This window comes from Aliikangiella maris (genome assembly GCF_040719265.1).
GTDB classification, from domain to species: Bacteria; Pseudomonadota; Gammaproteobacteria; order Enterobacterales; family Kangiellaceae; genus Aliikangiella; species Aliikangiella maris.
The window spans coordinates 115,343-230,685 of the sequence record NZ_JBFDAH010000007.1; the positions used below are offsets into that span (position 1 = coordinate 115,343).

Consider the following 115,343-nt stretch of genomic DNA (forward strand, 5'->3'; position numbering starts at 1 on the left):
ACAGTGACATCTTTCATTAACACAATGTCAAGTTTTTGCTCCATTGCAACTTTTTTAATAGCATTATCAATTGTTTGACGTACTTTTGCAGTTTCGACGTTATTGGTTATTTTCATGTCTTCTTCAAGAAATTTTTTCTTCAGATTAAATTCAACATCTAAAGCCTGAAGCTCTCTTTGTAATTCAATCTTTTGAATTTGCGTCATTGTCATGGCATCACGCTTGCCTTTTTCTTGTAATTCTTCACCTTTCTTCTGCATTGCTTTAAGCGCGTCGGTACGTTCTTTAAATTTATCTTCAATTTTATCTTTTATCGTTGCAAATTGAGGTGTTTTAGCAACAATTAGCTGCATATCCACTACACCAATTTTATCAGCCGCGCTAACACTTCCAATAAAAAACAAAACAAAAGCTAACGCTGTGATTGATTTTTTCAACATTTTAATACCCTTATCAATTTAAAAAACAAATTCTTATTTTAAAACGTTTTACCTACATTAAATGAGAAAGATTCGGTTTCATCCAACTCTTCTTTTCTGATCGGTTTTGACAAACTGATTGTCAATGGTCCCATTGGCGACAACCATTGTAGCGAGAATCCAGCCGAAACGCGATAGGTACCGGGCTCAGAGTAGTCAGGAATCTTATCAAGTTCACTCGCTGGTAAATAGCCATAACGATTGATATCAAATTGAGTATCCCACAAATTCCCTACATCAACAAACAAGCTGGTGCGTAAAGAGTTATTATCTTCCGCAAATGGTACAGGGAAAATTAGCTCTAAAGTCCCCAAAACACGTGCATTACCACCGGCTGTTCTGCGACTTATAACAGCGGTACTCAATTCTGATGGTAAAATCCAAGGAACAGAGCTTTGGGTTCCATCTGGCGAAATAGGCGGTATAGCCTCGTAGTTTTCAAGATCTACCGCACGAGGCCCGATAGTATTACTCTCAAACCCTCGCATAGTGCCTGATCCCCCCGCACTAAAATTCTCAAAGAAAGGTAGAGATTCAGTATCACCATAGCCTTTCCCCCAAGAAGCTCTAAATTTACTTAAAAATGTCCAGCCTGGTGCAATCGGTAAATAATGATTAATCGAATAATCTAATTTATAAAACTCTAAATCACTCCCTGGTGCGGTAAAGTTTGTAGAGAAAGTCTGACTGGTTCCTCGATCTGGAAAAATACCACGATTTAAAGTATTTCGTGTCCAGGCCGCACTCAGCCGGTATAGATCATAATCAAAAGTCGGATCAACGCGGATATCTTGACCATTATCATTGAAGAAATCGATAACCTGTACTGCTTGTGTAATTCGTGATGCTTTTAATTTACTATCCTGATAGCCAATACCAAAGTTCAAGCGTGATACTTCATTAATCGGATATCCTAAATTAAATGATAAACTGGCGGTATCTAATAGACCGCTAGAATAACGCAGCTCATTATAATCGGTAATAGAATATTCTAAACTCACACCTGCACTGATTCCATCAAGTGTAAAATAGGGATCCCAATAATCTGCACGGTAACTTTCAGAATATTTATTCTTGTTAATTCCAAACTGAATTCTTTTTCCTGATCCCAAAAAGTTAGAGTGACTGACATTGGCATTTAAAGAAGTTCCCCAGCTTTCACTGTATCCAACACCGCCTTGAATTGTACCTGCGGATCGCTCTTTCACTTGATAGTTAATATCAACTCTGTCTTCTTTATCTTCGACTTTTGGAGTTTCTACATTAACCTCTTCCAGATAACTGAGTCGCTGTAATCTCACTTTAGAACGATCAACTGCTTCATTCGATAAAGCGCTACCTTCCATTAAACGAACTTCACGACGCAAAACTTCATCGTTCGTAGTTTCATTTCCTGCAAAGTTAATTCGATTGACATACACTTTTTTGCCCGGATCAACAAACAAGGTGAGATCAACTTTATTTTCACCTTCAATAACGTTTGGTACGGTTACAACTTTCGCAAATGCATAACCATAAAATCCGAGACTCCGCTTGATTTGTTCTTCAGCAAAAGAAATAGCGGCGGCAGAATAAGTGTCTCCTTTAGAAAGCGGCATGACACTGGAAAGCTGCTCTTTGGTTAAAATTAGGTCACCCGAAAAGACGATATCATTAACTTTAAATTTTTCGCCTTCATCAATATTGATGGTTAAGTAAATACCTTTGCGGTCTGGTGAAATAGATACCTGAGTCGATGTATTTTCATACTTTAAATAACCTCGGTCGAGATAATAAGAGCGCAATGTTTCAAGATCGCCAGAGAGTTTTTCTCGCGAATATTGATCTTCACTTGAGAAAAAAGAATACCACTCACCAGTTGATAGTTCGAATTGATTGAGTAATTCTTCATCAGGGAATATGCTGTTTCCTACGATGCTGATTTTTTGAATTTTTGCAGGTTCTCCCTCACTGACAATAAACTTAATATGGACTCGGTTACGCGATTGGGTAATGACTTTATCTTCAATTTTAATAGAGTATTTGCCATGTGCAAAATACTGTTCTTCCATCCCCAGCTTGATACTTTTTATCGCTGAAGGATCAAAAATTTCGCCTTTTGCAAACCCAGACTTTTGCATCGCATCGAGAATTTGTTCGGTCTTGATATCTGAGTTACCTTCGATAGTAATTTCAGATATTGTTGGACGCTCTTTCAGATCGATATAGAGCTTGCCTCCATCACGAAACATGCGAATATCTTCAAAACTATTAGAGGCATAAATAGTACGAATAATAATAGGTACACGAGAAGAATCTAGTTTTTCTCCAACCTGCAATGGCAGCATATTGAAAAATGTACCTAGCTCCATTCGCTGTAAACCATTTACATCAATTTCAGTGACAATAAATTCATCATCAAAAGTTTTAGGCGTGGTCAGTTGGCTGGTTGTTTTTTCTGCCGCCATAACAGTCTGCGTTGCGGTTGCACCATACAGCGCAAATGCACCGAGCATTGCACGAACTAATTTGGATTTATAGTAATACTTCATAATTCCCTAAATAATCGGTGTACACGTCAAAGCAGACGTGATAAATCATTAAAAATTGCTATTGCCATTAGCGCAAAAACCATGACAACGCCAATCTGCAATCCGATAGCCTGTGCTTTTTCTGAAAGCGGCTTACCTTTGATTGCTTCGATGGAAAAGAACATCAAGTGTCCACCATCTAACATGGGTATTGGTAATAAATTAATAAAACCAAGATTAACACTTATCATTGCAATAAATCCGATAAATGTTGTTAATCCTACGCGAGCACTGCCGCCCGCGCCTTCGGCGATTGAAAATGGTCCACTCAGACTTTTAGCTGAAATATCACCAGATATCATCTTCAACAAATAGCTGGCAGTTAGGCTAATCATTCGCCCGGTTTTCTCAATTGCCAGTCCCAATCCTTCCCACAGCCCTACTTGGCGAGTGGTCATATAGGGAGACAAATCAGGTCGGTTTACGGATACACCTAAACTACCAACTTGTTTTCCATCATACTCGCGAAAACCTATGACCACAGTTTTATTTATCAGTTCACCATTTCGCTCAATTTGCAATTCTGCGCTTTTACCAGCTTTTGCCTGAGTGAAGCGTATTAAATCAAACCAGTTGTTAATTTTTTGCCCATCAAACTGCCGAATAATATCATTTTTTCGTAAATCGGCTTTACTTGCCGCACTATTGTCGGTTACCTCATCAATTTGCGCGATAATCTTATCATAACTGATGTGTCGAATACCGAGTGAACCGAGAATATCGGGTCTTGATTCATCGACCTGCCAACGCTCAAGCGATACATCAATAGTTCTTTGCCGCGAACTTTTTTCCGACAGAACAGTTAATTCGAGCGTACCATTTTCACCCATTCGACGAGCAATAGTTTCTAGTACATCCTGCATCATCGTTACGGGCACGCCGTCAACTCGAGTAATGGTATCAAAACTTTTTACCCCAGCACTGCCGATAATTGACTCGGGTTCAACTTTGCCAAGTTGCGATGACATAGCAGTAACGCCATAAACAAAAATAAACCAAAACAATAAGATAGCTAAAATAAAGTTAGCTACCGGTCCAGCCAGAATAATAGCGCTTCTCACCCATAATGGTTTCTGAGTAAATTCGTATTGCTTATCTTCACTGGCTATTTCTCCTTCTCTGGAGTCGAGCATTTTTACATATCCACCCAATGGAATCTGCGCAATAATGTACTCTACCCCATCTTTTCCGACCCGTTTCCATATTGGTTTACCAAAACCAATTGAAAAAGTCAGCACTTTCACTCCAAGCTTTCGCGCAACCCAAAAGTGACCATACTCATGAAAAGTAACTAACACACCCAGTGTGACAATAAAATAAAAGGCGTTCCAGAGTAGTTCAGACACTAATTCATTCCTCGCTCGATAATACCCAAAGCCACCTCACGAGCATTAGTATCAGCAGCTAAAACTTGCGATATGGTATCAGCAGTACTGACAGGAATTTGCTGCATCGTTAATTCAATAGTTTTCGCGATTTGAGTAAATTTAATTTCTTGCGCTAAAAATGCAGCAACAGCCACCTCATTTGCGGCATTAAGCACACATGGAGCCGTTCCACCTGTGCGCATAGCATTTTCAGCTAATTTAAGACATGGAAAACGATTAAAATCAGGCGCTTCAAAAGTAAGTTGTCCCATTTTGCAAAAATCCAACGGCGCAACACCCGACCGAACTCTATCAGGCCAGGCTAAAGTATGTGCAATTGGCGTTCTCATATCTGGTTTACCCATTTGCGCGATTACTGAACCATCGTCAAACGAAACCATAGAGTGAACCACACTTTGCGGGTGAACTACAATCTCTATTTGTGTTAATTGAAGATTAAATAAAAAGCAAGCTTCTATTAGCTCTAGACCTTTATTCATCATGGTTGCAGAATCTACCGATATTTTCTTTCCCATATCCCAATTTGGGTGTGCGCAAGCTTGCTCGGGTGTCATTGTATGCAACGTCTGAATGGGCACTTCACGGAATGGACCACCCGATCCCGTGAGCAGGATTTTATTAACCCCCTTAAGTTCGGGACGAGCAAGGGGATGATTAACCCCTAAACACTGAAATATTGCATTATGCTCACTATCGACAGGTAGCAAGACGGCGTTATGTTCCACTACGGCTTGCATAAATATGTCACCAGACATCACTAAAGCTTCTTTATTAGCCAGCAACACCTTCAGTCCGCATTCAACAGCCGCTAAGGTTGGCAATAAACCGGCACCACCAACAATTGCAGCGACCACCGTAGTTAACTGCGGCAGACGAACAGCTTCAACAATCGATTCGCTCCCCCATTTTACACAAGTAGGTAATTGCTGTTCGCTAATTTTTTGTGCCAATCGTTGGCTCGCATCATAGTCAGTCATCACCACTAACTGAGGCTTAAACTGTAAACACTGTTCAAATAGCTTTTCATCGTTAGTGTTGGCAGTTAACACATCAACCTGGTATTTATCCAGATTGCGTGCAACGACATCAAGTGTGCTACACCCAATCGACCCTGTAGAACCTAAAATGCATAAACGCTGCATTATCTGAACCAACCAAAGTAACTAAAAGCCAAAAAGAAAAGTGGCGCCACAATAATTGTACTATCGAGTCTGTCGAGCAATCCGCCATGTCCTGGAAGTAAATTCCCCGTGTCTTTGATACCGACTTCCCGCTTAAGTGCACTTTCAAATAAGTCCCCCATCACCGAAAATATCGCCATCAAAACCGCTATAATGGAGTAAATAACGGGATCATGAATTTCAATACCTAACCAGTTAGCGCCAATCCAAGCGGTAAGGAAACTAAAGACAAAACCACCGACTGCACCTTCCCAGGTTTTATTAGGGCTCACAATAGGCGCCAATTTATGTTTGCCAAACAGTTTACCGATAATAAAAGCACCGGTATCTGCGGCCCAGACGATGCAAAACATCAGTAACAAAAATAGGCCACCGCGGTAAAAATTATCTAGCACTCCAACATTTCGAATACTGATAAATGCCACAAAAAATGCAGGTAATAGCAATACGCCAAAAAGTGATACCACAAACTTATTTGCCCACCATTTGGGAATTTCAGAATAGCCGACAACCACTATTATCGAACCGACAAATCCAATCACGCCAAGACCCAGCAACAACATAGGATAATCCCAAACCAGCGCATAAGGCCAACTTGGCGATGGCCAAACAAATAATTTATCAGCCAAATACCATACCGTTAATACGATACTTGAAACACAAAGCGCATAACCTGTCTGGCTGATATTACGGTTAAACCCTGCAAGCTTAGCCCATTCAAGTGACAACAAATAAACAATAACAGCAAGTGCTCCGGCAAAATAATTAAGCTGAGTATTGAGTACCAAACCGAGTACTACTGGTAAAAGGAGGAGTGCAGTTATAATTCTTTGTTTAAGCATATTCTTTATTTACTTAGTTCCAATAATTTGTTCACCAGTTAATCCAAATCGGCGCTGTCGCCTGCCATATTCCTCCACCGCAAGCATTAATGCCTGTTGGTCAAAGTCTGGCCACAGTGTGTCACAAAAATATAATTCGGCATAGGCCGCCTGCCAGATCAAAAAATTGCTGATACGAGTTTCACCGCCAGTTCGAATCATTAAATCTAAAGCAGGTAGATCAGCCGTCGCTAATTTTGATTCGAGTGTCGACTCTGTAATTTGTGTGAGATCAGAAGACTGTTGAATTAATTGATTTACAGCATTAACTATATCCCACCGTCCACCGTAGTTTGCTGCAATATTTAAACTTAACGTTGAGTTATCTTTAGTCAGCTGTTCAGCTTTATTAATTGCTTTTTGCAATTTTTCATTAAAGGCAAGCGTATCACCTATAAATTTAAGGCGCACACCATGTTTATGCAATGCTTTAATTTCTCGATTGAGCGCAACGATAAATAGTTCCATTAAGTATGAAACCTCTTCCTTGGGACGGTTCCAATTTTCGCTGCTAAAGGCAAATAAAGTCAGAGACTTTATTCCAAGGTTTGCAGCAGTTTGCACAGCTTCTCGAGCGCGCTCTACACCAACCTTATGACCAGCAGTTCGCTTTTTCCCTTTTGCTTTTGCCCAACGACCATTCCCATCCATAATGATTGCAACATGCTTTGGAATATTTGTTTCACTCATACATTCTGGTCGTTTATCTTTTAAGTGTTAAAAATAAATACGCCGCGTCATCAGACCGATAACACGGCGCATTGCTTAAATTTGGCTGAAAAGATTAAATTTCCATTAGTTCTTTTTCTTTATCAGCAACTAACTGATCAACTGTTTTTACAAATTTATCGGTCAGCTTTTGAATATCGTCCTGGGCACGGCGCTCATCATCTTCACTAATTTCTTTTTCCTTTTCTAACTCTTTTAATGTCGAGTTTGCATCACGGCGAATGTTACGAATAGCAACTTTTGCACCTTCAGCTTCATTACCAACAACTTTAATTAAATCTTTACGTCTTTCTTCAGTTAACGCCGGTAATGGTAATCGAATTAAATTGCCTGTTGTATTAGGTGTAATCCCAATATCTGATTCCATTAGTGCTTTTTCGATTGGTGCAATCATATTCTTTTCAAATGGTTGAACCGTGATGGTACGAGAGTCCTGAATAGAAACGTTAGCGGCTTGATTCAACGGCGTATCAACACCGTAATAAGAAACACTGATATGATCAAGTAAGCTAGGATGCGCTCGACCTGTTCGAATTTTTTGTAAAGCCAGTTTAAATGCCTGAACACTTTTATCCATACGGGTACTGGCATCTTGTTTAATATCATTAATCACAATAGAACTCCGTTAAATAATTTATTTTGACTTCAATTATTCACAACTGATCAGTGTACCTTCACTTTCATCTAATACGGCTTTAATCAATGCGCCAGGCTTTTGCATGTTAAATACACGAATATTCTTTTTATGATCTCTAGCCAGACAAAATGCCGTTAAATCCATAATACCAAGCTCTTTTTCAAGGGCTTCATTATAGGTTAAGTGATCATATTTTACAGCATCTGGATATATTTTAGGATCAGCAGAATAAACACCATCAACTTTGGTTGCTTTTAAAATTACGTCAGCATCAATTTCTATTCCACGCAAACATGCTGCTGTATCAGTTGTGAAAAAGGGATTTCCTGTACCCGCAGTGAAAATAACAACTTGTTTGTTTTTCATAAACCGCAGTGCAAAACGTCGATCATAATCTTCACACACACCCGTTAATGAAATCGCAGACATCACCCGAGTTCCTACGCGAACTCTCTCCAATGCATCTTGCATCGCCAAAGAATTCATTACCGTTGCCAGCATACCCATATGGTCGCCAGCAACTCGATTCATTCCCGCTGCAGCAAGTTTTTCACCACGGAATAAATTGCCGCCACCAATGACAATACCAACCTGTACATCTTCTTCAACAAGCTGTTTCACTTCATCGGCAATTCTGTCGAGAATCGAAGGATCAATTCCAAACGATTCTGCGCCCATCAAGGCCTCTCCACTTAATTTAAGCAGTATTCGTTTTTGATTTTTTTCCGGCGCAGAACTAGGCATGTGAATTATTCCCCTTTAACCTGTGCCATTACTTCAGCAGCAAAATCATCTTCTTTCTTTTCGATACCTTCACCAACTTCAAAGCGAACCATCGCAGTAATTGATGCACTTGCCTTTTTCAGTAAATCGCCAACAGTCATCGAAGGATCTTTAACGAAAGGTTGGCCAACAATGCTCACTTCAGCAGCAAACTTGCGGAGACGACCTTCAATCATTTTTTCAATAATTTCATCTGGCTTACCACTATCTTTGGCTTGTGCGGTAAAAATTTCTTTTTCACGGTCATAAACTTCTTGAGAAATATCTTCAGGGTTAATGAACTGTGGATTAGTTGCAGCTGCGTGCATAGCGATATCTTTTGCCAATTCCTGATCGCCAGCCGTTAATGCAATCACGACCCCAATTCGACCACCATGAATATATGACGCTAGAACCCCTTCTGAGGCTTCAACAATTTGTACTCGACGAACACCAATGTTTTCACCAATTTTAGCAATCAGTGCAGTTCTGGCTGCCTCAACCGTTTCGCCAGAAGCTAAAGTTGCGCCGGTTAAAGCTTCAATTTCGGTTGTTTTGTTAGCTAAAGCGACATCAATAACCTGTTGAGTAAATGCTTTAAAGTTGTCATCTCGAGCAACAAAGTCAGTTTCAGAGTTAACTTCAACGATAGCGGCTAACTTACCGTCATCTGAAGACTTAGCAACAATTAAACCTTCGGCAGCAATACGACCCGCTTTTTTCTCAGCTTTGGCTGCACCTGATTTACGCATATTATCAATTGCAGTTTCAATGTCACCATCGGTTTCGACCAATGCTTTTTTACATTCCATCATACCTGCGCCGGTTCTTTCGCGCAGCTCTTTTACCAATGCAGCTGAAATAGCCATTTTTCTCTCCAGTTTTCAATTATTAATTCTTTTCTGTTATCTCGAATAAAGTGTCACTTTACACAAGACATAAAATAGGGGGCATACGTAGCCCCCTTATTTTTCATAATGAGGCGAAACTTATTCAGCAGAAGTTTCTTTCTCTTCTTCAGCGTACTCGTCAATTGACTCTGACTCTTCAGCTGGCGCTGTTGCAACACTTTGACGACCGTCTAATACGGTATCAGCAGCAGCAGATAAATAGAGTTGAATTGCACGAATAGCATCATCATTGCCTGGAATAACATAATCAATGCCATCAGGATCAGAGTTACTATCAACAACAGCAACAACAGGAATACCTAACTTTCGAGCTTCAGAAATTGCAATATGTTCGTGATCAGCATCGACGACAAAAATCGCATCAGGCAAACCGCCCATATTTTTAATCCCGCCAATACTGGCTTCTAATTTAGCCATTTCACGAGTTAATAATAATGCTTCTTTTTTCGTTAAACGATCAAATGTACCATCTTCGCTTTGTTTTTCCAGATCTTTCAAACGATTGATTGATTGACGGATAGTTTTATAGTTGGTAAGCATACCGCCTAACCAGCGTTTATCTACAAAGAATTGACCACAGCGATTGGCTTCTTCGCGAACAATTTTACTTGCACTGCGTTTGGTACCAACGAATAACACTTTACCTTTACGAGCAGCAACAGAACTCAAAAAATTCAGTGCGTCGTGGAACATAGGTAAAGAATGCTCCAAGTTGATAATATGAATTTTGTTTCTTGCGCCGAAGATATACGGCTTCATTTTAGGGTTCCAGAAACGGGTACGGTGACCGAAATGCACGCCCGCCTGAAGCATATCACGCATTGTGACTTTTGCCATTTTATAAGCTCCTGATTTACAAGGGTTTTGCCTCCGCTAATCCCAACTACCAACTCCCACTCTATAAAAATAAAGGAGCACCCTGATAGTTGTGTCGATTAACGTGTGAATTAGGTGTTATTCGGATTCGAGTAACACGGCGCGCTTTATATCATAAATCGTGCCTGAAGGGCAATATAAATAGCTGTTTTACTGAAATTTCTTCATCTTGTCACTATTATATTGCGATGCCTATGGCTATAAATAAATGGGTCTCTTAATTTTAAGCCTATTTTCGGTTAGCTGTGGGAAAATGTATAATGCTTTGCTCTAGCAGTTATGTCGTTAAAAACTCAGTTGTTAACAGTGAGGTCTTTAGCAATTAGGTTTAAACCGTAAAGCTAAATTGAACCGAAGATGACTTACCAGTATATCAGTATACTGTCGTTCAAATGTTTGGGGTATTTATGGAGCCGGCCTGTGAACTTGAAGTAGGCCTATATACTTGTAGCAAGGTCAGGCAGAAGTCGAATACAAGGTAAAAATTAAGCCCGGTCTTCACTCCGGGCTATTAGCTATGGGCTTTTTCTATTTACTTTTGCAATTGACAGACAATGACAAAGTACTATATAGAAGCGGGATAATGACATTTATTAATTTCGCTTGGTAACCACAAACTCACCATAATCATCCCCCAGTTCAATTGCCTTAGTTTGCTCACAAGTGAATTTACCAAAACCATCAGGATAAGGTTTATCCCCATAGGCAATATCCATAAATGCAGCCGAAACACCACGAATCATAAAAGCAAATGGGGTTTTCGGCTGATAGCTATCTTTGACATCAGCTTCATAATAGCCGTGGACGTGAATAACCATTTTTTCGCCTGGAATTAATTCGACAATTTCAGCATTCGCCCACCCCCATGCAGTAAACACTGCATAGGCGCCATGCAATATGTCCTCAGGTACTTTTTCAATCATAGGGCCTATAATTGCCTGAAACTCATCAGAGTTTATGATTCCCCATCCCGTATGATAACCACACTCAGATGCGGCATTCATTAATAATCCCGATGCATCTTCATACAAATCCTCACCAGCGGCATCTAGAATTTTTGTCGAAAATAAATTCCAAAAGCTGGCTGGGAGTTGATTTACTAAAACACCAAAAGCAGGAATTAACCCTTCTTCATTACCTTTTACCTGAATTTTTGACAAGTCAGCAATTGCTTTTTCTCTATCAATAGCCATTGAAACAACTCCTAATTTTTTTCAATTGTAAAAGTGGATTTATCGGCACCGCAAACCTGACTTTCCACTTCGGTAACATGGTAGCTGCCAACGGGCTGTCCATTGATCATTGCAAAGGCAGCAGCAATAAATCCCTGGCCAATAAAATTAATACTTTTATCAAACTCTCCCCATTTTTTCTTCCATCCCTCATCAACATGGGAAAATGGCATTTCAGCTTTTCCACCAGCATCACTATCAACGGTCAAAGTCAGTTGACCAAGTCCGACAAAAGAAAAATACTGTTCAGCAATTGAAACTTTATCTGCTTGATTGCTCACGTTCGGATGACTTTTCATATATTCATTGAGCACCTGATAAAACGTTTCTTCTGCAGTATCATACAAGTGCTTTTCGCCTGAAAATAATTTTGCATCGTCGGCCAGCTGAGTAAAAAGAGAAATATAATGATGGCAATGAAAAACGGTTGCCTGATTATTGATATACTGCCGTTTATCATTCTCATCGAACTTAGCATCGACTTCAAATTGAACACTCATTATGGCCTCCTACTTAAATTCTTTCTGGATTTCAGCAAGCGCATTTTGCAACTTACTAATATTATCTGGCGAATCAGGCTCCGACTCTGCTTTATTCGAAGGAATACCCGAAATCATTGCCAAACGCATTCGTGCTTTTAAGCCACCTATTGACTCAGCTTGATTATAAAAACTCACGAGTTTTTGCCCCATTCGTTTATCCTCTATTTATCCTCTATTTATTCTCAAATTATTTTCAACAACAACTCTTAAACAGATTTTTCAATTAAGCTTTTCACACAAACATCATTCATTTTACAAACTCCTTTTTAAATAATCCGTTTAAAACTACTAAATATGACAGATTGAACAGCAAACGATAAAATCTGGTAGTCACTTATTTACTATAATTTTCTCTAAAACAAACAAGTCCTTTTAGGATAGTCCACAACCGTCAAATTTGTTCTAAAATATTGTAATTAAAAAATTGATTTTAATTTTTATTTTGTTCCTCATCAAAAAAAATCAATTGCAGCTCCCATTACCCTGATAATCATTCACATAGTCTTCAAAAAATTTTATAGCTTCTTGCAAACAGCTTCGCAAAAAATACACTCTTAAATAATCATTACCTTCCACCCCTTTTAACAAGTACCCTTGTTTACGTTGTATACGATAAAATGGTCGGGCAAAACCGCCAAAGTACTCTAATTCACCAGTCAATCCCAAATAATCAATAAACGCTTTATCAACTGGCTCATCCAGAACAATTTCTTTCATGAAACTGCCATCAAAACAATTTTTAATTGGACGACTTTCTTTAATTTTCATTTGCCGCCTCTTAATTGAAAAACAATCTGCTTAATCGATGAAACCAATTGCTCAACGTCTACAGGTGTTGTAAAGATAGAGGGGCTAATTCGCAGAGTTCCATGCGGACTGTTTAAACAAGAGTGAATCATTGGCGCACAATGCAAGCCGCTGCGCACATTGATATCGAAGCTCTCCTGTAAAATATAGCTAACTTCTTCAATATCCACACTTGAACTTTTCAAGCTGAGTATACTGCTATGCAGTGGTGAAACAGTTTCTAGTTCAGCAATATCGTGTAGCGCTTGACGGATAGCAAGTTGGACTTGTTGTAATTGCGCATAAACATTTTGTTGCGCATTAATGTAGCGAATACCACTATTTAACGCCACGATTCCGGGCACATTTAATGTGCCAGCCTGAAAGCACCACGGACGCTCTATCGGCTGCATTAATTGCTCACTCATTACACCGGTGCCACCATGAATCAAAGGTCTAAGTGATACTGAAGGAGAAATATATAATCCACCAATCCCTTGAATTCCATATAAAAACTTATGCCCGGTAAAGGCCAACATGTCAATGTGCATTTCCTTAATATCAATAGGCAGTAACCCAAGACTTTGTGAAGCGTCAACTAAAAATAAAATATCTTTATGCTGTAGCTGTTCACCAATTTGCGAAATATTTTGTATCACGCCAGTTACATTAGACATGTGGTTAATACAAACTAATCGCGTTGTTGGTTGAATCTTCTCGATGACAGCCGCCACCTCAATCATTCCGTTCGCATCACACTGGACATAGTCAACCTGAACATCCAAAGCAGCTTTTAATTGTTCTAAAGGCCGCAATACCGAGTTATGTTCAGTTACGCTAGTTACCACATGATCGCCCGGAGATAACAATCCGAAAATTGCCTGATTTAATGCTTGCGTCGCATTTTGATAGAAAAAAATATTTTCCGTTGTAGGGGCTTTAATTAATTCAGAAATGAGCTCACGAGTCTGCTCAATCACCATAGAATAGGAATTTTTTGCACTACTTCTGCCAGGAGATACAGGCGGTTGTTGCAAGTATTCAGTAACCGATTGAATAACCTGAGCAGGTTTAGGAAAGCTGGTTGCCGCATTGTTGAAATAAATCACGCAACCTTTTCCTTATTGCAGTCGATACTTATCGGATAGTCCTTTAATATGTGATACTTGCTCAGAAAAAATATCCAACGCACCATTAATATCAACTGCGCTTTTGGTAGACTGCTCTGCCATATCACTAATGTTAAAAATATTTTTACTGGAATCTTCTGCAACACGTTTTTGCGCTTCACTGGCACTAGCAATTTCAGAGTTCATTTGGTCAATCAAAGTTACCGCGCTACCTATTGAATCTAATGTATTGGTTGCCCGGTTAGCGAGTTCACTACTGTCTTCAATACTGCTACGGCTTTCAGCAATCACTTTAACTGCATTTTTTGAACCTTCTTGTAAACTGACAATAATTTCCTCAATTTCCTGTGTTGAATGTTGTGTACGCTGTGCCAGATTACGCACCTCATCAGCAACCACGGCAAATCCCCTGCCTTGTTCTCCCGCTCTGGCGGCTTCAATTGCTGCATTGAGTGCCAGCAAATTTGTTTGCTCTGCGATACTCTTAATGACATCCAAAACAGTACCAATGGATTCGCTGTTACCTTCAAGTTCTTGGATAACACCTGCGGTTTTTTCCATTTCTTTAGTCAGTGAATTAATGGATTGCATGGTTTGATAAACCACACTTTTTCCTTCTACCGCTTCTTCTTTTGCTGTATGCGAGGCGTGTGAAGCACGCTGAGCATTTTCAGCAACTTCATTAACTGTTGCCGCCATCTCACTAATTGCAGTTGCCACCATTTCGGTTTCGACCTGTTGTTTAGCAATAATATCTTTTGAGCGTTGTACTACGGTAGCCATCTCTTCTGATGCAAACCCCAAATAATCACAATCCTGAATTATATTTTGCAATAATTCACGAAAATCATCCTGTATATCAAAAACAACTTCCAATAATTGCCCAGAAATACCATCATTAATTTCCAGTTCTTTTGGCGTTAAATCCTTCTTTTTATGTATATTAACCAATATTTCTTTGGCTAATATTAATTGTTTATCTACGGTCACTTGCCACCAGTAAGCAATTAATACCAGCGACCCTGTCGGTAGCATGATCAAAATTAGCAACTGGGTAAAAGACATATCACTCTGACTGAATGAAAAACTCAATATTACAGAAACCACGACGGCAAAAATCAGTAGGATTATTGTTCGCTTGGTCAGGGACAAATTAAGAATGGACTTATTTTTACGCATATAGTTTCTTCAATTTATTTACAAATAATATATTTGATCCCAATATAATCAAAGTGTAGTTAAAAATAATTAGTAGTGCACAAAATATCTACTCAAAAATATTTAGTGTTTATTGAAATTAAGAGAATAATAGTCACTCGGTGACCTCATTGGAGAAGATGCCAAAACAAGTCGTTGGCTCGAAACAACATAAAATTAGCGGGTACCTCTTCGCTTTCATCGCAAACCATCAGGTTGGTACTGAGCTAAATTATTCCCAGTTATATTGTCTTGCCAGATACAAATTAGCCAGCAAGCACTTGATGGATGACCTGACCGCATTGAAAGATATATTAAAAATGGGTTGATAAAGAGGCTCCATATTAAGCTCGTCTCGAAATCACGTTCGCTCTAATTAGTGAAGAATCATAATCTCTTTCACTTTTTGAGTGAATGCTCAATGAAATTCAGTGAAAAAATAGTGAAACGCAACAGAAACGCTTGATATTTAAAGCTATTTCTATAATCCTTAGTTTCACTGTTTAATGTCATCGTATAAGCTCACTATAGCTTGCAATAGCAAACCATAAGGTAAATTACTTTTGTTTAACGCCGCGAGTGTCAGACACCAATTACAAATTGCCGATTTAAAACTGGATTTACAAACTGGTCAGGTGTGGCAAGGTGAAGATGAAATCTCGTTACCCAAGCTTTCTTATCAGTTACTTAGAGTACTGGCAGAAAATGCACCTAATGTAATGACCCAGGAAGATATCATTCAACAGGTTTGGCCTGATATGGTTGTAGGCGATGAGACACTCAAGCAAAGAGTTCGTCTGTTACGTAAGGCCATTAGTGACAACGCACAATCGCCGCAGTACATTAGTGTTGTAAGAGGGGTTGGATATCGTCTTATCCCAGAAGTTAAGGTTATTTTAACGCCAAGAGCAACGCCAATTGAGTATGAGCTAGCCAGCAGTGACCACCCACCCGAATTTGTTTCCTCAAGAACTACTAGCTGGTGGCAGTTTGTTTCACTTTCGATGGCAGGTTTTATTATTTTTTTATTCGCCGCGTTAATTTCGCTGAGTATCCAGATGAATGATAGAGCACATTCCTATTCTATTCGTAACCTGGCGATACTGCCATTCGTTAATGTCACTCAAAATAAAGAAGATGAATATCTAGCATCTGGTATGACAAACGAATTAATCAATACGCTCTCGGCAGTAAAAACACTAAATGTCGTTCCTAAAGAAAGTGTTAGCACCTATCAAAACTCAGAACGAATCATTAGCGATATCGCTCGGCAATTGCAAGTTGGTACAATTTTAGATGGGGCTTTATTTCGTAAAAATAACTTAATTTACTTAAATTTTAAGTTAATTGATACCAGCCAGTCGACCTTATTATGGCAAGCAGAATATAACTTTGCCTCTGACGATATTCTCGCAATTCAGCGCAAAGTCATCACTCAGGTAACCAGCCATTTAAAAACCAAACTTGATGCGTCGGCAATCTTAGATAACCTATCGTTAACCCAACCCTCACAAGTAGTTCAGGCTTATCACTATTATTTACAAGGTGAAAATTACTATAGTCGCTATCGACAACAAGACAATGCTACCGCTATTTCGCTTTATCAAAAGTCTCTCGAACTCGAACCCGATTTTGGACTGGCTTACGCAGGACTGGCAGATGCGCTCAGTCAAGGAGTATTCCAGTTTGGCGCAGGAGATACCTGGCTACAACAAGCCCTCGAGGCAGCCCAGCGAGCGGTGGAGTTAGTCCCAAATAAGGCAGAATCACACAAGGCTCAGGGGCTGGCATTATTTTTAGATGGACGATTAAATCAGAGTATCGCTTCAAATTTACGTGCGATAAAACTCGCGCCCAGACATGCCCAGGCAATTACTAATCTAGCCTATTTATTCAGTTTACAAGGCAAAATAGACAAGGCTTTGCAATGGAATTTAAGAGCACTGGAAGTTGCACCAGATTATGCGACAGTCCACGCCCACCTTGGAAATACCTATGCACTGGGAGACCAGTTACTTAAAGCGGAAAAAAGCTACTTAAAAGCCATTCAACTGCAACCCGATTATTCCTTTGCAATTAAGCTTTATGCTCGTTTTTTAGCAACTCATGGCCAATTACCAACTGCAAGAAACCTGGTCCATCAAGCACTGGAAAAGTCTCCTAATGAAACTGCGTTGTTAAGTGCAGCAGGCGAAATTGAATTAATTCATGGATACTTTTTTGAGGCTCACCAATATTTTCAACAAGCCATACACTCTGCCAATAATGGCATCAATCGTGAACTGAGCCTATTGAACACGATTAGCTTATTGGGGCTGAATAATTTATCCCTCAACAACTTATCCCTCAACAACTTATCCCTCAATTCGATGCTTCCAGATCCCATAGAGCCACCAGATGAAACTCACCCCGTCGATAACTTAGACCAGAGCAGTCAACAATCCAAACCAACATTTCATACACTGCTCTCACAGCCTAACCAAAAACCAGTTGCCAAAGATGAACTGACTCAACTGGTTTCCCAACAAACTCAAGACTGGCAAAATTACAAACTTTCAATCAGTGAAAAACCTTACGATCACTATTTACTGGCACTTCTTTATGCTGCGAATAATCAACTCATTGAGAGTCGGCAACAGTTGCAAATTGCCTTTGACAAAGGATGGCGAAATTATGCGCTACTCGAATCAAATCAATTACTGCGGACGGTTATTGCCGAGGATAATATCCAACAGCAAATTATTAATTTGAAGCTGCAACATATCAAAATCCAAAATTAGCGTCGATAAAACTGACGCTAACAGACATCAGACAAATAATGCATCAGCACGCTCTAACGGATCAAAAGCACTGAGTTGCAATGGACATTCTACGGGGTGAATGGGTAAATAATCACCGTGGCGAGTATCAAACCGATAATCTTTTTTCCACTCATCAATATGCGTAATAATTTGCTTAATTGCCTGACTGATTGCAATGACTTCTGCATCAGTAGAAGTAGGATGTAATGAAATACGTACCCATCCAGGCTTTAAAGAGAGATCTCCTTCATCAATCATATTGGTGATGGCACAAGAGGTATCCTGATCGACGCCTAACAAAATATGCCCATAGGTTCCAGCACATGAACATCCACCTCGGGTCTGTATTCCAAATCGATCACTGAGTAAACGAACAATCAGGTTGTAGTGTATATCCACCACATAAAATGAAACGACACAAAGTCGATTTTTATTAGCCGAATGCAGTATGTTAACTTCGGGTATTTGGCTTAATTGTTCACATAATAAATGGACGATTTCTTCTTCACGTTGTTGAATTTTATCGGTCCCCATTTTTTCTTTAAGCATAATGGCAAGCGCAGTACGAATTGTCTGCAAAAATCCTGGCGTGCCGCCGTCTTCGCGAATCTCGATGTCTTCAAAGAAACGATGCTCTCCCCAAGGATTTGTCCAGGTGACAGTTCCCCCGCCAGGATGATCCGGAATCTTGTTATGATAAAGGCGCTTATTAAACACCAAAATACCAGAACTGCCTGGGCCACCTAAAAATTTATGGGGTGAAAACATTACGGCATCGAGTCTTTGTAAGGGGTTTGCCGGGTGCATATCGATATCGACATAAGGCGCTGATGCTGCAAAATCAACAAAGCAAAAACCATCATGTCGATGCATAATTTCAGCAAATTGATGATAATCAGTCTTAATGCCAGTCACATTACTACAAGCGGTAAATGAACCAATTTTCATTGGCCTGTCGCGATATTCGAGCAATAGATTTTCCAGAGCCTGAATGTCGGGCATACCAGCCTCATTGGCAGGTATGACGATTAAAGTAACTTCACATTCATTCCAGGTGGTCTGGTTTGAATGGTGTTCCATATGCGTAATAAACACCACCGGCTTTTCCGACTCTTGAATTTCGAATCTTTCACTCCACTTTTCAGGGACTCTTATTCCTAAAATACGCTGGAACTTATTAATGACGGCAGTCATCCCCGCACCAGCACTAATTAACACATCATTAGCGTTAGCATTGACATGTGCCTTAATTTTTTTCTGTGCCTGATGATATAAATTGGTCATTGCACACCCAGTATAACTAGCCTCAGTATGGGTGTTAGCCACCAGCGGACCAACTTGATGTGTCATGAAATCTTCAATTGGTGCGTACAATCGTCCGCTGGCAGTCCAGTCGGCATAGATTGCATCGTGTCCCTGATAAGCCAAGTCAATTCCAATTATATTCTCTCGAAAGGGCTCAAAATAATTTTCTAAACTCATGAATAAAACTCACTTGCGGAATGCAGCCATATAAATTTATGTATAAATATCATTTACTTAATTAACCTACAAGGTCAGTCTGGTAACCCATCGCATCAATCGATTTGACTCACTTTATAAGCGATTTTGCTTATCCTTCAAGTCAAATCAACACGCTATCAGAGTTAATGCAATTGAGTCGATCAATGCTCATCGACTTTTAATGTTTATCAATAACTCAACTTGACCTGATAGATTAGCGATTATCTTGACGAATTTCTATTAGCATCTCAATAAAAAATAGTGCCATCGGGCGAAGAACGACATTTATAGCGCTTTATTGATAGCGCTTGATTCAAAGAACTTGATTCAAAGAGTTTTATTCAAAGAACAATATTCTTCAATTCACTTCAAATCGCTCAAGACACCAGAAGTCACTCAACCTTTAACTGGCACTATGAATTAGCAAGCAACCGTTAAAAATATTGTGACTCTCTAAGTTTAGGAAAAACCCCGGCAAACGTGAGGCTTAAAATGGCTTAATTTAAAAATTGTATTTTTAATGCTTGCCCGCGATTGTCATTTCGGCTAACAACCACGATCCCGTGACATGACTGCTACGCTGGTCGACATCATTGCCGATGGCAACCAAATCTTTAAACATATTCTTTAGATTTCCAGCTATGGTAATCTCTTGTACAAAGTGCTGAATTTCACCATTTTCAACCCAAAACCCAGAAGCGCCGCGAGAATAATCGCCGGTTACCAGATTAACACCATGTCCCATGACATCGGTAACAACCAATCCTTTATTCATCTTTTTGACCAATTGTTCAAAACTGTAGTCCATTGATTGAAGAAACAAATTATGTACGCCACCAGAATGGCCGGTGGGTGACAAGTTCAAACGACGAGCGCTGTAACTGCTTAACAAGTAGGTTTTAAGAATGCCATCTTGCACAATTGGTTGAACTTTGGTAGCGACACCATCATTGTCAAACCAGGTGCTTGCCAAACCACCGATTAAATGTGGATTCTCATCGAGTTGAAAAAAGTCAGGGAAAATGGGTTGATTAATACTGTCGAGCAAAAAGCTAGACTTACGGTATAAACTACTCCCTTGTATACCGCTACACAAATTGCTGATTAATCCTCGGGCAATTTCTGGTGTCATTAAGACCGGTGCTTTTTGCGTTGCAATCGATCTGCCATCGAGTCTGGCAATTACTCGACTGGCAGCTTTGCGGCCAATCGACTCGGCCGATTCAAGTAATTTGGCATCACGTGCAACCGAATACCAATAGTCCCGCTGCATACCTTGATTATCCTGCGCAATTAAAATACAACTCAAACTATGTCGAGTTGACGGAATTGCCGCTGAAAAACCATGTGAATTGGTATAAAACCGGATATTGCGGTGACTGCTAAACGATGCGCCTTCGCTTTGTGAGACTTTGCTCTCAGCTAATCCAGCGGCTTCACATTGTTTAGCCAAATCCATCGCAATATCGGCAGTTATTCCCATTGGAATATCGAGTTGTAAATCAATTGGGTTTTGCGCCATAAGCGCTTTATCTGCTAATCCCGAATACGGATCCGGTTGGGTAAATCGAGCAATATTGCAAGCCGCATCAACCGTGAGCTTTAAACCTTCATCGGTTAAGTCACTGGTTGAAGCCGTTCCCTTTTGATGACCAAAGTAAACGGTTAAGCCAAAGCTGTTATCGCGATTGTATTCCAGGGTTTCAACTTGTTGATTTCGAACCTGCACCGACAATCCTAAATCTTTACTGACGCCCACCTCCACTTGAGAAGCCCCTTTAGCCAACGCTTGTTTAATCAAACGTTCGCCCACTTCCTCTAATCGAGTAATCTCTTGTGCAACATCTAATTCATCTGCAGCTCGGGGTTTAACTTCGCTTAATTCCTTTGTCATTCCAATAAACCTTAATTTATGATTCTGATTCAGATAACTTTATTTTCTTGTAAATAATGAGTGAGCTTGACTTGTGCTGCCTGTTTTTTGGTTGCTGATTTCGCATTTTTAATATTTCTGAGCAATTGACGCAATAATTGCCGATTAAGCCCAGCAAATGCTTGTAATAAGGTTTCAACGGCCTGATCACCGTTCTCAAGTAATGAGGCAACAACCGTTTCAGCAGAATCTTCAGATTGAGACTCACTTTTAATCGAGCCTTCATCGGTGGCTTTTTGGTGACTGCCACTCTGATTAATCGCATTTTGGCGCAGTTGTGAAAATTTATCACCATCGAGACAAGCCTTTATGTCATCAACCACTTCATTTCGCAAGCATTTACCAATAAACCCTAAGTGTCGCTTGCGGGCTATATGTCCTTTTTGTTTATGAAATTCAATAACTGCTTTTAAGGTGACTTCACCTAAAGGTAATTTTCGCAAAGTACTCTCTGGAAGCGTGGTTAAACGCTGCCCAAAAGTCACTAATGCTTTAGCTTCATTTTTTAATTGAGTTTTACTGACAAAAGTTTCTTCTGCCTGTGCACTTGACTGCTCAGAGATTTCATCAAAAGACTCTTCAGAAGAATCGTCAAAATTATCGTTAAAATTGGCCATACTACGCTATATTAATTTGTCATTTAATCCCAACACTTTCCTTGCAATAAATGCTGCTTTTTACCTGGCTTGGCGTTTAGCAGACTTTCTGACGAAATAACCTGTCAGCTAATTAGTTCCACCAACGGTTAATTCGTCTACCTTTAGAGTCGGCTGTCCCACACCAACAGGAACACTTTGGCCATCTTTACCGCATACCCCGACCCCTTTATCCAGCGCCAGATCGTTTCCAACCATACTCACTTTGGTGAGTACATCTGGACCGTTTCCAATTAGCGTAGCCCCTTTTACAGGTGCAGTGACTTTACCATTTTCAATCAGGTAAGCCTCACTGGTGGAAAATACAAATTTTCCCGAGGTGATATCAACTTGACCACCACCAAAATTAGGTGCGTAAATGCCTTTTTTAACACTGCGAATAATATCTTCAGGATCACTTTCACCGGCTAGCATATAAGTATTTGTCATGCGAGGTAAGGTTAAACACGAATAAGACTCGCGCCTTCCGTTACCGGTGGAGTGAGTGTTCATTAAACGGGCATTCTTTTTGTCTTGCATATAACCTTGCAAAATTCCTTTTTCGATTAGTGTCGTTATTTGACCAGGCGTACCCTCATCGTCAATAGAAAGTGAACCACGACGTCCGGGAATCGTACCATCATCGACAATGGTACATAATGGAGAGGCCACGCGTTGACCGATACGATTTGAAAAAGCAGATGAGCCTTTACGATTAAAGTCTCCTTCCAGACCATGACCAACGGCTTCATGCAGCAATACCCCCGGCCAGCCCGCGCCTAATACAACCGGCATAATTCCTGCGGGCGCATCAATGGCTTCTAGATTAATACTGGCTTGATGTACGGCTTCTTGTGCAATTTCGTTGAGGACCTCATCGGTCAGCAGGCGATAATCATCGCGCCCACCAACACCAGAACTACCGCGCTCAGTTCTGCCATTGTGCTGCATAATAACACTTACATTGGCGCGAATCAGCGGTCTGATATCGGTGGCTAAAGTGCCATCTGTCGCACATACTAAAACTTTTTCAAATACGCCTGAGATTGAGGCAATGACTTCGGTAACTCGCGAGTCGAGAGCCCTAGCTTTACTGTCGAGTTGTTGTAAAATCGCCAGTTTTTCTTTTTCAGTCAAACTTAAAATAGGATCGTGAGACAAGTATACTGAGGTTGGTGACTGTTCAGTCAAAATTTTAACTTTACCTTGTTCACCACGTTTGGCAATACTTTTCGATGCCGATGCAGCCTGTTCAAGAGCTGGCAAAATAATTTCTTCAGAATAAGCAAAACCGGTTTTTTCGCCACTTAGCGCTCTAACGCCAACGCCTTTATCGGTGCTAAAGCTAGCATCCTTGACAATCCCAGACTCCAATACCCAAGCTTCTTGATGAATGCTTTGAAAATACAACTCGGCAAAATCGACTTGATGACTGAGCATAGAGTCTAAAATACGGGTCAAATCGCCAATATCTAATCCGGCAGGTTGTAAAAAATCTTGTTGGGTTGAACTTAAAGTATTATTCATAAAACCGCTTCACCACACCTTTAATTGATAGGTTATTATAACCTTGTATGATCGAGGACAGGAAATTCATTTCGGTATTTATTTTGCATTTGTAAGTCAAGCTCAGCCAAAACAACGCCCACATCACTTTTTAAAACCGACAACATTTTTCCATCTGGCGAAATAACACACGAATGTCCCCAGGTTTGTCTACCATTTTCATGTTCACCGGTTTGCGCTGATGCAATAATAAACACCTGACTCTCAATGGCCCGCGCGCGCAATAGAATTTCCCAGTGAGCTTCACCCGTTTTACGAGTAAATGCAGCTGGAACAAAAATAACTTTGGCACCCTGCACCGTTAATTGACGAAATAATTCAGGAAAGCGTATGTCATAGCAAATCGCTACGCCCATTTTGCCCCACGGCGTTTCAAATACAACAGGCGCTATGCCAGGTGAACAACTTTTAGACTCGCGATATTGTCCGGTGTTATCAGCAACATTTACATCAAATAAGTGAATTTTATCATACCAGCTAATACACTGGCCTTGAGGTGAAAAAATATAACAGCGACCATAAGGTCGGCCTTTCACACCAGAATCAGCAGAGTGACTACCACCAATTAACCACACACTATGTTGTTTTGCCTGCTCCGCTAAAAATACTTGAACCTTCCCTTTGCCATGAGTTTCAGTTAACAAAATTTTTGTCGTTTCGGAATATCCCATAATGGCAAAATATTCGGGCAACACCACAATTTGCGCACCCTGCAACGCAGCCTGTTTAATAAGTGTAGCAGCCGTCGCCAGATTTTCATCTATCTCTACGCCCGATGTCATCTGAACTGCAGCAACCGTTAATTGGGGATTTGTTAAAACTTGCATAGTTTGTACCTGAATAGTCTTTGCCTGAAAATTCTTTATCTAAAAAGTGTTTAACTGAATAGTCTTTATCTGCACCGTTTGAAAGGTTGCGATTAACGCTAAATCATTCCAATCAAATCCACAATGTTTAAACGCCAACTCAACACTAATTCAAAGTGCTTGTTTTTACCACGCTTAACTTGATAGATATTTATTATCCTGGTTTAAACACCATCGACTCCAGGTGAGATCACATCACTCACTTTATCGGGTGATTGGCTTTCACTGGCTGACTGATTTTCTATAGCCGTCTGATTTTGGCTTTTGGCTGGCAATGCATTTTCAGAAGTCTTGTATTTTACCTTATCCTTGAACTTTTTAATTTCGTCGATGCTCATATCACTGATAGGACCATGAATTCGATATTCAATCTGAGTGACAACTTCAATAGCAGGTTCAAACAGTTTATTCAGTAAGTAAACAATGATTCCCGTTGTTGGTTCAACCGCCCAACCAACCAAAACAGGCAAACTCGAAGTGAGTTGTGGCACAACCAAGGCGCGCTGTTCAATCACTTGATCTTTGAGATTAACACTACCACTTAAGGTTACTTTGGCAGCATTTCCGTCAACATAAATATTGTCAGCCACCGCAACGCCATCACGCATCCGAATATTTCCAGAGAGCTGATCGTAAAAAAATCCTTTTTTATAGACATCACTAAAATCTAATTGCAATCGACGAGAAAGCGTTTGCAAACTAAAAAGAGAAAATAATCGAGCCTTGGCATCACTAACTTCACTTAAGTAACCAGCCCCCAATTCGAAACGTACATCACCTTCAAATTCAGTGGTTGAAAAACGCCAAGGCAAATCGCGCCACCATAATCGACCAGCAAAACGACCACTGCTATCGGCAACAGGCACAGGATAATTCCAGCGTTGCATTAACTGACCAAACTTATTGGTCGCTAGTTCGTATTCTAAATGGGTCAGATTGAGCATTTGTACATCGGTATGCGATTGCTCAGAGACTTGAGATGCCTTAATTTGGAGCCAGTTAGCATTAAACTTGAGCTGATGGTTTTGTTCATCCTGCACACGACCTTGCACATTTAATCCATCTTGCGATGAAACCAAATTTATTTGAATCTCGCCCAGCTTTTTTTGATGAATCTGACATTGTTTGCAGTGGATGTCCATAGAGGGCCAGTCCTGCAAATCATACTGCGGGCTGGTGAAAGGCGAAGCATTAGTTACCACCTCGTTTTCAGTTGCGGATTGGTCTTCACCAGGCGTAGCAAATAATTCGGGATTTAAATCGAGATTTAGATTATCAATAGTTAATGCCCAAGGTTTATCCGACAGTAATTTTAATTGTGCGGTCAAATCAGGGCCTGAAGCATTAAACAGCCACTCAGTCTGGTTATTACTCCCGATGAGTTTTACCTCATCTAATTTAAACAACTCATGATTAAACTGATTAATTGTTACGCGAAAATCATTGTGTGCTTCACTTTCACCGTTGCTTTGTTGAATTTCTTGATGAATACGCTTAAAAACGGGTAGCCACTGTTGAAAATCGAAGCTGTCAAAATGCAAGTCTGCTTGATTCTTTTGTACTGGCAAATCGGGTAATAAAAATTCTGAATTCCATAAAAATACCCCTCCAACATGTTGATAACCATTAATTTGAGCTCCCCGACTTTCACTTCTACCTTTTTGATTTTGGTGATTTTGATGATTCTGGTTTTCATGATTCTGGTTTTCATGATTCTGGTTTTCATGATTCTGGTTTTCATGATTCTGGTTTTCATGATTCTGGTTTTCATGATTCTGGTTTTCATGATTCTGGTTTTCAGTAATCAGACGACTTGTTGATTGATTGTTTATTTGTCGTTCGTTTGGTGATTGTTCATTAGTTTGCTTCTCAAGCTCGGGTGAGCTTACAGTTATTTTGGGCGCTATTTGACTGGATGGGTCATGGTTCAAACTTTCTGGTTGGCTTTTCCACCACCACTTTGCTCTTAACTTATTCCAGTTAATTTGCACTGAGTTCATACTGGCCAACTGCACGCTAACAGACAAAGGAGATTTTTGCTGTTGAACAGACAAGAATGGTTCGGGCAACTTCAACTGTAACCCTTGTAAATCCGTTTTGAAATTTAAAATCACTTTATCTTTTGCCGCAGGCGGTGCTACAGCAATATTTGCCTCGACCAGCGTTTCGCCTTCTGCCAAATCAGCCCAATGTGGCGCAACAATATCTGTTAAAGCTTGCGCATTTAACGCACCTTTCGCTTTTATAATCAACTCAGGTTCGCTATCTTTTTGTCCGCTTTGCAAATGGACATTAATTGGGCGTTGATGATACTGAGCAGCCAGTTCACTCGGTCTGATACCATGATTATCGAGTAATAGCAGACCATCTAACTGACTAAACTGGAAATCACCAAACGCAATTTTTGCAGAATTTTTGTCGGGTTTAACTTTCCCATCAAGGTGCGTGATTTGTTCACTATCCAGTTCGACCGTTAGGCCAATTTGCGCATTTATTTTACCTTGATAATCAAATGACTGTAATGCCTGACCGATATGGGTTAACGAAGAATTGAGCAAAAACTCTCGACCATGATTATCAACTGTGGAAGCATCTATAAATAATTCTAATGGTGTGCCTGACGCTGCATAATCTTTAATAACCGCTCTTGCAGCATTCAAGGTAACCTGCTCTGAAGTTGCATAGTTACTTCGCAAATCCATACCATTACCTTCAAATAACAGATCAGCCCGCATATTTTGAGCAAGTGGCCATCGCGGAAGATATTCAAATTCAGCATTTTCCAGTTGTGCACGAATTGAAAACAATCCTTCTGTATTATCGAATGGAAAAGCCTTTAATGGGCCATGCATCATCGCTTTAGCCAGTGAAACCTTACCGCTTTTTACACTGCGATCCAGATAGTTCACCAATGGCTCAGACATAATTTGAACAGGTAAATAGCGAGAGGTTTGACTGGCATCCAGTTCGGTCAATTCTGCATAAAGATTGAGATTGGGAAGTTCATCCTGATAGAAAAAATGAGAACGAGCGTTGACCGTTAAATCCGAATTTTTAAGGTAAGCAGAATCAATATATAAATCCAGTTGTCCTGTTTCATCAATTCGCCAAAGTAAGGACATATCGAGTGAGTCCAAGTGAAGCGGCTGGCGAAACAATCCATTAAAATCAGCCGTTAACTGCTCTCCCTTTAAAATTGTCTGTCCTTCACCATTAGCAAACAATAATGATCCAGAGATACCATTAATTTGCGGCACGCCAAACTGCTTATCATATTGCAAATCAGAAAAGGTCGAATAAGCAAATATTTTTTCCCAACGCCCCTGCTTTCTTTCAATGCGCATTCCCAGCGAATCCAGATTAATTGCCAGCTTTCTTTGAGATAAATCGAGTTTATTTTTATCAACATCTAATATTAAATTATAAAAGTCAGCCAACTCACGTGTATTGAAATCATGAATTACCAGATCCCATTGAATATCACGCGCATTTTTCTCATTAAACAAAAAGTAAAATGTGGGTAATACTTGGGGGTCTTTCTCAAAAACTTTTAAATCAGCATTATAAAAGGATAATACACCGGTATTAGCACCAGTAAAATGCCAGTTAAAATCAAGAGAAAATTTTTCTATGCTGGCTTTTAATTCGTTATCCGTCTGTTGTTCGGTCACCGCTCGCCAGCGGACATTGTTTAATTCAATCAATCCATCCGCGTTTTGCCAGTGGCCATCGCGCCAATGGCTCCAAAGTTTCCAATTAGCTACTCCGCTATAAGGTTTGTAGTGGGAGTTTTCAACATAACCTGGTAGATGACTAAGTGCAATGTTACGCCCTTCCAGATAAAAATCCGTATGGCTTTGCGGCGTTGCCGGATCGCCATAAATTTCGGCGACCAGCTTTAATTCGCCATTAAATTTATCCAGTAGCTTACCTGTTAACTGATGGATATCTTGTTTACTTAAATTATCCCGGTGATTACTGATATCGAGTTTTTCGATGGTATAATTAAACTCTTTACCTGTCAGGGTTTCGATGCGTATATCAGAAGACAAAAGCGTTAGATTTTTTTGATTAAACAAATTAACCAGCAATAATCGACTAATTTCTTTTACTTCCTGATTATTGGCGGTATCTTGTTCTTCTAAAGAGTCCAGTTGGACACCAAGCTTGCGATCAATGACAAAGCTTAAATTAGCACCACTGACTTCGATTTTTTCAGTGGTAACACTTTGAGACAGCAGACTACCTAATCCATCAAAGTGAATGCGCATCGAATCAATTGCCAACAAACTAAATTGACCTGTATTTGATTGAACTTTTAATTGATTAACGGCAAATACGGGGCCATTCGAGCGCCACTCAGCACTGATACTTTCCGCTTCAATATCAACTTGATATTTGCTTTCGATCCATTGCTCGATATCTGTCTGGAAACTACCGATTTGTGGTAATAACAAATGTAGCAATGCAAAACATAATGCCACTAAAATAATACTGGTAGCCAATAGCAGCCAGAGTTTGTTAACCACAAACACCAGTATTTTTAAGTAGGAATTATTGCGCGGCTCAGTCACTTGGTTTCTCAATCGTTAATTTATCAAATCTATAATTACTTCTAATCAATAATTACATCAAAACCACATCAAACTGTTCCTGAGTGTAAAGTCTTTCCGCCTGAAAACGGATAGGTTTACCAATCATTGCCTCTAATTCAGCCAAATAAGGCGCTTCTTCATCAAGCATTCTATCGACAACTTCTTGTGAAGCCAGTACCAGGTATTTTTGAGCTTCATAGGCTCTGGCACTACGGTAAAGCTCTCTGAAAATTTCATAGCAGATGGTCTGCGCAGTTTTAACACTCCCCTTGCTGCCACAAGTTGGACAAGATTCGCATAACAAATGTTCAAGACTTTCGGTACTTCTTTTACGCGTCATTTGTACCAGACCGAGCGACGATACTTCTGAAATATGGGTTTTTGCATGATCTCGCTCTAACGCCTTTTCTAGCGTACGCAATACTTGACGCTTGTGTTCATCATCTTTCATATCGATAAAATCAATAATGACAATGCCGCCCAGATTTCTTAATCGCAATTGTCTTGCCAAAGCTGATGCGGCTTCGAGATTAGTTTTAAAAATTGTATCTTCCAGGTTTCGATACCCGACAAATCCACCGGTATTCACATCAATCGTAATCATTGCCTCAGTTTGCTCAATAATCAGATAGCCGCCTGACTTTAATTGGACTTTTCGATGCAACGCCTTTTCTATCTCATCTTCTACATTAAACACATCAAATAAAGGTCTTTCCCCAGTATAAAACTCCACACTGGACTTTAAATTAGGAATAAACTCTTTCACAAAGGATAACAGACGTTGATGAACGGTTACTGAATCGACTCGAATCTTTTCAACACCAGTAGGAGCTAAGTCGCGAATGAGTCGTAATGGCAAATCAAGATCTTCATGTACCAGACACGGTGCTTTGGCCGCACGAATTTTACTCTTAATCGTCTGCCAGAGCCGGTCTAAAAAGTCGGCATCCCGTTTAAGTTCACTAACATCAGCACCTTCTGCGGCAGTGCGCACGATATACCCGGGCATTTCTTTTTCTTTACTTCCATTTTTTTCCTGGCCATTTGGCGACGATAGCGCTTCTTTTAAACGAATTCGTTCATCTTCATCTTCAATTCGTTGTGAAACACCAATATGTGGATTATCTGGCATCATGACTAGAAATCGTGAAGGAATGGTCAAATGCGTCGTTAATCGTGCCCCTTTTGTACCAATTTCATCCTTAATCACTTGTACGGTGATATTTTGTCCATCGTGCAACAGTTCATTGATATCGGGCGTTGTGATATTTTCATTCTCAATCATCTCGGTTTCAGAAATCGGTAATATCTCAGCTGCATGCAAAAATGCCGAACGTTCTCGACCAATATTGATAAAGGCTGCTTGCATTCCCGGCAAAACCCGAATTACTTTACCCCGATAAATATTGCCGACTAATCCTCGACTGGCACTTCGCTCAATATAAATCTCCTGCAACATACCATTTTCGATAACCGCCGCACGACTTTCTTGTGGAGTGACATTGACTAAAATTTCTTCTTTCATGAATCGACCTTAAAATGCCTATCGAGTAACAAACGCGTTTCAAACAGTGGTAATCCCACAACACCAGAATAACTACCGCGAATTGATTTAATAAATTTTGCCGCAATTCCCTGAATTGCATAAGCGCCCGCTTTATCCAGCCCTTCTCCTGATTGGCAATAGCGTTCTGCTTCCCCCTGCGAAAGATGACAAAACTCAACATCAGTAATACTGGTCAGACTGAATATTCCCTCATGTGTTGCTATAGCGACAGAACTCATCACCTGATGAGACCTGCCAGACAAAGATAAAATCATCGACTCTGCACTTTTTGCATCTTCCGGTTTGCCCAAAATATGATTATCTAATGCAATGCAAGTGTCAGCAGACAGTACCGCCAACAAAGGCAAAGGGATCTGCTGGTAAATGTCTACTGTATCAGAGTTAATCTGCGATTTTAATTCGGTAATGCGTTGCCAGGCATCTTGTGCTTTTTCGTGTGCCATGCGTTTGACATAATCAATTGCAAGCTCTTGATGATAAACCGTCTCATCTATATTTTGGTCGAACAGTTCAAAAGCGATTTGTATTTGCATTAACAGCGCCTGCCGACGAGGCGAGCGTGAGGCCAGTATAATTGGTACTGGATAAATCGATTCCACTGAACACGGGATCGGTTGTGATAACTTCATGTATATTCCCTGACATCTTTTTTTGGGGCTATTAACCGATTTAACAAAATTTTCGACGAATATCGCGTAACAAAATAAAAATCCAGGGCCAAAAAAGGGCAACGCTAATTAGTGGCAGCCAATAGGTAAAATCTCCAGAAACCTGTTCAACCAATCCATTTAAATTGATGACCACTAAACGGTGTATACCAACAATGACCGTAATATTGAAGGCCTGTTTCCAAGGAGGAAACAAGCGTAATCGATGGTATAGCATTTGGATCAGGAATGCGACCAAAGCCATAGATAATGCATTAATACCAAACAAAGATCCCTGCAATACATCCATAATCAAGCCAATCACCCAACCAGTCAATACACCTAACCGATTAGGAATTGCCATTACCCAGTATATAAAGACCATGACAACCCATTCTGGCCTAAACATGGCAATCACTTCAGGTAAAGGCATCACATCCAGCAACATTGCTATCACAAATGTGAATAAAATGACCCCGCTTCCTTTGCTATCGGCTTTACGTTGTACCATTACTCTCTCACTGGCTGGTTGGCCCATACCAGTAAAACCAGCGAGCTCTGATTGAGTCTGGCTTCGGGGACCGCAAATATCCGAGTAAAGGATTCTCCCGGATCGGGTTCAACAGAAATCACCTTGGCAACAGGATAACCATCAGGAAATCGCTGACCAAGTCCTGAACTGATCAATAAGTCACCTACTTTGATATCGGTAGTATCAGACACATACTGCAATTCCAATAAATTGATTTGTCCGGTTCCTACCGCTGTTGTCCTAACACCATTTCGATTGACCTTCACCGGAATCGCATGAGAGCTATCGGTAATCATTAAAACCCTTGAATAAAATGGCGAAACCTCAACAACTTGTCCAACAATTCCGTAAGCATCAATTACCGTTTGTCCAATATAGACATCGTGATTGCTGCCTTTGTTAATCATAAATTTCAGACTGAAAGGGTCACTATCAACCTGAATAATTTCTGCAACCATTTTACGTTCAACACGCTTGTTTTCTGTCCCTAACAAATTTCGTAATCGCGCATTTTCTGATTGCAAAGCAACTAAAGTTTGCAGTTGTGCTTTTAAAATGAGTACTTCATCGTTTAAACGGGCATTTTCCTGACGTAACTGACTCCGCGAAATCAGGTTTTCTCCCCCCCAGGCAAAAAACTCTCCGGGAATATCAGCAAGAAAGACAATGGGAGTGACCAATGCAGCCAGTGTCTCGCGCACACCTTGCAAATGTTTTTCATGATGATCCACAAACATCAGCACACAAGATAAAACCATCACGATAAACAATCGCGTTGTGTGAGATGTGCCTTGGGAAAATAATGTTTTAATGAGAATAAACCTTTCTGCGTTGCTAAATTGGCAGTAACTTGTTGATTTGTGTTGAATTCGAATATTTTAGCTTACTCTAGCAGCTTTGTTAAACCAGAATAAACAAGATATTTTAGATGACTTGGGGTAATACGCTCCCTAAGTCCTGCTGATTTATCGAATTGTCTAAGGATTATCCAGCTTTTCAATCACGACCTGAGCACAGGCCAGCGCTCTTTCGTCAGATATTGATACGTGGATTGCCACCTGACCAATTTCATCAACTTTGTGCTGTAATTGACCATGAATATGTATAATTGGCCTGCCTGCAGGTGTGTGTGCAACTTCGATATCAGTCAAATATCCTATCTGACTGATTCCTGTCCCTAACGCTTTTAAAAAGGCTTCTTTTGCAGCAAATCGTTTTGCCAAAAAGGCGGCTTTTAACGCACAAGTTTGATATTCAAACAATTCGTTAGGATGGAGGATTTTTGTTACAAATGACTCACCGCGAATCGACACCTGCTTCTCGAGGCGTTCGATTTCGCATAAATCAATGCCAATCCCCCATATTGCCATTAGTGGCCAACCTCATGCATTAGGTTCAATCCAATTAACCACGAGCATTCAGCATAATTGTTTTCATATCGGCAACGGCACTTGCCAGACCGCTGAAGACAGCGCGAGCGATAATAGAATGTCCAATATTCAGTTCATAAATTTCCTTAATCGCCGCAATTTCGGCCACATTATGATAGTGTAAACCATGTCCAGCATTAACCATTAAGCCGAGTGATTTAGCATAATGCACACCATCTTGAATCATTTGTAATTGACGCGCTTTTTCAGCTGCCTGATGCGCATCAGCATAATGTCCAGTGTGAATTTCAATAAATGGCGCGCCAACCTCATAAGCGGCTTGAATTTGTGATTCCTGAGCATCGATAAATAATGAAACTTTAATACCAACAGCACCCAGCTCATCACAAGCACGTTTGACCTTATCACGGTTACCAAGCACATCCAGCCCCCCTTCAGTTGTCACTTCTTCGCGTTTTTCAGGGACCAGACAAACATACTCAGGCATAGTTTCTTTGGCAATAGCGATCATTTCTTCAGTAACTGCCATTTCAAAATTTAATCGTGAATTAATACATTCACGTATTAACTCTACGTCACGATCCTGAATATGGCGTCTATCTTCTCTTAGATGAATAGTAATTCCATCAGCCCCTGATTGTTCAGCCACCAGCGCAGCTTGCAGTACCTGCGGATAATCGACACCTCGCGCCTGACGAATCGTTGCAACGTGGTCAACATTAACGCCCAGTAAAATCGGTGATTTAGACTGACTCATGAGGTTCTCTCCTTAACATTAATTTAGTGGAATCTGACGCCATAATTTTCTACTCTGTAAAGGCTGATTGCCAATAATATCTTGTAATAGTAATCGCATTATCTGACGAGTTTCTTTGCTATCATGTTTAATACTGTCATCATGTATAGCTAAAATACTGCTACCCGCAAATGCGCCCGTTTTATCTTGTGTGGACACCTTATTAAACCCTGCCTGAGGCGATAAATAATAGAAGCAGTCGTTAACAATTGGATTATTTTCTACATCAAGTTGAAAGTCAGGTGCAATGCCTAACTCATTTAATAAGCACCATTCAAATTGACGCAAACTATGGGCTTGCGATTGCTCTGTTGGCAACGCGCGTAACAGCGTTTGATATCCTGAATAAACAGCTTCAAATTCCTGGTGTTCCGGTAAAGCTCTGAGCAAAACTTCATTAGCGTAATAAGCACATGCAAGCAGCTTTTGATCATAACAAATACCAAACTCTGATGAAGGATTAGTCAATTCGCAATGGGTAAGGGTTTTTAAGTCACTCTTGCCAACAATATCGAGCTTTAATTCACTAAATGGTCGCAAGTTAGCTTTACGGGCCTGCGAGCGAGGCCCTCTGATCCCCTTGGCGATAACAGAAAGTCTGCCAATCTGTTTTGAAAAAAGTTGAAAGATTTGGTGGTTATCCTGATAAGGAATTGAATGCAAAACATAAGCAGTTATGGGATATGACTTTTGACTCATGTTGTTTTCTCAAAACAGCACTAGTCGCTTTCATCAAACCCTAATGAGCGCAAAGCCCGCTCATCATCCGCCCAACCATCTTTGACTTTAACCCACAATTCTAAAAATACTTTTTGCGCAAACAACCGCTCAATATCTTTTCGAGCATCGGTGCCTACTTGCTTAAGACGACTGCCGCCTTTTCCAATCACAATCGACTTTTGACCACTACGTTCAACCAAAATTAAACCGTTAATACGAAGCAGCCCTTTTTCATCCATTTTAAATTGTTCAATTTCGACTGTAATCGAGTAAGGTAGTTCGTCACCTAACTGGCGAATCAGTTTTTCACGAATAATTTCAGCCGTCAAAAAACGTTCACTGCGATCGGTATAATAATCTTCGGGGAAAACAAAGTCTCCTTCGGGCATTGCATCGAGTAAGTAATTTTTTAATGCATCGACCTGATTATTTTTGAGTGCTGATCCAGGAATAATCTGTTGAAAAGCATATTTTGTCGATAATTGCTGCAAATAAGGTAATAACGCTTCTTTATCTTTTATTTTGTCAACTTTGTTAATAAATAAAATAACCGGTACATTATGGGTTTTGATATGTTCCAATACGAGTTCATCATCTTCCGTCCAGCGATCATTCTCAACGACAAACACAACGAGATCCACATCAGCAATTGAGCTAGAGGCCGCTCTATTCATTAAGCGGTTAATCGCTCGAGCTTCTTTCTTATGGATACCAGGGGTATCCACATAAATCATTTGTGTGTTATCTAGTGTATCAATACCCAATATTCGATGCCGCGTAGTTTGCGGCTTACGCGAGGTAATACTTAATTTTTGACCTAACAACTGGTTGAGCAAAGTTGATTTGCCAACATTAGGACGCCCAATAAATGCAACAAATCCACAGCGAGATTGCGGTTGCTTATTTGTCATTAACTAATTTCTCCAATACTTTAGCTGCGGCATCTTGCTCGGCTTTTCGGCGACTGGCACCAAATCCTTCAGTTTTGATTGATTGATATTCTACATTACAACTTACCCAATAAGATTTAGCATGGTCTTTGCCAGTAGAACGAATCACTTCATATTCGGGTGTTTCAAAATTGCGTGCTTGCAACCATTCCTGCAAACGAGTTTTGGGATCTTTTTGCGCCATATCCAGTGATAACTTAGCTAGTTTTTCTTGATACAATCCCAATACAAATTGCTGAGTACTGATAAAATCACTATCGAGATAAACTGCCCCAATAATTGCTTCAAAAGCATCAGATAAAATTGATGCCCGGCGAAATCCACCACTTTTTAATTCGCCACTGCCCAGATTTAAATAATCACCAAGATTAATTTGTTGGGCCAGTTCGTATAACGCTTTTTCTTTCACTAAAAATGAGCGCAGCCGGCTCAACTGACCTTCGTCAGCCTGCGGAAATTGAAGATAAAGTTGATGGGCGATAATGCTACCTAATACTGCATCACCTAGATATTCCAGACGTTCGTTATGTTGACTGCTGGCTGAACGATGAGTTAATGCCATTTGTAAAATAGGTAACTCATTAAACTGATAATTCAGTTTTTTCTGTAAATACTTCAAGTTGGGAGAAACAGACATAATCGGAGCAATCGCACTTAGCGCTTCGTGCGAACTTCTTCATTAAATTCTAAAAGTACAGAGATATTAGAAAATAATGGAATTTTTTTCTCGTAATTGATCAAAATATATTTTTCTGACGTTTTTTTATCTTGCGCAACACTAAATGAATCTTTGCTAAATCCTCTTACGCTGTCAACTTGTAGACGTTTTGACATAGCAGTAAGGATTTGTTTGCTAGTCATTTCACGAAAATTATGTTGATTCACCACTTCTTGCATTGATGAACGAATCGTACCGAATTCCATATATTCTGGTAATAACTTTATGGCCATAAATGCGAGAAATCCGATAACAAAGATATTAAACAGCATGGTCCACATAGTTGCGCCATGCTGTCTGGATAATTTTTGAAAGTTTAAATTTTGAGCATTTTGCCTGGTGTTTTTCATGACACTAAAGCCTGTATACGCGAATATTAATAGACTCAATCATAGCATAAGCCTTTTACGATTGATAACCAGCTATTTAATCGCACCTACTCGACCTAAATCGATGCCGGTAGGTACCCAGCGTAAATAAGGGGTTTGAATACCAAAATCCAGATGTAACCAAATTGAAACGGCTTCACCGACCAGGTTTTCTTCGGGAACAAATGAAACATAGGGCCAATAACGGCTATCATGACTGTTGTCGCGATTGTCCCCCATCACAAAATAACTACCTTCAGGAACAATAAAGCGTTGAGTGCGAGAGTGACCAACTTTAATGCGTTCAGGAATTTCAGGATTAATCAAAATTTCATGTGTGCGTTCACCTAAAACTTCAGAATAGCGTTTAGTAAACTTTTGAGAGCCATCATCAGGATTTCGATCAATATAATTAGGTTCGGCTGTAAGCTCGCGCTCAACTTTATAACGCTTAGGACAGGCATCACGCGCTAATCCCTCGGGACATTTAGGCAATATATAAAGCTCTTTATTAGTAGAGTAAAAAATAGTATCGCCCGGTAAACCAACAACTCGCTTGATATAATCTTCAAATGGTGGATTAGGTGCTTTAAATACTGCCACATCACCTCGTTGAGGGTGTCCAATATCAACAACTTTTTGAGATGTTACCGGCAGTCGTAGACCATAATTAAACTTGTTGACTAAAATAAAGTCACCTTCAGTCAACGTTGGCTTCATAGAAGCCGAAGGAATTTGAAAAGGTTCGTACAGAAAAGAGCGCAGTACCACGATGAAAAGTAATATGGGAAAAAATGATTTCGCATAGTCCACATGAATCGGCTCTTTAGATACCGCTTCAATGGCTTCGGGCGCAGGCTCAGCGTCTTGTTTGTATAACTCATTCAAGGCTGCTTTTCGCTTTTTCCCTGCTGTTTGAGAATCAATCAACCAAATAATTCCCGAAACAAACGTTAACACGACTAATATTAACCCATAAATACTGCTCATAATTATTTAACAACCTTATTTTTATTTAGTTAAATTCTTTCAAGCTATTTAATTCAGCAACTTTAATTTAGCTAGTCAACAACGCTGACTATTCTTTGCCAACTTGAAGCACCGCCAGGAAAGCATCTTGTGGGATTTCGACTTTTCCAACCCGCTTCATGCGTTTTTTACCTGCTTTTTGTTTTTCGAGCAATTTACGCTTACGGGTAATATCACCACCGTAACATTTAGCTGTAACATTTTTTCGCAATGCTTTAACCGTCGAACGCGCAACAATATGATTACCGATTGCAGCCTGAATAGCGACTTCGAACATTTGCCTTGGTATAAGTTCCCGCATTTTATCAACCAGTTCTCGTCCTCGATATTGTGCCTGATCTTTATGCACAATTATCGCAAGTGCATCGACTTTATCACCATTAATCAGCACATCGAGTCTAACCAGATTAGCTGTTTGAAAGTGTATGAAATTGTAATCAAGTGATGCATAACCACGGCTAACAGACTTTAATCTATCGAAAAAGTCGAGCACCACTTCATTCATGGGTAAGTGATAGGTCAATGACACCTGACTACCAACATATTCCATTTTGGTTTGCATGCCACGCTTTTCAACACACAAAGTGATAACTGCGCCTAAATGTTCCTGTGGGACCAGAATATTGGCTTCGACAATGGGTTCACGCATTTCGCCAATCTCTGATGGTTCAGGTAATTTCGCCGGGTTATCAACATGAATGGTTTCACCTTTACTGGTAACCACTTCAAAAACCACCGTCGGTGCAGTGGTAATCAAATCCAGATCATATTCCCGCTCAAGCCGTTCCTGGATAATTTCCATGTGCAGCATACCCAAAAAGCCGCAACGAAAGCCAAATCCAAGTGCTTGTGAATTTTCAGGCTCATAAAAGAGCGATGAATCATTTAAACTTAGTTTTGCCAATGCATCTCGAAACGCTTCATAATCATCGGAAGAAACCGGGAAAACACCCGCATATACCTGAGGTTTAACTCGTTTAAATCCAGGTAATGGTTTAGGTGCTGGTGCTTTTGCCAATGTCAGGGTATCACCCACAGGAGCACCTTGAATTTCTTTAATTCCAGCAATAACAAATCCAACTTCACCGGCTCGTAATTCCGGTAAGTCGTGCCGCTTAGGCGTAAAAATACCAACAAAATCAACCTGGTGGGTTTTGCCAGTAGACATAACCAGCATTTTGTCACCTTGCTTCAATGTACCTTCAACCACTCTTACCAGTGATACAACGCCCAAGTAATTATCAAACCAGGAGTCAATAATCAAAGCCTGTAAAGGTCCATCAGGTGTGCCCGCAGGCGCTGGAACTTTTGCCACCAGCTCTTCTAATAATTCATCAATGCCAACACCGGTTTTAGCGCTACATTGCACGGCATCCATTGCTTCGAGCCCAATAATATCTTCTATTTCCTGAGCAACCCTATCAGGATCCGCTTGTGGCAAATCAATTTTATTCAATACGGGAATAACTTCCAGATCTTGTTCTATAGCAGTATAACAATTAGCCAATGTCTGTGCTTCAACCCCCTGCCCGGCGTCAACGACTAACAGCGCTCCCTCACAGGCAGCCAGCGAGCGAGATACCTCATAAGAAAAATCTACATGGCCGGGCGTATCAATAAAGTTGAGCTGGTAATTATTACCATCTTTGGCTTTGTAGATGAGAGTCACGCTCTGAGCCTTGATAGTAATTCCTCGCTCACGTTCTATGTCCATTGAATCAAGTACTTGCTCTGACATTTCACGTTCAGTTAAGCCACCACATACCTGAATTAATCGATCAGACAAGGTTGATTTCCCATGATCAATATGGGCAATAATTGAGAAATTACGGATAAATTGCATGTACGACATAGATTTGCGCTAAACAGGGTTCCATAAAAAAGTGGCGAATTGTACCCTATTTTAACTGAAAAGTTGTATATTTTGTGATGTTAATTGGACTAAACCAATAATTTTTACGGATAAAATCCGAACTTAAAACAGCACGATGACAGGTTTTGATTTAAAATTTAGTCACTCAACCAACCTTCTCTTTCAGTGCCCGCAAGTATTGGCATATGAGTTCATCAATCGGCATTGGTCTGGCAAAATAGTACCCTTGATATTGATCACAGCCAAGTTGTTTAATAATTTCAAACTCACGCTCACACTCTATTCCCTCGGCAATTACTTTTAAATTCAACCGATGCGCCATTTCAATAATACCCGCAACCAATGCCTGATTACGCTCATTTAAATCAATACGATCAATCAGTGAACGGTCCAGCTTTAAATAATCAATAGGTACTTCAAGCAAGTGAGTAATCGACGAATAGCCGGTACCAAAATCATCCAGCGCAAAGTACACACCCGCCCGGCGCATAATATCTATTTGTGATCGACATATACTGGCGTTTTTCACCATTTCACGCTCAGTCAACTCCAAACAGATTAAATCAGGCGGAATACCCAACTTTTCCAGCCAGTCCATAAATTGTTTACAAAATGGTAGTGAAGCAATTTGTGATGCGGTTACATTAATTTTGATACGTTCAATATTAATCGATAAATCATTCAACGATTGGATTAACCGACTGGTATATCGCAATACAACCGTAGTCAACTGATTAATTAATGGGCTGTTTTCTACTACTGGAATAAATTCGGCTGGACTCACCATACCCAAATGAGAAGAATGCCAGCGCAATAAAGCTTCAGCCTGAAACATCGCAGGATTTTCCAGCGAAACAATTTGCTGATAATAAACATTAAATTCATTGAGTTTTAGTCCCTCTTTAATATTCGATTCAATTTCCATATTGCGAGTGTAAATTGACTCCATTTGTTGCGTAAAGAAACAAACCGGAACATGGCGCTTTTCTTTTGCTTCATACATTGCACAGTCAGCTTGTTTCATTAACAACTCAAGAGTTTTCGCATCAGGATAAAATGCAACACCAATTGAAATACTACATTGAATTTGATGAATATCAATTTGTACTGGTTTCTCAAACGCCTCAAGCAATCGATTAACTAATCGATAAACTTCTTGTTTTTCATCGAGCAAATCAGTTATTAAAACAAATTCATCTCCACCAAGGCGTGCCACAAAATCAGACTCTCTGACTGTAACCTTTAAACGATCGGCGACCTCTCGTAACAAACCATCACCAGCAGCATGACCAAAACTGTCATTAATTTTTTTAAAATTATTAATATCAAAATATAACAGCGCAACTAATTTATTAGTCCGCAAGGCACTACGTAAAGTTCGATTAGCAACACTGTCAAAATAAGAGCGATTAGGTAGTGACGTTAAAAAATCATAGCGTGCCATTTTTTCTAATTGTTGATTGCGATCAGCAGAATCATCTAGTGCTTTGCGTAACTTTAATTCAATATTTTTTCGCTCTTGTGCATAACGTAAGCTGCGCGCCAAAATTTCTGGCGTAACCTGGTTTTTACTTAAATAATCTTGTGCGCCTCGTTTTAAGGACTCTACAGCAAGCGCCTGATCATCCTGTCCGGTCAATACAATAATTGGTAAATCAGGATAATCTTCGCCAAGTTCCATAACATTCTTGATACCTGAACGATCAGGCAAGTTCATATCTAAGATTAATGCTTCAAAATGATGATTTTTTAAAGCGGTGTTAATATCACAAAATCGACCAACACATACCAGCGCACAATCGCCATCGAATGCTTGCTCCAACATTTCTCGAACCAATTCGGCATCTGCTGGATTATCCTCTGCCATTAAATAAGTGTGAGACTGTAATAGTTGATTGGATGATACAATATTCATTTGACCGCCCATTTCGATAATTCCTGATCTAATTAATAGACTCAAGTCCTAATATAACTTTTAACTGACATTGACACTGTAAATTACTTTTAATCCACCAAGTGGTGAATCTTCAAATCTTAGTTCACCATCATTGATTTTTGCAATACGCTGACAAAACGCCAGTCCCATTCCTATTCCAGGATAATCTTGAGGACTTTGCCCTCGCATAAAAGGTCGAGTGATATATTTTTTTTGTTCATCAGAAACACCAATACCATTATCTTCGACGCATAGTATTAAACGCTGTTCTTTCATTGACAAAGTACAAATAACATTAAGATCTTGCTCGCTATCAAGCGGCTGATATAAAGTGGCATTTTCAACAATTGATTGAATCAACAACAGCCAATGATGGTAAACGCCAGTTACTACAAAGTTCTCACTTTCATATTGAAAATTAATATTTCGCGCACTTTGAATATAAGCCTGATAAAACTTTTCTATTTCCTTATCTGCAACCTTGGCAATAATTTCCGTTAAATTAACCGAATCAATATCTGCAACATGATTTATCAAACGTGAGTAAGTGAGCAACCCATCTATCATTGCTTGAGCTTGTTCACCACCATTGATAATCAAATCTAACCAGTACTTTTCTTTTTCATCTAGTTTGTCTTTAACTCTATCTTGTAGTAGTTGTGACAATCTGACAACTGAACGTAATGGCGCACCAAGATCATGAGAAATCCCATAAACCATTTGTTGAAATTCATCCTCGTGCTGTTTCTCATGTGCTGGAGAAATCACGTCACTCATTGTATCGCATCCTTCATGGGAAGCTTTACAATATCAATCCAAAAAAATTCAATCATTTGAATAACTGTTAAAAAGTCCGCCAAGCAAACAGGCTTAGTAACAAAGCAATTAGCATGTAATTGATAACTTCGCTGAATATCTGATGCCGCTTCAGAACTTGATAGCACAATAATAGGAATACTACTTCGTGCGGCATCACTTTTAATTTCTTTGAGTATTTCTCTACCACTAACTTTAGGCAGATTTAGATCAAGCAAAATTAAATCTGGCAATTTAGCCAAGTCATATTGGCCACGCTGAAACAGATAATCCAGAGCTTCTTCACCATCCATAATGACATTCAAACTGTTTTTTATTTTAGAGCCATTTAAAGACTCACGAGTTAACTCTACATCGCCGGGATTATCTTCAATTAACAATATATCAATTGACTGCATACGCAGGCTCCTAGTTATTTTAATAGTATTTAAATGCTCATTTAGTTTTTAATCAGCTTATCTTTGGGTAAACTGGCGTTGGTAAACCAAAAGCTGTCAATAGATCGAATGACATCAACAAAATTATCAAATCTTGCCGGTTTGGTTACATAACTGTTAGCATGCTCTGCGTAACTTTTTGCTATATCTACTTCAGCAGATGAAGACGTTAAAATAATAACGGGCACCATTTGATAACATGCACTACCACGAATAGCTTTTAGCACATCAAATCCATTTACTTTAGGCAAGTTAATATCGAGTAAAATAATATCTGGCACTGTCTCATTATCATTAATATGGTCCAGCGCATGTTGACCATCTTGAATAACAGTTAAATTGACATCCGCATTGGTTTCTTCCAATCCAATTTTTACCAGCTCTATATCACCAGGGTTATCTTCGACCAACAAAATATTCAATTGACGGGTCATTTGACTAAACCTCCAGGCTAGATTGTTGTTCACGGGTTTCTATGTTTTTACATGGCCAATGAATAACAAACACTGACCCTTTTCCCTCTTGCGAATCAACACTAATAGTTGCATCATGTTGCTCAACAATTTTCTGACAATTTGCCAGACCAATTCCTGTTCCTGAAAAATCGGCTTTTGCATTTAGCCGTTCAAATATATTAAATATTTTTTTATGATCACGAGGATTAATTCCAATACCATTATCTTTGACACATATTTTCCAATAATCATTGCCTTGTTCTTTTTTTAACATTTTTTCTACATAAAGATAAACTTGAGGCTGTTCATCGTGATTAAACTTAATACCATTATTAACCAAATTGAGTATTAACTGAAAAAGTTGTGTTTGCACAGCAATTAATGTCGGCAAATTCTCTTGCCAAGTAAAAGTAGCATTTTTTTCTTTAAGGTTTATTTCCAGTGTGCGATGTACTTGTTCGCAAATTTCTTGTAAATTTATTTGCGTTTTATTCATAACAGGTTGTTCGAGACGACAATACAACAAGATATCTGTGATCATTGCTCGCGCTCGCGAAGCGCCATCAATAATATAATGAAGATACTCTTTATTTTTGCCATCAAGTTGCGGACCCAATTTATGTTGCAGCATTTGACTAAAACTTTCTACCATGCGAATAGGCTCCTGCAAATCGTGAGAGCATATATAAGCAAATCGCTCTAATTGTTCATTAGAACGCCGCAAACTGGTAATAGCCTGTTCCATTGTTTCATTTTTATTTTTTAATGCTTCGAGCATTTGTTTTCGCTCATGAATATCAATCAGAGAAACTAAAACTTGTTTTTCACCATCTAGTACAATAGAAGCCAATCCAATTTCTAGCGGAACGGTTTGGCCATCTTGAGTTTTCCCATATAAACTATCAACATCCTTAGCCATTTGCCGAGTTTCAGATTTTTTTTGAAAACTTTGTCGCAAAGACACATGTACATCTTTGGCATAATCAGGAACTAATATTTCGACACTTTTCCCAATCAAGCTGCCAGCGGGGTAATGAAGTACTTGGTGCACATAATTATTGGCCGACACGATGATGCCATGGCGATTAACCTGCATTAGGCCAACAGGTAGCACATTATTTATTGTTTCAAGCTCCGTCTGCTTATCTGCTAATCTCAAATTCAAAGAGGTCAATTTTTTTTGCTGATGCTGCTGTTGTAGTAAAATTCTTCGATGATCAAGTAGATACCCAATAAAAGGCAGCAAATAGCTAAATACTTTTAACAAGTGAGCCGAATTAAAATAATGGTCATATAAATTTTTAGAACCAAACACCATATAGCATTCAGAAAGAATTAACGGTATGCATCCAACCAACAAAAAGCCTGTTACAAAATTCATTTTTTTTTGACAGACCTGATAAAATAAAGGAACGCACAAACAATACCCGACCAAAGGAATCAAATCATAGGACTGGTGAATCAAGGACTGTTCAAATTGAGTTTTTGGTAAACTATTACTGGTCGTCATCCAGTAATAGATACAACCGATTATCACAGACAATAACAAAGCAAATAACAACAATCCTCTATTAGTAAAAGTCGTATTTTTTGATTTCACTTTTAATAAAATCATACCGCCGATTAGCAATAATAAAGTATTAAAGCTTCGCGAGATCGCCCAACTGAATAGAATTAAACTTTCACTACTGGCATTAACCGTCATAAAGCGTGTTGCAGCCAGCGCATGAATAGCATCCATAATGCCACTGTAAAACAGAATTAAACCAATTAAAGGCCCAGAAATATCACGATTAATATTAAAATGTGAAAACGCCATTAAACCACATAAAACCGCAATAATAACGGCACTCCACTCTACCAGTGCGTAATACATTCCTCCTTGAAGTGCAACATATAATTGATCATTCAAAAATTGTTGCTTAATGTTTTTCTGTTGAATAACCGAATCAAATAAAATGACACTTTCACTACTTGAAAAGTTAATTCCTGAAGAGATTAAAATTGGACTTAGACTTATCAGCAGTACAAGTGCCCAAAACCATTTAGGTATTGCACTTAACTGCCAGTCAGAAATCACTTTGGGAACATGATCACTGGTCGCTGTTAATTGTTCGGATAACATCACAGATCGGGTTCATTTAATTTTTTTGAAAAAACAGGTTGAGGGAATGTCGATATTAGAGCGGCATTCATCGTTGTTCTATAATAAATTGCTAATCTATAATAAAAAGCGCAAACCGACTGGCTTTTATTGGTGCATTTACACCGTTTTGTGCACTGAGCGCAGCAAAAACAGCCTAGAGGAAATAACAGAAAATAAGCGTACATACCAATATTCAAAATTTGATACAGCGTTAGTTGCAATATCAGTTGCCTAGGCAAACTTATCTCGCTTCCTTGTTTTTGTTTCATAGAATTCTGACCGTCATCCCGTTTTATCCTTTGTCTCATACAAACCTCCTGTAATGTCGATTTACTTGATCAAGCATAGTCTAAATTTATACGGACCAGGGAATTTAGAAAAATATATTATTAAGATTTAACTAATAGACCTCAGCATGGGATGGGTTTATGCGATTTTTATATTAACAACAACTAATTTATAAATTTTAATTGTATTGTTGTCCAACAATTCAAGCAGTTCGTGTCTATTTATTTGGTTTATTTTAAGCAGTTTATTTTATAAGGTTGCCTGGCTACTAGGTTATTCATCATTAAAAGCGATGGCCATTTCTTCACACATTTTCTATCGCACCAGCAACAATTTAATCAAATTAAACTTAGCCGGGTTGCTTAACGCAAATGGTTAAAAAGCGAAATAGTTGAAAATGTATTAACTAGAGTTAACGACCTGAGTACAGGCTAACACTCTAAAGATAATAACGATGCTCTGATAACTAGACTATTATGATATTACATGCTCGTGTGATATTACATGCTCGTGTGATAATACATGCTCGTTCACAATTTACTAAAACCAATAGCTATTGACTATGTATATTGATTGTACTGTCAGTTTTTTCCACTTATAATCCAGCCCTAAATTCAATCAATTTGTTCTGTTTTACTGTCATCTCATTTTAAGTAACTTGAATTTAACAGGCATAGCCTAAGATAGAGATATTTGTCTAGACTATTTTTAATACTGAACCAAAGAATCAAATAAACAGGGGATTTATAAATGAAAAAGTTGATCGTCATTTCTTCAATGGCAGCAACCCTTCTTTTACCAACCATTACTACTGCCGATGAAAACACAGGTGTTTATATCACATTAGGTGCTAACCACTTTATCTTCGACAGTGAGCGACTTTTAGACGACGAAACCAATCTATTTGTCGGACTTGGTTCACAGATGACTAATCATTGGTCACTTGGCGTAGAATTTACCTCGCTGGATACCAACCGCTCATGGAATAATGGACCGGCATTTGACACAAATTTCTTTTCGGTAGTTTCTCATTACCGTTATCAACCACGTAATGAAGATAGTTTTTTCTGGAAAACAGGTGTCGGTCGTTACACCGAAGTTCCTAATTCCGATGACAGATTATCTGCCCGTTTAGGTGCAGGCTATGATTTTGCTTTTAGCGAAAAAGCCTCTTTCACCTTAGGTGCTGATGCCTTAGTCGGCTTAAATAAGAGTCGCCTTGACTGGGTACCTTATTTGGCAGTTAATTATTTCTTCGGCGATACAGGCTCTGCGCCAGCGCCAGCACCAGCGCCACAACCGGTAAAAACGGTTCAAAATGAACCACAAGATAGCGACCGTGACGGCGTTGCAGATAATTTAGATCAATGTCCAAACAGTCGCTCTGGAGTGAGTGTCGATCGTAAAGGTTGTGAGCTCGATACTGATAACGATGGTGTTGTAAATTCACTAGATCAATGTCAACAAACCCCCATGGGAGCAAAAGTTGATGCTTCAGGTTGTCGCATTGCCTTAAAAGAAGATGTTTCTATTACACTAAACGTTCAATTTGCCAATAACAGCAATGAAATTACCGATGCTTATCGTAATGATATCAAGCGAGTTGCAGACTTTATGCGCCAGTACCCCGATACTCGGGTTACTATTGAAGGCCATACCGATTCTCGAGGCTCAGCACAATATAATCAACAGCTTTCAGAAAAACGAGCTAAAGCGGTCATGGATTATTTAATTGCCGAATTTTCTGTCGCCGCAAATCGCATTCGCGCAGTTGGTAAAGGTGAAGAATCACCTATCGCCAGCAATGACACTGCGGAAGGAAGAAAAGAAAACCGTCGCGTTCAGGCGGAAATAAAAACAACGGTTACCAAACCACAGTAAAAGATTAAGCGGCTTATGACTAAGCCGCTTATTGCAACATTATTTAAGAGGTACTCATGATGGAACTCACTCAGGATTCACTACAAAAAATAGTTGAGACTTACGTTATTCCTTATGGTCTGAATTTATTATTCGCACTGGCAATTTTTATTATTGGTAAATGGTTGGTTAAAACCATTGTTAAAGTTATCGATAAGCTACTAGAAAAAGCCAAACTTGATTCAATATTAATTGACTTTATATCGGGCATTGTTAGTGCTTTATTAATGCTGTTTGTCATTATTGCATCTGTTGGTCAATTAGGCGTTGATACAACCTCATTGGTTGCATTGATTGGTGCGGCTGGTTTAGCCATTGGTTTATCTCTACAAAGTTCACTACAAAACTTTGCCTCAGGTGTCATGTTGATAGTTTTCCGCCCTTTTACCGCAGGTAACTTTGTCGAGGTTGCAGGCATCGCTGGTGTTGTTGAAAAAATATCAATTTTTTCAACACAGCTGCGCACCGGTGATAACAAACAAATGATTGTACCAAATGGAAAAATCTATGGTGATGTTATCACTAACTATTCTGCGAAAGATACTCGCCGCGTTGATATGAAATTTGGCATTGGCTATGGTGACGATTTGAAAAAAGCCAAAGAGATTATTAAAAGAATACTTGATGAAGATGAGAGAATTCTTAAAGATCCTGCGCCAGTTGTCGCTGTATCAGAACTCGGTGATTCTTCAGTTAATTTTGTAGTACGTCCTTGGGTAAATTCAGATGATTATTGGCCTGTATTTTTTGATATCCATGAAAAAGTCAAATTGACTTTTGATGCCGAAGGTATCAGCATTCCTTTCCCACAAATGGATGTACATTTACATAAAGAAGATTAATCTAAGTAATCACGCTATTTTATTAGCTGGTAAAGAGGATTATCTTTAAAAGGCAACTGATCATCAGTTGCCTTTTTTAATTCAATTGAATAGCTACGCTTGTTTGTTCGACTGATGAAGCTCATTGAGCATTTGCTCAATTTTATCTTCGCCAAGTGGTTCTTCATATTTCACAGTCAGACTGTCATCCCATTCTTTGTCGAAGTCTCGCTGTAATTTATAATTCACTAATAACGCGGTACTCATGCTGATTGCAGCCCCCAGTGTGGCAAGCGCCATATCTTTATGCGCATCCCATATATCACCTTGAGTGCCTAAATAAGCGACGCCCAAATCACCACCAAAAAATTCAGCCGCCGCCCACTCAAACAACTCAAATATCATGGATGAGGCCATGGTTAATTCAAGCGGGAAAAAGTATCCCCAAAAACCTTTGGCATTGGCAACCCGATAGTAAAATTCTCTGATAGGATAAGCAAGTAACAAACCAAATAAAAAATGAACCAGTCTATCATAGTGATTGCGCTGCCAACCAAATAGCTGATTGACACTAAAACCAAAAAACTCAGTAAAAAACTGATCATAAGGTACTTTGGCATAGGTAAAATGCGAACCGATCTCATGAAAAACTAAAAATACAAATATCAAATAGTAAGATATACCAGACAGCGGAAACCGTCGATAGCTAAACCCGAGAATGACGGCAAACAAAATGACCAAAAGATTTTCCAGTGCCCAGTCGGCACGATCGTAAGGCTCAATAGCCAGCCATACAAATAGCAGTCCAAACAGCGCCGAAAGTGTAAAAAATAAACGATTATGATTCATTATTCTGAGCGTTTTTATGACTTTAGTAAAATTGCAGTAGTTCTAATAATAATTTCTAATTATGCCTTGCGATGGTCATAATAAAACCAATTTGTTTTATTTGCTATTTATCGACAATATTATCAGCCAGCATATTAATCAATTCGTCAACTTCCAGTAATGCGCTCATAAACTCAACAACCATACCTGCAAACCAAGGTCTTTTTGAGCTCTTTTCTGACCAGCGAATATCATCCTGAGTCAGGTTTTTAGCATCACCAACCGAGTGACAAGCTAAAGCCCAGTTTGAGTCGTCGAGAATAATTAAATATTGATAAGTGTCATCGGCAACCACTGATGATTGCTCTGGCATTAAATACTTTTGAGTATCGACCACCATTAGGTTTCCTCTTTCATTTGGGACTAACCCTAAAAACCAATCCGGAGTGCCGACCAAAGGGGTAATATCTTGCTGAGTAATTTTAGTGATGCCACCCAGCTTTAATAACGGGACCGCCAAAGGTAATTTGGCCACTTGAAAAATCAGCGTTTGAAATATATCAGGAAGAATTTCTTTATTTCGCTGAACCTGGCGCTGTATAAAGGTTGCTTTTTCTGCCTCAGCCTGTACTTGAGGTGTGGATTGTACCTTAGTTGCGCTTTGTGTATTTTCTTGTGTATCAACTTTTGCCTCATGAAGGCTTTGGGTTGTATTATTAATCTTTGGTGCTGGCATGGTTGCCAAAGAAATACGCGACAATAATTTTTCAACATTCGCCAGCCTCTGATCTTTTTCTTTAGGCAAATATTCATTTATCGCTTCTTCAATAGAGCGAGGTTGCGGCTTGGCCGAGTTCTCAGTGGGCTGGATTTTCTCGACAGATACAGGTTCGCTTGCTGTTAGCTGAGCCGTTTTCTTGTTATCTATCGATGTTTTCGCAAAAGCTTGAGTAATTGGCTTATCTGCAACCTGCTGTGTTGCCTTTTCTTTTTCCAGCAAAGCTTCCCAGGCAATTTGCATGGCTTCTTCTGACTCTTCAACAACCGGAGCAATACTTTTTTTACGTGGCTCAGATTGCACAGCCGGTAAACTTTTGCTTGCTTGTAATTTATTTTTATTGGCAGGTACTTCTGCTTTTAAATTGCGCTGGGCAGCGGTTTGAGTCGCATGTTGCGATTGATTTTGTTTAGCCAATTCAGATTGCTGAACTTTTTGCTGCACAACTTGTTGATCAAAGTGTGCCAATGCTTTGTCTAATACGCTGTCAGATTTGAGCTGAGCTCTACTGGGTTCGACACTTTTTTCATGACTGGAAGAAGCGTCATATTTCATAATATCAGCGTTTTTCACAGTATCTCTTTTTTCTAGCGCATCGGACTGTTCAACGACATCAGACTTATTGACTGCCTTCGATTGATTAAGTGTTTTCGAAGTTTTTGTAGCATCACTGTTATTCTGAATACTTTTGTCAGCATTGATTTTCTCATCAAGCTTACGCTGTTCAAGCGGCGGCGCTACAACCGCTTTTTTAACTGGCACCTTCTTCGTTGAAACCGTTTCTATTTTTGGAGATATTGATTTACTTTCTGCTGATTTGCTTTTTGTCGGTTTATTTTCAGCTGGTTTGTCTTTTCTGGTCTTAGTTTTGGCGCTTTTATTTTCGCTGCGCTTGTTTTGAACCACCTCAGTTGGAGCAGCAGATTGAGCGGACTGCTGTCTGGCAATCACTTGTGAAATATCAGTTGGATTATTATTAGACGGTGCGACATTTAATTGATGAACATTTGATGTATCCTGCAATAAGAAGTCAACATACTCTTCGAGCATACTTTGTTCTTCTGTAACAGGCGGTTTATTCAGTTTCATTTGCTTTGGTTTCAATTAAATCATGTCAGTTTTTACATTCATGGTATACACCATTTCTTTCACTTAATTGATCACTTAATTGATCAATCGATTAACAAGCATATTATTCAGCACCCGATTAAGCGACTTTATCATCAGCAGTTTCTGCCAACATGTGGTTAGCTAACTTGTGATAGGCCTCTACACCATGCGTATCAGGAAATGCTTTACTTGGCGACAAGTGCTGCCGGGATGCATCGCGAAACTTGGTATCAACTGGAATAACTTTACTCCACAGGTGACGTCCAAACTCATCACGCATATTTCTTAATGCTTGTATTGAAGCATTAGTCCGCTTATCAAACATGGTGGGCACAATAGTATACCCGATCGTATGATGCTGTGCCTTAATTACCATATTCAGCGTATTCATCATTCTTTCCAGCCCTTTAATTGCCAAAAACTCTGTTTGCACAGGAATAATCAGCCATTGGCATGCGGCCAGCGCATTAATCAACAATACTCCCAATACCGGAGGACAGTCGATCAATACATAATCAAACTCGTCTTGCAATAATTTTAAGGTTCGTGAAATGACCAGTCCCATACCTTCTTTGCTGCTAAAACGCTTATCCAGCGTCGCCAGACTTAACGCGGCAGGCAACAGGTAAATATTATCCTCGTTCAGCGTCACCAAGGTTGATAACGCTTGTTGAGATGTTTGCGGCGTATGTGAAAACCAGTTAAACAAAGACACAGGCATCGCTTCGCTGTCATAGCCAAAATAAGAAGTCAGTGAAGCGTGCGGATCACAATCTAGAATAAGTACACGAAATCCTTGCTGTGACAAAATGCCTGCCAACGCAGCAACAGTCGTTGTTTTACCAACGCCTCCTTTTTGGTTTGCCACTGTCCAGATTTTCAAAATGTACCTCACTTTTGTTCATTCGAGGAAGATTCCTTTTTTATCGGCAAATCTTTGCCTCGAATTAATATACCACCGCCAGAAAGACGGACAATTTCAAATTCTTGCTCAGCTTCTTTTTGTGCCTGTTGCTGAGCTGGCTCTTGCGTCGGCTTAGCTGCCACCTCTTTTTCCGGTTTTATGGCCTGTTTACGCGAAATAGAGATAACGACACGACGATTTTTGGCGCGCCCTTCCGGTGTTTCATTTGATGCAATCGGTTGGTATTCACCATGTCCTTCGACACTCATCCGTGGTGCGTAGACCAAAAGTTTTTGCAATTTGCGTACCACAGCAACACCTCTGGCACTGGATAATTCCCAGTTGGATGGAAAACGCTCAGTATTAATAGGGATATTATCGGTGTGCCCATGAACCAATATCAATTGATCATTAGTATTGAGGTGCTCTGCAACCTCTTCTAATAATGGATCTGCTCCGCTATTAAGCTCATCGCTCCCTGAAGGAAAGAGCAAACTACTACGCAGATTGATGTTGATCCAGTTGGTGTCTGAATTGATTTCTGCCAGATCTTGTTTAATTAAGTCTCCCAGCGATTTGCGCAATCCGTTTTCCAGCGCTTTAAATTCTTCAACAGAGGCAAAGTTTTCAGAATCAATTTTGCCACTTTCAATATTTTCACTATCAATTTCTGGTTGTTCTTCATTATCACCTGTAATTGGTGTATTACTACGACTAATTTCACCAATTTGAATCGGCTTGTTACTGGTCGGCATTTTATCGAACGCCTGCTCTAAAGCGGTAGATATAATTTTATATTTTTGCTCATTCACTTGAGAAATTGAATACATCACCACAAAAAACGCAAACAGCAAGGTAATAAAGTCAGCATAAGAAATCAACCAGCGCCCTACTTCCTGGTTATCATCAAAAATATTTTTACGAAATCGGCGCATGACTTACTTTACTTTAGATTGCTTCACTTTAAATTCTTCACTCTAGACTCTTTACTTTTGATCACTTCACTATAGGTTACTTGACTTGATAACCACTTAGCTTACCGGCAATCACGCGCGGATTTTCACCTTCGGCAATACTGGCGATACCTTCAATAATCATTTCCCGATATTGAGATTGCTCAGCAATAATTGCGCGTAACTTGTGATAGACAGGAATAAAAAATAGGTTGGCAAAACCGACACCATAAATGGTCGCCACAAAAGCAGTCGCAATACCGCTGCCCAATAGCTCAGGATTACTCAAATTGCCCATCACATGAATTAACCCTAAAACAGCGCCGACAATACCTAAAGTCGGCGAATATCCGCCCATTGACTCATAAACTTTTGCCGCTTTTAATAGTTCTTTATCGTTAACATCTAGCTCAACATACATTGCTTCGCGAATCGCTTTGGCGTCATTGCCATCGACCAGCATATTGAGTCCTTTGAGAATAAATGGCTCAATGCTATCATCAAGTTTTTTCTCAAGCCCCAACAATCCTTCACGACGAGCCAGATTACTCCAATTAGAAATGTTGTTAATACCTTCTTGTACTGGAAGTCTTGGTGTTTTAATAACCCAACTAAAAATTCTGATTGCTGTACTGAAAGTCCGGCTATGTGATTGCAACATAACCGCACCAAAACTCCCACCAACGACGATGACAAAAGCAGCCCAATCCAGCAATGCGTCGATATGTCCGCCTTCCAGAATCTGACCACCAAAAATTGCCAAAATGGCAACAATCAGACCAAGTAGCGTTAACTTATCCATTTATTTTGCCTGCTTGATCAGCGCTCCGGTGAACTGCTCTATTGAGAGTTGATAGTCAGTTAAACCGGCTTTGGTGACCGACATTGGCATCCCATAAACAACACACGAGGCTTCATCTTGTGCCCAAATAGTCCCTCCTTGTGCTTTAATTAAGCGACTACCTTCAGTGCCATCAGATCCCATTCCTGTCAGAACAATCGCAAGTACATCGCCCTGTAAAATTTTAGATGCTGAGCCAAAGGTCACATCAACAGAGGGCGAAAATTGAATACGAGGATCAGTTGAGCGCACTTGAATTTTTGGACTGGTACTCAATCCGCTAAAAACCATTTGTTTACCGCCAGGCGCAATATAAACCGAGCCAGGTTTTAACAACATGCCATCTTCAGCTTCAACAATGTTCAATTGACATAATCCATTTAAACGAGTTGCAAATGCGCCCGTAAACGTACCAGGCATATGTTGAGTAACCGTAATGGGGTAAGGATAATTTGCCGGTAATTGCCCCAAAACTTTTTGTAATGCAACGGGGCCTCCAGTAGAAGCACCAATCGCCACCAGACGAATCTTGTGACGTACCGCCGGAATCGAACTACTGGAGCGACGAATCCCTGAGTTATTTGTTTTTGCTGATGCACTGCCAGCTGCCGCGCCTTTAACCGGTGCTTTTGTCCGCTCAGATTTAACGGCATCTGATACATCTGTCTTGTTAGGTTGCTCTAAAGGCTTGGCAGAGTGCGCTGGAAATTTTTTAGCACGTCCAATCTCTCTCAGCTTGTTTTGCAATAGTCCAACAAAACCACTACTGTCAGATGAAATAGATTCATAAGATTTCAATAAAAAATCTGTCGCCCCAGCATCGAGTGCATCGAGTGTAATTTTTGCATTTTCATAGGTAAGCGACGAAAGCATTAAAACTCTCGCGTCGCACACTTTAACAATCTGTTTTAATGCAGTAACGCCATCCATAACCGGCATTTCAACATCGAGCGTGATAACATCAGGTTGCAGTTTTTTTGCCTTATCAATTGCTTCCTGTCCATTATTGGCAACACCAATGACCTGAAAATCATCAGATGCATGCAATATCGAACCGACTCTGCGACAAAAAAACTGAGAGTCATCGACAATGAGAACTTTTATTGCCACAAAATACCTCTAGGTTGCAACGTTAGTTTTCTGATTAATAATTAAGTTGCGATTAACCAGCATAATGTTTGAGTAAAGTTGGGATATCAATGATCAACGCAATACCACCATCGCTGGTAATGGTTGCACCAGCCATACCTGGTGTACCATGCAATGACTTGCCTAGCGGTTTAATGACCACCTCTTCCTGACCGATGAGAGAATCCACCACAAAACCGACACGTTGGGTCCCAACTTGTACCAGTACAACATGTCCCTTACGATCTCTTTTACCGGGTTCGGGTGAACGTGTCAGCCATTCATTTAAAAAGAATAAAGGCAACGCTTTGTCACGCACGACAATAACCAGTTGCCCATCAACAATATTAGTTTTGGTCAGATCCAAGTGGAAAATTTCATTCACTGATGTTAATGGTAAAGCAAAAGTCTGTTCTTTCACTTTAACCATCAGGGTGGGTAAAATGGCCAATGTTAATGGTACTTTAATCATTATTTTAGTACCAACACCCATCGTTGAATCAATCGTCAATGTTCCATTTAACTGGGTTATTTTAGTCTTTACGACATCCATACCTACACCACGACCAGAAATATCAGAAATTTCTTTTTTAGTGGAGAAACCTGCCATAAAGATTAAGTTATAACATTCAGTATTGGTAAGTCGGTCAGCTTGTTCGCGATCCATTAAACCTTTTTCGACGGCAATATTTCGCAGTAAATTAGCATTCATACCTTTACCATCATCTTGAATGGCTAACATAATATGATCGCCTTCTTGCGCTGCCGATAAAATAATTTTACCGCTGCGAGGCTTACCCACTGCAACCCGTTCTTCAGGAGATTCAATACCGTGGTCGACAGAATTTCTAACTAAATGCACTAATGGATCAGCCAATGCTTCAACCAGGTTTTTGTCCAGGTCTGTTTCTTCACCAACCATTTCTAAAGAAATTTCTTTTTTCAAGCTACGCGCCAAATCGCGTACCACTCGAGGAAAACGCCCAAATACTTTTTTAATGGGCTGCATGCGGGTTTTCATAACAGCCCCTTGCAAATCGGCTGTCACTATATCGAGATTAGCAATTGCTTTGGTCAGATCTTCATCTGGATTTGCCTGCCCAAGCGTTTTCAGTCGGTTTCTTGCCAGAACCAGTTCTCCGACCATATTCATAATTTCATCAAGTCGTTTAGTATCAACTCTGACTGTTGCTTCAGTCACAGTATTACTATTCGCTTTTCGGGCACTAGGTTTTTTAGCAACAATTTTTTCATCACCACCAATGGATGATCTAGGTGGTGGCGGTGGCGGACTTGCAGCCGGTTGATAAGTGTTCGCAGGCTTTGATTTATTTGTCGATTGTCCAGTCGCAGGTGCAGGACTCGCACCAGCCTGACTACCAGAAGTTACTGTATTTTTACTAGGTCCTGCGCCAACACCGTGCAGTTCATCTAATAATGCTTCAAATTCATCTTCATCAATTAAATCAGAATCTTCTTTCTCTGAATCATTGACTGTATCATGGGTAACTGGTGGTGCTTGTTTATTTTCCGCAGCCGAAATTGGTGCACCTTTACCATGTAACTCATCTAATAACGCTTCAAATTCTTCGTCAGTAATATCATCGCTGGTGGCTTTTTGTGAATCAACATCTGTGCTGGCTGGCGCAGAAAAATCAGCAAAGTCATCAAACTCACTTTGCTGATTTGCAGGTTCAACACTTTGTTCGCTTTCAACTTGATCATTTTCACTTGTGTCACTCTCACCACCTGCCAGCTTATCAACTGAAAACTGACCTGCGCCATGCAGTTCGTCTAGTAACGCATCAAATTCATCATCGGTAATTTCGTCTGCACCAATGTCCTCATCTGTCGCTTCTTCAATAGCGCTATCTGAAGCGACAGTTTCTTCAATTAAACTGTTAAACTCATCTTCAGTAATATCATCACTGGGTGCCGATTGGCTTGCTGGTGGCGGTGCAGATTTTGAAGCAGCAACGGCATAAGTTCCAAGCTTGGCCAAAAAATCAGGATTGGCATTGGTTGGGTATTCCCCATTACGCACATCTTCAAACATTTCATTGACAATATCTAATGCCTGAAGTATGTGGTCCATTAAATCAGCATCGGCAACCCGCTCACCATTACGTAAAATATCAAAAATATTTTCTGTAATGTGGCAGATTTCTACCAATGGTTCTAACGCAAGAAATCCTGCTCCGCCCTTAACTGTATGAAAGCCTCGGAATATTCCGTTAAGCAAATCCATATCTTCGGGCTCGTTTTCCAACGCCACTAATTGTTCGGACATCGCTTCGAGGATTTCTCCAGCCTCAATCAAGAAGTCCTGTAAGATTTCCTCGTCTGCTTCAAACGACATTCACGTCCCCCTAGAATCCTAGACTAGACAGTAAGTCATCGACCTCATCCTGGCCACTGACGACATCACTACGTTTTTCTTTATTGGTTATTGGCCCTTCTACCCCTTCGACAACTCTGGGTTGTACTTTAGCTTTAGAATAACCTTCCATATTGCCAAACATTTTAATGACATTGACCATACTTTCTTCTACATTATGGACCAAAGTAATGACTTGTCGAATAACTTGTCCGGTCAAGTCTTGGTAATCTTGTGCTAATAACACTTCGGATAATTCAGCCTGTAGTTCATTAGAAGAATCTTTATTTTTAACCAGATGAGACTCAATTCTTTTACAGAGTTTTCTAAAGTCTCCCGGTTCGAGTTCGCGACGATAAAGCTTTTGCCATTCAACCAATAATTCCTGAGAATCTTTAGCAATCAGGTCAGCCATTTGGTGGCATTGCTCAACTTTATCCATCGTCTTATTGGCAGCTTCTTCGGTTTTTTCAATCACGTAGTTGAGTCGATCTTTGGCATCAGGAATTTCTGAAGCGGCTAAGTCGGTAATACGCGAGTCGAGTTGAAAATTACTCAGCGCTTCATGCAAATGACGGGTTAATTTGCCTATTTCTCGAAATAAATCTTCATCGCTGTCACGGGTTAAACTATCAAATAGTTTTTGCGCATCATCAATTTGATCGGCTTCCATATAAGCCAGCAGTTCACGGGTATTTGAAATAGCTTTTTCGAGCTGTTCTTTATCGGATAGATTCATGGATTAACTTCCTTAATCTGAACGAGATTAACCTTCAATACGCTCAAAAATTTTGCCAAGTTTTTCATTCAATGTGGCAGCAGTAAATGGTTTAACAATATAGCCATTTACACCGGCTTGAGCGGCTTCTATTATCTGCTCCCGCTTCGATTCCGCAGTGACCATCAGAACTGGCAATGACTTTAGTTTTTCATCAGCTCTCACAGCTTTCAGCAGGTCGATCCCCTGCATCCCAGGCATATTCCAGTCAGTGACCAGAAAATCAAAGTTTCCAGTTTGCAACATGGGCAGCGCCGTATTACCATCATCAGCTTCATGGGTATTGGTAAACCCAAGATCTCTTAGTAGATTTTTAATTATTCGACGCATCGTCGAAAAATCATCTACCACTAAGATTTTCATGTTCTTGTCCAAGTTATGTCTCCGTCTGGATTAATCAATAGGTTAATAATCAATAGGTTAACTATTCGGGAGTTACCCTAAATTTAGTCAAGAATAGCTATTTCTTCCAATCTTTTAATCGAGATTGCAAGCGAAGCATTGCCTGACTGTTAATTTGACTGACTCGCGACTCACTTACCTCCAGAACTTCACCAATTTCCTTAAGGTTAAGTTCTTCATCGTAGTAAAGCGCCAAAACCAACTTTTCTCTTTCAGGCAGTGATGCAATTGCACCCGCCAATGAATTTCGAAAGTCTTCTTTTTGGATTCTCTCCAGCGGAGTCATTGAACTGTCAGACAAACCTTGACTAAAATAATCTTCGGTCACGCCAAGCCCTTCAAAGTCGACCATATGACCATTACTCACATCCATTAGCATCTGGCGATATTCCTCGACTTCAACACCGAGTGCAGCAGCCACTTCAGTATCTCGTGCATCCCTTCCGGTACGCTGTTCTATTTCCTGTATAGCTTTGGCGATAGCTCGTGAATTTTTATGAACTGAGCGGGGAACCCAGTCACCGCGACGAATTTCGTCGATCATTGCGCCACGAATACGAATACCGGCGAAAGTCTCAAAACTCGCCCCTTTGGTTTCGTCAAAATTAGATTGGGCTTCTAACAAGCCAAGCATGCCAGCCTGCAGCATATCTTCTAGTTGTACACTGGCAGGTAATCTTGCGAGTAAATGATGAGCGATACGCTTAACCAGCGGTGCATATTTTGCCGCGAAATCATCTTGCTGAATACGACGGTATGTATCTGCTCCAGTCACGCGAATACCCTTACATTAAGCAAATGCCTGTCTTGAATAGCGATATGTTGAAAACACGCCATAAAAAAATCGATGTTTTTCAAACATTGCTGTTTATTAAATGGTTGAAGGTAAAAACACTGCATTTGATTTATATTAATACTTCTAAAATTTTAAACGAATTCTGTTTTGGTGACATAATTGTGATTAACTCAATCAACGAGTCATCAATTAATCGATCACACCCTATATTTATAACGCATTATTTTAAAATAATGCTCATTTATTAAAATTCCACTACATTGCTTTGGATACCAGACGTTCCATAAAAAACTCAATATGCCCGCTGGCATCTCGTGGCATAGGCCAGTTCTGAACCTTTTTCGCCAGGCTCTTAATGGCTATCGACGCTGGACTACGTGGAAAGGCATCAACTAATGCTTTTTGTTTTTTCACCGATTTTCGAACATTCTCATCAAAAGGAATTGACCCCAAATAGTCCAAAGTCACATCTAAAAATCGATTACACACGCCGTTTAACTTGGCAAATAATTCGCGTCCTTCCTGACTGGTATGAACCATATTCGCTAACACATGAAAGCGCACAATATTGTGATCCCGATTTAGCACTTTCATCAACGCATAAGCATCAGTAATTGACGTTGGCTCATCACATACCACAGCAATTACATCTTGCGATGCGCGGGTAAAACTAACCACCATATCGGTAATACCTGCTGCGGTATCGACGATTAAAAAATCAAGATTTTTACCAATTTCACTAAATGCCTGAATAATGCCAGCATGTTCCATCACCGACAGCTCAGCCATGTTTTTAGTCCCAGATGATGCCGGTACAATTTGCAACCCATGGGGAGCTTCTAACACAATATCGCGCAATTCACATTCACCCGAGAGCACATGAGATAAATTTTTGCGAGTTGACAGGCCCAATAGCACATCAACGTTGGCCAATCCCAAATCGGCATCCAGCAGCATCACCTTATATCCTTGCTGACTTAACGCCATGCCCAGATTGACAGATACGTTAGTCTTACCAACACCACCTTTACCACCAGTAATAGCTATCACTTTAACCGGCTTGCCAGCACCGGAATTTGAAGGTGAAATATCAATAATCTGGTTCAAAAACATACTCTCCTGAAAACCCACTGGACAGTCAAAATATTCCGTCGTATATCACTTAAATATTAATTACTTAAGCATAGAACATTTTCTTGTCTTTGCGCTTTCTGTTTACTAAAAAAAGTCAATTACGCAGAGTGCAGCAAATCAACTGATTGCGCCAAAGCCCAATCATCAACTTCGCGTTCATAACGATTCGCCAAAGACACAGCTTTTGAGACTAACTGGTGGCTTTTCGCTAATCGAATATCTTCGGGAATACGCTGCCCATCGGTGGTAAACAGCAGCGGAATGTGCGCATGTATAACAACACTTAATAACTCACCCAGACATGCCGCTTCGTCCATTTTGGTCACAATAATGCCATCAGGTGAATAATTTTCGAACAATGCAAGTGATTGTTGCAAAACTTTACCCTGACTAGCAGCGGACATCAGTAAAATTCGATGAATGACCGATGAGCTTTGTGCTAACACTTTAAGCGGTTCAGCTAAATTTTCATCGCAACCCGAAATACCAGCGGTATCGATTAATACCAGTTTTTTTCGATGAAACTTGCTAATAACCGCATCTAAATCCTGTTTTTGTGACACTTTAACCGTTGGCAGTTGCAGCAATCGACCAATTGAAGCCAGCTGTTCTTGTGCCGAAATTCGATAATTATCGGTGGTAATTAACGCAACAGAATCGGCACCATGCTTGATGACGAAACGCGCTGCCAGCTTGGCAATCGTCGTGGTTTTACCAACACCAGCAGGCCCCATAAAGGCATAAATACCGCCTTTTTCCAATAGATTATCGGTTGCAACAGGAACCGATTTAGCCAAAACAGCCAGTAAATGTTGCCAAACACACTCCACATCTTGCTCGGCTTTTATCTGGGGTAACAGCCCACTGATAAGGTGATGATCTAAACCAATTTTTGATAAGCGGCGGGCCATCATGGCACTTAGCGGGTTTCGCTCAGCATTGCGGTCCCAGGCCAGCCCTCGTAGCTGCTCTGACATCATTGAGCGCATCAGCTCTAATTCTTCTTTCATCGCTTTTAAACTGGGATCGAGACTCCATTCAACCCGATTTTTGCGCGGAGCCGACTCAGTTTTAGCAACACTTGGCTCAACCTCCTCGGTCGCAAATGCAGGCGCAGCGAGTGGCCGCTTCACATCATCACCAAAGCTCTCTTTAGCACTCACCCTAAGACGGCTAGATAACTGACTGCGCTCACTGAATGCGGATAAATCATTCTGTTTAGCCGATTGCTGTTGTTGATTGGCTAAAAAGCCAGATAATTGACTAACTGCCGCTTTTGCAATTGAAACTTTCTCTTCGGCAGATGCGTTTTTAGCAGAGTTTTCTAACTCAGTATTGGGGACACTACTTAAATGACTTTTGCCTGATTGACTTTTGCCTGATGACGGTTTGCTACCAAAATTTGGCACGGGGTTAGATTGTATGCTCGCTGATGAATTATCACTTAACGCTTGGGCATGGCTTGTCTGCGCCTGACCAACAAAATCCCCACCAGCCATTTGGCGAGCAAATGATTGCCCACTGCCATTAGCCACTTTCACCTGTGGTAATTCTCGTTCTTGCTCTGCCAGTTTTTCACGCATTAAGTCAGCATCGTAATCCAGTGCAGCAATTATCTCGACACCGCCTTCAACCTTTTTATTTGATAAAATAGCAGCATCTTCACCAAACTCTTCGGTCACTTCTCTCAGTGCAGCACGGATATTACTGGCATAAAAACGTCTGATTTTCATTCGCTCATTCTCACCCAAAGTTGCGTTGACAATCGGTTAACTTCAGTGATTTTGCATCACCAGATTGATACCATTGCCCGACACCAAATTTCCATCAATATTTGTACGGCAAGTTTGTTGGTGACTATGCAAGAGTGCAACAAACGCTGACAAATTATCGACGCTTTAACCACATCGAGGGGCGGTGATGCCGCGTTACTTTTCCTTAATTTGAATTTCCAACGGTTGCGATGACTTTGATTTGTTTGTTATCGGGAATCTCCTGATAACTCAAAACATGCAATCCTTTAATTCCAAAACGGGCAAACTTGGCTAAAGAAGGTCGCAATGCTGGCGCAGTCAAGAGTATTGCTGGTTGACCTGCCGCTTCCTGTTGGGCGACGACATCTTTTAGTGAAGATTGAATACGATCGGCTAAACCCGGTTCAATTCCAACTTCACCACCCCCTGTTGTTAATGACTGTTGCAATATCTGTTCCAAGTCGGGAGAAAGTGTAACAACAGGAATTTCTGGCGCTAACCCATTGATATTTTGTACAATTAAGCGACTTAACGCGATTCTGACAGCACTGGTTAAAACGGCGGGATCTTGACTCCTGTTGGAAAACTCTGCCAATGTTTCGGCGATGGTTCGCATATCTTTTAGTGGTACTTGTTCGACTAACAGGCTTTGTAATACCTTAACCAACGTGCCTAGTGAAATATTATCAGGCACTAAAGTTTCAGCCAATTTAGGTGCTGACTTGGCCAAACCTTTTAGCATTTGCTCGGCTTCTTCATGTCCAAAAAGCTCAGCCGCATGATTTTGAATTAAATGGCTTAAATGCGTTGCAATCACTGTGCTGGCATCGACAACCGTATAGCCCAGCGCTTGTGCATTATCCTTTTGATCACTATTGATCCACACTGCCTCCAGGCCAAATGCCGGATCATGAGTTGCTATCCCTTCAAGACTGCCAAAAACCTGTCCAGGATTAATCGCCATTTCTTTATCAGGATAAACCTCTGCCTCACCAACAGTTGCTCCTAAAATGGCAATTCGATAAGCATTCGGCGACAAGTCCAGATTATCCCGAATATGTACTGGCGAAATGAGAAACCCCAACTCTTGCGAAATCTTCTTTCTGACACCTTTAATCCGTCCCATCAACTTACCATCTTGCGCCGGATCAACCATCGGTATTAGACGATAACCAACCTCAAGACCAATTTGATCAACTGGTGGCACATCTTCCCAGCTTAACTCTTTAATTTTGGGCGTTTCAGGTGCATCAATTTGCTGTAACTCCTGCTCAGCCTGAGCTTCTGCTTCTTGCTGACGTTTGCTACGAACCATATAACCTAAACCGAATGCCGCAAATGCTAAAAACAAAAAGGCAAAATGTGGCATCCCCGGAATAATGCCCATAACAAATAATACACCACCACTAACAAACAGCGCTTTAGGGTTAGTTACCAACTGGCTAACCAGTTGCTCTCCCATGTTTTGTACTGCATTTTGGCGCGTTACCATAATTGCTGCAGAGGTTGACAAGAGCAACGCTGGAATTTGCGCCACTAATCCGTCACCGATGGTTAGCAGTGCGTAATAGCGCATAGCGGTGGCGAAATCTAATCCATGTTGTCCCATACCAATGGCAACGCCACCCAATATATTTATCAACAAAATCAGTAAGCCGGCAACCGCATCACCACGTACAAATTTTGACGCACCATCCATTGCACCATAAAAATCAGCTTCGTGAGAAACTTCCTGACGTCTGGTACGCGCTTCTTCTTGTGACAATAAACCGGCATTTAAATCCGCATCAATCGCCATTTGCTTGCCGGGCATCGCATCCAAGGTAAATCGCGCGCTAACTTCAGAAATACGACCAGCCCCTTTGGTTACTACGACAAAATTAATAATCACCAAAATGGCAAATACCACAAGACCTACGGCATAGTTGCCGCCAATGACCACCGAACCAAATGATTCAATAACTTGCCCGGCAGCACCAGCACCGGTGTGACCATTAATTAACACCACGCGAGTTGATGCCACATTTAGCGCCAACCGCATTAGCGTCGCCACTAACAAAATAGTTGGAAATACCGCAAAATCCAGTGGCCGAGTTGCGTAAACCGTTGCCAGTAAAACGACCAGCGCTAACGAAATATTAAATGTAAAAAGGATATCCAGCAGTAAAGTGGGCATGGGCAAAATCATCATGGCTAACAACACCAATATCAATATTGGAGTACCCAGCCCAGATAGCCCTCGAGACAATAATTTTTGAGTCGTTAACTCAGCCATAGCAGACTCTTCAGTTTTTCACATTTAAAAATATTAATCATTATTTTGTCGTCTTTTGTCATTAATTTTATTTAGCCTTAATCAATCAAATTGCAGGTCATCAGGAATCGGCAAATCTTTGAGTGGTTTAGGTTTGGCTGATTTACCTTCGGAAAAACTTCTCATTTGAAAAATATATGCTAAAACCTGTGCCACTGCTAAATAAAGCCCTTGTGGCACTTCCTGATCAATTTCAGTTGTGTGATAAATTGCCCGCGCCAGTGGCGGTGCGGCCATAATTGGTACATCATTGGCAATGGCAACTTTTCTAATTTGCATGGCAATAATATCGACGCCTTTTGCAACCACAACCGGTGCACTAGAGCGCATTGCATCATATTTAATGGCGACCGAATAATGCTCGGGGTTGGTAACTACCACATCGGCATCCGGTATTGCATCCATCATACGCCGCTGCGCCATTTCGCGTTGTGTCTGACGAATTCGTCCTTTCACTTCGGGCTTGCCTTCCGTTTCTTTATATTCATCCTTAATTTCTTGTTTTGTCATTTTCAATTGACGTGCATGATTCCAAATCTGATAAGGCACATCAATCAGCGCAATTAATAACAAAGACAGCGAAACCAAAAAGAAACTACGCGCAACTAAATCCATTGCCTGGCCAATGCCAGCATTAACACTACCAGCGCCCAGCTCTATCAATTGTGGATAGATTTGCGCCAGCACTAAATAACCAACAATAAAAACCACGGATACTTTAGCCAAAGCTTTTAATAGTTCAATCAGTGCATGTAAGCCGAACATTCGCTTAAAACCTTTTAATACCGACATCCGGCTTGCTTGTGGTGAAATGGCTTTAAAACTAAATGACATACCACCCGTTAACATGGGCGTTAATAAAGCGATGGCAAATAAAATCAAAAATAAAGGGGCGACGGCGATCATTGCTTCAAACAATAATTCAGCAATCGCAGACAACATTAATTTATCGGTAAAAATATGATCACGGGAAGGAGTAAACGCCTGACGAGCGACTTTGGCGAAGCCTGCGCCAATTGATGCAGAAAAACTGTAGAGTAAAATTGATGCGGTAATTAACAACAAAGCAGTAGTTAGTTCACGTGAGCGTGCGACCTGCCCTTTTTCGCGAGCTTCTTTCAGGCGTTTGGGTGTCGCCTGTTCGCTTCTTTCACCGGCTTGACTTTCGGCCATGTGTTAACACTCCGTCCCAATCATTGAGCACATTAACAAAGTGGCTCTGGCCAACTGATTTTCAAAATGAGGTAAAAAGTATCCCATTGTCAGCCAAACCAAAATTAACCCTGAAACCATCGTTAATGGAAAACCAACCGCAAACACATTAATTTGAGGAGCCGCTCGGGTCATAACACCAAAGGAAATATTAACAATTAACAAACTGGCAATGGCAACCAGAGCCATCACTAACGCAATCGCAAACATCCAACGAGTCCACAAAACCAGCTGATACAGCATATCTTGTATATTCTGTTCACCACCAATTGGCATGGTGGAATAACTTTCAACAACCATGCGAATCATTAGCGAGTGCCCATCCATGACTAAAAATAGTAAAGTACACATCATCAAAAAAAACTGCCCCAACGCAGGTACACTATTTCCATTAGCTGGATCAACTAAAGAGGCAAACCCAAGCCCTGACTGCATGGCAATAATCTGTGCGCCGACCACAAAAGTCTCTAGTAAAAGACGTGATACAAACCCTAAAGTAATTCCAATTAAAGTCTGTTCAATAATAAGTAAAAAACTTGATAGCGAAAACAGTTTTATCGACGCAGTTTGTGGCAGCACTGGCACAATTAAAATTGTCATAGATAAAGCAAACAATAAGCGAAACTTGGCTGGAAAATTTCTTGATCCAATAACTGATAGTGTCATTAAAAATCCCGACAGCCGAGCGAATGGCAAAATATACATCGCCATAAATTGCAAAATTTGTTCGGCATTAATACTTAACATGGTTAACTTTTTTGTGATTCACACGTTGATTAACTTCAGACATCATTAACCAATTAACTCGGGAATAGACAAATATAACTCATTAGCAAAACTGATTAAGGTTGAAAAAATCCAGTTAGCTAAAAACATTAAAGTTGCCAGGGTGACCAGCAACCGCGGTAAAAAAGATAACGTTTGTTCATTAATACTGGTGGCAGCTTGAAACACCGCAACCAATAAACCAACAATTAACCCGGGAATAATAGCCGCAGCAACAATTAAAATGATCACATAGAGCGCATTTTTGAAAACTTCTACAACAACTTCCGGGGTCATAATATTTCTCCACAGACTCGGTATCAGGTAAAGCTATTGGCCAGTGTGCCAACAACTAATGCCCAGCCATCAATCAACACAAACAACATTATTTTAAAAGGTAGTGAGATAATTAATGGCGAGAGCATCATCATACCCATTGCCATTAAGATACTGGCAATCACTAAATCGATAATTAAAAAAGGTATAAAAAGCAAAAAGCCAATTTGAAATGCGGTTTTTAGTTCACTGATAATAAAAGCAGGCACCAACACTTTAAACGGAGGCATTTGTCCTTCGGATAAGGGTGGGGTAGCGGATAAATCCATAAATAAGACCAGATCACTCTCACGAGTTTGCTCCAGCATAAATCGGCTAAATGGCGCTTGTGCAGCGTCTAATGCCTGAGTCGCCGTGATCGTTTCAGCAATATAAGGTTGTACTGCATTTTCGTTAACCTGCTCGATAACAGGCGACATAATAAACAACGTTAAAAATAAACTCAGGCCAATTAAAATTTGATTGGAAGGTGTTTGCTGCATACCAAGTGCTTGACGTAAAATAGCGAAGACTACCGTTACTCGAATAAAAGAAGTCATCATCATGACAATTGCCGGTAAGAATGTCAGCAATGTCATTAAGCCTAAAATTTGCAGCGTAACGCTATACTCTTGATTTCCAGCTTCATTTGTTTCAACACTTAAAACAGGCAAGCCTGCTTCGGCCCAAAGTGATGGCGAAACCACAACGAGCAATAGAGCAAAAATAAAGCGATGTTTTACCGTATTTTGAATAATACCTGATGCTTTTAGGTAAAAACCTTTCATACGACTTTATCTCCCTGATTTGCCTGAGAATTATGCAAGCTCCCGGTCGATTGCGCACGAGCACTATCCATTTTATCCGTTAGCGGATCGGATTGCTGATAAGCACGCTGTTTGGCTTTTTCAAATTCGGCTAGCGGATTAGTCAGTTGCTTTAAAATTTTTTCAAATGGCATCTGGCTTTGTGACTTTTCAATGGGTTTATCAAGTTGACATAGATGATTAATACTATGCGGTGTAACACCTAAAAGGATCTGCTGATTTTGAATTTCGACCACCACTAATCGCTCTTTGGCACCAAGGCTTTGAGATTCAATCACCTTGATGTTTTTACCTACTAAATTAAAATGCGCAACTTTCCTGAATAAAAATGCAAGAATAAAAATTACCACCAAAATAGCCAGTAACCCCAATAACATTGACACTATGCTATCTTGCGGGGTTAATGCTTGATTTAAAGTTTTACTCTTTACCACTGCCTGACTGTGAAGACTCATCACCAGCATTATCAATAAATAATACCACCTGACTAATCGTTTTTTGATAGTCTTGGTAACCGTCATGTTGACCACTTTATTACAATTTTTATGCATTATTTGAAACATTCGTTGGGACACCATGCTTTTTACCGATAGATATATTCAAGCTCGCCTTTGACTTGTTTTAACCGGCTATTTCAGCTTTTGAATACGCTCAGCCGGGCTCATCACATCGGTTAACCGAATACCATATTTTTCATTTACCACAACAACTTCGCCATGCGCTATTAGTGTGCCATTCACCATGACATCAAGCGGCTCACCGGCCAACCGATCAAGTTCGACTACCGAGCCTTGCGTTAGCTGTAATAAACTTCGAATAGGAATATGTGTTCGGCCAACTTCCATTGACAAGGAAACCGGAATATCTAAAATCACATCAAGCTTTTCATTGCTGACAACTTTTTGATTGCCCTCTTCCTGCAATTTGGTCATTTCTGCTGCTCGGGCTTCTGACGCAGCTTGTTCGCCCATTGCTTCTGCCCAATCATCAGTATCGTTATCATCACCAGCCATTCAATTAATCCTCTAATAGGGTTCGCATAATATGATCACGCGAAATTTCTTCTTTAATTTTTACCGCCATATAGCCGTTTGAGCTACCAAATTCGGCTCTAAAGCATGGCGTATTTGCAGCTGAAAGTGTCACGTATTCCGGCATGTCGATAGGAATAATGTCACCTTCTTTAAATTCCATTACATCTCTTAGACTGACTTCGGTTTCAACCAAAGTACTACTGACTTCAACTTGTGCCGTTAAAATTTCTTCACGTAATGCATCAGTCCAGCGTTCATCCACATCGTCACGATCGCTTTGAATACCCGCATCCAATTTGTCACGAATGGGTTCGAGCATGGAGTAAGGCATGGTGACGTGAAAGTTCCCACCACCACCATCCAATTCAATATTGAAGCTGCACACGCACACCACTTCTGACGGACTGACAATTGTTGCAAGTGCGGGGTTAACTTCAGAATCCATGTATTCAAAATCTACCCGCATAACTGGCGACCAGGCTTCTTTTAAATCAACAAATGCCTGCTGTAATAGCAGTTGTATTATTCGGCGTTCAGTCGGCGTAAATTCACGACCTTCAATTTTTGCGTGAAAACGTCCATCGCCACCAAAAAAATTATCAACCAAAATAAAAACCAACTTGGCTTCAAGGGTAAACAGCGCCGTTCCTCTTAACGGTTTCATTTTCACCATATTAAGACTGGTTGGAACAAACAGGCTGTGTATATATTCGCTGAACTTGATCATCTGAATACCATTCACCGAAATTTCAGCGCTTCGCCGCATCATATTAAATAAACTGATACGCATATGCCGCGCAAATCGCTCGTTAACCATTTCAAGCGAAGGCATCCGCCCACGCACGATCCGATCTTGCGATGAAAAGTCGTAGGGTCTGGCAACACTGGGGTCTAGTGACTCTTCCTCGACATCTATGTCGCCATCATCAACACCGTGGAGTAGCGCATCTATTTCATCTTGGCTTAATAAATCAGACATGTTTTCTTCACTGCATTACAAAACTAGTAAATAGGACTTTTTCAACGACAGGTTGTCCAACAATATCTTTCAGTGTCGCTTGGACAGTTTCTAGTGATTGTTGCTGTAATTTAACCCGGCCATCTGGTGTTTTTAATTCATCAGCGGACTGCTGACTCACCAACATCAATACGTCATTTTTAAGCTGTGGCATATGATCTTTCACGATATCTTCGTTTTCAGCTCCTCTGACCATAAATGTCATTTTTATTTGAACAGTACGACTTTTTCTTTCGCCCGGTAAATTACTAGTAATAGCTTCGGGTACACCAACATAAATTGCGGGCTCTTTATTCACTGGTTTAGCAGCTTCTTCACCTTCTGCGGTTTCGGCTGGCGCTTCTTCTTCGCCGCCCATCATAAAAAATGCGGCTGCACCACCTCCAATCAACAATACTGCTGCAATAATAATGATGAGCATTTTGCTTTTGCCTTTACCGGCACCGCCTTCAACATCAATCTCTAAATCTTGATCTTCATTAGCCATAGTTGCCCCAATTTAAATATTAATTAAGAAGATGCTATGTAGTTGTTATGCAATACATATACCACTTTAGCAATTAGATTAAACTCATTAATATCAATAAGTTAAGTTTTTTGACTCTTAAAATTACAGGTAAACTGTCAAATTGTTGGCTTGGTTTTCTGACCTTTGATATAAATCAGCCAAAAAACTGTCCCACCCAAGTATAGATGGGGATTACGGGTTATTTGATCTTGTTTTGGACTATTATAAATAGCAGTGATGGTAATATCTGTTTGCGAAATATGCGATCGGTGTGAAAAAATTTTCCTACAACGATTATTTGAAATAAAAGGTTATTTGAGAAAAAACCTCGCCATTGTGTCGATATTAATCGCATTATAATTATTGCGCTTTTCAATTTGGCTGGCATTAAAATCGACACAACAAATTCATTTATTTTTGATTGCTTGCTTAGCGCCCTTGAATATCAAGCCCGTCATCATTAATACCGCTTGTTATATCCCGGTTTTTACTGTCAGTTTCCATATGGCCTTCGATTCGTTCAGGCGATAGTTCTGTTTTACCATCGCGTGTTAATGCTGCTTGTGCATTGAGCGAGCGGGTTTCTTGATTCACTTGATATATAGCGCTGGCAGAATCCAAGTCTTTTGCGTTCACGCCGGCAATAGTTTCACGATTACCCAAAAAGGTTTTCATTTCGCTGGTAATTTTATCTAAATCGTCATCGGCTTTATGCATTTCTAAAATACGGCGATAAAATTCCAGATTATTACTGCCGCTTTCAGCGAAACAGCTGGTGACAATTCGCGATGTGATAATCCACGGCGTCATGCTGGAGCGAACAACAACATTTTCAGACCGGGTGCTATCATGAATGCTCGCACCGGTACTGACCTTGGATTCAGAATACGTCCCATTACATTGAAACAAAACAATTAACGATTCAAAATGCATCTCTGCCCAAAATATATGTGCTGTGTTACTAATAATTCGTCCAAAAATCCAAATAAGTGCAGGATAAATTAATGCATCAAGTGCCGCGATGGGAGCCGTTTTAATCAAAGTAACAGGCTCAATTGCCTGATAAAACATAATGGCGGCTATCACCAATAACAGCTCACCAGCAATTGTACCTACAATTCTTAGCGATTTAAAAATAGGTATCATCGGCACTTCACGATATACCGGCTGGGTTTCTTGAATCATTTCACCCGAAAATTTACCTTTGTCGTTGCTGCCTTGCTCTACCAGATTGGCGTCAAAGTCTCGATAAACCCGGTTAGGAATTTCTTTGTAACGACGGTTTGCCATTACTATATTTTCAAAATTAATAAAAATTTCTTGCGGGTGAATACTTTCTTGCCAATTATTTCTAAATTCAGAGACTTCAGTTTTTGGCTCGGCTTGAGTCGCTCGCAAATAAGTTAATAACAGCCCATAAGCAGCAGCAAGTAACCCCAATACAGTCATGGTAATAATATAAGCAGAAGCCGAAAGTGGTAACTCAGGTAAGCGAAAAACTTCGTGATGGACATAACTTAAGCCCACAGGAGATAAAATGGAAAATGCCACCATCATAACAATCCCCTTGGTACTGGCACTTTCTACACTGACTTGCGCGACGCGCTTTAGTGGTGAACGTTTACCTGCCCATAATAAAAACAAAAATACCGCTAAAATCACACTCAGCCAATCAAGCACTGGCGTATCATTAATTTGTGTCAGTCCAGTTGACCCCGAAAACCAGGCTAATCCATAGCATAAAAAGGCCAATATACTATAAATCAAACCGCTACTTAATTGTTGCGCGGTTGTGCGAATTGGATAAGGAGTAAATAATAAACGCGGCATTAACGTATGGATTAATCGAGCCAGCCAACCTTGCGGTTCAACAAATGTAAGGTTTTTACGACCCATAAGCATTTGTTCAAGTTCTTTGTCGTTATAGGCAATATAGCTCTCGCGGACATGCGATTCACTTTTGGCCATATTACGTGCCAAACTGGCAGGAACGCCGCGCCCAACAAAAAAGCGCATCACTTTAAATAAACCGACACCCACAGCAACAACGCCATTTCCCAGCAAAATTAAGCCTATTGCTAACGATAACCAACCGGCCTCTTTCGCCCCTTGGGCGACCAAATCCTTCACGGCCAGCAATGCGACAATGCCCAGCAAAGTCACAATCACACCTCGAATTGTGAGAATAAGTCCTTCAAATTTAAATGGATTTTTGATACCTAACGTATCCGAACCATATTCAAATGCCATTTTTTCCCCTGCTTAAAAATATAGATAGAAGGTGTAGCTTTACCGAAAAAGACTATCGCCAAGGTTGGAACCATAGACACTTTAGGTTTCAGTATTCAACAGTAAACACTGAGAGCTAAACAGTGAGTGCCTTTTAAAGTTGGCCTTATATTATGGGAAACAGGCGGATTTGCCAAACTGAAATAAGCGGGTATTCCCAATTTTCAAGAATACCGCCGAGATAATTTGATTAAATTTGTGATTAGTTTTGCATGGCTTGCCAAGGCTCATCGAGTGATTCATTCACATTCGTCTTATTTTTACTGGGCTCAACCGACGCTTTACTCTGATCAATTGATGTCTCATCGGGTTCGGAGAGTATCTGACACATTGTTGGTCCATCAATATTCCCCCCGCTGACAATTAACCCGATATTCCCTTGAGGGGTAAATCGACCACTTAAAATAGCGGCCAAAGGAATCGCCCCCGAAGGCTCAACCACCATTTTCATACGATAAAATAAAAAGCGAACAGCCTCTTTAATAGCCGTCTCAGATACCGTTATCATTTGATCAACATAACGTAAAATCAGTGGAAAAGTTAGATCACCGAGGGAAGAGGTACGAACACCATCTGCAATGGTTGCAGGGTTAGTTGTCGCTTGTAGGCGGCCAGCATAAAAAGATCGAGTTGCGTCATCAGCCAACTCCGGCTCAACCCCAATAATCTGACAATCAGGATTAATATTCTTGGCCGCCACCGCAATACCACTGAGCAAACCACCGCCACCACAGGGAACAATAATCGCATTTAAATTTGGTACCGCTTCAAGCAACTCACAGGCAACCGTCCCTTGACCAGCAATCACTGATTCGTGATCAAATGGTGGAATTAAGGTTAAGCCTCGCCGACGCAATATCGCATCAGCAACGGATTCCCGAGTTTCAGTTTGGGGATTATAGGTAATGACCTCAGCACCATAAGCACGAGTTGCCTGCAATTTCGTGGTCGGCGCATTTTCTGGCATCACAATCGTCGTTGCTACATTCAACAGTTGGCCGACACAAGCAATCGCCTGGGCATGATTACCAGATGAAAAAGCTAACACCCCACGCTCTTTTTCCCACTCGGTCAATCGTGCGATCGCATTAAAAGCACCACGAAATTTAAACGCGCCAACCCGTTGTAAATTTTCACATTTAAAGAAAAAGCTGGCATCAGCAAACTGCTGATCTAATGTGGCCGAAGTAATAATTGGCGTAATATGTGCTTGGCCATACAAGCGCTCTTTTGCCGCTTTGATTTGTTGAAACATTGGTGCCCCCGATTGCAAACTCAGCTTAGTGTAAAGCAATTAGATAGCAATAAGAAATACCTCAGCACAAATTAATTTGCGATTTTTACATAAAAAAATAAACGACTTTTTTATGCGTTTAATCGTGATTGAAAACTCATATTTAATCCACCAGGAACACGGGTGAAATAAATCCGTTCGCCATGCGCTTCCATTGGCCCCATTAGTTCAACACCTTGATTACTTGCAGCTTCAGCTAATTTATCAGCATCGTCAACAACCAGTTGCAACATAATACCAGCAGGCATTTGCTCACTTTGTTGCCACACTTCTAGCCAACTATCATCATTGAGTGTTTTAAATATTCCACCGTCACAAGATTCTGATTGACCAAAACTGTTAGAGAACCCCAGCTTTTGTTCAAAAAACTGAATCACATCGTTAGACTGCTCACTCACCAAACAAAATCTCAAACCTAATAGTTGCATTGTTGTTCTCCTGTATTTAAAAAACGCTTGTTGTTATTAATTTTTTAAACGGGGTATAGCGCGGCACAAGCCATAGATATCAGCATAAGAATTCTAAAACTTTATTTGAAGCTAATATTCTGTGTCGTGCGAATGGGAAAAAATTATTGATAACCATTGCAATGAGTCATAATTAATAACGCGCTTATTCTGCTTGCCGTCATTAAAACGCGCAATGGATAGTCTTTAACCAGGCAACTAACAAGCTACTCGCAGTCTATTTGTTAAGTCGTTTTTTAACTTAAACTAATTTATAAACTATTGATTACCGTTAAACACCAAGGGGTTATTGGTGTAGGTAATTGGGCTAAATCAAACCATTCAATTTGCGCACACAATTCGGGTTCTTTATTGTCGATTTTACCACGCCAGTCAGTCACTCGAAAAATCGTGTGACGAATGTTTTCCTGATTATCAATTAGAGTCATCAGGCTTTCACAATCAATTAGCTGAATGCCGAGCTCTTCATAGAGTTCTCGACGTAAAGCATCTTCAAGATTTTCAGACTTTTCAACATGTCCAACGGGAAACGTCCAAAATCCGGGAAAATGCCGAGTATTTTTACGCAAACACAAGAGCACGCTGTTATTTTGTTCAAATAAGCCAGAAACAATTGACGTATATTTCATATCAAATCAGTATCTATTAAATCTATTAAAAATAAACGTAGTAGAAAAACCATCCCCATGACAGGAGTAATAATCCCCAAGGCAAATATCGTCCGCCAACTGATGGTCGCGTATAGCTAGCGGCATTATCTGTTTGCGATACTTCGTTATCAACATAATCTTTAGGTGCCTGCAACGGTTCACCAGACTTGACTTTGCGCAACCGCTTATCTAAATCTCTGGCTTTTGCTTTTTGCTGCTTTTTATACTGCTCAATACCTTTTTGTATACCTTGTGCAATTAGCTTGGTTTGCTCTTTGGTTTGTCCGGGTTTTTGAATACTTTTGGCCACACGCTCTGCTTCAGCGATTGTTTCGGGCGAGGTTTTAAATTTCTTTTTATTCAAAATAATAACTCTTTTTTATCTCTATATTTTATGTGTCGATGATAGGTTAATTTAACACAATTTTATGGGGTTTGGTCTTACATCCTTAATTGTGCGTTGATATTTTATTATTACAGCATCTGCGCATAGGTATTTAATTAAATCAACTGTTTGGTTATAACAAGCCTATTTAGAAGCCAGCTCAAGTCAAGCCATGGACAGGTATTTTGCCTGAACCGTATTTTTTTAATTGTGATACTTTAATCAGTTCAATCCACTTAAATTTTTACAGCCAATTCGCAAGTAAATTGATACAATGCCCGCCTTTTATACAATTGACCGTTTACGCACACCTTGATTGAATGGCTTTTTAAGCGTAAGTTTTTGTTAATACTGCTACTTTAGGAAGACCGTTGACCCAAGCCCAAAATAATATCGTTGTGAAAAAACGCTATCTTTTTTACATTTCACAAAATTACTCTTTTGAGATTTTGCGCCCAATTCAACAGCAAATCCTGTCGCGTGGCGATGAATGTGCCTGGTTTGTCGAAGGCAGTGATGTTAATCTGACCTTTTTTAGACACAATGAACAGCGTCTCAAATCAATTGAAGAAGCTATCGCCTTTAATCCACATGCCGTTTTTGTACCTGGTAATATCGTCCCTGACTTTATTCCTGGTGTAAAGGTACAAGTATTTCATGGCTTGGAATGGAAGAAAAAGGGCCATTTCAGTATTCGCGGCTTTTTTGATCTCTATTGTACGCATGGCCCAATTACTACCAGCCGTTTCAATCAAATGGCAAAAGTTGCCCGCCACTTTTTAGTTAAGGAAACCGGGTGGCCCAAGCTTGACCCCCTATTTCAAATTGCACCTTACTCACTACAAACCGAAAAACCAGTAGTGTTATTTGCGCCAACTTTTTCACCGAATTTGACATGTGCCCCCATTTTATTTGAAGAAATCAAACGTCTGGTTGCTACCGATGAGCATTTTTGGCTGGTTAAATTTCATCCCAAAATGAACCCTGACTGGATCGCTAAATATCACACCATTCAAGCAGACAATTATCGAGTGGTCGATACGGATTCGTGTTTGCCGCTGTTAAAACGCGCTCATGTACTTTTATCAGACACTTCATCGATTATTGGTGAGTTTTTATTATTAAATAAACCAGCTATTACTTTTAATAATGCAGCACCAGGCGAGTATTTAATTAATATTCAATCAGTAAATCAACTCAACAATGCCATTAATCAGGCGCTCAATAACAATACTCAATTGATTCAGCAAATTACTCAAGCCAATGCCCAATTACACCCATTTACCGATGGGCTGTCGGCACAACGTGTGTTAGCCGCAACCGACCAACTCATCGCGCACCGCCCTGCTACACTGAAGCGCAAACCACTTAATTTGCTACGTAAGTTTAAGATTCGAAAAAAATTAAATTATTGGAAGCTTTAATGAATATCTTTGTTTTTGCCAGTACTTATGCCTCCTATAACAGCTACCGTCCTGAAGCCGAAATATTTATTGGTTTAGCCAGACTGGGTCACAAAGTAACGGTTATGACCAATGCCGGTGATGAGCAGCGAGCCCGTTATCTTGAAGCCGGTGTTAAAGTAATGGACGGTGAGCCACGTAGAAAAATCTGCTTTCAATCAATCAAGAAAATTCGAGAAGAGTTAAAGTCAACACACTACGATATTGTTTATGCCACTAACTCAAAAACCATTCCAAATGCTGGTTTTGCCTGTATAGGTTTCGACTGCAAATTCGTCGTTTATCGCGGTACAACCGGTGGGCTCTATCGACATGATCCGTCAGCTTATTTAACCATCTTACACCCAAGAGTTGATGGTGTTGTTTGTGTTTCTAATGCGGTAAAAGAAGATGTATTAAAACGCGTGTGGAAGAAAAAACAAAATGTCGTGACGATTTATAAAGGGCATGACATCAATTGGTATCATGTTACGGCAAAATCTCTCACAGAGTTTGACATTCCAGATAATAGTTTCACGGCAATATGCGCGGTCAATTCAAGACCAAGTAAAGGTATTTCTGTCATGTTGGAGGCAACCCATCAACTTGCCTCACTGGAAAACCTGCATTTGCTTTTAGTGGGTCGAAATATGGATAAAGAACCTTTTTCAACACTGATTGCCAATAGTCCCATGAAAGACAGAATCCATGTAACCGGCTATCGCTATGATGTACCAGAACTTATTAAATCAGCCAATGTGTTGGTCCAGCCATCAATCAGTGGTGAAGGATTACCGCGAGCAGTGATGGAAGCCATGGGACTTGGCACGCCGGTGGTTATTACGACTACTGGCGGCGGAAAAGAAGTTATTGAAAATAACAAATCGGGGTTTGTGGTTCCGATAAAGTCTCCCACGGCAATCGCTGAAAAAATAGAATACCTATATCATCACCCTGAAGTTGCCGAAGCCATGATAAAAATCAATCAGCACAAAATTCAAACAGAATTATCATCAAAGCAAACGGCAGTCAATTATGCTGAATATTTTCAACAATTGCTCGAGCGTTAATACAGATTGTGGGCTTTCAGCTAAAATTTTGACTGAAACAGCGCAATTTTGCGCTGACTTAGAGCACTGGTAAGTAAACACCCAAGGATTTCAGTTTTGGCTATCAGGTTTTCTCCGCAGTAATCGCAATCATCCATACGCTGCCTTTTTCTCGCGCTAGCTTTACTTGCGTCTCAGGATAACTGGTAATCTCGATGGGCCAGTCAACCAGAACATTTTGCGGCGGATCATATGGCTTAAGCGGTGCACTTTGCTCACGCCATTTCTCGATATGAACATTAGTCCAATGTTCATTCATCAAATAAGACTGAATCTTTGCCAAATCACCCATAATAAACATTTCATGACCATGAAAATGAATCGGCGCATCAAAATAAATGGTGCCACCCGGCTTTAACACTCGGGCAACTTCAGCAAAACAAGCAGCATAATCAGATGGCTCTCGCAATGCTGCGCCCGCCTTTTGACCCCAATGCTCAATCGATTGAATCGCAAAAATTTTATCAAATGTCTTATCTTCAAAAGGAATATAGGTCGCATGTCCATAACCACCCTTGCCAAGTTGCGCTACTTCAGATTTTGGCCGACGCGGCTCGATTCCAGTCCAGGTGCCGCCACTGCGCTTAATTAAATTACGCGCGAGCATAAATTTGCCAAAACCAATTTCTAGCACTTGCTGATTTTGACAATCATGTAAATGTGCTTCAATGCTGGACACAACACACTTACGCAAAGGCGACCCAAAACCAATTGAGCATTGCTGACGCTGAGCATTAAAACTGGGACAGTCAACACAGTTAACCTCACGATAACCGTCAACGTCTTTCCAATAGGCTTTACCCCATTTTTGCTGACATTTTTTGGGGCTTATTGTCAGGCTGTGCCAGCGTTTTAAAAGTGAATCGCGTTTTGAATGCATAGTGATTTTCGTTTTCTTGTTGTTAATTTAGAGGTCTGTATTTGACATTAATATTGAGATTAACCAGGGCATTAGACAAGCCGGTTTAACCAAACTCTTGGCAATTATTCCGTATCAGCTTTCTACTATCAATAACCAAGCATCAATAACCTTTCATCAGTTGCCAACAACCCAATATCAATACGCTAAATTTAATCTCTCAATATAAATAACACAAAAGCAACCTTTCATCATTGTTTATTTGGTATTTAGGCAGCATCACGCTAATTATAAAACCTAACAATGTGAAACACCGACATTCGCTGGTTATTTATTATTATTTTTCAGTTTATCACTTAACAATTGTTCAATTTTTTCCATCACATTGGCAACGCTGATTTCAGCCATCAGCAATTGCCCTTTAACACGCGTCCCCCATGGAAGTTGCCCACTACGCTTTCCTGTTTGTTGTAGCAATATTTTTTCATACACCGATACCACATAATGTAAATATTTGTAGGGCCCAGTACGTTTTGGATTGCTATGAGCATATAAACCAACCACCGGCGTATCAACAGTCACGGCCATATGGGCCGGGCCAGTATCTGGCGCTAAAACGAAATGCGCCTGCTTTAATACAACTAAAAGTTGCTTGAGCGAAGTTTTCCCAACTAGATTGATCAACGTATTATTTAATGGGTTATTACTCAATTGCATAATTTGTTCAGCAAGATGCAGTTCTGTAGACGTTGGCGCACCACAAATCACAACCTTTAAGTTTTTCTCAATCATTTTATCCGCAACCTGAGCATAGCGCTCAGCTAACCAGTTGCGTTCGGCTTTACTCGCCGCGGGCACAATAACCATATAATCATGGTCAAGATTGAGTGTTTGGCGTTGTTGTAGCCACCATTGCTCATCAGCAGCAGTCATCGGCATTTGCCAGCTTAATTGATAATCTTTATTAACACCCAGCGCTTGCGCAAAAGCTAAAAAACCCTCTGCGACATGCGGCGAATCTTGTGGCGCAACCTTTTGATTGGTAAATAACCACTGACCTTCTTTTGCCCGTCGCTGGTCAAAGCCCCACTTATGTTTAGCTCGAATAAACAATGTTGCTAAACTGGCACGCAACGCTACCTGCATGTGAAGTAAAACATCAAACTGCTGGTTACTTAACGCGCTTTTAAGCGCAAAATAAGCCGAAATTCCTGCCTTTTTATCAAAGACGATAAATTCTACGCCAGGCAGTTCTTTAACTAATTGATATTCGACTTTACCAATAATCCAGGTAATTTTTAACCTTGGCCATTTTGCCTGAAGCGCCTGCACAGTGGCTACTGCATGACAAACATCACCAATTGCTGATAAACGCAGTAAACATATGGATTTAGGTTCAGTCATTCAAACTACATCTTTTCACTTATTTTTGACTCATGCTATTCTAAAGTAATTTTTTAAAAGCCTCTATGATTATCGGGTTTATACATTGTCTATCGAAATTATCAGTACTGGCGAAAGCTCACTCTTACTACCACAAATTAACCACCAATTGATAAAGCTGGTAAAACCTGAGTGGTTTGAGATTGATTTCTGGCAACAGCAAAATGCCGTTACAGGTCAATCAAAAGGCCGCCATATTACCTGGTTTATTGGTAATCAAGATGACGAATGGGTGCTCAGACACTATTATCGTGGTGGCTTTATGGCCAAGCTAACGAAAGATAAATTTTGGTTTCGCTCACTAGAGCAAACTCGTAGCTATCAAGAATTAAGCTTGTTATCCCAAATGTTTCAGCAAGGCTTACCGGTTCCTAAACCCATTGTTGGACAGGTCATTCGCTCAGGCTTTTTTTACCGCTCAGATATCATTATTGAAAAAATCCCACACACAAAAACGGTTGCCCAATATTTAAATTCCAGCGCCATGCCAGAAGCACTTTGGCACATTTTAGGCGGTATGATCGCCAAATTTCACCAAGCGGGGATTTTTCACTCTGACTTGAATATTCATAATATTTTAATTAACCAGCAAGAAGATTTTTGGTTAATCGACTTTGATAAATGTGAAAGCCGTTCAGTAAAGCGCTCATGGCAGCAAGCTAATTTAGCACGTCTCAAGCGTTCATTTGTTAAAGAAGTTCAACTTGGACGGATTAATCATTTTGCCCAACAGCAATGGCAGTGGTTACTCTATGGCTATCGACAGTTTCAACATAAAAAATAATCGTTCAGCGTTTTGATAAGCTAGTTCTTACCGGTGACATAACAATCTTGCAGTTATTTCAGCAAGTCGATTTACGCACCCTTGATTGGCTTGGATTAATCTTTTTGCCTGTTCGGCTTTCTGCGCTACCATTTCGGGGTGTGATAGCCACGTGTTCAGGGTTTGTCCAAGTTCAGCATCATCAACAACTATCTGCAACGCCTCCTGTTCAACAAACTTTTGCGTAATATCGGCAAAATTATAATAACTCGGTCCCATAATTACCGGCACACCACAGGCTAACGGCTCCAAAGGATTATGTCCGCCGCGCTCAATCAAGCTACCACCAACATAGGCGATATTTGCCAATCCACAATAAACCAACATTTCGCCGAGACTGTCACCAATCAAAACTTGATGCTGCTGGATCACCGGTACACTTTCACTTCGACACACCGCCTTAAACTCAAAAGTTTTGACCATCTGTTTGAAAGGAATAAATTGCTCAGGGTGGCGCGGTACACCTATCAATAACAAATCAGGAAATTGCTTTAACAACTGTTGATGAACCGTCAATATTGTTGAAAACTCACCAGGATGAATACTGGCAGCTACCCATACACGACGCTCACTAATTGTCCACTGAGCGGTTAACGACTTCTGGAGTGCCAAAGTGTCAGGAGAAATGGCAATATCAAATTTTATGCTTCCCGTTGCTTCGATACAGGTTTTTGCCGAGTTACACAATTGCTTAAAATTTTCAACATCGGAGGTATATTGAGCAGCTATCACTTGAATCCGGGAAAATATTTGTCTGGAAAATCGGGCAAACTTTAAGTAACTAGATAAGGATTTGGAGGACAGACGGGCATTCGCCAGTAACACGGGCACAGACTGCTGCTGACATTGAAAGAGTAAATTGGGCCACACTTCAGTTTCCATTAATATCACCAGCTGCGGCTTTAAAGTTCGAATAAATCGCCCACTCGCTCCAGGCCAATCAACAGGTAAATAATGATGAAAAACCTGCTCACCAAAAAGCTGCCTGACCATCGCTTTACCTGTTGGCGTTGTCGTGGTAACCACTAAGGGCAAATGAGAAAAGTCTACTAGTAAACGTCGAATTAGAGGCGCGGCAGCAATTGTCTCACCAACGGAAGCACAATGAATAATAATCCCATGCCTTGCAGCGTTGCGCGTATTTAATCCTAACCGAGCGAGGATTCCCTCACGATATTCCGGTGCTTTAACCGCCCTGAAAAGCAAATATCCCCAAATCAATGGGGATATTAAATATAGCAATAAACAATAAACTAGACGCGACATAATGTCTTTGCTACAGACAAACTAATCAATAGCCAGTCAATCATTGGCATTTGCGTCAAAATTTGATGGCTTTTTACCCGCCTTGTTAACTTGCTTCGCTTAAGCAATCTGCTGGGCTGGTACGACGTTTGATTCACTAAACTCAATCGCTGCTGGAGTTAGACGACGGAGCGGCTTTTTCGGTACTCGATTTTGCTGTACCCGACTTATTTTTAAAGTCAGTTTCATACCAGCCGGTGCCTGTTAACCGAAATCCTGCCGCAGAAATTAACTTGGTTAATTCGGGTGCTGAGCATTCAGGGCAATCTTTGAGCGGATCATCACTGATGCGCTGAAGTTTTTCTAAACGATGATCGCAGGCATTACATTTATATTCGTAAATTGGCATTATTCACTCAACCTCAAAATTACGTAAAAGTCTCAAAACGGATAATGGCCTCTATATAAGGCTGATAGGGTTTATTTTAAAGTTTTTCTTCAAATTCTGTAAATTTTTTTAAGCGAAATGCTCATCGGAAGATGTTAGAAAGTTATTTTCGCTGCTAAAATACGCCTCCAATTGGGAAAATTGAGCAAAAACAAGAGTAAATCCATGAAAACAACGCAGTATTTATTAGCCACACTCAGAGAAGATCCAAGTGATGCAGAAACCATTAGTCATAAACTGATGCTGCGCGCGGGGTTGATTCGCCGAGAAGGTTCAGCATCGGGCCTCTACTCGTGGTTACCCACTGGATTAAAAGTGCTGCGCAAAGTTGAAGCTATTGTCCGTGAAGAAATGGATGCAACTGGTGCCGCCGAAGTGCTAATGCCAATGGTACAACCTGCCGATTTGTGGGAAGAATCAGGCCGCTGGTTTGACTTTGGACCAGAACTGCTGCGCATTAACGATCGTCACCAACGGGAATTTTGTCTTGGTCCAACCCATGAAGAAGTCATTACGGCAATTGTACGTGATGAGATTCGCAGTTATAAGCAATGTCCGGCAGTTTTTTATCAAATTCAAACCAAATTCCGTGATGAAAGACGCCCTCGCTTTGGTGTTATGCGTGCCCGAGAATTTTTAATGAAAGATGCATACTCCTTTCATACCAGCGAGGAATCTTTAGCCGAAACTTACCAGGTAATGCATGAAGCCTATCATCGAATATTCTCTCGTCTTGGTCTTGAGTTTCGTGCCGTTATTGCCGATACCGGCTCTATTGGTGGTAGCAAATCTCATGAGTTCCATGTGTTGGCTCAATCTGGTGAAGATGCAATTGCTTTTAGTGATACCAGTGAATATGCCGCCAATATTGAAAAAGCAGAATCACTTGCACCTTTAAATGTTCGCCCGGAAGCCAGCAGTACATTGCAAAAAGTTGCCACTCCTGATGCACGCTCTATCGATTCGGTATGTCAGCAATTATCGGTCGAACCACAACAAACAATTAAAACCTTAATTGTAAAAGGCGCCTTAGAAGAATCACCGGCAATTGCCATTTGTTTACGTGGCGACCATGAACTCAATGAAATTAAAATTGAAAAACATCCTTTAGTTGCCGCACCTTGCCATTTACTCGATGAAGCTGAGGTGCGTCAGGCGGTAAACTGTGCGGTTGGCTCAATTGGTCCCGTGGGCCTTAATATCCCAACCATTATCGATAGAGATGCGGCTGTTGTAGCCAACTTTGTATGCGGTGCGAATGAAGATGGCTTTCATATGACCGGCGTAAACTGGGAGCGCGATGCGCCAATTACTGAAACTTTTGATTGCCGTAATATCGTTGAAGGCGACTCAAGCCCCGATGGGCAAGGCAAACTCACCATCAAGCGCGGTATTGAAGTGGGCCATATATTTCAGTTAGGTACCAAGTACAGCGAAGCAATGAAAGCCAATGTGTTAAGTGAATCCGGTAAATCTGTCACTTTATCAATGGGATGCTACGGTATTGGCGTATCACGAGTGGTTGCCGCAGCCATTGAACAAAACCATGATGAATACGGTATTATCTGGCCAGATAATATTGCTCCCTTTCAGGTAGCCATTGTGCCAATGAATATGCACCGCTCACATCGCGTCGCCGAAGCTGCCGATAAACTTTACCAACAGTTACGTGATGCCAAAATAGAAGTTATTTTCGACGACCGGAAAGAAAGAGCTGGTGTCATGTTTGCTGATATGGAACTAATTGGTGTACCTCACCGCATCGTTATCAGCGAGCGCGGCATCGACGCAGGCACCTTTGAATACAAGCATCGTCGAGATAATGAAAAGTTGAATATCCCAATTGATGAAGTATTTGCATTTGTTCAACAAAAAGTGATTTAAAATAGCCTAGACTAATAATTAGTCCTATTTTTCATGGGTTTATGTTTTTATGCATTTTTCGTTTTTTATACGATTTGACTTACGCAATTGACTTATTGGTTTAATCAAATGGTCAGATTACCGTTAATCAATGTCGGAGTAATAATTGTACTGTTATTGGCTGGACAGTCGCTCATGGCGGCTGTCCAGGAAAAACCCGATCAAGCCTTTCGAGTAAAGCTGGCCAAATTAATCAAAAAATCTAGCGGCTCATTTGAGGATAGATTTGAAGCTGAAGTGTGGTTATTAGAGCAAGCGCTGAGAATAGCAAAAGTTGCTCCGCATATTCCCGAAGATGAACGACTGGCTATTTTACGTCTGGTCCACCGAGAAGCTAAAAACTTTGCACTGGATCCATTGCTGGTACTGGCATTGATTAATGTCGAAAGTAATTTCGACCAGTTTGCAATATCCAGTGCTGGCGCACGTGGTTTAATGCAGGTGATGCCATTTTGGAAAAAGGAAATTGGTACGCCTGATGACAGCTTGTTTGATATGCAAACCAATATTCGGTATGGCTGCGCCATTCTTAGTCTTTATCTTGAAAAAGAAAAACAAAATACCACTCAAGCACTGGCCCGTTATAACGGCAGTAAAGGACAAGACTGGTATCCTATGCGGGTTTACAAGCATATGCGTAAAACCTGGCACCCTTAGCACTATTAATGCCTGACACTTTTGCATGACTCAAATTTGCTATAACGCCCCCTCACGAACCAAAACAGGACTGGTTTTAACTGGTGGCGGTGCACGCGCGGCTTATCAAGTCGGCGTATTAAGTGCAATATCTGACATTATTTACCGTGAAGAATGTGGCAATCCTTATCCTATTATTACAGGTACTTCTGCAGGAGCGATTAATGCGACCGTTTTAGCCGCCTATGCCAGAACCCCAAGGTTAGGAATTCGAAGTCTGCAAAGAGTTTGGGGCAACTTAAGTGTCGATCAGGTTTTTCGCGGCGACATGCTCGGTATTATGCAAAACTCTTCAAAGTGGCTATGGTCAATTTTTTCCAGCAACTTCCATTTAAAGCATCAACTCAGTTTACTCAACAATGAACCACTCAAACAATTACTCAGTAAAGTGATGCACTACAATATCATTCAAGAAGCTATTGATGCCGGGAATCTGCATGCTTTATCAATTACCGCTTCGAGTTACTCTACCGGACGTTCAATTTCTTTTTTTCAAGGTGTCGCTGAACTGAATGACTGGCAAAGATATCGTCGTTGTGGCAAACGAACACGCATTAATCGTGATCATCTACTGGCTTCTTCAGCCATTCCCTTACTCTTTCCAGCAGTCAATATTGATAATGAATTTTACGGTGATGGATCCGTCAGATTTTTAGCCCCTATCAGTCCGGCCATTCATTTAGGTGCTGATAAAATTTTAATCATCGGTGTCGATCCTATTCGTGAAGAATTACCCGAACAAACCAATGCCATTCATTACCCTTCAGTTGCGGATATTGCAGGACATGTTTTAGACAGCGTTTTTATTGATAGTCTCGACAGTGATATTGAGCGCATAAGACGAGTTAACAAAACAATAAAATTAATTCCACAAGCGGTCAGAGAATTACAAAGTAATTTACGCCCGATTGAAACCTTTGCAATCTCACCAAGCCAGGATTTAAGTTTATTAGCCAGCAAACATTTTCATACCCTGCCTCGACTCATTCAGTTTTTCTTTCGGCGCATTGGTATTAATCCGGGTGAAGGTTCAACCGTACTAAGCTATTTGTTATTTGAATCAAGTTACACCAAAGAGTTGATAGAGCTGGGATATCAGGACACTTTTCGACAGAAGTCGGAGGTGATCGAATTCTTCTTAAATCGTTAGAACAAAATGCAATATAACAAATTCGCTAAGAAACTAATCATCTAAAAACAAAATTACTCAGTCATATAACTGTCAAATTTCATGAAATATATCGCAATTACTTTATATTTTTCTTTGGATTTATGACATTTTATCAATGTCAATCTATACACCAAAAAGAAGAATGCCATTCTCCTCACAAATTCAAAGGATTCAATGTAATAAAACTGTCATATTTTAACTGCACAATCGCGCACCAAAGACACTCATATAAAACCAAGCAGACATTAATCATGTTAAGAAATATACTGATATCTTTAATTGCTATTGTCTCGATCGCACTAATCTTAACAGGGATTATTAATTTTAATATATTGCGACTGCCTAATCCGAACACACCACATAATGGTCAAGCTGTTGAAGAATTAATTCTAAAAGGCTCGAATACTGTCGGTGAAAGTTTTGCCCCCATTTTGGCAAAAGCTTATCTTAGAAGTATTGGCGCAATTTTAGTCAGAGAACATCAATTAGAAAGCCCAGTTGAAAAATATATTGAAGGAACGATTCCCAATAAAAATAAATTGGTGCGCATTGAAATTCGTGCTCATGGTTCAAGTACTGGTTTTAAAGCACTCGATGAAAACTCTACTGAAATTGCGATGAGCTCTCGTCCAATTAAAGAAAAAGAAGCCAAAGCATTAGCCGACAAATTTGGTGTTGTTGATGAACATCCCATTGCGCTTGATGCGCTTGCGATTGTTACTTATCCAACTAATCCAATTGATCAGCTAACCGTAGAAGAGATTGCTCGATTATTTTCTGGTGAAATTTCAAACTGGGCACAACTTGGTGGTGAAGACTATCCGGTTAAAGTTTATAGTCGTGATAACAATTCAGGTACTTGGGATACTTTTAAAAACTTGGTGTTAAAGCCATTTGATAAAAAACTGAGTGATGATTCCGGACGATTTGAGTCCAGTAATGAACTAGTCAACAACGTTATTAATATGCCCGGTTCAATCGGTTTTATAGGGGTAACTTATGTGGGTGAATCTAAACTGTTAAAAGTTGCTCAATCAACTAACGAAACAGGTAAAATTCCAACCGGTTATACCATTGGTACTCAGGATTATCCACTGTCTCGAAAATTATATCTTTACACAAAGGGTCGAAAACACAGCAATCTGGCCAGCTCATTTATTGACTTCGTCAAACAAAATGAAGGACAAAAACAAGCCGAAAAAGTTGGATTGATTTCTTATTATCCAACTCATTATCGTCCCGATTTAAAAAATAAGAAAACACCACTTCGCTACAAAGACTTAGCCTCACTAGGACGCAGAATCACAGTAAATTTTTCATCCAATGTTTTTAGCATGGACGAATCCAAAGAAGCACGAGATATTGAAAGACTGGTTAATTTTACTAATCAGAACCCAGGTAAAAAAATTGTCTTGGTCGATTTTTCAAATTCACCTCGCCTGGCACAGCTTAAGCAAGCACTCAAAATGCATAATGTTCAAGTGTTAGATACTTTAAATATTCAATACAAAGAACGGTGGGAAGATCCTATCGAAGTCTGGGCACTTTAGTTTTAAGCATCTTGCTACCTCATGTACAAATTGAATTTTGTACAGATTTTATACTTTAAAAGGATTGACCTAATAACGGATTGGCAGCAAAAGGCATTGCAAAAAATAATTCAAAAGGATTTTATTGAGGGACGCTCATTTCATCAAGGATGATGAAATATTTATCTTATGGATCAGAAATTAAAGTTAGTCAATCGACAATTAAGCAGCAATAATAAAACGTAAGCTCTGCTGATTATCATCAGAATTGATGAGCGCTTGATTAATGAAAACCCCAGGAACGGCAGCCAATACATCATTATAATAAATAACGGGCAACCACTCGCGAATCCACGGCGGAATATTCAACTCTTGATAGATATTTTTTAAATTGGTCGAATGGTTGCGATAATCAGGTCGACATTTTTCGCCGCCCGCTCGAGGTTTAACAATTACCATTTCATCAGCTAGCGGTAAGCGAAGCCCATTTCCATTAATTCGTTGATAACTTAAGGTAACCTGATTGGAAAGTGTCAGCCTAGGCATTTTCAAATCCCACTGTGCTACCTTGAATTGTGCATCTGGCTGAATATTGGTTAAATAAAGATTTCCAGCAAAAGTTCTAACACGCTGTCCCGCAAATGCTATATCTATATTGAGTGAACGAAGCGTCAAAAGTAGATCTGTGGTTTGCTTTTGAGCAGCTAAGCTTTGTATGTCATCAGTAAGTTTTAACTGGCGTAATAATTCATCAATTTCTTGTGAAGATGGCGTACTTTGCGAATGAGAAGCCCCCCAAAAATAAAGCAGATTTTTCTGCCGTGCTACTGACAAGCTTGCTAGCTGCGCTAAATTAATTACGGCATTACCAGCACAACATAGCAACGCATCTTGTTCGGCAATTTCTCGAAGCAGCAAGGTTTGCTCCGTGGCTAAACGGGTAAAACGAGCCAATGTTTTTGCATAATGAGGCCAACGTTCAGCCAGTAATGGAAAAACTCTTTGTCGTAAAAAATTGCGAGAAAAATATGCATCTTGATTTGACGGATCTTCAATCCAGGAAAGCGCATGACTTGCAGCATAATCCTCAACTTGCCGTTTATCTGCACTAAGCATTGGCCTTAAAATTTGCCCATGACCAAGAGGCCGAGATTCAGGAATAGCGCCTGCTCCGGAAACTCCACACCCTCTGAGCAAACGAAACAACAAGGTTTCAGCCTGATCATTTTGATGATGCGCCATGAGCAAATGCTCATCCTTACCTAAAATTTGTTGAAAAAATTGATAGCGTGCATCTCTTGCCCGGTTTTCAATATTGGTTTGTCCATTCCAGTTGAGGGCGAGTCGATGTGTTATGAGCGGAATATTCTGCTGTTGGCATATCAATTGGCAGTGATGTTGCCAGTCATCGGAAGAGGACTGAATAGCATGGTTAATGTGCACCGCTCTAATTTGCGAAACCAACCCCGCATCAACCAGCTGCGCAACAATATGCAACAAGACTGTCGAGTCAATCCCGCCACTATAGGCTATAACCAGTTTTTTGGTGGCATGATACCGCTGTAGATTTTCGAAAACCAGATGCGGTAGCGACTCAAGGCTTTGCTCAGTCACCCTATGACCTCAAGCTTGTTAACCTTGGCTGTCTGACGACAGTGCATCTGGTTACATAACATCTGGTTACATAACATCTGATTACATAACAAGAACAGCTGACAACATAACCGATAAACTGGCGAAGGGAAAATATTGATCGCTTTACTTTGACCTGATCTTTGCCCTAATAGGTACCGATATGACAATGACAAAATGAGTCCGCCAACTGCACTTTTAATAAAATTAACACAGACCACACCAGAGTGTAGATTTTTCAGGTGGAAAGCTAGCTGCCATAGATGCTTGACCAACAAGCTTTCTCCTGAATATTTTTCCAGGTAAGGAGACGCAATACCAGCAATTAAGCCATGGTCGCCCAATCTTCCTGAACTCCATAAGACATTAAACGATCATAGCGTTGATCCAGCAGTTCATCTTTAGATAATACGTTAAGTACCTCTAAATCTTTAAGAATCCGCGCTTTTAATGCACTCGCCATTGCTTGATGATCACGATGAGCGCCACCTTCTGGCTCAGCGACAATTTCATTAATCAGCTTCAACTCTTTAAGGCGTGCCGCGGTAATGCCCATCGCATGGGCAGCTTCGCTGGCGCGCTCTGCACTTTTCCACAAAATTGAAGCACATCCCTCAGGTGAAATAACCGAATAGGTACTGTATTGGAGCATATTTACCCGGTCACCAACACCAATCGCCAGCGCCCCACCTGAGCCGCCTTCACCAATCACGGTACATACAATTGGCACCTTAAGACGAGACATCACTTTAAGGTTACGTGCTATCGCTTCGGATTGACCGCGCTCTTCTGCCCCAACACCTGGATAAGCGCCAGTGGTATCAATAAAGGTAATGATGGGCCAATTGAATTTTTCAGCCATTTCCATCAGACGCAATGCTTTACGATAGCCCTCTGGACGTGGCATACCAAAATTTCGTGCAATTTTTTCTTTGGTATCACGTCCTTTCTGATGCCCGATCACCATAATCGGTTTTCCATTCAACCGGGCTGGACCGCCGATAATCGCTAAATCATTGGCATAAGCACGATCACCAGCAAGTTCATCAAAGTCGGTAAACATCAGATTGATATAATCCTGAGAATAAGGCCGCAGTGGATGACGAGCTAGCTGGGCAATTTGCCAAGCATCTAGGTTAGAAAATATTTGTTTAGTCAGTTCCTTACTTTTCTTTTTTAGTCGTTCGATTTCTTCACTGATATTAATTTCGCTATCATTCCCAACCAATCGAAGTTCTTCGATTTGTGCTTCCATTTCCGCAATCGGTCGTTCAAATTCTAAAAAATTCATTGTATTTGCAACTACTCTTTAAGATTATTGAGTTCGAGTCTAACGAATTATTTTGATTATCAATCAAATATCACTTTAATCGATTTTTTTGGCACGACATTATTCTTGTTCTATTCACTCAAAAAAATCTAATAAAATCAATTAATAACAAATATTCACCAGTCCCAATTAAGTTCTGCGTTTGAAAATCAGCCTGCATTTTAACCCCTTTTATCCACAGATAAAACCTTCTATTCAATTACAAAGACGAATTAAAAAATAAGTTTTTCGCATCCAAATAATATATGGTTCACAATCTCATTATCCAAAAAGCTTTAAAATTCAGACTGGAGAGAATTTTATTTAGTTTTTACCCACTCTAAACTATAGTTTTACTAAGGTTGGCTATTAACATTGTTCATGTCACGACAGTTAAGAAATTTATTAAAGCAAAACAGACTTCTGGAAGAGAAAATCTTTTACGAGCCTCGGGAAACTGACTGGCGTCAACAATTGATAACTTCACAAGAATTGTCTGACGCTTTGTCTTGTCTAGCTAATCGAATTATTGAGAACCAGGCACCACAAGTGTCTGTTTTAAAAATGCTCAATGATGTTGATAAAATCAAAGGGCGCCCCTTATCTGCATTTGAGAAAAATGCTCTTCAGGTCGTAGAAATTATTTTTAATTTTCTACGCGAGAATACGCATTTTGATGCCAAATACTATCACGTACTCAATAGCTTACAGCTAGCCTTTACCCGTTTATCTCTAAATGATTTAAGTTATCTGGATAATTCAAAACATTCAGCTGTTCATTTTTTAAACCGACTTTTAGATGTGGGTTACCACTTTGATCACAACGCAGGGAAACTCGCTCAATATTTTATTCACGCGGTTGAACTGTTAGTTGACAGACTTGCTAATTATGAACAGGTCACCAGCCAGACATTTATTAAAGCCGACAAAATGCTCGATGAGTATTATTCAGGATTTAAAGATAAAGCCAATGAAAATATCAATAAGATTCTGGCTGAAATCAACAAAGATTTGCGACAAGAAGAAGCTAACCAATTCACTATGCAGCTGATTAAAAGCAAAACCCAGGGTGAAGAAATGCCCATATTTTTGCTCGACTTCTTTGAAAATAATCTGGCCCCAGTACTTCATCAAACGATTCAAGAGTTTGGCGTGCAAAGCAAACAATGCCAATTACTTTTAACTGATATGGATACTATTGCATGGAGTATTACCTGCCCCTATGGAGACCCGACTTACCAACAGCGATTTGAAGCGGATGTGAGTGATGCAATGAAACGGGTTTATAACCAGCTCAATGAAGCGGGGCTAGTCGATGAATATGTCAAAGAGTTTTTTATCGAAACAGAAACATTTCATGGAAAAAAATTACGCGGTGAAAGAGTCAGTTATGATGTGATGATTGCCGCAGATATATTTGCTGATGAAGAATATGATAATAACGAACTCGACCAATGGGATCAGTCGGCGCCAGCTTTTTTTGATGTCGATACACTAAAAGAAGGCCAGTGGTATACCCTTAAAGTTGACAATAATAAAATACGCAGCCAGCTACTTGCAATTAATCGAATTGCCAAACAAATCATTTTTGTCAATTTATCAGGCGAATCAGTGGCCAATATCGAATTTGATAATGTTGACTTTTTAAACCATAACCTTCAATTAATTGAAGGTGAAGGTCAGGCCAAATACCAGCATGCACTTAAAGCATTAATTCGAGAATTGCAGGCAAGATTAGATATATTAAAAAATGAGTATCAGCAATTTCTCAAGAAAAAAGCCAAAGATAAAGCCCAAAAAGAGCGTCAGGAAGCCTTGGCTCGTGCTGCCGTTCAAAAACGCATCGAAGAAGAACAACGTCTCGCTATATTAAAACGTCAAGAAGAAATTCGACGTGAAGCAGAGAAACATGCCGAAGCAAGGCGACTGGAAGAGTTAAATGCGGAAAAACGCTTTCAAATTAAAGGTATTTACCGGCAGCTAACACCTGGAATTCAAGTCGCTTATCAAGCTGACACTGGCCGCTGGAAAGAAATTTCATTAATGCTAATATCCAAAACAACCCAGCGTCATATTTTTACCGATGCCAGTGGTAAAAAAGTGATTGAGCCGACCAAACAAGAGCTACTTGAACTGATAGAGCAAGAACGCATTAAAATAATTAAACAAAAACCCACTAATGATCCATTAAGTGCGTTGGTCAGACACCGCAGACAAAAGCTCTCACAAATGTAATTCAGCTCCTCCAAGATGGTTTAGAGACTAAAAGACTAACACGAATAAGCACATATTCAGAAAGACAGAAAACACTAAACCATTAGTCCTAATCACTCATTCGTGCATATATTTAAACCAGATCGTGCTATTGGGGTTATACGCCAAGCCCAATCAATTCTTAATCTTCTAGGTATTTCACGTTTAATCGATAACTTGATTGAGTAGATTATTTATAACTTTATTTTATATGATTATGCCCACACCACTACAACTTAAAAATGCGCCAAATAAATTAACAAATAAATAATTAGAAAAAATTCACAAAATAAAAAAATTTCGAACGTAATTTTTTAAATAAAGAAAAACAAGGGTTATTTTTAAATAATTTCATTTAAATCTTTTGTAAATGAAATCAACCATTCAATTAATGCATATTGATGGATAATTATTTGAATCAAAAAGTGTAGCTATTTAATAAATGGTATTTCACAGCAAATGATAATTTCATGTTGTCACTCTCGATAAAAGACAAACATTCTAATTAAACAAAACACATGAAAATATTATTTATGAAAAAATTAATATTAACTTTAATGCTATCGATTTCTTTTTTTGCTAGTCAAGTAAACTCAGCTCAAGTTACTTATGATTATTTAAATAAAACCTTAAATGAGATCAAAGGTTGGGCTGGTAGTTATGCAAGCCCTTGGGTTTACTACGATCGAAATGTGTGTGGTGAACGTTATGGAATAACTGCCTATGTTTGTGGTAATTATCTTCAATTAGGGACACAATTTTTACAAAATTTAGAAAACCGTTACCCATTAGTTGCCAAAGGAATATTTGCCCATGAGTGGGGGCATAGTATTCAAAATAAGCGAAACATCCGTTATAACGTCCCTTACCAAGAATTACAATCCGATTGTTTTTCTGGTTCTTTTACATATTATGGTGAGAACACCTTAGGCTATCGTGGACTTTATAATTCAACATCAATGTCTGCTTACAATGCAGGAGACGCAACACATGGCACAGGATCACAACGTCAGTATTATGTACGTAAAGGATATAATACTCGTGGAAATCCTAATGGTTGCTTTTAAATAGTTAATGAGTTGGTTGGCCGCTGAAATTAATGACCAATAAATAACTAAGAACAGTTAGCTCGCGCAGTTTATCGTGTGAGCTAATTTTTCATTGAACAAAAATCAAATAGACTTTATTGATTGAATTGCAAATTCTATATGATTTTAAATTAAGTTTAAGTTTAAGTTTAAGTTTAAGTTTAAGTTTAAGTTTAAGTTTAAGATAACTTCTAATTCTATATATTTTCAAAGTCAATATAATTCAGAAATTTATAATAATTCAGATTGAAACAAATCGGCACATCCCCAACCCTAACGAATTACCCTCTCGCTTTTGATAGCCATAGCGTGCATAAAAATTTTCTTTACCCTGAGCAGAAAACAAACCAATTGTAGCGCCAGGTTTAGCCGCGACTTGCAAATAATCTTCAATTTCTGTCATCACGATATGTCCTAAACCCTGTCCTTGATAATTCGGTGCTACAACAATATCTTGAATATAAAAAAACAAAAAGCCATCGCCAATTACCCTTCCCATCGCAATAAGTGACTCATTATTTGCATCGTGCGCCATACTTTGCGACTTACTTTGCAGCTCAACCGAAAGACGAACTGTGACGTGAAATAATGAATGTTGCAAACTCTGGGTAGCCATTTCTAGAGAAACTTTTCCCCAGCCAGCGGCATCACGCAACTCAACAAATTCTTGTGGCGTTGGCGGTAAATGCTTAATAATTAATCGATTCAATTTGGCGTTTATAGTCACATTAAAAATACCCTTGTTTAGTCAGAATTGAAAAACAGATTAGACCATCTAATCATAAAAAACTTAACTGCTTTTCTCCAATTTTTAAAGTTGCCGGTTTGCATGGCCGATAACCACTAAAACGATACCAACTTTATTGATGGAGAATGCTAAGTGTTTTATGAGAAAACAACAACTTATCACCCATTTACCTTTCTATGGCTACTGGCAATCTTATTATTACCTCCAGCAACGCAAGCCAGTAATCATCGTTTAGAATTTCAAAAAGCAGCAGCCTTTACTCATCTGCAATGGCCAAATATCGCGTCTTCCCCCATCAGTATTAAACTCAATCCGCTGATTAATTATTCGGGTATTCCCATGGAAGAAAGACAGGAAAAAGCTGAATATTATTATCATGGCAAATTACCCATGGCGATGAATCGAATCGTTCGAGATGCTTTTCGCTCCACTCACCTGTTTAACCCCGATATATCCGAAGCAGACTATGAGGTAGCCCTAATCATTAATCGCTATCAGCTCCCGTTTAAATTTGCTCCCGACGATATTTGGTGGCAAAAATTACACGACGAAACGGACCGTTTTTTACAATCACCACCACCATCGCTGGTTGAGTTAAGTATTAAATTAAGCAGTGGAAAAAAGCCAATTAAATCTTGGATAAGTACGGTTGAAATCATCCTGTCTAACTGCGATCTCAACGCCACCCCTCAACCCTCAACAGTCCATTTAAACCAAGATCCGACGGTGTCCAGCTATTTGTCAACTACACCGGGACAATCCTTTTTGGCTGCAACCAATTATTTACTACTTCGCCTGATGGAAAGACTCCAACAAGAACCTTTGCTGGGACAGATTGACAAGATTGTTGAACAAGAGATTTATTTGCATAGTGAACAGGCAAATTTTATTCAAGGTAATCGATTGAACGTTTTTTATAATCATCCACAAACAGGTAAAGCCAGCTTACCTTCGGGTCAGATAAAAGTAGTCAAAGCGATGCAAAACAGAGCAATTGCTTATCCGGTATCACTGCGTACCGATCACTTAAAGCCCGGCGACTGGATTGAAATATTTGGACAACAGGTATTCACTCATCCCAAATCTCAATTTACGCCAGCTAATCACTGTGCAGAAGTAGACATTGCAATGAATGAGTGATAAACCTTAATGTAACAGACCTTGAAAGTTTGATGCTAATGCGTCGCCCCGCAAACAGGACAGTCTTTGCGGGGTTTAAAGCGAATACCTCGCCACTCCATAGTTAAGCCATCAAACAGCAACAATCGCCCAACTAAAAGCTCTCCTGCCCCGGTAATAAGTTTAATACACTCCATTGCCTGACTTGACCCGATAATACCAACCAATGGCGCAACCACGCCATTATGCGCACAGCTTTGATCACTAAAAACATCCGCTTCATACAAACAACGATAGCATGGGGTTTGAGGTTGCATGGTAAAAGTGGTCAACTGCCCTTCCCAGCGAATAGCAGCCCCAGAAACCAATGGTGTTTTTTGCTGATAGCATATTTGGTTTAGTAAAAACCGTGTGGCAAAATTGTCACAACAATCGACAACGAGGGTGACAGTTGCAACCACAGACTCTAGCTCACTTTCATTCAACCGCCGATCAATCGTCTGTATATTACAGTCCGGATTGATTTGTGCTAGTCGCTGTTTTGCCGATTCAACTTTCGCCTGCTCAATATTGTCTCTGGCATGAATGATTTGCCGCTGTAAATTACTCAAGTCGACCTTATCATCATCAACCAAGGTCAAATTGCCAATACCCGCCGCGGCTAAATACATAGCGACAGGTGAACCTAGCCCACCAAGACCAATAATCAGTACATGTGCATCGAGCAATTGTTGTTGTCCATTAATATCAATTGTTGGCAGCATTATCTGGCGACTAAACTGCAACAGTTGTTGATCAGATAACATTACCAGATTCCTATTGTCAGTCGATCGTGGGTTAGCAAATCTTTTTGAGTTTCAACTTGTTTGAATCCAGCTTGCTCAAACAAATCTCTCACCAATGCCCCTTGTTCAAAACCATGCTCAATCATTAATGCACCACCAGAATTTAAGTAACGACCGGCGTGTTGGGTAATATGACGAATATCACCTAGCCCATCATCTTTCGATACCAATGCACTGTTTGGTTCAAATATCAGATCACCTTCAAGTAAGTGGGGATCATCCGCCGCGACATAAGGAGGATTAGCCACGATTAAATCAAACGTTTGCGTGATTTTTTGCTCAGCAATTGCAGCAAACCAGTCACTTTGGAATATTGTCACTTGTGGTAATTGATTACGCACCGCATTCTTTTTTGCCAAAGCAACAGCGCCAGCATGAAAGTCACAAGCAAACACCTCATCTTGCGCACGTTCACTGGCAATTGCCAGCGCAATAGCACCGGTTCCACATCCTAAATCAAGTACCGAAGCACTTGAGAAATTCACTAAAAAATCAAGTGCTTTTTCGACCAGGCATTCAGTTTCAGCTCGGGGAATTAAAGTTGATTCGTCGGTATATAAGTCGAGAGTCCAAAATCCTTTTTCACCAATAATATACGCAATCGGCTTACCTTGTTGACGTTGTTTTAGCCAAGCTAAAAATTGAGTTTGCTGGGCTGGTGACAATTCAAAATCGGCCCAGGTTTTTAACCAGGTGAAATCTTTATCTAGTACTTTTGCCAACAAATATTCTGCATCAATCTTTGCCTCAGAATGAGCCAGAAAATTTACTGCATAGGAAAGCGCTTGTTTGACATTCATCATCTTTAATTACGATATAAAAAATATAATTTTACTGACAAAGCGGCGCAACTTTTTGCGCTGATTGTAAATCATAAAATACGGGACGACTTAAACACATGGCAATTTTTTGATCATAATAAGCCGCTTCATTAACAAATGATATGACCGCCGCATCACCATCATATAAAATATCTTCGCCATCAAAAGTTTGAAAAATTGGAGTGCCCTGTTCAATCACTTGATAATCCTGAGCAATCAGGTCGGGATGAACAGTTGCAGTAATTTCGCCACGCTCATCAGTTGGAAAGTACAAACGAGAAAAATACTGTAAAACTTTTAAGTGTTCAGTTGATGCAGGCACATCGTTGTTATTCCATTTAAGCGTAAAGTCAAGTGTAGCGCTCAGTGCCAGTTCTGTTTTTTGCATAATTTGCGGATCTAGAGTTCCCTGTGCAATGGGTCCAATTTCAATTAATAATGTTTTGGGAGAAATCGAACTTAAAAAATGGTGATCGGGCATTATTGCAGATTCAGAAGTGACCACCACACCATTTAACCGTGTTTTCAAGTAAGCCGCCAATTTCAAATGAAACTCATCAACTTTTACCAACACAATATTGGTTTGCATATTGGCGGTACTGGTGTGCAAATCAATAATAAAATCAACTCGTGATTGACCTTTTGGACCGAGTTGTTGATTAATCTTTTTGGCCAGCTTTTGCTCAAAACTGGTTAATGTTATATCGTTCAAATCTTGCAGTTTAAAACAGCGATTTAAATCAGTTTCCAAGTATCGTTTATTAGCCGCAATAGCCTCAGGGTTAGCAATAAAATACTCAATATTTAAGTCGCTGTAAGCTTGTTGTTTTTTCTGCTTTTGCCAATGATTCACCAAATGAATACCGGTTAATTCATTACCATGCGTCCCGCCAACAAGCACAATCGAATTGACTTTATCTTCTTGTTGCATAAATCAAATACCTATTCAGCGTTAGTTGATTAACAATTCAGATATTTCACTTAACACCCATTATAATGTTTAACTCAACACAACCGCTTAACACTTAATCATTATCAGACAGATTAGCCAATTGATCCGCTTGATGCTCATTAACTAAAGGCGCTAATACCTGATCAAGATCGCCTTGCATAATTTCATCCAGCTTATAAAGCGTTAGATTAATGCGATGGTCGGTCATTCGTCCTTGTGGAAAGTTATAAGTGCGTATGCGTTCAGACCGATCACCACTACCGACCAGATTGCGACGCGTTTCAGCTTGTTCGCTATGTGCAGCTGACTCTTGTGCCGCTAATAAACGTGATTTTAATACACTCATCGCCTGTGCTTTATTTTTATGTTGCGAACGGCCATCTTGGCATTCAACCACCATCCCTGTTGGCAAGTGTGTAATACGAATTGCCGAGTCTGTCTTATTGACGTGCTGACCACCCGCCCCCGATGAGCGAAAAGTATCAATTCGTAAATCCGCTGGATTTAATTCAATATCATCCAGTTCATCCGCTTCAGGCATTACCGCCACCGTGCACGCCGAAGTATGAATACGCCCTTGTGATTCTGTTTCTGGAACCCGCTGTACTCGATGAGCTCCCGACTCAAACTTTAACTTTGAATAAACACTGTCTCCCGAAACTTTACAAATAATTTCTTTATAACCGCCTTGCTCACTGGGGTTTTCACTCATCACTTCAATCTGCCATCGGCTTTTTTCAGCATATCGACTGTACATACGGAATAAATCCCCGACAAAAATAGCCGCTTCATCACCACCAGTACCAGCGCGTATTTCAAGAAAAATATTTTTGTCATCATTAGGATCTTTAGGCAATAGCAGTTTTTGTAGCTCTACTTCGACCTCTTCAATTAAACTTTTGTTTTGTTTAAAGTCGTCTTCAGCCATTGCCCGCATTTCAGGATCATCATCTTTTAACATTTCTTCTGCGGTTGCCAAATCTTCAACAATTTGTTGATATCGATTAAATGTCTGCACGACCGATTCAAGCTGCGAATATTCTTTTGACAAATCACGAAAACGATTTTGATCGGCAATCGTTTCGGGATCACCCAACAAGTGCCCAACTTCTTCGTAGCGCTCAGCTAAACCATCTAACTTTCTTAAAATCGAATCTTTCATAAGAGACCTTAGCAATTAAAAATTATTTGTTTGCCTAAAAATCATTACTTGTTTGCTTTTAAATCAAATGCGCGCGCAAGCACTTCGAGTATGTGCGACTCATTATTTTCGCCCGCTTCTCGAATGAGTTTGCTTGGTGAATGTAAAAACTTTTGAGCTAGCCGATTGGCAAACTCGGTAAATACTTTTTCAACATCTTGCGGTTGTTCTACTGCGCCGTTTAGTCGGGCCAGTGCACGCTGCATTTCATCATTTTTAACTTGCTCAAATTGTGCCCTGAAATCCTTGAGCAGAGAAACTGCCGATAAAGACTGCAACCAGTTAATATATTTTTGGCCATGTAACGCGATAATATCACGCGCTTCAAGTGCCGCTTCTTCACGAACTTTCAGATTCTCTTTGATCACATCTTGCATGTCATCAACTGTATATAAGTAGATATCACTTAATTTGGAAACCTCAGGTTCAATATCTCGCGGTACCGCTAAATCAACCATAAATACTGGCCGATGTTTACGCTGTTTAATGGCTTTTTCCATCAGCCCCTTACCAATAACAGGCACAGGGCTTGCGGTTGAACTGACAATAATATCAGCTTCGACCACCAGCTCACTTAGCGCCGTCAATCCATGAGCCGTGGCATTGAATTCATCAGCCAATCGCTGCGCTCGTTCGACAGTTCGATTGGCAACGCTCATTTGGGTAACTCCCTGGCGAGCCAGATGCCTTGCCGCTAGTTCAATGGTTTCACCAGCACCAATAAACAGTGCTTTTACCCGGGAAAAGTCGGTAAAAATTCTTTTCGCCAAGGTCACTGCAGCATAAGCAACCGACACGGCGCTCTCACCAATCTGCGTATCAGTACGTACTTGTTTAGCCAACGAAAAAGTCTGCTGGAACAAGCGGTTAAGATATAATCCCATCGTTCCTGCTCGATTGGCATACCCATAAGCATCTTTCACTTGTCCCAAAATTTGGGGTTCGCCCAAAACCATTGAGTCAAGCCCACAAGCAACATTCATCATATGCTCTATGGCGGCCTCTCCGGAATGACAATACCCATACTGATTAATCATTTCAGCCCGTAGCTGATGTTCACCAGCGAGCCAGTTAAGTAATTGCTCAATTTTGTTAGCTGTTTGGGTTGAATCGTCATGTATGTCGGCGCAGCGAAAAACAATTTCCATTCGATTACAGGTGGAAATAATGGCAACTTCATCCAACGCGATAGACTTTTTTAGCGAAGCGAGGCTACCAACAATTTTGTCGGGTGAAAAGGCAACTTTTTCACGGATTTCAACCGGTGCGGTTTTGTGATTTATCCCAAAAATAGAAACAGGCATAATACCAGCCACTAATTGTTTGAATTTAAACCAGTAAATTCACAAATCTTCTGTCTGTTCTCAGACAAACTCAATTGTAGTTCTTTTTGAATAACAAGTGACTGCATTAGTAATTTTGATCCGGTAATTTTCTGGCAATATTCAAGCTGGTCTATACAAAAGCAACAATGATTTACAAACATTTGCTGGCAAAAACAGTGGTTAACAGACTTTTCATGTTATTATCGGCCACAATAAAATTGCAGGCAGAAGAATACAGCCCGAATAAATCAATCGCTGATTCTATCTAATATACTGGCAAGTCGAATTAACTGATTAAAAGTTAAACGAAATAATGCAAAAATGGTCAAACATGATATGCCTGCTCCAGCAAACCCGGCGATTATACCAGAGGCACTACACAAATCGCATATTTTTTGCCTTACCAACTTGGATGTCGCCAACAATTTTTAATAATCTGAACCAAAATAAAGGTTTGCTTGTCAATCAAAGTACAAATTGAAAAACGACAAACTCAAAAACAAGACAAAGCGCAAAACTAAACAAACTGAAAAGCGACATAAACTGAAGCGTTAATAACCTAAATAGCTAGAAACTCGATAACTAGCCTATTTATTCAGTAAAATTTCGTTGCACTAAACCTGACAAGAGGTTTACTGCAACGCTTGATCGAAGGTATTTATGAATCGAATGAGCAAAATAAGTCAATATAGACTGGGATTAATATTGGGTGCCGTTATCAATGTCTCGGCCTGTGTTTCGACAACGACATTTAAAACCGACCATAATCAGTATCAGCTGGCCAATAAGCCCGAATTATCGGACCGTCAGCGAGCAGACCTTTATGAAGCGATTATTGCTGGCGACTTGGCATCATTTAAGCAAGATCACCAATCAGCCATGAGCTATTATTTATACGCCGCTGACATCTCAAGAAATAAGCAACTGATAGAACAAAGTATTGATGCAGCCCAAAGAGCTAACGATGCGCTCGGTCTAGAACAAGCTGCGCTAATTTGGTTGGCAATTGAGCCTCAAAATATTGATGCGCTGACGTTGTTACTTAGCGCACAACTGGCACAACAAAATTTAGCCGATGCAGCAAAGACCACCGATCAACTATTTACGCTAGTCACCTCACCAGAGGAGCGTTATAACCTATTATCAACTTATGTGATCAATCAGGATCCTCGCGCAACTTTCAATTTATTGCGAGATCTTCGCCAAAAATATCCAAACGATGTTGCCGTTAGCAGCATTATCAGTAAGCTCATCATGGGATTAGCCACTCGCAATCAAAATCCAGATAACATGTTAAATCAAGCGCTTACCCGTGCTGAAGAAGCATTATCTATTGATCCATTATTTGAACCGGCAATCCGCTTAAAAACACATATTCTGGTGCAACTCAACCAAGATGACGCTGCCCGATATTATTTGAGTGAGTTGTTTAATAACAATCGCCAATCTCAATCAATCAGTCATATGCTGGGTCAACTACTCTACGATCTGCAAGATCTGGATGCCGCCATTGCACATTATACCGACTGGTTAATGACCCACCCACAAGATACAGAAACCCGTTATTACCTTGCCGCCAGCTATTACGCCAGTGAAGATTATGCCGATAGTTTGCAGCAGTTTGATTTATTGTCTAATACCGATCATGAAGTCAACACGGTTAGTTTTTATGGTGGCGATTCGGCAGCCAGATTAGGTCAGATTGACAAAGCCATTGCTTATTTTAGTCGGGTTAATTCAGGTAAATTTAAAGTCTTGGCAAAAATTCAGTTATCGCAGTTATATGCCATCAAAAAAGACTATACCCGAGCGCGCGAAGTGCTTAACGCCTCCGGTTTTAGTGAAGAGTCAGACATAGCCCAGCTTATTACCGCCGAAGTTGACCTTTTAAAAAAGCACTTTTCAGAAGAACAAGCTAAACAAACCCTCAGCAATGCACTTTTGCAATATCCTGAAAATCTCAATTTAAACCTGAAAAAAATCGATATTTTTAATTTAACAGATAATGCACCAGCGCTGGTTAAACATTTACAACAAGCATTGGCACTCATTCGATCCCCCGCTAAAGTTGATCGGTTTAATCTTGCCGCGGCGGCTTTGCTTAATAATCATGGCCACTACCAACAAGCCGTTGATTGGCTTAACCAGGCTCTAACCAACAAGCCCGAAGATAAAGATTTGCTTTATGCCAGAGCATTATATAAGGAAAACCTCGGATTACATGAGGATATGATTAAAGAATTCAAGCATTTACTGGCTCTATATCCGGACGATATCAATATCAAAAATGCTTTGGGATACACTTTGGCCGATCAAAATAAAGAACTGTCATTGGCACAATCTTTAATCAATGAAGCCATTCAAGCCATGCCGGATAACATTGCGATTATTGATAGCAAAGGTTGGTTGGCTTATCGCATGGGCAACCTAGAGGAAGCTATTGAATATTTAAGCAAAGCATTTAAGCTTTCTCCCAGTGCAGACATTGCAGCACACTTGGGCGAAGTGTTATGGCAATACGGCAAACCCGAACTAGCTAAAAATATTTGGCAGAAAGGTTGGGAAATCGAAAAAGAAAACAGCGTATTACAGAAGACACTGGAGCGATTTAAGATTGAATTTTAATTCCCTAGTAAGCCAAACCGGACTAATGGCTAAAAGCAAGATGCCTGATAGCTCGAACCAATATTGCAGCTTCCAAAAATTAATTCGAAGTGTGCAAGCTTTCAGTCGATTTGGTCAACTTAGCCAATTGGCTCTGTCGGGTTCGTTTAACTCACTAATGGTCGCCGCTCTCATAATGACTTTAGGTGGCTGTCAAACGGCCCCAACAAAAATATCTGGACAAATACCATCGACATTAGCCGATATTCATTATTGGGATCTTAAAGCCAGAGTCGCTATAAAAACGGCAGAAGATAGTGTTACAGCAACACTCGACTGGAAAAAGCGCGCTGATGATTTTAATTTTCATTTATACGGCACCTTCGGCGTAACTTACGCCCAACTTTCGCAACAGGGTTACCAGGCAAAACTTGAACTTCCTGATGATCAAACTTTTTATCATCAAAATGCACAACAATTACTCTATCAATCTTTAGGTTGGGATTTTCCTATTGAAGCACTCAGTTATTGGGTGAAAGGACAACCATCGAATCTGTCAGGTGAATTGGTGACTCGTGATAATTCTGGACAGTTATCGTTAATTTATTTCAATGACTGGCAAGTCTCATTTCAAAATTTTCAGGACTTTCAGGGACAAATATTACCAAAAATTATAAAAGCAACCCATCCGCAAATGTCGATGAAAGTCGTGTTAAAATCCTGGCAGCCACTCCCTGATAATTCGAATTTATCCGAACATTAGCGGACCAGTTAAAATGATTAATTAACAATAGACAAATGACCAAAACACCAAAACGCTGGGCCAGCCCCGCCAAGCTAAATTTGTTCTTGCAGGTAATTGGAAGACGCACCGATGGCTATCACCTGCTGCAAAGTATTTTTCAATTACTTGAATTTGGTGATGAGCTGGAAATACACCCTAATGAATCAGGACAAATCGAATTAGCTTGCAATATTTCGCAATTAGCTACCGCAGATAATCTGGTCGTCAGGGCCGCTAATGCACTCAAACAAACAGCGCTGGCACAAAATGCTTTTAACCAGCCACAAGCACAAGCACGCATAAAAAATCTTGGTGCCTCAATTAAACTCTATAAAAATTTACCTGCTGGTGGAGGATTAGGTGGTGGAAGTTCAAATTGCGCGACGACGTTATTAGCGCTTAATCATCTATGGAAACTTAATTTAGATTACTCATTACTGGCTAAAACAGGACTTTCTCTTGGTGCCGATGTGCCATTTTTTGTACACGGTCAAAATGCGTTTGTTGAGGGAATCGGCGAAAAGTTAACCACAATTTCTTTACCGGAATGTTGGTATCTGGTCATTCAACCTGGTTGTCATATCGCCACAGCAAAAATTTTTTCAAATCCACTATTGACAAGAAATAGTAAAGCCATCAGAATACGCGACCTCAACGCACTGGAGCTGCCTTACCAAGGAGTTAACACTCTACAGGCGGTTGCTTGTCAAGCACATCCAGAAGTTCAGCAGGCGGTTGACTGGCTCAAACAATTCAGTCCAAGCGCGCGAATGACAGGAAGTGGCAGTTGTGTTTTCGCAGCCTTTGACAATGAGCAAGAAGTGCGTAAAATAGCGGCTCAATGTGAGTGGTCACACTTTGTGACAAAGGGGATAAATCTATCACCGGTTCATATTGACCTGCAGACCAAAGTCGGTAAAGCTGACTAGTTGGTTGACAAATTGAGTATGAAATGACTCAAACTACTACAGGGGTATCGCCAAGCGGTAAGGCAACGGGTTTTGATCCCGTCATGCGTTGGTTCGAATCCAGCTACCCCTGCCATTTTCTCTGGATTAACCAAATTTATTTATCGAAACATTATCAATTAAAGTGGTAAATTTGCTGTTATACATATTGGTTAATCACACCTATACTTTTGGTCAGTACCTTTCCAATACATGCGATGCGTATAAATTTATCAAAGCAAGATTGCGCAAGCTAATGTATTATTCGTTTATAAATTTTGTTCAAAGACAGATTGGGGTCTAATTATGTCTGATATGATGCTCTTTAGCGGTAACGCCACACCAGAACTTGCCAAAAAAATCTCTGATGCACTTGATGTCGAGTTAGGAAAAGCCAAGGTAGGTCGTTTTAGCGATGGCGAAGTGGCTATTGAGATTTTAGAAAATGTTCGCGGAATGGATGTTTTTGTTATTCAATCGACCTGCGCCCCAACTAATGAAAGCCTGATGGAACTGGTGGTTATGGCTGATGCACTCAGACGCGCCTCAGCCGGTCGAATTACCGCGGTTGTCCCCTATTTTGGCTATGCCCGACAAGATCGACGAGTACGTAGTGCGCGCGTACCAATTAGTGCAAAAGTGGTTGCCGATATGATGGCTGTTGTTGGCATTAATCGGGTTCTGACAGTTGATTTGCACGCCGACCAGATTCAGGGATTTTTTGATATTCCGGTCGATAACGTTTATGCAACACCGGTATTAATCGAGCACATTCAGCGTACGGCCAGTGGCGACGAAGTTGTCGTTTCACCTGATGTTGGCGGGGTAGTACGCGCCCGAGCAGTAGCCAAACTATTAAATGATGCCGAACTGGCAATTATTGATAAACGCCGACCAGAAGCCAACAAATCAGAAGTGATGAACATTATTGGCGATGTAAGTGGTCGCCACTGCGTAATTTTAGATGATATGGTTGATACCGCAGGCACCCTATGTACTGCAGCTGGAGCACTTAAAGCTAATGGTGCAAAAAGTGTTTCAGCTTATGCCACCCACCCAGTATTGTCAGGCAATGCTATTGATAACATTAATAACTCAGTTTTAGATAAATTGGTAATTACCGATACAATTCCGCTCACCAAAGAAGCTCGAGCTTGTGATCGAATTATTGTACTTTCTCTGGCAGAAATGCTGGCAGAATCGATTCGCCGAGTTAATGAAGAAGAATCTCTCAGCTCAATGTTTATGGGCTAAGTCAGAAAACAGGTTAGAAAGATTATTCTTTAATATACTGGAGTATTAAAATTTAATCTCAATATCTGACAGTTAAGTGATGTTAAGTTTGAATCATATAAATTTAACTCAAACAGGTTTAACTCAATCTAAATCAATAAAAACGCACCCATCGAGTGCGTTTTTTTATTGGCAACCTAAGTATTTTGGGTCTTTTAAACCTTTTAGCCAACCAAACAGCGACAACCTGCCAGTTTAGGTTAGATTATTTAGGTAATAACTTGCAACCAACCTGCCATCTCAATTATAATTCGCCGCCCTTTTTAAAGGGTTTAAAAATGCCTCAAATCCTGATGATTTGAGAGATTGAGCCAAACCTTGAACTGGTCGCGGTCAGGGTTAAAATTTGGAGAACCGTAAAATGAGCGAATCATTTGAATTAAATGTCGAGATTCGAGAAGATATGGGGAAAGGTGCGAGCCGCCGCCTACGTCGTCTTGAAGGTAAAGTTCCTGGTATTATCTATGGTGCAGGAAAAGAACCGCAAACTATCAGCGTTATTCATTCAGAAATTATCAAGCATTTAGAAGAAGAAGCTTTCTATTCTCACGTTTTAACGTTAAATGTTAATGGTACACCTGAAAGCGTTATCTTAAAAGATCTACAGCGTCACCCATACAAGCCAAAAATCAACCATGTTGATTTCTTGCGCATTAAAGCAGGTGAAAAATTACAGACAACTGTTCCACTTCACTTCTTAAATGAAGAAACAGGCCCTGGTGCTAAAGCTGGTGGCGTAATCAATCACACTATCAGTGCTGTTGAAGTCAGTTGTTTACCAAAAGATTTACCTGAATTTATCGAAGTTGATCTGGGTGCACTTGAAATGGATCAAGTTATTCACTTATCTGACCTGCAATTACCTAATGGTGTTGAGCTGGTTGAACTGGCACTGGGCGAAGACCATGACCAGGCAGTGGTAACCATTCATAAAGGTCGTAGTGCAAAGTCTGACGAAGAATCATCTGACGATTCAGCTGAATAAGCTGGACAAACAGGCTACAATATGCGGCCTGTTTGACTTGATTCATCGTACACAATGACCCAAATAAAGTTGATTGTAGGGCTCGGAAATCCGGGCCCTCAATATTCTCAGACCCGCCATAACGCAGGTGCCTGGTATGTAGAAGAACTCGCCAGAACCCACGCCATCCCCCTTCAATTGGAAACCAAATACTTTGGTCACTCTGGCCGGGGAATGATCGACGGTAAAGACTGTCGTCTGTTAATCCCTAATACCTTTATGAACCTGAGTGGAAAGTCAGTTGGCGCAATAGCCACATTTTTTAAAATTTTACCTGATGAAGTACTGGTTGCTCATGATGAACTCGATATGCTGCCAGGCACAGTTAAACTCAAAAATGGTGGTGGGCATGGTGGCCATAATGGGTTAAGAGACATTATTAAATCACTGGCAAACTGCAGAGATTTTTATCGATTACGTATTGGTATTGGTCATCCTGGCCATAAAAGTCAGGTATCAAATTATGTATTGGGCAAAGCCCCTCCCAATGAACAGCGGGCAATAGAAGAAAGCATTGACGAAGCCTTACGATTTACACGCGATATTGTCAGCGGCAATCATGACAAAGTCATGCAAAGTATGCATGCATTTAAGGCTAACTATTAGTAATTATTTTCGGAGAAAACAATGGGAATCAAGTGTGGAATAGTCGGTTTGCCCAATGTTGGTAAATCAACATTATTTAATGCTTTAACCGATGCTGGAATTGATGCTCAAAACTACCCTTTTTGTACTATCGAGCCAAATACTGGTGTTGTCCCAGTGCCTGACCCCCGGCTTGATAAATTGGCCACAATCGTCAACCCAGAGCGTGTTTTAGCAACGACTATGGAATTCGTTGATATCGCAGGTCTAGTTAAGGGGGCATCAAAAGGTGAAGGTCTGGGAAACCAGTTTTTAGCCAATATACGCGAAACCGATGCCATAGCGCACGTGGTTCGTTGCTTTGAAAATGATGATGTCATCCACGTAGAAAATAAAATTGATCCACTCGATGATATTGAAGTCATTAATACCGAACTGGCACTTGCCGATCTCGAATCGGTGGAAAAGCGGATTCAAAAGAATATTCGTGTTGCTAAAAGCGGCGATAAAGAAGCAAAAGCATTACTAGAAATTTTAGAAAAATGTCGTGTACTACTCGAAGACGGCCAGCCTATTCGTTCTGGCGACTGGGATAAAGACGAAGCCCAAGTCATCAAGAGCATGCAATTTATTACCAGCAAACCAACCATGTACATTGCTAACGTCAGTGAAGATGGTTTTAGTGACAATCCACACCTAGATAAAGTAACCGAGTTGGCACAAGCAGAAAATGCCAGTGTTGTTGCCGTGTGCGCCTCAGTTGAATCAGAACTTGCAGGACTTGAAGCAGAAGAACAAGCAGAATTTTTGGCCGAAATGGGACTCGAAGAGCCCGGCTTAAACCGTGTTATTCGCGCAGGCTACGAATTATTGAACCTGCAAACCTACTTTACGGCTGGCGTAAAGGAAGTAAGAGCCTGGACAGTTAAAATTGGCGCAACAGCCCCACAAGCGGCAGGCGTTATCCATACAGACTTTGAAAAAGGATTTATTCGGGCAGAAGTCGTCGGTTATGCAGATTATATTGAATTTAACGGCGAATCAGGCGCAAAAGAAGCAGGCAAATGGCGCCTGGAAGGTAAAGAATACATCGTTAAAGACGGTGATGTTGTTCATTTTCGATTTAATGTATAAGCCGCTTATTTATTGTAAACTAGCTTATCAATAGATTTTATAACCAAATACGTCTGGCCAATCAAAGACCAAGTTCGATCTTAAGACTTGGTCTTTTTTCTTAAGATCTGCTCATAAAGCACAAATCCTGATATTTAGCGGCTTACTTGAAACTATCAATCATTTTATAAGTTAAAATTTTTATTTATTACATTAAATATTCAACTTTCTACAAAATCTATACACTGAGCTTTGCTAAACTTTTATTGTTATAAATTACTCATAACTTATCTTAGTACAACATTCAGTCAGCCAACATATCTTATTGTTTTTAAAAGAAATAACTAACTACTAGCACGTTAAATATATAGGGTTATTTTAGTTTTTAACAGGAAAAGCAACTAATTTTTAAAAGACTGTTGACAAAAGTGTGCTAAATCAGCAAAATACGCGCCTCTTGAATGACATGACTTAGTTATTTCATTCAAGCAGTTAATCGTGGTCCGCAAGCATGGTTAACTTAGTGGCAAGGTAGCTCAGTTGGTTAGAGCACATCACTCATAATGATGGGGTCGGTGGTTCAAATCCACTCCTTGCTACCATTATTCAAAAAGCCCGTTATAACGGGCTTTTTTATTGGCCCTCTTCTAATTGTTTAATTTCTGTTTACTTTAAATTGTTACTTTTAATGCTTTAATCTCATCAATAACCAACATATTTATTATCTCATCCTGAAAACTTGATATTCTTTAGTTAATTTTTACGTTAAAATTCCGAGCTTTCATCATTGATTAAATAATTATATTTACCAAAAATACATAAATAGAAATTAATAATATCTATGCGTTATTCATAGGAATATCAGATCAGAGGAAGTCACTTTGAATAAGATCAAGCAGTTTATATTAGCCATTTTGTTATTCATTCTAGCAAGTGGGATACAATCAAAAAATATAGCACTTCACCCTTACCCCGAATGGATCAACATAACACCAGTAGCTGTAAATAAAACCCAGTCAGAACACCAGTCAAAAGGTGGTGTTAATCACTTACTATTTGAGACCCAAACTCGAGTTCCACAAAAGCAGCCACCTTCTTATTATTCTCGACATATCAAAAGAATTCTCAATCCGACCGGCGTAGAAACTTATTCGCAAATAGAAATTTCATATTCTCCCATTTATCAAAACGTTCAAATTCACAACATCAAAGTTTTACGTGGTGATGTCAGTATTGACAAGTTTACAACGGCGCAAGTCAAAATATTACAACAGGAAAGCGAAGCCAAAAATCTTATCTATAGTGGTTTTGATACACTTAGTATTATTTTGGAAGACATTCAAGTAGGTGATATTTTAGAATATGACTACACAATTATCGGAAGCAACCCTGTTTTTAATAACATTTTTAGCCAGGTGAGCAGTTTACAGTGGAGTGTTCCGGTAGACAACAGACGGTTAAGAATTGTTTGGGAAAAAGAGACACCTCTGATTATAAAACAGCATGGTAACGAATATGCGATTAAACAAACACCGCTAACAAATGGTATTGAATACAAGCTCTCCATTCAAAATACTCAACCACTCAACACAGATAGTAATGCACCGGAATGGTATGATAAATATGATTATATAGAATTCAGTGAATCAAAAAGCTGGAAAGAAATTGTTAACTGGGGAATCCCACTATTTTTAGAAGCAATAAAAATTTCTCCCGAAATAGATGCTTTGGCAAAAAAGATAAAAAATACAGCAAAAACACAAGAAGAACAAATCACACAAGCATTACAATTTGTCCAGCAAACTATTCGCTATTTAGGTATTGAAATAGGCGTAAACTCACATAAGCCCTCTTATGCAGATGAAACTTTAAAGAGAAAATATGGAGACTGTAAAGATAAAACAGTTTTATTTTTAACCATCCTCAAAGCCTTAAAAATAGAAGCGTACCCTGCACTGATAAATACGACATTAGCATCCAAATTAACAGAGCGACTTCCAAGTATGCGTCGATTCGATCATGTAATTGCAAAAGTAATTTTAAATGATAAAATTTATTGGTTCGATCCTACAAGACAATATCAAAACACTCAAATTAACAAAATTTATCAACCCGATTATTCACTAGCTCTAGTTCTTAAAAATTCGACATATGAACTTGAGAAGATGGATATTGATCACCAATCAACTTATAGCCGGATTTTAGAACAGTTTGTTTTACCGGCAGAGGTTGAAGATAAGACTCAGTTTAGTATTACTACAGAAAGTTCTGGCTACAATGCAGAGCTTAATCGGCAAAACCTGGCTTCTAAAGGACTTGCCGACTTAAAAGATTCATACTTTAATTTTTATAAAGACTACTATCCAGGCTTAATAGTAAAAACAGAGTTAACTATTACAGAAGATTCAGAAACATCAAATAGAATCAGCAACGAAAGTTATGAAATTAGTAATTTTTGGGAGAGAGATAACGAAGAAAAAGAGTTTTATGCATGGTTTTATGCCGACAGTATTAATGGATATCTATCTAGCAAACAAACTAAAAACAGAGAAGATCCTCTCGCTATTAGTCATCCTGTAAATATTGAACATATTATTGCTATAAAGTTAGATGATCGAGAGTGGACCTTTGAATCAGAAAATATTGAGGAATCAAACTCATTTTTTGATTACTCAAGAACAATTGAGTTTGATCCAATTAATTTAGAATTGAAATTAATTTTTAATTATCGATCTAAAGTTAGTTTTATTGAGACAGCAGAAATACCTGAATATGATGCGGCTTTAGAAAGAATTAAGGATAATACCACCTATGGCATTTATCGTTCATTTGAAGCGAAAGATTTCATTAACCAAGAGTCAAACAATACTACTCAAAGTGACATAGCTACCGATCAATCGGCGACTGAAGAAACACAAATAAATAATGATATCTTTTATTATTGGCTGGCTATTTCTGCTTATTTTTCTCTAATTATCATTAGTCTAATACTTTGGCGAATTGATCGAAAAAGAAATCCTTTTGAGGGAGAGTTAATCTATTATCCGGTTTCCATTCCCAAATTTATCGTCCTTTCAATATTAACATTTGGCATTTACTGTGCTTATTGGATATACAGAAACTTTAAATATATTAAAACTAAAGAACAAATAACTATGATGCCAATTGCTAGAGGAATATTTCATCAGTTTTGGTACTACTCACTATATAGTTATCTCGTCAATGATAGTGAAAAACGATTTTCAAAAAATCAACTTTTTCCTAGCGCTCTCGCTGTGATATTTGCCATCATCTATTTAATTTTAACTATAATAAGTAGAAAATCTGATTATTTTATTTTCATTCAATTAGTTTTAGTCATGCTATTACTACCACTATTAATTTATATTAATAAACTGAATGAAGCTAAAGCAATAGATTATAATTCAGGTTGGTCTACTCGGCACTTTTTATTGTTTTTATTTTCCTTGCCCATTATCTTTTTTTCAACTGGTGAAAGTTTTGGCTTTTTACCTGCAGATAGCGTTATTTCAGGAGATAAATTGCATTCTCATGATATAGCATTTATGCAGCGGAAAAAAATAATTTTACCAAATGAGAAAATCGAGTATTTTTATAGTGATGCCGTTTTATTTATACGAAATGATGGTAATGGTTATACATCTGATCGGGTGTTTTCGTACTGGTTAGATGAAACAGATCAATTTCTATTCGAAACAGCGCTCTATAACCAAATTGATGATATTGAAGTAACTTGGTCAAAAACCACACAAGAGAATACTATTATCAAAATTATAAGAAACGACGAAAATAATTCTTATTTTTTACTTTTTGTCTCTAGTGAAAATAAAAAAGATAAAGTTTTTGTCGAACAACTAATGAAAAACTGGAAAACAGTTAGTCAATAATTATTTTAGCCAAGTTACTAAAGATATTTAGTAGCTTGGCAAATTTAATAAAGGTTATCATTAAAATTGCCAATTGATACCAAAATGGAAAGCGCTTGCGGTAATTTCAGTTGCACCTATTTTTTCATCGCGCTCTAAAGCGCGTGCTACATGTAAATCAACATTAATTGTTGCTAGATTTCCAGAAACAGATGCGGTTGTGTCTTGAGGTTTCGCAATACCTACGCCCCCATTCCACCAGCGGCAGGCATTAACGTTAAATTCAAGTCCGTACCATAATTAGCCGCAGATATTACACTTGGTAAAAAATTAATAACGAAGATAGCGCTGCATGTTTATTCATATTATTTTGAACCTTTATTAGTGTTGAGAATATTTCGCAGAATTGAATAAAGAAGTTCATGTGAGAATATAGATAGCAAATAGATTGTTTGCTTTTTCCTTATACTATAAAGTCAAAATTATTATTAATTAGTCAGCTCAATATTCTTAGTACTTATAAAAAATTCAATGCATGTATGATATTTGAAGAGATATGTATCAAAATAAATAATTGTTTGTCTTTTTTATGATTAAAAGTAACGGATTTATATTCAGACCAATACGCTAAATAACCCAATAGAATTATTTCTCACCTCTTTTTATCTCTCACACTCACCGAACAACTCATACCAGAGCGATGAATATTAATAACATAAACGCTTTTGGCTATATTTTAACCGCCTCGAGCAGATACTTTCTAATCAACCAGCCTACTAAACACAGAATTTACGAACAAAATTACGCTGTTATCTATTTTGTACAAACAATTGTTGAAAATCTGCAAACTTAAAAATACCGTTTTTGTTATATTTTTTCTCACAGAAACGCAAAAGCAGCTATCCCGTCTTTAAATAGTAAATAAATAAAGAACTCATTATTGTACAAAAGTTATTCCGAACAGAAGTATTAGAATCAAGGAGACGTTCTAGCTAAAGTACAAAATATTCGAGTAGATGGCAGTGGCCGAGTACTTTCGCGTGTATTAATAGATGAACTTAATAAACAAAAACTAATATTTAATGAAAAAATTGCGTTAGAAAAGCGTACTTTAACTATTAAAACAAAAAAATTAAATAATACGATTGTCGCAAACGAACAAGAAATTAGCATTATTACTAACAAACTTACACGACTGAAAAACAATCTGAAATTACATGAAAAGCATTTTACAAATTTAGAAGAACTCGCTAACAAAGGTTTTACGTCTAAACAATACATCCTAGATAAATCAATTCTCATCGAAAATATCAAATCAGATATTCAATTATCTGAACAGCAATTAGTAAATTTACAAAAATCGATTAGTCTGTCTCAATCCGAATTAAGCCGAGCACCGATTGATTCTCAGCAATTAATTTCCGAGTATTCTCAACAACAAATAGAATTAGATAAAAAGATTTTAGAAAACCATAGTATTGAAGATTATTTATTAAAAAGTAGCACCCAAGGTACGGTAACTAATATTCAATATAAAATAGGTCAAACATTAAGACAAAATACGCCTGTTATGGTAATTCTCCCGGCTTCTGCTGAATACCAGGCAGAGCTTTTTGTTCCCTCTCGTTCAATTGGCTTTATAGAACTCAATAAA

General features: G+C 39.8%; 99 protein-coding genes and 2 tRNA genes (2 of these 101 running past the window's edge). 24 read left to right on the forward strand and 77 right to left on the reverse strand.

The genetic code is table 11. The features are described from left to right. From ABVT42_RS08455 to ABVT42_RS08530, 16 genes are all read right to left on the reverse strand, one after another. Window positions 1-440: the 5' portion of an OmpH/Skp family outer membrane protein gene (locus tag ABVT42_RS08455; RefSeq protein ID WP_353874315.1), read on the reverse strand. The gene continues 70 nt to the left of window position 1, outside the view; the window shows 440 of its 510 coding nt (coding positions 1-440); the start codon lies at window positions 438-440; its stop codon lies off the left edge, out of view. A 38-nt stretch (window positions 441-478) separates the two neighbouring features. Further along, on the reverse strand, window positions 479-3,010 hold the full coding sequence (bamA, locus tag ABVT42_RS08460; protein ID WP_353874316.1) for an outer membrane protein assembly factor BamA: 2,532 nt from the start codon (window positions 3,008-3,010) through the stop codon (window positions 479-481). Between the two features lie 26 nt (window positions 3,011-3,036). Continuing rightward, entirely contained in the window at window positions 3,037-4,395 is a 1,359-nt protein-coding gene (gene rseP / locus ABVT42_RS08465) for an RIP metalloprotease RseP (RefSeq protein WP_353874317.1), read from the reverse strand. Then, window positions 4,395-5,579, reverse strand: a complete 1,185-nt coding sequence (gene ispC / locus ABVT42_RS08470) for a 1-deoxy-D-xylulose-5-phosphate reductoisomerase (protein WP_353874318.1) — start codon at window positions 5,577-5,579, stop codon at window positions 4,395-4,397. Before ispC ends, rseP begins: the two co-directional genes overlap by 1 nt. Continuing rightward, window positions 5,579-6,460, reverse strand: a complete 882-nt coding sequence (locus ABVT42_RS08475) for a phosphatidate cytidylyltransferase (protein ID WP_353874319.1) — start codon at window positions 6,458-6,460, stop codon at window positions 5,579-5,581. Before ABVT42_RS08475 ends, ispC begins: the two co-directional genes overlap by 1 nt. A gap of 9 nt (window positions 6,461-6,469) precedes the next feature. Continuing rightward, complete coding sequence (gene uppS, locus ABVT42_RS08480) at window positions 6,470-7,189, reverse strand: polyprenyl diphosphate synthase (RefSeq protein ID WP_353874321.1); 720 nt, start codon at window positions 7,187-7,189, stop codon at window positions 6,470-6,472. A gap of 94 nt (window positions 7,190-7,283) precedes the next feature. Beyond that, a complete protein-coding gene (gene frr, locus ABVT42_RS08485; RefSeq protein ID WP_353874322.1) occupies window positions 7,284-7,841 on the reverse strand; it encodes a ribosome recycling factor in 558 nt (185 codons plus the stop codon). 36 nt (window positions 7,842-7,877) lie between these two features. Further along, on the reverse strand, window positions 7,878-8,609 hold the full coding sequence (pyrH, locus tag ABVT42_RS08490; RefSeq protein WP_353874324.1) for a UMP kinase: 732 nt from the start codon (window positions 8,607-8,609) through the stop codon (window positions 7,878-7,880). Between the two features lie 5 nt (window positions 8,610-8,614). Beyond that, entirely contained in the window at window positions 8,615-9,496 is an 882-nt protein-coding gene (gene tsf / locus ABVT42_RS08495; protein WP_353874325.1) for a translation elongation factor Ts, read from the reverse strand. A gap of 120 nt (window positions 9,497-9,616) precedes the next feature. Further along, window positions 9,617-10,375 (reverse strand): 30S ribosomal protein S2, encoded by a 759-nt coding sequence (gene rpsB, locus ABVT42_RS08500; protein ID WP_353874326.1) that lies wholly within the window; start codon window positions 10,373-10,375, stop codon window positions 9,617-9,619. A gap of 632 nt (window positions 10,376-11,007) precedes the next feature. After that, the gene (locus tag ABVT42_RS08505; RefSeq protein ID WP_353874327.1) at window positions 11,008-11,607 is read right to left on the reverse strand and encodes a hypothetical protein; all 600 of its coding nucleotides are present in this window, start codon (window positions 11,605-11,607) and stop codon (window positions 11,008-11,010) included. Between the two features lie 11 nt (window positions 11,608-11,618). Further along, on the reverse strand, window positions 11,619-12,146 hold the full coding sequence (locus ABVT42_RS08510; protein ID WP_353874329.1) for a hypothetical protein: 528 nt from the start codon (window positions 12,144-12,146) through the stop codon (window positions 11,619-11,621). A gap of 9 nt (window positions 12,147-12,155) precedes the next feature. Beyond that, a complete protein-coding gene (locus ABVT42_RS08515; RefSeq protein ID WP_353874330.1) occupies window positions 12,156-12,338 on the reverse strand; it encodes a hypothetical protein in 183 nt (60 codons plus the stop codon). 312 nt (window positions 12,339-12,650) lie between these two features. Further along, window positions 12,651-12,956: a hypothetical protein gene (locus tag ABVT42_RS08520; RefSeq protein WP_353874332.1), complete on the reverse strand. Its 306-nt coding sequence runs from the start codon at window positions 12,954-12,956 to the stop codon at window positions 12,651-12,653. Continuing rightward, window positions 12,953-14,083: an aminotransferase class V-fold PLP-dependent enzyme gene (locus ABVT42_RS08525; RefSeq protein WP_353874333.1), complete on the reverse strand. Its 1,131-nt coding sequence runs from the start codon at window positions 14,081-14,083 to the stop codon at window positions 12,953-12,955. Before ABVT42_RS08525 ends, ABVT42_RS08520 begins: the two co-directional genes overlap by 4 nt. A 12-nt stretch (window positions 14,084-14,095) precedes the next feature. Continuing rightward, entirely contained in the window at window positions 14,096-15,283 is a 1,188-nt protein-coding gene (locus tag ABVT42_RS08530; protein WP_353874334.1) for a methyl-accepting chemotaxis protein, read from the reverse strand. Between the two features lie 581 nt (window positions 15,284-15,864). Between ABVT42_RS08530 and ABVT42_RS08535 the strand changes: the two genes are divergently transcribed. Beyond that, window positions 15,865-18,081, forward strand: a complete 2,217-nt coding sequence (locus ABVT42_RS08535; RefSeq protein ID WP_353874335.1) for a winged helix-turn-helix domain-containing tetratricopeptide repeat protein — start codon at window positions 15,865-15,867, stop codon at window positions 18,079-18,081. 27 nt (window positions 18,082-18,108) lie between these two features. Here the strand turns inward: ABVT42_RS08535 and ABVT42_RS08540 are convergent, their stop codons facing one another. From ABVT42_RS08540 to ABVT42_RS08650, 23 genes are all read right to left on the reverse strand, one after another. After that, entirely contained in the window at window positions 18,109-19,584 is a 1,476-nt protein-coding gene (locus ABVT42_RS08540; RefSeq protein ID WP_353874336.1) for an aminotransferase class V-fold PLP-dependent enzyme, read from the reverse strand. A gap of 538 nt (window positions 19,585-20,122) precedes the next feature. Next, window positions 20,123-21,499 carry a metalloprotease PmbA gene (gene pmbA / locus ABVT42_RS08545; RefSeq protein WP_353874338.1) on the reverse strand — a complete coding sequence of 459 codons (1,377 nt, stop codon included), beginning with the start codon at window positions 21,497-21,499 and terminating at the stop codon, window positions 20,123-20,125. 29 nt (window positions 21,500-21,528) lie between these two features. After that, entirely contained in the window at window positions 21,529-22,155 is a 627-nt protein-coding gene (locus ABVT42_RS08550; RefSeq protein ID WP_353874339.1) for a DarP family protein, read from the reverse strand. 108 nt (window positions 22,156-22,263) lie between these two features. Continuing rightward, a complete protein-coding gene (gene tldD, locus ABVT42_RS08555; protein ID WP_353874340.1) occupies window positions 22,264-23,700 on the reverse strand; it encodes a metalloprotease TldD in 1,437 nt (478 codons plus the stop codon). Window positions 23,701-23,735: 35 nt separating this feature from the next. Then, window positions 23,736-24,566, reverse strand: a complete 831-nt coding sequence (locus tag ABVT42_RS08560; protein WP_353874342.1) for a carbon-nitrogen hydrolase family protein — start codon at window positions 24,564-24,566, stop codon at window positions 23,736-23,738. 203 nt (window positions 24,567-24,769) lie between these two features. Next, window positions 24,770-29,179 (reverse strand): YhdP family phospholipid transporter, encoded by a 4,410-nt coding sequence (locus ABVT42_RS08565; protein ID WP_367023653.1) that lies wholly within the window; start codon window positions 29,177-29,179, stop codon window positions 24,770-24,772. A gap of 52 nt (window positions 29,180-29,231) precedes the next feature. Beyond that, complete coding sequence (gene rng, locus ABVT42_RS08570; protein ID WP_353874346.1) at window positions 29,232-30,725, reverse strand: ribonuclease G; 1,494 nt, start codon at window positions 30,723-30,725, stop codon at window positions 29,232-29,234. Then, window positions 30,722-31,396, reverse strand: a complete 675-nt coding sequence (locus ABVT42_RS08575; RefSeq protein ID WP_353874347.1) for a Maf family protein — start codon at window positions 31,394-31,396, stop codon at window positions 30,722-30,724. Before ABVT42_RS08575 ends, rng begins: the two co-directional genes overlap by 4 nt. A gap of 40 nt (window positions 31,397-31,436) precedes the next feature. Next, entirely contained in the window at window positions 31,437-31,925 is a 489-nt protein-coding gene (gene mreD / locus ABVT42_RS08580) for a rod shape-determining protein MreD (RefSeq protein WP_353874348.1), read from the reverse strand. Next, window positions 31,925-32,821, reverse strand: coding sequence for a rod shape-determining protein MreC (gene mreC, locus ABVT42_RS08585; RefSeq protein ID WP_353874439.1), 897 nt, complete (start codon window positions 32,819-32,821; stop codon window positions 31,925-31,927). The genes mreD and mreC overlap by 1 nt, the downstream gene beginning before the upstream one ends. Before the next feature lie 102 nt (window positions 32,822-32,923). Continuing rightward, on the reverse strand, window positions 32,924-33,316 hold the full coding sequence (gene acpS, locus ABVT42_RS08590) for a holo-ACP synthase (protein ID WP_353874349.1): 393 nt from the start codon (window positions 33,314-33,316) through the stop codon (window positions 32,924-32,926). Between the two features lie 34 nt (window positions 33,317-33,350). Further along, complete coding sequence (gene pdxJ, locus ABVT42_RS08595; RefSeq protein ID WP_353874351.1) at window positions 33,351-34,094, reverse strand: pyridoxine 5'-phosphate synthase; 744 nt, start codon at window positions 34,092-34,094, stop codon at window positions 33,351-33,353. Between the two features lie 18 nt (window positions 34,095-34,112). Beyond that, the gene (gene recO, locus ABVT42_RS08600; protein WP_353874352.1) at window positions 34,113-34,832 is read right to left on the reverse strand and encodes a DNA repair protein RecO; all 720 of its coding nucleotides are present in this window, start codon (window positions 34,830-34,832) and stop codon (window positions 34,113-34,115) included. 20 nt (window positions 34,833-34,852) lie between these two features. Next, the gene (era, locus tag ABVT42_RS08605) at window positions 34,853-35,764 is read right to left on the reverse strand and encodes a GTPase Era (protein ID WP_353874354.1); all 912 of its coding nucleotides are present in this window, start codon (window positions 35,762-35,764) and stop codon (window positions 34,853-34,855) included. Beyond that, the gene (gene rnc, locus ABVT42_RS08610; protein WP_353874356.1) at window positions 35,754-36,440 is read right to left on the reverse strand and encodes a ribonuclease III; all 687 of its coding nucleotides are present in this window, start codon (window positions 36,438-36,440) and stop codon (window positions 35,754-35,756) included. Before rnc ends, era begins: the two co-directional genes overlap by 11 nt. A 17-nt stretch (window positions 36,441-36,457) precedes the next feature. Continuing rightward, the gene (locus ABVT42_RS08615; protein WP_353874358.1) at window positions 36,458-36,871 is read right to left on the reverse strand and encodes a DUF4845 domain-containing protein; all 414 of its coding nucleotides are present in this window, start codon (window positions 36,869-36,871) and stop codon (window positions 36,458-36,460) included. Window positions 36,872-36,943: 72 nt separating this feature from the next. After that, the gene (gene lepB / locus ABVT42_RS08620; protein WP_353874360.1) at window positions 36,944-37,879 is read right to left on the reverse strand and encodes a signal peptidase I; all 936 of its coding nucleotides are present in this window, start codon (window positions 37,877-37,879) and stop codon (window positions 36,944-36,946) included. A gap of 88 nt (window positions 37,880-37,967) precedes the next feature. Further along, on the reverse strand, window positions 37,968-39,770 hold the full coding sequence (gene lepA / locus ABVT42_RS08625; RefSeq protein ID WP_353874361.1) for a translation elongation factor 4: 1,803 nt from the start codon (window positions 39,768-39,770) through the stop codon (window positions 37,968-37,970). 166 nt (window positions 39,771-39,936) lie between these two features. Further along, complete coding sequence (locus tag ABVT42_RS08630; RefSeq protein WP_353874362.1) at window positions 39,937-41,706, reverse strand: EAL domain-containing protein; 1,770 nt, start codon at window positions 41,704-41,706, stop codon at window positions 39,937-39,939. A gap of 60 nt (window positions 41,707-41,766) precedes the next feature. Continuing rightward, the gene (locus tag ABVT42_RS08635) at window positions 41,767-42,504 is read right to left on the reverse strand and encodes a sensor histidine kinase (RefSeq protein ID WP_353874363.1); all 738 of its coding nucleotides are present in this window, start codon (window positions 42,502-42,504) and stop codon (window positions 41,767-41,769) included. Continuing rightward, the gene (locus tag ABVT42_RS08640) at window positions 42,501-42,941 is read right to left on the reverse strand and encodes a response regulator (protein WP_353874364.1); all 441 of its coding nucleotides are present in this window, start codon (window positions 42,939-42,941) and stop codon (window positions 42,501-42,503) included. The genes ABVT42_RS08635 and ABVT42_RS08640 overlap by 4 nt, the downstream gene beginning before the upstream one ends. A gap of 41 nt (window positions 42,942-42,982) precedes the next feature. Beyond that, the gene (locus ABVT42_RS08645; RefSeq protein ID WP_353874366.1) at window positions 42,983-43,414 is read right to left on the reverse strand and encodes a response regulator; all 432 of its coding nucleotides are present in this window, start codon (window positions 43,412-43,414) and stop codon (window positions 42,983-42,985) included. Window positions 43,415-43,418: 4 nt separating this feature from the next. Further along, window positions 43,419-45,560: a sensor histidine kinase gene (locus ABVT42_RS08650; RefSeq protein ID WP_353874367.1), complete on the reverse strand. Its 2,142-nt coding sequence runs from the start codon at window positions 45,558-45,560 to the stop codon at window positions 43,419-43,421. A gap of 1,059 nt (window positions 45,561-46,619) precedes the next feature. On the opposite strand from ABVT42_RS08650, the gene ABVT42_RS08655 reads away from it, so the two are divergent. Both ABVT42_RS08655 and ABVT42_RS08660 read left to right on the forward strand, forming a co-directional pair. Next, window positions 46,620-47,750 carry an OmpA family protein gene (locus ABVT42_RS08655; RefSeq protein ID WP_353874369.1) on the forward strand — a complete coding sequence of 377 codons (1,131 nt, stop codon included), beginning with the start codon at window positions 46,620-46,622 and terminating at the stop codon, window positions 47,748-47,750. Between the two features lie 59 nt (window positions 47,751-47,809). Beyond that, window positions 47,810-48,631, forward strand: a complete 822-nt coding sequence (locus ABVT42_RS08660; RefSeq protein ID WP_353874440.1) for a mechanosensitive ion channel family protein — start codon at window positions 47,810-47,812, stop codon at window positions 48,629-48,631. Window positions 48,632-48,724: 93 nt separating this feature from the next. Here the strand turns inward: ABVT42_RS08660 and ABVT42_RS08665 are convergent, their stop codons facing one another. From ABVT42_RS08665 to ABVT42_RS08790, 26 genes are all read right to left on the reverse strand, one after another. Beyond that, the gene (locus ABVT42_RS08665; protein WP_353874371.1) at window positions 48,725-49,459 is read right to left on the reverse strand and encodes a DUF2238 domain-containing protein; all 735 of its coding nucleotides are present in this window, start codon (window positions 49,457-49,459) and stop codon (window positions 48,725-48,727) included. 103 nt (window positions 49,460-49,562) lie between these two features. After that, a complete protein-coding gene (locus ABVT42_RS08670; protein ID WP_353874372.1) occupies window positions 49,563-51,305 on the reverse strand; it encodes a chemotaxis protein CheW in 1,743 nt (580 codons plus the stop codon). A gap of 118 nt (window positions 51,306-51,423) precedes the next feature. Further along, a complete protein-coding gene (locus tag ABVT42_RS08675) occupies window positions 51,424-52,209 on the reverse strand; it encodes a ParA family protein (protein ID WP_353874374.1) in 786 nt (261 codons plus the stop codon). 8 nt (window positions 52,210-52,217) lie between these two features. Further along, a complete protein-coding gene (locus ABVT42_RS08680; protein ID WP_353874376.1) occupies window positions 52,218-53,165 on the reverse strand; it encodes a flagellar motor protein MotB in 948 nt (315 codons plus the stop codon). A gap of 76 nt (window positions 53,166-53,241) precedes the next feature. Next, window positions 53,242-53,985: a flagellar motor protein gene (locus ABVT42_RS08685; protein WP_353874378.1), complete on the reverse strand. Its 744-nt coding sequence runs from the start codon at window positions 53,983-53,985 to the stop codon at window positions 53,242-53,244. Continuing rightward, window positions 53,986-55,134 carry a protein-glutamate methylesterase/protein-glutamine glutaminase gene (locus tag ABVT42_RS08690; protein WP_353874379.1) on the reverse strand — a complete coding sequence of 383 codons (1,149 nt, stop codon included), beginning with the start codon at window positions 55,132-55,134 and terminating at the stop codon, window positions 53,986-53,988. It lies immediately after the preceding gene. Window positions 55,135-55,186: 52 nt separating this feature from the next. Beyond that, window positions 55,187-57,511 carry a chemotaxis protein CheW gene (locus ABVT42_RS08695; RefSeq protein ID WP_353874380.1) on the reverse strand — a complete coding sequence of 775 codons (2,325 nt, stop codon included), beginning with the start codon at window positions 57,509-57,511 and terminating at the stop codon, window positions 55,187-55,189. Between the two features lie 10 nt (window positions 57,512-57,521). Next, window positions 57,522-58,268: a protein phosphatase CheZ gene (locus tag ABVT42_RS08700; protein WP_353874381.1), complete on the reverse strand. Its 747-nt coding sequence runs from the start codon at window positions 58,266-58,268 to the stop codon at window positions 57,522-57,524. Window positions 58,269-58,295: 27 nt separating this feature from the next. Then, entirely contained in the window at window positions 58,296-58,670 is a 375-nt protein-coding gene (gene cheY / locus ABVT42_RS08705; protein WP_465251056.1) for a chemotaxis response regulator CheY, read from the reverse strand. Window positions 58,671-58,767: 97 nt separating this feature from the next. Next, window positions 58,768-59,484, reverse strand: a complete 717-nt coding sequence (locus ABVT42_RS08710; RefSeq protein WP_353874384.1) for an RNA polymerase sigma factor FliA — start codon at window positions 59,482-59,484, stop codon at window positions 58,768-58,770. A 276-nt stretch (window positions 59,485-59,760) separates the two neighbouring features. Next, on the reverse strand, window positions 59,761-60,612 hold the full coding sequence (locus ABVT42_RS08715) for a MinD/ParA family ATP-binding protein (RefSeq protein WP_465251057.1): 852 nt from the start codon (window positions 60,610-60,612) through the stop codon (window positions 59,761-59,763). Between the two features lie 125 nt (window positions 60,613-60,737). After that, window positions 60,738-62,372: a flagellar biosynthesis protein FlhF gene (gene flhF, locus ABVT42_RS08720; protein WP_353874386.1), complete on the reverse strand. Its 1,635-nt coding sequence runs from the start codon at window positions 62,370-62,372 to the stop codon at window positions 60,738-60,740. A gap of 205 nt (window positions 62,373-62,577) precedes the next feature. Then, on the reverse strand, window positions 62,578-64,668 hold the full coding sequence (gene flhA / locus ABVT42_RS08725; RefSeq protein ID WP_353874388.1) for a flagellar biosynthesis protein FlhA: 2,091 nt from the start codon (window positions 64,666-64,668) through the stop codon (window positions 62,578-62,580). A gap of 81 nt (window positions 64,669-64,749) precedes the next feature. After that, window positions 64,750-65,880 carry a flagellar biosynthesis protein FlhB gene (gene flhB / locus ABVT42_RS08730; protein WP_353874389.1) on the reverse strand — a complete coding sequence of 377 codons (1,131 nt, stop codon included), beginning with the start codon at window positions 65,878-65,880 and terminating at the stop codon, window positions 64,750-64,752. 3 nt (window positions 65,881-65,883) lie between these two features. Further along, on the reverse strand, window positions 65,884-66,666 hold the full coding sequence (gene fliR / locus ABVT42_RS08735; RefSeq protein WP_353874390.1) for a flagellar biosynthetic protein FliR: 783 nt from the start codon (window positions 66,664-66,666) through the stop codon (window positions 65,884-65,886). Window positions 66,667-66,711: 45 nt separating this feature from the next. After that, window positions 66,712-66,981, reverse strand: coding sequence for a flagellar biosynthesis protein FliQ (gene fliQ, locus ABVT42_RS08740; protein ID WP_353874392.1), 270 nt, complete (start codon window positions 66,979-66,981; stop codon window positions 66,712-66,714). 23 nt (window positions 66,982-67,004) lie between these two features. Next, window positions 67,005-67,787: a flagellar type III secretion system pore protein FliP gene (gene fliP, locus ABVT42_RS08745; RefSeq protein ID WP_353874394.1), complete on the reverse strand. Its 783-nt coding sequence runs from the start codon at window positions 67,785-67,787 to the stop codon at window positions 67,005-67,007. Next, window positions 67,784-68,347 (reverse strand): flagellar biosynthetic protein FliO, encoded by a 564-nt coding sequence (gene fliO, locus ABVT42_RS08750; RefSeq protein WP_353874395.1) that lies wholly within the window; start codon window positions 68,345-68,347, stop codon window positions 67,784-67,786. The genes fliP and fliO overlap by 4 nt, the downstream gene beginning before the upstream one ends. Before the next feature lie 108 nt (window positions 68,348-68,455). Beyond that, window positions 68,456-68,839 carry a flagellar motor switch protein FliN gene (gene fliN / locus ABVT42_RS08755; RefSeq protein WP_353874396.1) on the reverse strand — a complete coding sequence of 128 codons (384 nt, stop codon included), beginning with the start codon at window positions 68,837-68,839 and terminating at the stop codon, window positions 68,456-68,458. 4 nt (window positions 68,840-68,843) lie between these two features. Continuing rightward, on the reverse strand, window positions 68,844-69,839 hold the full coding sequence (gene fliM, locus ABVT42_RS08760; RefSeq protein ID WP_353874397.1) for a flagellar motor switch protein FliM: 996 nt from the start codon (window positions 69,837-69,839) through the stop codon (window positions 68,844-68,846). Window positions 69,840-69,846: 7 nt separating this feature from the next. After that, entirely contained in the window at window positions 69,847-70,365 is a 519-nt protein-coding gene (gene fliL, locus ABVT42_RS08765) for a flagellar basal body-associated protein FliL (protein WP_353874398.1), read from the reverse strand. Between the two features lie 450 nt (window positions 70,366-70,815). Further along, window positions 70,816-72,636 carry a hypothetical protein gene (locus ABVT42_RS08770; protein WP_353874399.1) on the reverse strand — a complete coding sequence of 607 codons (1,821 nt, stop codon included), beginning with the start codon at window positions 72,634-72,636 and terminating at the stop codon, window positions 70,816-70,818. Window positions 72,637-72,877: 241 nt separating this feature from the next. Beyond that, window positions 72,878-73,930, reverse strand: a complete 1,053-nt coding sequence (locus ABVT42_RS08775) for a pyridoxal-phosphate dependent enzyme (protein WP_353874400.1) — start codon at window positions 73,928-73,930, stop codon at window positions 72,878-72,880. Window positions 73,931-74,040: 110 nt separating this feature from the next. Further along, a complete protein-coding gene (locus ABVT42_RS08780) occupies window positions 74,041-74,397 on the reverse strand; it encodes a VOC family protein (RefSeq protein ID WP_353874401.1) in 357 nt (118 codons plus the stop codon). Between the two features lie 290 nt (window positions 74,398-74,687). Next, window positions 74,688-75,065 carry an NUDIX domain-containing protein gene (locus ABVT42_RS08785; protein WP_353874402.1) on the reverse strand — a complete coding sequence of 126 codons (378 nt, stop codon included), beginning with the start codon at window positions 75,063-75,065 and terminating at the stop codon, window positions 74,688-74,690. 25 nt (window positions 75,066-75,090) lie between these two features. After that, window positions 75,091-75,450, reverse strand: a complete 360-nt coding sequence (locus tag ABVT42_RS08790; RefSeq protein WP_353874403.1) for a DUF2956 domain-containing protein — start codon at window positions 75,448-75,450, stop codon at window positions 75,091-75,093. A 392-nt stretch (window positions 75,451-75,842) separates the two neighbouring features. On the opposite strand from ABVT42_RS08790, the gene ABVT42_RS08795 reads away from it, so the two are divergent. After that, complete coding sequence (locus ABVT42_RS08795) at window positions 75,843-76,895, forward strand: CDP-glycerol glycerophosphotransferase family protein (protein WP_353874404.1); 1,053 nt, start codon at window positions 75,843-75,845, stop codon at window positions 76,893-76,895. After that, window positions 76,895-77,983, forward strand: coding sequence for a glycosyltransferase family 4 protein (locus ABVT42_RS08800; protein WP_353874405.1), 1,089 nt, complete (start codon window positions 76,895-76,897; stop codon window positions 77,981-77,983). Before ABVT42_RS08795 ends, ABVT42_RS08800 begins: the two co-directional genes overlap by 1 nt. 103 nt (window positions 77,984-78,086) lie before the next feature. Here the strand turns inward: ABVT42_RS08800 and ABVT42_RS08805 are convergent, their stop codons facing one another. Both ABVT42_RS08805 and ABVT42_RS08810 read right to left on the reverse strand, forming a co-directional pair. Then, a complete protein-coding gene (locus ABVT42_RS08805; protein ID WP_353874406.1) occupies window positions 78,087-78,902 on the reverse strand; it encodes a class I SAM-dependent methyltransferase in 816 nt (271 codons plus the stop codon). A gap of 306 nt (window positions 78,903-79,208) precedes the next feature. Next, window positions 79,209-80,285, reverse strand: a complete 1,077-nt coding sequence (locus ABVT42_RS08810; RefSeq protein ID WP_353874407.1) for a glycosyltransferase family 9 protein — start codon at window positions 80,283-80,285, stop codon at window positions 79,209-79,211. A gap of 85 nt (window positions 80,286-80,370) precedes the next feature. Here ABVT42_RS08810 and ABVT42_RS08815 point away from each other — a divergent pair, with 85 nt between their 5' ends. Then, entirely contained in the window at window positions 80,371-81,108 is a 738-nt protein-coding gene (locus tag ABVT42_RS08815) for a 3-deoxy-D-manno-octulosonic acid kinase (protein ID WP_353874408.1), read from the forward strand. A gap of 27 nt (window positions 81,109-81,135) precedes the next feature. On the opposite strand, the gene waaA is transcribed toward ABVT42_RS08815, so the two are convergent. Then, on the reverse strand, window positions 81,136-82,413 hold the full coding sequence (waaA, locus tag ABVT42_RS08820) for a lipid IV(A) 3-deoxy-D-manno-octulosonic acid transferase (protein ID WP_353874409.1): 1,278 nt from the start codon (window positions 82,411-82,413) through the stop codon (window positions 81,136-81,138). A 142-nt stretch (window positions 82,414-82,555) separates the two neighbouring features. After that, window positions 82,556-82,801 carry an FmdB family zinc ribbon protein gene (locus ABVT42_RS08825; RefSeq protein ID WP_353874410.1) on the reverse strand — a complete coding sequence of 82 codons (246 nt, stop codon included), beginning with the start codon at window positions 82,799-82,801 and terminating at the stop codon, window positions 82,556-82,558. Window positions 82,802-83,005: 204 nt separating this feature from the next. Between ABVT42_RS08825 and ABVT42_RS08830 the strand changes: the two genes are divergently transcribed. From ABVT42_RS08830 to ABVT42_RS08845, 4 genes are all read left to right on the forward strand, one after another. Further along, window positions 83,006-84,724, forward strand: coding sequence for a proline--tRNA ligase (locus ABVT42_RS08830; protein WP_353874411.1), 1,719 nt, complete (start codon window positions 83,006-83,008; stop codon window positions 84,722-84,724). Between the two features lie 108 nt (window positions 84,725-84,832). Continuing rightward, complete coding sequence (locus ABVT42_RS08835) at window positions 84,833-85,420, forward strand: transglycosylase SLT domain-containing protein (protein WP_353874412.1); 588 nt, start codon at window positions 84,833-84,835, stop codon at window positions 85,418-85,420. Window positions 85,421-85,445: 25 nt separating this feature from the next. Next, window positions 85,446-86,609: a patatin-like phospholipase family protein gene (locus ABVT42_RS08840; protein ID WP_353874413.1), complete on the forward strand. Its 1,164-nt coding sequence runs from the start codon at window positions 85,446-85,448 to the stop codon at window positions 86,607-86,609. A 272-nt stretch (window positions 86,610-86,881) separates the two neighbouring features. Next, the gene (locus ABVT42_RS08845; protein WP_353874414.1) at window positions 86,882-88,180 is read left to right on the forward strand and encodes a PstS family phosphate ABC transporter substrate-binding protein; all 1,299 of its coding nucleotides are present in this window, start codon (window positions 86,882-86,884) and stop codon (window positions 88,178-88,180) included. Between the two features lie 201 nt (window positions 88,181-88,381). Here ABVT42_RS08845 and tilS read toward each other — a convergent pair whose 3' ends face one another. Together tilS and accA are read right to left on the reverse strand one after the other, a co-directional pair. Further along, the gene (gene tilS, locus ABVT42_RS08850) at window positions 88,382-89,773 is read right to left on the reverse strand and encodes a tRNA lysidine(34) synthetase TilS (protein WP_353874415.1); all 1,392 of its coding nucleotides are present in this window, start codon (window positions 89,771-89,773) and stop codon (window positions 88,382-88,384) included. Between the two features lie 343 nt (window positions 89,774-90,116). Further along, a complete protein-coding gene (gene accA / locus ABVT42_RS08855; protein ID WP_353874416.1) occupies window positions 90,117-91,082 on the reverse strand; it encodes an acetyl-CoA carboxylase carboxyl transferase subunit alpha in 966 nt (321 codons plus the stop codon). Window positions 91,083-91,481: 399 nt separating this feature from the next. On the opposite strand from accA, the gene ABVT42_RS08860 reads away from it, so the two are divergent. Together ABVT42_RS08860 and ABVT42_RS08865 are read left to right on the forward strand one after the other, a co-directional pair. Beyond that, window positions 91,482-93,335, forward strand: coding sequence for a DUF1631 family protein (locus tag ABVT42_RS08860; protein WP_353874417.1), 1,854 nt, complete (start codon window positions 91,482-91,484; stop codon window positions 93,333-93,335). Window positions 93,336-93,871: 536 nt separating this feature from the next. Further along, complete coding sequence (locus ABVT42_RS08865) at window positions 93,872-94,420, forward strand: neutral zinc metallopeptidase (RefSeq protein ID WP_367023671.1); 549 nt, start codon at window positions 93,872-93,874, stop codon at window positions 94,418-94,420. A gap of 262 nt (window positions 94,421-94,682) precedes the next feature. Here ABVT42_RS08865 and ABVT42_RS08870 read toward each other — a convergent pair whose 3' ends face one another. After that, a complete protein-coding gene (locus ABVT42_RS08870) occupies window positions 94,683-95,168 on the reverse strand; it encodes a GNAT family N-acetyltransferase (RefSeq protein ID WP_353874419.1) in 486 nt (161 codons plus the stop codon). Window positions 95,169-95,321: 153 nt separating this feature from the next. Between ABVT42_RS08870 and ABVT42_RS08875 the strand changes: the two genes are divergently transcribed. Next, entirely contained in the window at window positions 95,322-96,329 is a 1,008-nt protein-coding gene (locus ABVT42_RS08875) for a hypothetical protein (RefSeq protein ID WP_353874420.1), read from the forward strand. Window positions 96,330-96,364: 35 nt separating this feature from the next. Here the strand turns inward: ABVT42_RS08875 and ABVT42_RS08880 are convergent, their stop codons facing one another. From ABVT42_RS08880 to hemA, 5 genes are all read right to left on the reverse strand, one after another. After that, window positions 96,365-97,114, reverse strand: coding sequence for a HesA/MoeB/ThiF family protein (locus ABVT42_RS08880; protein ID WP_353874421.1), 750 nt, complete (start codon window positions 97,112-97,114; stop codon window positions 96,365-96,367). Then, entirely contained in the window at window positions 97,114-97,956 is an 843-nt protein-coding gene (prmC, locus tag ABVT42_RS08885; protein ID WP_353874422.1) for a peptide chain release factor N(5)-glutamine methyltransferase, read from the reverse strand. The genes ABVT42_RS08880 and prmC overlap by 1 nt, the downstream gene beginning before the upstream one ends. Before the next feature lie 28 nt (window positions 97,957-97,984). Next, complete coding sequence (locus ABVT42_RS08890; RefSeq protein ID WP_353874423.1) at window positions 97,985-98,905, reverse strand: aspartoacylase; 921 nt, start codon at window positions 98,903-98,905, stop codon at window positions 97,985-97,987. Between the two features lie 94 nt (window positions 98,906-98,999). Next, the gene (gene prfA / locus ABVT42_RS08895; protein WP_353874424.1) at window positions 99,000-100,088 is read right to left on the reverse strand and encodes a peptide chain release factor 1; all 1,089 of its coding nucleotides are present in this window, start codon (window positions 100,086-100,088) and stop codon (window positions 99,000-99,002) included. A gap of 44 nt (window positions 100,089-100,132) precedes the next feature. Further along, window positions 100,133-101,431, reverse strand: a complete 1,299-nt coding sequence (hemA, locus tag ABVT42_RS08900) for a glutamyl-tRNA reductase (protein WP_353874425.1) — start codon at window positions 101,429-101,431, stop codon at window positions 100,133-100,135. Between the two features lie 690 nt (window positions 101,432-102,121). On the opposite strand from hemA, the gene ABVT42_RS08905 reads away from it, so the two are divergent. The 11 genes from ABVT42_RS08905 to ABVT42_RS08955 all read left to right on the forward strand — a co-directional run. Next, window positions 102,122-104,077: a tetratricopeptide repeat protein gene (locus tag ABVT42_RS08905; RefSeq protein ID WP_353874426.1), complete on the forward strand. Its 1,956-nt coding sequence runs from the start codon at window positions 102,122-102,124 to the stop codon at window positions 104,075-104,077. Window positions 104,078-104,102: 25 nt separating this feature from the next. Next, window positions 104,103-104,819 (forward strand): lipoprotein insertase outer membrane protein LolB, encoded by a 717-nt coding sequence (gene lolB / locus ABVT42_RS08910; RefSeq protein WP_367023675.1) that lies wholly within the window; start codon window positions 104,103-104,105, stop codon window positions 104,817-104,819. Between the two features lie 35 nt (window positions 104,820-104,854). Continuing rightward, a complete protein-coding gene (gene ispE / locus ABVT42_RS08915) occupies window positions 104,855-105,769 on the forward strand; it encodes a 4-(cytidine 5'-diphospho)-2-C-methyl-D-erythritol kinase (RefSeq protein WP_353874428.1) in 915 nt (304 codons plus the stop codon). A gap of 40 nt (window positions 105,770-105,809) precedes the next feature. After that, window positions 105,810-105,884: transfer RNA gene (locus tag ABVT42_RS08920), tRNA-Gln, on the forward strand. A 209-nt stretch (window positions 105,885-106,093) separates the two neighbouring features. Beyond that, window positions 106,094-107,041 (forward strand): ribose-phosphate pyrophosphokinase, encoded by a 948-nt coding sequence (locus ABVT42_RS08925; RefSeq protein WP_353874429.1) that lies wholly within the window; start codon window positions 106,094-106,096, stop codon window positions 107,039-107,041. Between the two features lie 400 nt (window positions 107,042-107,441). Then, on the forward strand, window positions 107,442-108,065 hold the full coding sequence (locus tag ABVT42_RS08930) for a 50S ribosomal protein L25/general stress protein Ctc (protein ID WP_353874430.1): 624 nt from the start codon (window positions 107,442-107,444) through the stop codon (window positions 108,063-108,065). Between the two features lie 54 nt (window positions 108,066-108,119). Further along, entirely contained in the window at window positions 108,120-108,710 is a 591-nt protein-coding gene (gene pth / locus ABVT42_RS08935) for an aminoacyl-tRNA hydrolase (RefSeq protein ID WP_353874431.1), read from the forward strand. 21 nt (window positions 108,711-108,731) lie between these two features. Then, complete coding sequence (gene ychF, locus ABVT42_RS08940; protein WP_353874432.1) at window positions 108,732-109,823, forward strand: redox-regulated ATPase YchF; 1,092 nt, start codon at window positions 108,732-108,734, stop codon at window positions 109,821-109,823. Window positions 109,824-110,327: 504 nt separating this feature from the next. Next, window positions 110,328-110,404: transfer RNA gene (locus ABVT42_RS08945), tRNA-Met, on the forward strand. Window positions 110,405-110,683: 279 nt separating this feature from the next. After that, window positions 110,684-113,710, forward strand: a complete 3,027-nt coding sequence (locus tag ABVT42_RS08950) for a DUF3857 domain-containing protein (RefSeq protein ID WP_353874433.1) — start codon at window positions 110,684-110,686, stop codon at window positions 113,708-113,710. Between the two features lie 1,549 nt (window positions 113,711-115,259). Further along, window positions 115,260-115,343: the 5' end (the start) of a hypothetical protein gene (locus tag ABVT42_RS08955; protein WP_465251058.1), read on the forward strand. It continues 294 nt past the right edge of the window; 84 of the gene's 378 nt are visible here — the first part of the coding sequence; the start codon lies at window positions 115,260-115,262; its stop codon lies off the right edge, out of view.

Coding starts and splice junctions, on each gene's coding strand:
- lepA (WP_353874361.1), bottom strand. CDS start 39,770: ATGTCGTACATGCAATTTATCCGTAATTTCTCAATTATTGCCCATATT.
- ABVT42_RS08505 (WP_353874327.1), bottom strand. CDS start 11,607: ATGGCTATTGATAGAGAAAAAGCAATTGCTGACTTGTCAAAAATTCAG.
- ABVT42_RS08515 (WP_353874330.1), bottom strand. CDS start 12,338: ATGGGGCAAAAACTCGTGAGTTTTTATAATCAAGCTGAGTCAATAGGT.
- ABVT42_RS08615 (WP_353874358.1), bottom strand. CDS start 36,871: ATGAAAAACACCAGGCAAAATGCTCAAAATTTAAACTTTCAAAAATTA.
- era (WP_353874354.1), bottom strand. CDS start 35,764: ATGACAAATAAGCAACCGCAATCTCGCTGTGGATTTGTTGCATTTATT.
- recO (WP_353874352.1), bottom strand. CDS start 34,832: ATGAGTCAAAAGTCATATCCCATAACTGCTTATGTTTTGCATTCAATT.
- ABVT42_RS08785 (WP_353874402.1), bottom strand. CDS start 75,065: ATGAAATATACGTCAATTGTTTCTGGCTTATTTGAACAAAATAACAGC.
- rpsB (WP_353874326.1), bottom strand. CDS start 10,375: ATGGCAAAAGTCACAATGCGTGATATGCTTCAGGCGGGCGTGCATTTC.
- prfA (WP_353874424.1), bottom strand. CDS start 100,088: ATGAAAGATTCGATTTTAAGAAAGTTAGATGGTTTAGCTGAGCGCTAC.
- ABVT42_RS08650 (WP_353874367.1), bottom strand. CDS start 45,560: ATGTTATCCGAACAATTAACAGCGACCAGTGATCATGTTCCCAAAGTG.
- ABVT42_RS08925 (WP_353874429.1), top strand. CDS start 106,094: ATGTCTGATATGATGCTCTTTAGCGGTAACGCCACACCAGAACTTGCC.
- ABVT42_RS08680 (WP_353874376.1), bottom strand. CDS start 53,165: ATGCGCCGATTTCGTAAAAATATTTTTGATGATAACCAGGAAGTAGGG.
- fliL (WP_353874398.1), bottom strand. CDS start 70,365: ATGGCTAATGAAGATCAAGATTTAGAGATTGATGTTGAAGGCGGTGCC.
- fliO (WP_353874395.1), bottom strand. CDS start 68,347: ATGACGGTTACCAAGACTATCAAAAAACGATTAGTCAGGTGGTATTAT.
- uppS (WP_353874321.1), bottom strand. CDS start 7,189: ATGAGTGAAACAAATATTCCAAAGCATGTTGCAATCATTATGGATGGG.
- ABVT42_RS08825 (WP_353874410.1), bottom strand. CDS start 82,801: ATGCCAATTTACGAATATAAATGTAATGCCTGCGATCATCGTTTAGAA.
- fliN (WP_353874396.1), bottom strand. CDS start 68,839: ATGGCTGGTGATGATAACGATACTGATGATTGGGCAGAAGCAATGGGC.
- bamA (WP_353874316.1), bottom strand. CDS start 3,010: ATGAAGTATTACTATAAATCCAAATTAGTTCGTGCAATGCTCGGTGCA.
- tsf (WP_353874325.1), bottom strand. CDS start 9,496: ATGGCTATTTCAGCTGCATTGGTAAAAGAGCTGCGCGAAAGAACCGGC.
- ABVT42_RS08560 (WP_353874342.1), bottom strand. CDS start 24,566: ATGCAAGTTTTAACAAATCCCCAATTAACGGTTGCTGCAGTTCAGATG.
- waaA (WP_353874409.1), bottom strand. CDS start 82,413: ATGTCGCGTCTAGTTTATTGTTTATTGCTATATTTAATATCCCCATTG.
- lolB (WP_367023675.1), top strand. CDS start 104,103: ATGGCTAAAAGCAAGATGCCTGATAGCTCGAACCAATATTGCAGCTTC.
- pth (WP_353874431.1), top strand. CDS start 108,120: ATGACCCAAATAAAGTTGATTGTAGGGCTCGGAAATCCGGGCCCTCAA.
- rng (WP_353874346.1), bottom strand. CDS start 30,725: ATGAAAGAAGAAATTTTAGTCAATGTCACTCCACAAGAAAGTCGTGCG.
- ABVT42_RS08655 (WP_353874369.1), top strand. CDS start 46,620: ATGAAAAAGTTGATCGTCATTTCTTCAATGGCAGCAACCCTTCTTTTA.
- fliQ (WP_353874392.1), bottom strand. CDS start 66,981: ATGACCCCGGAAGTTGTTGTAGAAGTTTTCAAAAATGCGCTCTATGTG.
- ychF (WP_353874432.1), top strand. CDS start 108,732: ATGGGAATCAAGTGTGGAATAGTCGGTTTGCCCAATGTTGGTAAATCA.
- hemA (WP_353874425.1), bottom strand. CDS start 101,431: ATGCCTGTTTCTATTTTTGGGATAAATCACAAAACCGCACCGGTTGAA.
- pdxJ (WP_353874351.1), bottom strand. CDS start 34,094: ATGAGTCAGTCTAAATCACCGATTTTACTGGGCGTTAATGTTGACCAC.
- pyrH (WP_353874324.1), bottom strand. CDS start 8,609: ATGCCTAGTTCTGCGCCGGAAAAAAATCAAAAACGAATACTGCTTAAA.
- ABVT42_RS08640 (WP_353874364.1), bottom strand. CDS start 42,941: ATGCAGTCAATTGATATATTGTTAATTGAAGATAATCCCGGCGATGTA.
- ABVT42_RS08845 (WP_353874414.1), top strand. CDS start 86,882: ATGTTAAGAAATATACTGATATCTTTAATTGCTATTGTCTCGATCGCA.
- ABVT42_RS08665 (WP_353874371.1), bottom strand. CDS start 49,459: ATGAATCATAATCGTTTATTTTTTACACTTTCGGCGCTGTTTGGACTG.
- ispC (WP_353874318.1), bottom strand. CDS start 5,579: ATGCAGCGTTTATGCATTTTAGGTTCTACAGGGTCGATTGGGTGTAGC.
- acpS (WP_353874349.1), bottom strand. CDS start 33,316: ATGGCAATATGGGGGATTGGCATTGATTTATGCGAAATCGAACGCCTC.
- ABVT42_RS08670 (WP_353874372.1), bottom strand. CDS start 51,305: ATGAAACTGAATAAACCGCCTGTTACAGAAGAACAAAGTATGCTCGAA.
- prmC (WP_353874422.1), bottom strand. CDS start 97,956: ATGATGAATGTCAAACAAGCGCTTTCCTATGCAGTAAATTTTCTGGCT.
- ispE (WP_353874428.1), top strand. CDS start 104,855: ATGACCAAAACACCAAAACGCTGGGCCAGCCCCGCCAAGCTAAATTTG.
- ABVT42_RS08805 (WP_353874406.1), bottom strand. CDS start 78,902: ATGCATTCAAAACGCGATTCACTTTTAAAACGCTGGCACAGCCTGACA.
- ABVT42_RS08695 (WP_353874380.1), bottom strand. CDS start 57,511: ATGTCGTTTGAAGCAGACGAGGAAATCTTACAGGACTTCTTGATTGAG.
- ABVT42_RS08660 (WP_353874440.1), top strand. CDS start 47,810: ATGGAACTCACTCAGGATTCACTACAAAAAATAGTTGAGACTTACGTT.
- ABVT42_RS08775 (WP_353874400.1), bottom strand. CDS start 73,930: ATGTTTCAACAAATCAAAGCGGCAAAAGAGCGCTTGTATGGCCAAGCA.
- ABVT42_RS08700 (WP_353874381.1), bottom strand. CDS start 58,268: ATGAATCTATCCGATAAAGAACAGCTCGAAAAAGCTATTTCAAATACC.
- lepB (WP_353874360.1), bottom strand. CDS start 37,879: ATGAGCAGTATTTATGGGTTAATATTAGTCGTGTTAACGTTTGTTTCG.
- cheY (WP_465251056.1), bottom strand. CDS start 58,670: ATGAAAATCTTAGTGGTAGATGATTTTTCGACGATGCGTCGAATAATT.
- mreD (WP_353874348.1), bottom strand. CDS start 31,925: ATGGTACAACGTAAAGCCGATAGCAAAGGAAGCGGGGTCATTTTATTC.
- ABVT42_RS08770 (WP_353874399.1), bottom strand. CDS start 72,636: ATGGCATTTGAATATGGTTCGGATACGTTAGGTATCAAAAATCCATTT.
- accA (WP_353874416.1), bottom strand. CDS start 91,082: ATGAATTTTTTAGAATTTGAACGACCGATTGCGGAAATGGAAGCACAA.
- ABVT42_RS08930 (WP_353874430.1), top strand. CDS start 107,442: ATGAGCGAATCATTTGAATTAAATGTCGAGATTCGAGAAGATATGGGG.
- fliM (WP_353874397.1), bottom strand. CDS start 69,839: ATGTCTGATTTATTAAGCCAAGATGAAATAGATGCGCTACTCCACGGT.
- flhA (WP_353874388.1), bottom strand. CDS start 64,668: ATGGCTGAGTTAACGACTCAAAAATTATTGTCTCGAGGGCTATCTGGG.
- ABVT42_RS08510 (WP_353874329.1), bottom strand. CDS start 12,146: ATGAGTGTTCAATTTGAAGTCGATGCTAAGTTCGATGAGAATGATAAA.
- ABVT42_RS08800 (WP_353874405.1), top strand. CDS start 76,895: ATGAATATCTTTGTTTTTGCCAGTACTTATGCCTCCTATAACAGCTAC.
- flhB (WP_353874389.1), bottom strand. CDS start 65,880: ATGGCCGAAAGTCAAGCCGGTGAAAGAAGCGAACAGGCGACACCCAAA.
- ABVT42_RS08880 (WP_353874421.1), bottom strand. CDS start 97,114: ATGTTATCTGATCAACAACTGTTGCAGTTTAGTCGCCAGATAATGCTG.
- flhF (WP_353874386.1), bottom strand. CDS start 62,372: ATGAAAATCAGACGTTTTTATGCCAGTAATATCCGTGCTGCACTGAGA.
- ABVT42_RS08840 (WP_353874413.1), top strand. CDS start 85,446: ATGACTCAAATTTGCTATAACGCCCCCTCACGAACCAAAACAGGACTG.
- ABVT42_RS08635 (WP_353874363.1), bottom strand. CDS start 42,504: ATGAGTGACGTGATTTCTCCAGCACATGAGAAACAGCACGAGGATGAA.
- ABVT42_RS08830 (WP_353874411.1), top strand. CDS start 83,006: ATGAAAACAACGCAGTATTTATTAGCCACACTCAGAGAAGATCCAAGT.
- ABVT42_RS08890 (WP_353874423.1), bottom strand. CDS start 98,905: ATGCAACAAGAAGATAAAGTCAATTCGATTGTGCTTGTTGGCGGGACG.
- ABVT42_RS08530 (WP_353874334.1), bottom strand. CDS start 15,283: ATGCGTAAAAATAAGTCCATTCTTAATTTGTCCCTGACCAAGCGAACA.
- tldD (WP_353874340.1), bottom strand. CDS start 23,700: ATGAATAATACTTTAAGTTCAACCCAACAAGATTTTTTACAACCTGCC.
- pmbA (WP_353874338.1), bottom strand. CDS start 21,499: ATGACAAAGGAATTAAGCGAAGTTAAACCCCGAGCTGCAGATGAATTA.
- ABVT42_RS08550 (WP_353874339.1), bottom strand. CDS start 22,155: ATGGCCAATTTTAACGATAATTTTGACGATTCTTCTGAAGAGTCTTTT.
- fliR (WP_353874390.1), bottom strand. CDS start 66,666: ATGTTAAGTATTAATGCCGAACAAATTTTGCAATTTATGGCGATGTAT.
- ABVT42_RS08860 (WP_353874417.1), top strand. CDS start 91,482: ATGTCACGACAGTTAAGAAATTTATTAAAGCAAAACAGACTTCTGGAA.
- ABVT42_RS08475 (WP_353874319.1), bottom strand. CDS start 6,460: ATGCTTAAACAAAGAATTATAACTGCACTCCTCCTTTTACCAGTAGTA.
- fliP (WP_353874394.1), bottom strand. CDS start 67,787: ATGAAAGGTTTTTACCTAAAAGCATCAGGTATTATTCAAAATACGGTA.
- ABVT42_RS08780 (WP_353874401.1), bottom strand. CDS start 74,397: ATGCAACTATTAGGTTTGAGATTTTGTTTGGTGAGTGAGCAGTCTAAC.
- ABVT42_RS08905 (WP_353874426.1), top strand. CDS start 102,122: ATGAGCAAAATAAGTCAATATAGACTGGGATTAATATTGGGTGCCGTT.
- ABVT42_RS08645 (WP_353874366.1), bottom strand. CDS start 43,414: ATGACCCGTCAATTGAATATTTTGTTGGTCGAAGATAACCCTGGTGAT.
- rnc (WP_353874356.1), bottom strand. CDS start 36,440: ATGTCTGTTTCTCCCAACTTGAAGTATTTACAGAAAAAACTGAATTAT.
- ABVT42_RS08810 (WP_353874407.1), bottom strand. CDS start 80,285: ATGACTGAACCTAAATCCATATGTTTACTGCGTTTATCAGCAATTGGT.
- ABVT42_RS08835 (WP_353874412.1), top strand. CDS start 84,833: ATGGTCAGATTACCGTTAATCAATGTCGGAGTAATAATTGTACTGTTA.
- ABVT42_RS08685 (WP_353874378.1), bottom strand. CDS start 53,985: ATGGATAAGTTAACGCTACTTGGTCTGATTGTTGCCATTTTGGCAATT.
- ABVT42_RS08575 (WP_353874347.1), bottom strand. CDS start 31,396: ATGAAGTTATCACAACCGATCCCGTGTTCAGTGGAATCGATTTATCCA.
- ABVT42_RS08630 (WP_353874362.1), bottom strand. CDS start 41,706: ATGAATATTGTATCATCCAATCAACTATTACAGTCTCACACTTATTTA.
- ABVT42_RS08540 (WP_353874336.1), bottom strand. CDS start 19,584: ATGAGTTTAGAAAATTATTTTGAGCCCTTTCGAGAGAATATAATTGGA.
- ABVT42_RS08865 (WP_367023671.1), top strand. CDS start 93,872: ATGAAAATATTATTTATGAAAAAATTAATATTAACTTTAATGCTATCG.
- ABVT42_RS08520 (WP_353874332.1), bottom strand. CDS start 12,956: ATGAAAATTAAAGAAAGTCGTCCAATTAAAAATTGTTTTGATGGCAGT.